Source organism: Paenibacillus sp. J2L1-98, assembly GCF_056269405.1.
Genome location: NZ_JBWDNW010000008.1, coordinates 115,344 through 230,686, shown reverse-complemented (window position 1 = coordinate 230,686; position 115,343 = coordinate 115,344). Strand labels below are relative to the sequence as shown.

At 47.5% G+C, this 115,343-nt stretch carries 87 protein-coding genes, 2 pseudogenes and 2 riboswitches (2 of these 91 cut by a window edge); of the genes and pseudogenes, 62 read left to right on the top strand and 27 right to left on the bottom strand.

Annotated features, from left to right (window positions below):
• Window positions 1-1,184: the 5' portion of a phenylacetate--CoA ligase family protein gene (locus AC0YNZ_RS17115; protein ID WP_475827756.1), read on the bottom strand. It extends 55 nt beyond the left edge of the window; the window shows 1,184 of its 1,239 coding nt (coding positions 1-1,184); the start codon lies at window positions 1,182-1,184; the stop codon falls past the left edge of the window.
• A 160-nt stretch (window positions 1,185-1,344) separates the two neighbouring features.
• Between AC0YNZ_RS17115 and AC0YNZ_RS17110 the strand changes: the two genes are divergently transcribed.
• Entirely contained in the window at window positions 1,345-2,226 is an 882-nt protein-coding gene (locus tag AC0YNZ_RS17110; RefSeq protein WP_475827755.1) for a YheC/YheD family protein, read from the top strand.
• A 552-nt stretch (window positions 2,227-2,778) separates the two neighbouring features.
• Here the strand turns inward: AC0YNZ_RS17110 and AC0YNZ_RS17105 are convergent.
• The 3 genes from AC0YNZ_RS17105 to AC0YNZ_RS17095 all read right to left on the bottom strand — a co-directional run bounded on the left by AC0YNZ_RS17105 (window position 2,779) and on the right by AC0YNZ_RS17095 (window position 7,372).
• Window positions 2,779-3,777, bottom strand: a complete 999-nt coding sequence (locus AC0YNZ_RS17105; RefSeq protein WP_475827754.1) for a hypothetical protein — start codon at window positions 3,775-3,777, stop codon at window positions 2,779-2,781.
• Window positions 3,778-3,862: 85 nt separating this feature from the next.
• Window positions 3,863-5,173, bottom strand: a complete 1,311-nt coding sequence (locus tag AC0YNZ_RS17100) for a YheC/YheD family endospore coat-associated protein (RefSeq protein ID WP_475827753.1) — start codon at window positions 5,171-5,173, stop codon at window positions 3,863-3,865.
• A gap of 483 nt (window positions 5,174-5,656) precedes the next feature.
• Window positions 5,657-7,372 carry a PucR family transcriptional regulator gene (locus tag AC0YNZ_RS17095; RefSeq protein ID WP_475827752.1) on the bottom strand — a complete coding sequence of 572 codons (1,716 nt, stop codon included), beginning with the start codon at window positions 7,370-7,372 and terminating at the stop codon, window positions 5,657-5,659.
• Between the two features lie 179 nt (window positions 7,373-7,551).
• Between AC0YNZ_RS17095 and AC0YNZ_RS17090 the strand changes: the two genes are divergently transcribed.
• The 8 genes from AC0YNZ_RS17090 to AC0YNZ_RS17055 all read left to right on the top strand — a co-directional run bounded on the left by AC0YNZ_RS17090 (window position 7,552) and on the right by AC0YNZ_RS17055 (window position 17,858).
• The gene (locus AC0YNZ_RS17090; RefSeq protein ID WP_475827751.1) at window positions 7,552-8,313 is read left to right on the top strand and encodes an ABC transporter ATP-binding protein; all 762 of its coding nucleotides are present in this window, start codon (window positions 7,552-7,554) and stop codon (window positions 8,311-8,313) included.
• The gene (locus AC0YNZ_RS17085; RefSeq protein WP_475827750.1) at window positions 8,313-9,194 is read left to right on the top strand and encodes an ABC transporter permease; all 882 of its coding nucleotides are present in this window, start codon (window positions 8,313-8,315) and stop codon (window positions 9,192-9,194) included. The genes AC0YNZ_RS17090 and AC0YNZ_RS17085 overlap by 1 nt, the downstream gene beginning before the upstream one ends.
• Window positions 9,195-9,258: 64 nt before the next feature.
• Window positions 9,259-10,347 (top strand): ABC transporter substrate-binding protein, encoded by a 1,089-nt coding sequence (locus AC0YNZ_RS17080; protein WP_475827749.1) that lies wholly within the window; start codon window positions 9,259-9,261, stop codon window positions 10,345-10,347.
• Window positions 10,348-10,669: 322 nt separating this feature from the next.
• The gene (locus AC0YNZ_RS17075) at window positions 10,670-12,040 is read left to right on the top strand and encodes an allantoinase (RefSeq protein ID WP_475827748.1); all 1,371 of its coding nucleotides are present in this window, start codon (window positions 10,670-10,672) and stop codon (window positions 12,038-12,040) included.
• 29 nt (window positions 12,041-12,069) lie between these two features.
• The gene (gene allC, locus AC0YNZ_RS17070; protein ID WP_475827747.1) at window positions 12,070-13,356 is read left to right on the top strand and encodes an allantoate deiminase; all 1,287 of its coding nucleotides are present in this window, start codon (window positions 12,070-12,072) and stop codon (window positions 13,354-13,356) included.
• The gene (locus tag AC0YNZ_RS17065; protein ID WP_475827746.1) at window positions 13,353-14,579 is read left to right on the top strand and encodes a pyridoxal-phosphate-dependent aminotransferase family protein; all 1,227 of its coding nucleotides are present in this window, start codon (window positions 13,353-13,355) and stop codon (window positions 14,577-14,579) included. The genes allC and AC0YNZ_RS17065 overlap by 4 nt, the downstream gene beginning before the upstream one ends.
• A gap of 108 nt (window positions 14,580-14,687) precedes the next feature.
• Window positions 14,688-15,560, top strand: a complete 873-nt coding sequence (locus AC0YNZ_RS17060; protein ID WP_475827745.1) for a hypothetical protein — start codon at window positions 14,688-14,690, stop codon at window positions 15,558-15,560.
• A gap of 291 nt (window positions 15,561-15,851) precedes the next feature.
• Window positions 15,852-17,858: a copper amine oxidase gene (locus AC0YNZ_RS17055; protein WP_475827744.1), complete on the top strand. Its 2,007-nt coding sequence runs from the start codon at window positions 15,852-15,854 to the stop codon at window positions 17,856-17,858.
• An 88-nt stretch (window positions 17,859-17,946) separates the two neighbouring features.
• On the opposite strand, the gene AC0YNZ_RS17050 is transcribed toward AC0YNZ_RS17055, so the two are convergent.
• The 3 genes from AC0YNZ_RS17050 to AC0YNZ_RS17040 form a co-directional block, all read right to left on the bottom strand.
• Window positions 17,947-20,088: a sensor histidine kinase gene (locus AC0YNZ_RS17050; RefSeq protein WP_475827743.1), complete on the bottom strand. Its 2,142-nt coding sequence runs from the start codon at window positions 20,086-20,088 to the stop codon at window positions 17,947-17,949.
• Entirely contained in the window at window positions 20,075-20,782 is a 708-nt protein-coding gene (locus AC0YNZ_RS17045) for a winged helix-turn-helix domain-containing protein (protein ID WP_475827742.1), read from the bottom strand. Before AC0YNZ_RS17045 ends, AC0YNZ_RS17050 begins: the two co-directional genes overlap by 14 nt.
• Before the next feature lie 185 nt (window positions 20,783-20,967).
• Complete coding sequence (locus tag AC0YNZ_RS17040; RefSeq protein WP_475827741.1) at window positions 20,968-21,582, bottom strand: PH domain-containing protein; 615 nt, start codon at window positions 21,580-21,582, stop codon at window positions 20,968-20,970.
• Window positions 21,583-22,213: 631 nt separating this feature from the next.
• On the opposite strand from AC0YNZ_RS17040, the gene AC0YNZ_RS17035 reads away from it, so the two are divergent.
• Window positions 22,214-24,871 (top strand): S-layer homology domain-containing protein, encoded by a 2,658-nt coding sequence (locus tag AC0YNZ_RS17035; protein ID WP_475827740.1) that lies wholly within the window; start codon window positions 22,214-22,216, stop codon window positions 24,869-24,871.
• 108 nt (window positions 24,872-24,979) lie between these two features.
• On the opposite strand, the gene ytxJ is transcribed toward AC0YNZ_RS17035, so the two are convergent.
• Window positions 24,980-25,318 carry a bacillithiol system redox-active protein YtxJ gene (gene ytxJ, locus AC0YNZ_RS17030; RefSeq protein WP_475827739.1) on the bottom strand — a complete coding sequence of 113 codons (339 nt, stop codon included), beginning with the start codon at window positions 25,316-25,318 and terminating at the stop codon, window positions 24,980-24,982.
• A 242-nt stretch (window positions 25,319-25,560) separates the two neighbouring features.
• Here ytxJ and AC0YNZ_RS17025 point away from each other — a divergent pair, with 242 nt between their 5' ends.
• Together AC0YNZ_RS17025 and AC0YNZ_RS17020 are read left to right on the top strand one after the other, a co-directional pair.
• Complete coding sequence (locus AC0YNZ_RS17025) at window positions 25,561-26,136, top strand: TetR/AcrR family transcriptional regulator (protein WP_475827738.1); 576 nt, start codon at window positions 25,561-25,563, stop codon at window positions 26,134-26,136.
• 76 nt (window positions 26,137-26,212) lie between these two features.
• Complete coding sequence (locus AC0YNZ_RS17020) at window positions 26,213-28,453, top strand: YhgE/Pip family protein (RefSeq protein WP_475827737.1); 2,241 nt, start codon at window positions 26,213-26,215, stop codon at window positions 28,451-28,453.
• A gap of 319 nt (window positions 28,454-28,772) precedes the next feature.
• On the opposite strand, the gene AC0YNZ_RS17015 is transcribed toward AC0YNZ_RS17020, so the two are convergent.
• The 6 genes from AC0YNZ_RS17015 to AC0YNZ_RS16990 form a co-directional block, all read right to left on the bottom strand.
• Window positions 28,773-29,033, bottom strand: coding sequence for an HPr family phosphocarrier protein (locus AC0YNZ_RS17015; protein ID WP_056631647.1), 261 nt, complete (start codon window positions 29,031-29,033; stop codon window positions 28,773-28,775).
• Window positions 29,026-30,759 (bottom strand): phosphoenolpyruvate--protein phosphotransferase, encoded by a 1,734-nt coding sequence (gene ptsP / locus AC0YNZ_RS17010; RefSeq protein WP_475827794.1) that lies wholly within the window; start codon window positions 30,757-30,759, stop codon window positions 29,026-29,028. Before ptsP ends, AC0YNZ_RS17015 begins: the two co-directional genes overlap by 8 nt.
• A gap of 7 nt (window positions 30,760-30,766) precedes the next feature.
• Window positions 30,767-31,942 carry a mannitol-1-phosphate 5-dehydrogenase gene (locus tag AC0YNZ_RS17005; RefSeq protein WP_475827736.1) on the bottom strand — a complete coding sequence of 392 codons (1,176 nt, stop codon included), beginning with the start codon at window positions 31,940-31,942 and terminating at the stop codon, window positions 30,767-30,769.
• The gene (locus AC0YNZ_RS17000; RefSeq protein WP_475827735.1) at window positions 31,942-32,376 is read right to left on the bottom strand and encodes a PTS mannitol transporter subunit IIA; all 435 of its coding nucleotides are present in this window, start codon (window positions 32,374-32,376) and stop codon (window positions 31,942-31,944) included. Before AC0YNZ_RS17000 ends, AC0YNZ_RS17005 begins: the two co-directional genes overlap by 1 nt.
• A 2-nt stretch (window positions 32,377-32,378) precedes the next feature.
• A complete protein-coding gene (locus AC0YNZ_RS16995) occupies window positions 32,379-34,400 on the bottom strand; it encodes a BglG family transcription antiterminator (protein WP_475827793.1) in 2,022 nt (673 codons plus the stop codon).
• A 97-nt stretch (window positions 34,401-34,497) separates the two neighbouring features.
• The gene (locus AC0YNZ_RS16990; RefSeq protein ID WP_475827734.1) at window positions 34,498-35,925 is read right to left on the bottom strand and encodes a PTS mannitol transporter subunit IIBC; all 1,428 of its coding nucleotides are present in this window, start codon (window positions 35,923-35,925) and stop codon (window positions 34,498-34,500) included.
• Between the two features lie 261 nt (window positions 35,926-36,186).
• Here AC0YNZ_RS16990 and AC0YNZ_RS16985 point away from each other — a divergent pair, with 261 nt between their 5' ends.
• Window positions 36,187-37,128 carry a DMT family transporter gene (locus AC0YNZ_RS16985; RefSeq protein ID WP_475827733.1) on the top strand — a complete coding sequence of 314 codons (942 nt, stop codon included), beginning with the start codon at window positions 36,187-36,189 and terminating at the stop codon, window positions 37,126-37,128.
• A gap of 188 nt (window positions 37,129-37,316) precedes the next feature.
• Here the strand turns inward: AC0YNZ_RS16985 and AC0YNZ_RS16980 are convergent, their stop codons facing one another.
• Window positions 37,317-39,395 carry an alpha-amylase family protein gene (locus tag AC0YNZ_RS16980; RefSeq protein ID WP_475827732.1) on the bottom strand — a complete coding sequence of 693 codons (2,079 nt, stop codon included), beginning with the start codon at window positions 39,393-39,395 and terminating at the stop codon, window positions 37,317-37,319.
• A gap of 848 nt (window positions 39,396-40,243) precedes the next feature.
• Here AC0YNZ_RS16980 and AC0YNZ_RS16975 point away from each other — a divergent pair.
• From AC0YNZ_RS16975 to AC0YNZ_RS16945, 7 genes are all read left to right on the top strand, one after another.
• The gene (locus tag AC0YNZ_RS16975; protein WP_475827731.1) at window positions 40,244-40,906 is read left to right on the top strand and encodes an HAD family hydrolase; all 663 of its coding nucleotides are present in this window, start codon (window positions 40,244-40,246) and stop codon (window positions 40,904-40,906) included.
• Between the two features lie 72 nt (window positions 40,907-40,978).
• The gene (locus AC0YNZ_RS16970) at window positions 40,979-42,145 is read left to right on the top strand and encodes a mannitol-1-phosphate 5-dehydrogenase (RefSeq protein ID WP_475827730.1); all 1,167 of its coding nucleotides are present in this window, start codon (window positions 40,979-40,981) and stop codon (window positions 42,143-42,145) included.
• Between the two features lie 436 nt (window positions 42,146-42,581).
• Window positions 42,582-43,367 (top strand): tyrosine-protein phosphatase, encoded by a 786-nt coding sequence (locus AC0YNZ_RS16965; RefSeq protein WP_475827729.1) that lies wholly within the window; start codon window positions 42,582-42,584, stop codon window positions 43,365-43,367.
• 121 nt (window positions 43,368-43,488) lie between these two features.
• Window positions 43,489-45,600: an S-layer homology domain-containing protein gene (locus AC0YNZ_RS16960; protein WP_475827728.1), complete on the top strand. Its 2,112-nt coding sequence runs from the start codon at window positions 43,489-43,491 to the stop codon at window positions 45,598-45,600.
• 161 nt (window positions 45,601-45,761) lie between these two features.
• Window positions 45,762-46,529 (top strand): YveK family protein, encoded by a 768-nt coding sequence (locus AC0YNZ_RS16955; RefSeq protein ID WP_475827727.1) that lies wholly within the window; start codon window positions 45,762-45,764, stop codon window positions 46,527-46,529.
• On the top strand, window positions 46,510-47,202 hold the full coding sequence (locus AC0YNZ_RS16950) for a CpsD/CapB family tyrosine-protein kinase (protein WP_475827726.1): 693 nt from the start codon (window positions 46,510-46,512) through the stop codon (window positions 47,200-47,202). Before AC0YNZ_RS16955 ends, AC0YNZ_RS16950 begins: the two co-directional genes overlap by 20 nt.
• A 316-nt stretch (window positions 47,203-47,518) precedes the next feature.
• Window positions 47,519-47,606: riboswitch (cyclic di-GMP riboswitch) on the top strand.
• Between the two features lie 54 nt (window positions 47,607-47,660).
• Window positions 47,661-47,870, top strand: a complete 210-nt coding sequence (locus AC0YNZ_RS16945) for a hypothetical protein (protein WP_475827725.1) — start codon at window positions 47,661-47,663, stop codon at window positions 47,868-47,870.
• A gap of 923 nt (window positions 47,871-48,793) precedes the next feature.
• On the opposite strand, the gene AC0YNZ_RS16940 is transcribed toward AC0YNZ_RS16945, so the two are convergent.
• Window positions 48,794-49,735 (bottom strand): LCP family glycopolymer transferase, encoded by a 942-nt coding sequence (locus AC0YNZ_RS16940; RefSeq protein ID WP_475827724.1) that lies wholly within the window; start codon window positions 49,733-49,735, stop codon window positions 48,794-48,796.
• Between the two features lie 2,238 nt (window positions 49,736-51,973).
• Between AC0YNZ_RS16940 and galU the strand changes: the two genes are divergently transcribed.
• The 9 genes from galU (at window position 51,974) to AC0YNZ_RS16895 (ending at window position 62,172) form a co-directional block, all read left to right on the top strand.
• Window positions 51,974-52,867, top strand: a complete 894-nt coding sequence (gene galU, locus AC0YNZ_RS16935) for a UTP--glucose-1-phosphate uridylyltransferase GalU (protein WP_475827723.1) — start codon at window positions 51,974-51,976, stop codon at window positions 52,865-52,867.
• A gap of 15 nt (window positions 52,868-52,882) precedes the next feature.
• On the top strand, window positions 52,883-53,581 hold the full coding sequence (locus AC0YNZ_RS16930; RefSeq protein WP_475827792.1) for a sugar transferase: 699 nt from the start codon (window positions 52,883-52,885) through the stop codon (window positions 53,579-53,581).
• A 19-nt stretch (window positions 53,582-53,600) separates the two neighbouring features.
• The gene (locus tag AC0YNZ_RS16925; RefSeq protein WP_475827722.1) at window positions 53,601-54,926 is read left to right on the top strand and encodes a UDP-glucose dehydrogenase family protein; all 1,326 of its coding nucleotides are present in this window, start codon (window positions 53,601-53,603) and stop codon (window positions 54,924-54,926) included.
• A gap of 97 nt (window positions 54,927-55,023) precedes the next feature.
• Window positions 55,024-56,085, top strand: a complete 1,062-nt coding sequence (locus tag AC0YNZ_RS16920) for a glycosyltransferase family 4 protein (protein ID WP_475827721.1) — start codon at window positions 55,024-55,026, stop codon at window positions 56,083-56,085.
• A 613-nt stretch (window positions 56,086-56,698) separates the two neighbouring features.
• On the top strand, window positions 56,699-57,973 hold the full coding sequence (locus tag AC0YNZ_RS16915) for an oligosaccharide flippase family protein (protein ID WP_475827720.1): 1,275 nt from the start codon (window positions 56,699-56,701) through the stop codon (window positions 57,971-57,973).
• 41 nt (window positions 57,974-58,014) lie between these two features.
• A complete protein-coding gene (locus tag AC0YNZ_RS16910; RefSeq protein WP_475827719.1) occupies window positions 58,015-59,139 on the top strand; it encodes a glycosyltransferase in 1,125 nt (374 codons plus the stop codon).
• An 83-nt stretch (window positions 59,140-59,222) separates the two neighbouring features.
• Window positions 59,223-59,699: a PssD/Cps14F family polysaccharide biosynthesis glycosyltransferase gene (pssD, locus tag AC0YNZ_RS16905; RefSeq protein WP_475827718.1), complete on the top strand. Its 477-nt coding sequence runs from the start codon at window positions 59,223-59,225 to the stop codon at window positions 59,697-59,699.
• On the top strand, window positions 59,696-60,181 hold the full coding sequence (gene pssE, locus AC0YNZ_RS16900) for a PssE/Cps14G family polysaccharide biosynthesis glycosyltransferase (protein WP_475827717.1): 486 nt from the start codon (window positions 59,696-59,698) through the stop codon (window positions 60,179-60,181). Before pssD ends, pssE begins: the two co-directional genes overlap by 4 nt.
• Before the next feature lie 530 nt (window positions 60,182-60,711).
• Complete coding sequence (locus AC0YNZ_RS16895; RefSeq protein WP_475827716.1) at window positions 60,712-62,172, top strand: hypothetical protein; 1,461 nt, start codon at window positions 60,712-60,714, stop codon at window positions 62,170-62,172.
• 73 nt (window positions 62,173-62,245) lie between these two features.
• Here AC0YNZ_RS16895 and AC0YNZ_RS16890 read toward each other — a convergent pair.
• Window positions 62,246-62,440: pseudogene (locus tag AC0YNZ_RS16890) on the bottom strand (transposase); the annotation flags it as partial.
• Between the two features lie 21 nt (window positions 62,441-62,461).
• On the bottom strand, window positions 62,462-63,226 hold the full coding sequence (locus AC0YNZ_RS16885; RefSeq protein WP_475827715.1) for a heparin lyase I family protein: 765 nt from the start codon (window positions 63,224-63,226) through the stop codon (window positions 62,462-62,464).
• Between the two features lie 376 nt (window positions 63,227-63,602).
• On the opposite strand from AC0YNZ_RS16885, the pseudogene AC0YNZ_RS16880 reads away from it, so the two are divergent.
• Window positions 63,603-63,705: pseudogene (locus AC0YNZ_RS16880) on the top strand (transposase); the annotation flags it as partial.
• A 915-nt stretch (window positions 63,706-64,620) separates the two neighbouring features.
• Here AC0YNZ_RS16880 and AC0YNZ_RS16875 read toward each other — a convergent pair.
• Window positions 64,621-64,914 (bottom strand): hypothetical protein, encoded by a 294-nt coding sequence (locus AC0YNZ_RS16875; RefSeq protein WP_475827714.1) that lies wholly within the window; start codon window positions 64,912-64,914, stop codon window positions 64,621-64,623.
• Window positions 64,915-65,614: 700 nt separating this feature from the next.
• Here AC0YNZ_RS16875 and AC0YNZ_RS16870 point away from each other — a divergent pair.
• The 17 genes from AC0YNZ_RS16870 (at window position 65,615) to AC0YNZ_RS16790 (ending at window position 86,596) form a co-directional block, all read left to right on the top strand.
• A complete protein-coding gene (locus tag AC0YNZ_RS16870) occupies window positions 65,615-66,607 on the top strand; it encodes a hypothetical protein (protein ID WP_475827713.1) in 993 nt (330 codons plus the stop codon).
• A 331-nt stretch (window positions 66,608-66,938) separates the two neighbouring features.
• Window positions 66,939-67,022: riboswitch (cyclic di-GMP riboswitch) on the top strand.
• Between the two features lie 49 nt (window positions 67,023-67,071).
• Complete coding sequence (locus AC0YNZ_RS16865) at window positions 67,072-67,230, top strand: hypothetical protein (RefSeq protein ID WP_181426085.1); 159 nt, start codon at window positions 67,072-67,074, stop codon at window positions 67,228-67,230.
• A gap of 108 nt (window positions 67,231-67,338) precedes the next feature.
• Complete coding sequence (galE, locus tag AC0YNZ_RS16860; protein ID WP_475827712.1) at window positions 67,339-68,382, top strand: UDP-glucose 4-epimerase GalE; 1,044 nt, start codon at window positions 67,339-67,341, stop codon at window positions 68,380-68,382.
• A gap of 54 nt (window positions 68,383-68,436) precedes the next feature.
• Entirely contained in the window at window positions 68,437-69,111 is a 675-nt protein-coding gene (locus AC0YNZ_RS16855; RefSeq protein WP_475827711.1) for an ATP-binding response regulator, read from the top strand.
• Between the two features lie 203 nt (window positions 69,112-69,314).
• Window positions 69,315-70,232 carry an NAD-dependent epimerase/dehydratase family protein gene (locus AC0YNZ_RS16850; RefSeq protein ID WP_475827710.1) on the top strand — a complete coding sequence of 306 codons (918 nt, stop codon included), beginning with the start codon at window positions 69,315-69,317 and terminating at the stop codon, window positions 70,230-70,232.
• 45 nt (window positions 70,233-70,277) lie between these two features.
• Entirely contained in the window at window positions 70,278-71,249 is a 972-nt protein-coding gene (locus AC0YNZ_RS16845) for an aldo/keto reductase (RefSeq protein ID WP_475827709.1), read from the top strand.
• A 227-nt stretch (window positions 71,250-71,476) separates the two neighbouring features.
• Window positions 71,477-73,954 carry a DUF4832 domain-containing protein gene (locus tag AC0YNZ_RS16840; protein WP_475827708.1) on the top strand — a complete coding sequence of 826 codons (2,478 nt, stop codon included), beginning with the start codon at window positions 71,477-71,479 and terminating at the stop codon, window positions 73,952-73,954.
• 250 nt (window positions 73,955-74,204) lie between these two features.
• Window positions 74,205-75,941 carry a GT4 family glycosyltransferase PelF gene (gene pelF, locus AC0YNZ_RS16835; RefSeq protein ID WP_475827707.1) on the top strand — a complete coding sequence of 579 codons (1,737 nt, stop codon included), beginning with the start codon at window positions 74,205-74,207 and terminating at the stop codon, window positions 75,939-75,941.
• 24 nt (window positions 75,942-75,965) lie between these two features.
• A complete protein-coding gene (locus AC0YNZ_RS16830) occupies window positions 75,966-76,403 on the top strand; it encodes a hypothetical protein (protein WP_475827706.1) in 438 nt (145 codons plus the stop codon).
• Window positions 76,387-77,661 carry a hypothetical protein gene (locus tag AC0YNZ_RS16825; protein WP_475827705.1) on the top strand — a complete coding sequence of 425 codons (1,275 nt, stop codon included), beginning with the start codon at window positions 76,387-76,389 and terminating at the stop codon, window positions 77,659-77,661. The genes AC0YNZ_RS16830 and AC0YNZ_RS16825 overlap by 17 nt, the downstream gene beginning before the upstream one ends.
• Complete coding sequence (locus tag AC0YNZ_RS16820) at window positions 77,658-79,277, top strand: hypothetical protein (RefSeq protein ID WP_475827704.1); 1,620 nt, start codon at window positions 77,658-77,660, stop codon at window positions 79,275-79,277. Before AC0YNZ_RS16825 ends, AC0YNZ_RS16820 begins: the two co-directional genes overlap by 4 nt.
• Window positions 79,278-79,292: 15 nt before the next feature.
• Window positions 79,293-81,287 (top strand): hypothetical protein, encoded by a 1,995-nt coding sequence (locus AC0YNZ_RS16815; RefSeq protein ID WP_475827703.1) that lies wholly within the window; start codon window positions 79,293-79,295, stop codon window positions 81,285-81,287.
• Between the two features lie 14 nt (window positions 81,288-81,301).
• Window positions 81,302-82,177, top strand: coding sequence for a DUF3473 domain-containing protein (locus AC0YNZ_RS16810; RefSeq protein ID WP_475827702.1), 876 nt, complete (start codon window positions 81,302-81,304; stop codon window positions 82,175-82,177).
• Window positions 82,174-83,589: a murein biosynthesis integral membrane protein MurJ gene (gene murJ, locus AC0YNZ_RS16805; RefSeq protein WP_475827701.1), complete on the top strand. Its 1,416-nt coding sequence runs from the start codon at window positions 82,174-82,176 to the stop codon at window positions 83,587-83,589. Before AC0YNZ_RS16810 ends, murJ begins: the two co-directional genes overlap by 4 nt.
• Before the next feature lies 1 nt (window position 83,590).
• On the top strand, window positions 83,591-84,319 hold the full coding sequence (locus tag AC0YNZ_RS16800) for a glycosyltransferase family 2 protein (protein ID WP_475827700.1): 729 nt from the start codon (window positions 83,591-83,593) through the stop codon (window positions 84,317-84,319).
• Window positions 84,320-84,323: 4 nt separating this feature from the next.
• The gene (locus AC0YNZ_RS16795; protein WP_475827699.1) at window positions 84,324-84,701 is read left to right on the top strand and encodes a DUF2304 domain-containing protein; all 378 of its coding nucleotides are present in this window, start codon (window positions 84,324-84,326) and stop codon (window positions 84,699-84,701) included.
• Between the two features lie 35 nt (window positions 84,702-84,736).
• The gene (locus tag AC0YNZ_RS16790; RefSeq protein ID WP_475827698.1) at window positions 84,737-86,596 is read left to right on the top strand and encodes an HD-GYP domain-containing protein; all 1,860 of its coding nucleotides are present in this window, start codon (window positions 84,737-84,739) and stop codon (window positions 86,594-86,596) included.
• Between the two features lie 23 nt (window positions 86,597-86,619).
• Here AC0YNZ_RS16790 and AC0YNZ_RS16785 read toward each other — a convergent pair whose 3' ends face one another.
• Window positions 86,620-87,390, bottom strand: coding sequence for a hypothetical protein (locus AC0YNZ_RS16785; RefSeq protein WP_475827697.1), 771 nt, complete (start codon window positions 87,388-87,390; stop codon window positions 86,620-86,622).
• A 97-nt stretch (window positions 87,391-87,487) separates the two neighbouring features.
• Between AC0YNZ_RS16785 and AC0YNZ_RS16780 the strand changes: the two genes are divergently transcribed.
• The 8 genes from AC0YNZ_RS16780 to AC0YNZ_RS16745 all read left to right on the top strand — a co-directional run bounded on the left by AC0YNZ_RS16780 (window position 87,488) and on the right by AC0YNZ_RS16745 (window position 97,261).
• Window positions 87,488-88,660: a carboxylate--amine ligase gene (locus AC0YNZ_RS16780; protein WP_475827696.1), complete on the top strand. Its 1,173-nt coding sequence runs from the start codon at window positions 87,488-87,490 to the stop codon at window positions 88,658-88,660.
• Between the two features lie 42 nt (window positions 88,661-88,702).
• Window positions 88,703-89,413: a hypothetical protein gene (locus AC0YNZ_RS16775; RefSeq protein ID WP_475827695.1), complete on the top strand. Its 711-nt coding sequence runs from the start codon at window positions 88,703-88,705 to the stop codon at window positions 89,411-89,413.
• A 27-nt stretch (window positions 89,414-89,440) separates the two neighbouring features.
• On the top strand, window positions 89,441-90,391 hold the full coding sequence (locus tag AC0YNZ_RS16770; RefSeq protein ID WP_475827694.1) for a copper amine oxidase N-terminal domain-containing protein: 951 nt from the start codon (window positions 89,441-89,443) through the stop codon (window positions 90,389-90,391).
• Between the two features lie 276 nt (window positions 90,392-90,667).
• Entirely contained in the window at window positions 90,668-90,901 is a 234-nt protein-coding gene (locus AC0YNZ_RS16765; protein WP_475827693.1) for an aspartyl-phosphate phosphatase Spo0E family protein, read from the top strand.
• A gap of 328 nt (window positions 90,902-91,229) precedes the next feature.
• A complete protein-coding gene (locus AC0YNZ_RS16760; RefSeq protein WP_475827692.1) occupies window positions 91,230-91,763 on the top strand; it encodes a VanZ family protein in 534 nt (177 codons plus the stop codon).
• Window positions 91,764-91,974: 211 nt separating this feature from the next.
• Window positions 91,975-94,935, top strand: a complete 2,961-nt coding sequence (locus tag AC0YNZ_RS16755; protein ID WP_475827691.1) for a choice-of-anchor I family protein — start codon at window positions 91,975-91,977, stop codon at window positions 94,933-94,935.
• A 548-nt stretch (window positions 94,936-95,483) separates the two neighbouring features.
• Complete coding sequence (locus AC0YNZ_RS16750; protein ID WP_475827690.1) at window positions 95,484-96,668, top strand: acyltransferase family protein; 1,185 nt, start codon at window positions 95,484-95,486, stop codon at window positions 96,666-96,668.
• Between the two features lie 137 nt (window positions 96,669-96,805).
• Window positions 96,806-97,261 carry a GNAT family N-acetyltransferase gene (locus AC0YNZ_RS16745; protein ID WP_475827689.1) on the top strand — a complete coding sequence of 152 codons (456 nt, stop codon included), beginning with the start codon at window positions 96,806-96,808 and terminating at the stop codon, window positions 97,259-97,261.
• A 256-nt stretch (window positions 97,262-97,517) separates the two neighbouring features.
• Here AC0YNZ_RS16745 and AC0YNZ_RS16740 read toward each other — a convergent pair whose 3' ends face one another.
• Window positions 97,518-98,402 (bottom strand): AraC family transcriptional regulator, encoded by an 885-nt coding sequence (locus AC0YNZ_RS16740; RefSeq protein WP_475827688.1) that lies wholly within the window; start codon window positions 98,400-98,402, stop codon window positions 97,518-97,520.
• 162 nt (window positions 98,403-98,564) lie between these two features.
• Between AC0YNZ_RS16740 and AC0YNZ_RS16735 the strand changes: the two genes are divergently transcribed.
• The 5 genes from AC0YNZ_RS16735 (at window position 98,565) to AC0YNZ_RS16715 (ending at window position 106,564) form a co-directional block, all read left to right on the top strand.
• The gene (locus AC0YNZ_RS16735; RefSeq protein WP_475827687.1) at window positions 98,565-99,968 is read left to right on the top strand and encodes an MATE family efflux transporter; all 1,404 of its coding nucleotides are present in this window, start codon (window positions 98,565-98,567) and stop codon (window positions 99,966-99,968) included.
• A 100-nt stretch (window positions 99,969-100,068) separates the two neighbouring features.
• Complete coding sequence (gene infC, locus AC0YNZ_RS16730) at window positions 100,069-100,557, top strand: translation initiation factor IF-3 (protein WP_475827791.1); 489 nt, start codon at window positions 100,069-100,071, stop codon at window positions 100,555-100,557.
• A 1,011-nt stretch (window positions 100,558-101,568) separates the two neighbouring features.
• A complete protein-coding gene (locus AC0YNZ_RS16725) occupies window positions 101,569-103,923 on the top strand; it encodes an FdhF/YdeP family oxidoreductase (RefSeq protein WP_475827686.1) in 2,355 nt (784 codons plus the stop codon).
• A gap of 55 nt (window positions 103,924-103,978) precedes the next feature.
• Window positions 103,979-104,773: a formate dehydrogenase accessory sulfurtransferase FdhD gene (gene fdhD, locus AC0YNZ_RS16720; protein ID WP_475827685.1), complete on the top strand. Its 795-nt coding sequence runs from the start codon at window positions 103,979-103,981 to the stop codon at window positions 104,771-104,773.
• Between the two features lie 72 nt (window positions 104,774-104,845).
• Window positions 104,846-106,564: an ABC transporter ATP-binding protein gene (locus AC0YNZ_RS16715; protein WP_475827684.1), complete on the top strand. Its 1,719-nt coding sequence runs from the start codon at window positions 104,846-104,848 to the stop codon at window positions 106,562-106,564.
• Window positions 106,565-107,152: 588 nt separating this feature from the next.
• Here AC0YNZ_RS16715 and AC0YNZ_RS16710 read toward each other — a convergent pair.
• From AC0YNZ_RS16710 to AC0YNZ_RS16700, 3 genes are read right to left on the bottom strand one after another with little or no spacing between them, the layout of a single operon-like run.
• Complete coding sequence (locus AC0YNZ_RS16710) at window positions 107,153-108,373, bottom strand: cation:proton antiporter (protein ID WP_475827683.1); 1,221 nt, start codon at window positions 108,371-108,373, stop codon at window positions 107,153-107,155.
• 2 nt (window positions 108,374-108,375) lie between these two features.
• A complete protein-coding gene (locus tag AC0YNZ_RS16705) occupies window positions 108,376-108,867 on the bottom strand; it encodes a cation:proton antiporter regulatory subunit (protein WP_475827682.1) in 492 nt (163 codons plus the stop codon).
• A gap of 47 nt (window positions 108,868-108,914) precedes the next feature.
• Window positions 108,915-109,277 carry a hypothetical protein gene (locus AC0YNZ_RS16700; protein ID WP_475827681.1) on the bottom strand — a complete coding sequence of 121 codons (363 nt, stop codon included), beginning with the start codon at window positions 109,275-109,277 and terminating at the stop codon, window positions 108,915-108,917.
• A gap of 248 nt (window positions 109,278-109,525) precedes the next feature.
• Between AC0YNZ_RS16700 and AC0YNZ_RS16695 the strand changes: the two genes are divergently transcribed.
• Window positions 109,526-109,987, top strand: a complete 462-nt coding sequence (locus AC0YNZ_RS16695) for a cupin domain-containing protein (protein WP_475827680.1) — start codon at window positions 109,526-109,528, stop codon at window positions 109,985-109,987.
• 70 nt (window positions 109,988-110,057) lie between these two features.
• On the opposite strand, the gene AC0YNZ_RS16690 is transcribed toward AC0YNZ_RS16695, so the two are convergent.
• The 3 genes from AC0YNZ_RS16690 to AC0YNZ_RS16680 all read right to left on the bottom strand — a co-directional run bounded on the left by AC0YNZ_RS16690 (window position 110,058) and on the right by AC0YNZ_RS16680 (window position 114,518).
• Window positions 110,058-111,602, bottom strand: a complete 1,545-nt coding sequence (locus AC0YNZ_RS16690) for an HD domain-containing phosphohydrolase (protein ID WP_475827679.1) — start codon at window positions 111,600-111,602, stop codon at window positions 110,058-110,060.
• A gap of 171 nt (window positions 111,603-111,773) precedes the next feature.
• A complete protein-coding gene (locus tag AC0YNZ_RS16685) occupies window positions 111,774-113,435 on the bottom strand; it encodes a PAS domain S-box protein (protein WP_475827678.1) in 1,662 nt (553 codons plus the stop codon).
• Between the two features lie 255 nt (window positions 113,436-113,690).
• Window positions 113,691-114,518 carry a purine-nucleoside phosphorylase gene (locus tag AC0YNZ_RS16680; protein ID WP_475827677.1) on the bottom strand — a complete coding sequence of 276 codons (828 nt, stop codon included), beginning with the start codon at window positions 114,516-114,518 and terminating at the stop codon, window positions 113,691-113,693.
• Between the two features lie 277 nt (window positions 114,519-114,795).
• On the opposite strand from AC0YNZ_RS16680, the gene deoC reads away from it, so the two are divergent.
• Window positions 114,796-115,343: the 5' portion of a deoxyribose-phosphate aldolase gene (deoC, locus tag AC0YNZ_RS16675; RefSeq protein WP_475827676.1), read on the top strand. It continues 142 nt past the right edge of the window; only the first 548 of its 690 coding nucleotides appear in the window; the start codon lies at window positions 114,796-114,798; the stop codon falls past the right edge of the window.

Here is a 115,343-nt window from a genome sequence, read left to right as displayed (position 1 = left end):
GCTGCGCGTGTAACTGTAACGCCCTCGAGCATGCGGTTTTGAATCATTTGTCCGATCTCACCAATTTTATGCTCAATAGCGTGCTGAATATGAACAAGCATCTCATTTCTTAACGATTTACTTCGAATATGGACGGACAGTTTGTTATGGCGCAGTCTCACGCGAAGCTCGGCATCGGCCACGAATTGGTTCACAACGCTTTCGATGTCATACAAGCTGATTTTCTCGCCATGCTTCAGATCCGTACCGATTCGCTTGGATATGCAGCGGAAGCATTGCCTTTCCCGGCCGTCCAGCTGGATTGTCTGGAAATCCCGAACCACGTCATACGTAACATATCGGATGGCCGGGAACATCGAGCGCACATAAGAGGTCAGCACGAGTACAGCTTCGTTAGCCTGAAGAGGCTCGAACCGGTCATCAATTTGCTCCGATGGCAGGGCTTCGGCTTGAATGCCGTCCGCGATAATATATAGACCGAGCTCGTGAGAGTAGGAGGCGATAGCGCCGATCTCAATCGAGCCGTATGTGTCCAAAATATGCCGAGGCTCGATCCCGAACCGGGCCGCGATGTTTGACTGCCAATCCAGCGTGGCGATTTCGCCGACAAGTATTATTTTTCTGATGCCAAATTGCTCCGGCTCCCTAGAAGCGGAAACGATAGCGTCCAAAATCGACGGCATCGTATAGAGAAGCTCGGGCCGGAAGGCATCCAGCCTCGCAATATGCTCCTCGATCGGCAGCGCGTAGGACAGGGAGTCCGCCTGCAAACCAAGCCGGCTGAAGATCGTCATTGCCGTGCTGGCCGCATGTCCGGTGCCCATATCGGCAAGCGCTTTGCGGATCGGAGCCGGATGCTGCTGTGACGAGCCGGAAGCCGTCAGCCATTCCCGGAAGCAAGCCGTCTTCGCAGCGATATAGCTCTCATCGTCCTCCCCGGAGTAATAGATCGCCTTGCGGATGCCGGACGAAGTGCCGGAGGTTTTGTATACGGATAATCCGGCCTCGGTTCTGCTCTCCTGGGTGAAGTAATGCTTCTCCAGAATATCCGATGTAATGAGCGGCAGTTCGGCAAGTTCGCATGCTTGCGGATTTATTTCGCTCTTTGCAAGAAGAGCGCCGTACCAAGGGTGAAGCTGGCAAATACGATCGATTTGCCGCTGAAGCAGAGTTAATGGCGACATTCGCACTGAGCCTCCTATTGGACAAACATCATGGATGAACGCGTTACTTAAGCATATGTCGCTTGCGACTGCAGGTTCGGTTATGCCGGCAGCTGCCTAAATCCATTTTGCAAAAGGTTCGTATGCTAATAGGAGCGGGAAAGTGAAAGGGAGGGATTTGATGAGTAAGATGCAGGCCAAGGAGTCGTCTGTATATAAACCCAGCCAAAGCCGAAGCCAAATCCAAAGCCAAAACCGAAGTCGAAGCCAAAAAATGCCCGATAAGTGGACGAAGACGGAAATATTGCGGAGCGATCCGGAGCTTAATAAGCATTTGCCATCGACACAAATATTGACGGAGAGAAGTTTGCGGGAGATGCTGCACCAATGTGGAATGGTATACGTAAAACCGACACGGGGGTCTCAAGGACGCGGTGTGATGAAGGTGGAGATGAACGAGGCGAAGGCGGGTGGCCGTCCGGTACGGATCTACGCCTACCAGCTTGGTGAGAAGAAGTTAACCTTCCCCTCCTATAAAGCGGTTTACCGGTCAATTTTGAAGGATGTGAAGGGGAAGGTCTGTATAGTTCAGAAGGGCATTCATCTGCTTAAACACAAAGGACGCCCCTTTGACATTCGTCTTGTCGTACAGCGGGCGCCTCGCGGCGGCTGGGAATCGACCGCAACGGTGGGCAGAGTGGCTCATCCCCGCAAGATCGTAACGAATGGCAGCCAAGGCGGAACCATTTACCCGACGGCGCATCTACTGAGGAGCTACGCGAATGCGGCCGGGCGGCTGCAGCTGCTGAAGCAGATGGATCAGATCGCTGTTCGCACGGCGAAGCGGCTCAGTCGTGTTTATCCCGGCATCATGGAGCTTGGTCTCGACATCGCCCTCGACCACAAACTGAAGCCTTGGATACTCGAGGTAAACAGCAGGCCCGATCATTGTCCGTTTACGCTGCTCGAAGATCAATCGATGCTCCGCAGAATCATACGCTACGGCAAAGCAAACGGGAAGGTTTACAGGCTGCGCTGCAAAAAAGCGAAGCGGGGGCTGTAACCGGAGCATGTCGCTGTAAGCACGAATATGTGCTCACAAAGTAGGCTCGGCGTGTGCGGGAATTTGAAGGTCTAGTGTAAGCACGCATGTGCATTTACAGCGATACAGTTGTCTTGAGAAAATAAAGTGTTAGACTGGAGTGCTTGGTATTACAGGCTTTATGAAATGAACGTCAGCCCTCAAAAATTAAGTATTAGACTCGCTCTAAAAATGAAACAGCGGCGCACTAGGACTCGAAAAAGTCTTAGACTGCCGCTGTTTTATTTGAACTAGCTATGATGAACGTAAAACAGCCCCGTATTTGCTTCGAATCGTAGGTTAAAAATGGATAGTGTAAACAAAAATGGCTGTCGAGGTTTCTCGACAGCCTGAATGGAACATGATTCTCTCATGTTCCAGTTTTTGTAGGAGGCTAAGCTTTTTTCAACAACCCATTTAAGTAATAATGATGTCAAGAACAGCTGAAGAGTCGGCTGTAATGAATTCGTCCTTTCCGAGTACAAGCATTTAAAGCGTTCGCCAAAGCTTGATCCACGTTGGCTCCTGATTTCCTTAAAGCTCACAACCCTCAATCTGTAAGTTGTCAATAAAAGCGGCACTATCAAACGCACAGTCAACAACGTCCGAAACTTGAAAAGTGACAGTGATCATCTGTCCGGCGAAGGGAGCGAGATCAAAGGTAGCTGTCTGAATAGTTGGGGTGATAAGACTATAACAAACATCATTGGGATTGGGAGGGGCTAAATCAGCGTCATTAACAGTAACTGGAAAATTAGGGATTGGAATACCGTTTACAAGAACATTGAAAATGTCATTAAAAGAAGTTGATGGGGATTCCTCTGTGCCAAATTTCCAGTTGAACGTTAAATTACCTGGGTTCGCTGGAAGCTGAAAAGTCAAGTTTAAAGTGACGGTATCAAATCCTACAGGACCAGGGCTATCACTGAAACAAGTGCTGCACAACCCCCCTGAATTACCTGGTGCGTCAGCAGCAACACCACTGCTGAGTATAGCAAATGAGTTTCCGTTTGTCGGAAAACCCTGAAGTGGAGTAATAAACACTTCACTCTGCCTAGGATCATTCGCGCTTAATTCAGCACCAGTTAAACATGAAAGTGTTCCCGGTAATACGATTGCTTGTGCTAGTTCAATAGCAGGAGTAGTTTGTATTGTGGTGGTTTCCGTATCTGTATTGTTGGCTGGATCGGGATCGAACTCATTACCGGAAACGCTAGCCGTGTTGGTGATGGTTTCGGCTGCAGCCCCTGTCGGGGTGACAACAATCTCAACTACAGCATTAGTCCCGTTGGCTAAAGTGCCGAGGCTGCATGTTACGATACCGCCTGTTTCCGTACAGCTTCCCTGGCCGGGAGTAGCTGAAACGAAGGTTACCCCGGCTGGCAGTGTATCGATCAAAGTGACTCCAGTGGCTGGAAACGGACCGTTATTGGTTACAAGTATCGTATAATTAAGGCTATTGCCGACAAACACGGGATCTGGCGAATCCTGTTTCGTGACTGCGAGATCAGCAGGTCTGAATCGTACCCCCATAAACAGCTCACCTCTTTCTTCATTAGTCATTTCTTCGGTAATATAAGTGTTTAGCGCTTAAAGGCAAGTGCTGAATCCTATACTCCTATATATTTTCTTTTGTAAAACCGGCCCATGATTTTGCAAATTCAAAAGGCCGGGTGAGTACTCTGCTGTACATTTGCAAATCGTCCTTCAGATAGGACGGCAACGTATGTTGGTGACGGCTGTTGATTTCAAGAAGCCAGACTTTTAGATTCGGGTCTACCGTGATGTCGATCCCCACATCGCCGAAAGGTCCATATTTATGGTCAATCAGTTGACAGGCTGTCGTGCAGATCGAGATGATTTCCTCTTCTTTTTGGACCGCCTCTTCATCATTGAATTGAAAGACCGTTCGCAGAGCATCCCTGCCCAAACTGATCGAGCTTACATCGTTCGTATAGAATCTTCCTTCTTCGCCGTATCGCGCGATCACCCCCGAGCAGCCCCACTGTTGGTTGCCGTCTTTTTGCATGATGACCCTGAAATCAACGTTTTTATTTTGATACGTCAAAGCAACGGACTGTTGGATCAAATACTCTCTGCCCTTTCGCATGCGTCTGAGAAATGCCCATGCTTTGATTTCGTTATTTATGAATGTCATCTTATTGTACCGGTCGATAAAAAGATAGCCGCCCAGCGTCTTTTCCAGTTTCATGATCCCTTGTCCCATTGAACCGTCGTTCGGCTTCAGATAGACCGATCCGTACAAGGCCAGCATTTTCTTCAAGGATTGTAGGTTATCCAATAATTTGGTGTGCGGCAAATGGTCGCTTATGAGAGGATTGAAACACATCAATTCCCATAATTCCCACTTGTTCAAAAAGTAAGGATTGAAAACTTTTCTATCCGTATGCTCGATCAAATCGTCATAGAGCCTGCTTTTGTTGATCCATATTCTCTTGTAGATTACACCGGGGTAGGGGAAAACTCCATTGGTCCATGGAGCTTTGTCCCCAACTGACTGCGGGGTGTAATAATATCCTTCAACGGTTTTATTCCTGGGATTGATCCCGTTTACGGAACATAGATAAATAAGCCCCTTAATCTCTTCATAATTCGCAAAGTACCTCTGATATTCGTTCAATATTTCGGGGGTGAGCTCCTTTATGGAAACCAAAAGCGCGATTACAGGTCCGAGATGAAGATCTTTTCCAACGGTATACATTTCATAGGGCAGCGTGTCGGGGATCGTAACCTCAGTTTTCAAATGAACGGACAATCCGATGGAATCCTGCGGTTGATGATCGCTAATTCCTACGTACACCTTTTTTTTCCATGCACCGAAATGAAGCACTGCCGAAGGAGGGATGACAACCTGCCGGGGAAGCAGGATTTGATTGGCCTTCAGCCCGGGAATCCATTTGATATACAACGATTCACCCTCTTTGTGGATGATAATTTAATAACATGAACAATATATAGGGATGCTTGCCCAAGGCGAATTCGGACTGATAAATTGGATGAAGTTATCGATCGTAACTTAAAATACTCAACGGGAAACAGCGCGTTAAATCAAGTGAATAAACTTTAGGTTTCGTCTGTGAACAACGTTTTTGTCTTTGTACCTGAACAAGAGTTTGATTTCCTCAAACGATACGCCTCCTTTATTAGCACAATAGCATAGTATTTGTCTACTGTTGTTGTTGCTTGTACTCTTGACGGGGATCAAATGCCTGAATATATGATATGCTCATGATTCATTTGTAAAATAGCAATAAGTTCTATGAAAAAACCGGACCCTTTTTTAAAAAGGGAATCCGGTTTTCTTAATCGCAGCAAGATTGAAATTCAACTAAATAGCGAAAAAAACTTACTCTATCAGCGGGAGATGCGCTCAGCAATCCCAAAAATGCAATCATGTTTTATCGGACAGGAACAGCGACTCCATAGAAAACGCGGTGCGGAAACGAAGGCTCTCGACGGGATCGCGAAGATCGCGGCCGGTGAGCCGTTCGCATTTTTCGAGGCGATAGGTGACGGTGTTCCGGTGAACGAACAGCTGCTTGGCGGTCTCCGCCAGCTGGCAATGCGTCTCGTAGAAGGTGCTGAGCGTCTTGAGCAGCTCGCTGCGTTCTTTTCCGTCGATGCTTAACAAATCCTTGAACGTTTCCTCGTAATATTCCTTAAGCTCCTCCTTTGGAATCATCCGCAGCAGGTTGTTGAAGTTTTTGGCGCGATACGGCTGAACGAACTGCTTCTTGCGCGCGTCGTAGCCGCTTTGCAGCGCTTCGATCGCTTCTTTGTAGGATAGCGGAATATCGGAAAGCTGTGATACCGGATTGCCAATCCCGACCGAGACAGGAATGCCGTACATCTTGCCCAGATTGCTAACCATTTGCTTTAGCTGCTCGAGAAACTTGTTTTCCTTGCCTTCCGTCACGTTCTGGCCTGCCTGCAACGCGATGAGGAAGCAGAAATATTCGTTTTTCGTAAACAGGACAAAGCGCAGATCAAGCTTCGAGAACTCGCTCTTCAGCAGGTTGTAATGACGGTCGCGCTCGGAAATGAAGCGGCCGTCCGACTCCAGCGTGCTGGAGGGACGAAGTAAATCGAAGGAGGTATCGCGCTTGGCGACTACGCTGATGTAGACAGGATGGTTCAGCAGATCATAGTTTTTACTGCGGTGCAGAAGCTCCTGCTCGGAAGTGATCAAGCCGTCGACGAAGTCGGAGAAAAACTCGTTTTTGTAACGCCGCGACCGCTCCTTAACCGCTTGCTTCTTCATGAGCTCCAGTCCGATGACGTTAGCTGCTTGTTCCATCGCATGCTTCGTGAGGTTGCTGAACTGCTTGCTTATGTCGCTTGTTAAGGCGATCAAATAGCCCTCCAGCTGAAAGGTGACGATCGGATGCAGCTCGGCTGCCGAATAGAGCGTGCCTTCGGACAACTGCGGCGGAAGCTGGAATGTAGAAGAGCCGTGCAGCGAGGGGGAAGCAAGCTCCGCTTGAAGCTCGCCCGGCAGCTTGAGGCACAGCTCCTCTGTCACTCTGCTGGAGCGGAAAAGCAGTCCGGCATGCTGATTGATAAGCATGACCGGCGAATCGATCAGGTGAGCCAGCGCTTCGATCACATCCTCGGTGCTCTTGCCCTGCATGATCATTTGAGAAAATTGCTTATGCGTCGTTAACGCATAGTTCAGCTCATCGGTGCGCTTCTCCAGAATATGACTGAGCGAGTAGTTGGATATATCGCCGAGCGATTGCTCCAGAGAGAGCTCGATTATCGGAAATTGAAGCTTCTCCGCGCACTGCAGCACATCCTTTGGCACCTCCTGCAAAAATCGCTTCGTCTTAATGGCTAGACCGGCACAACCGACTTTAGCCATGTTTGTTACGAGGGACAGCAGCGCTTCCGGTTGATCCTTCATCGCGTAGCCGGTCGTGAGGAGCAGCTCCTGCGGCTTTAAATAATTAATAATATCAGGTGCGTCCATGATGTTGACCGATTGGACGCTATTTGTCATGCCGTCATGTCCGGCAACCACTTTTGCATTCGCGTAAACAGGAAGAGATATGAGCTCTTTAAGCAGCATGACAGCACCACCAATAATTAATGTTAGATTTAATAACATAAATATATCATCCATGCCGCGAGGTGTAAATGTATGATTGTATAGATTATTCAATGAAATCAGGTCATTTTTAGCTAATGTGCACAATGACAAAGGAATGGATTCAGATTATGATGTAGCTATACATTACCAATGCGTGTGATATAAGCTGACAAAGAAAATGGATTGGGGTTGGAAAAATGAAATTGGTCGTAAACCAGGTTGGGAAGAGCTTTGGAAGCAGAACGATTTTGAAAAATGTAGACCTCACAGTTAACTCACACGAGTTTATTTGCATACTTGGCCATAGCGGATGCGGCAAATCGACGCTGTTAAACATGATTGCGGGTTACCTATTGCCCGATGTCGGTTCCATTACGGTAGATGGAGAAGAGATTAAGGGCCCTTCGAAGACGCGGGGAATGGTGTTCCAGGACCATGCATTATTTCCTTGGATGACAATAAGGGACAACATCGCCTTCGGTCCTGAGGTACAGAAAATGCCAAAGGCGCAGGCGAAGGAAACGGCGATGGAGTTTCTGAAGCTGGTTGGACTTGAGCAGTATGCGTCGCATTATCCGGGAGAGCTGTCGGGCGGCATGAAACAGCGCGTCGGCATAGCGAGGGCGCTTGCGAGCAAGCCGGATATTTTGCTTATGGATGAGCCCTTTGGAGCGCTTGATGTACTGACGCGGGAGACGATGCGAGTCGAACTGCAAAAGATTTGCAGCCAGTTGAAGCCCACGATCTTGTTCGTCACGCACAGCATTAGTGAAGCGGTATACCTGGCAGACCGCGTAGTGGTCATGAAGCATGGTGAGATTGCAGATATTTTCGAGGTTGGCATTAAGCATCCGCGGTCTTCTCATTCCGCCGGCTTTGGCGAAATGATGAGCCGTATTGAACGGGTTCTAATGGATGAGGAGCATCTGGAGATAGCTTCTGCAAAGGCGGGGTCATAATGAACGGAGCGAAATTATCTGCTGTGAAGGATACAGGGGCGGGATCGACCGCATTAGCTAAGGTGACGGCAATAGGGAAGCGCCCCTCTGCGCTTAGCCGGTTTTTTCAGAAATATAATATTCTCCCGTCCATCTTGTTCTTTGTGTTCTGGGAGCTGTTTTCCAGATTGAACGAAACCGCCAAGTTTTTTAATCCTAATTTCCTTCCGGCCCCGACCGTGGTGCTGTCGGAGGGTTGGGAGCTGGCGAAGACAGGGATTATTGCGGACAGCCTTATTTCAAGCACGACTCGGATTGCATTAGGGTTTGTGATCGGAAGCGCGGCAGCGGTGGGGCTTGGCGTCATTATGAGCAAGTTCAAAACGGTGGAGCGGTGGTTTTCTCCGATTCTTAACTTGGTCGGACCGATTCCGACACTGGCTCTCCTGCCCTTGTTCATTATCTGGTTCGGTATCGGCGAGTTCCCAAAGGTGCTGCTTATTGCATGGACCACGTTTATCCCGGTGCTCGTGTACACGCTCGACGGCTTCAAGTCGGTGCCTTCGACCCTGATTCGCTCGGCGCTCAGCTTAGGTGCGACGGAGCGGCAAATTTTTACGAGGGTTATGCTTCCGTCTGCTATTCCAAATTTTCTTGTTGGCGCGCAGGTAAGTCTCGGCCTCTCCTTCTCGGCTCTCATCGTCTCCGAAATGATGGGCGCAAAGTCGGGGCTTGGCTATATCATCGTGGACGCAAGAAATTATTTCAAAATAACGAATATGTTCATTGCCATCATTTTGATCGGCTTGGAATATAGCTTGTTCTCCTACCTGCTGAAGCTGGTTGAGAGGAGGGTTATGGTCTGGCGCAAAGGCGGACTTCGAGATGCCATTGAGAAGTGACGCTGCATACTGAAGGAAAGAGCAAGGCGGAAACAACTATAAAGAGAAAAGTGGAGGAATATCGATGAAAAAAACGGGAAATTGGTTCAAATCTGCAATTGTACTCACAACATTAGCATTCGTGCTTGCTGCCTGCGGCGGCAACAATGCTGCTCCGGCGGATAAGAACGAAGGCGCGGCATCGAATGCGCCAGCCTCCACGCAGCTGGAGACGGTGGATTTGACACTGGTTGGCGTTCGTGACGCTCAAATCTCCTCGCAGCAAATTATTGCCGATAAGCTTGGTTATTTCAAAGAAGAAGGACTTAACGTAACGAGTCAACTGATCGAGAGCGGCCCGGATATCGGACCGATGGTTGCCGGCGGCAGCGCCCCTGTAAGTATTCAAACGAACTTTATGGATATTATTCTTAAATCAACCGATATTCCGGTCAAAATCATTGCTCCGCTCGCACAAATTGCCGGCACGCAAGCAGTGGTAGGATCCAGCAAGCTTGAACTGAAGAGCGCGAAGGATCTCGAGGGCAAAACGATCGGAATTCCGAGCGGCGCTGACGTCACGATAGCCATCAACAACATGGCCAAAGAGCTGGGCGTAGACGCAAGCAAAATTAAATACGTTAACCTGGCGCCGAGCGATGCGGTCGTTGCTTTGGAGAAGGGCGACATTGATGCGATGGCTGCTTGGGAGCCGTTCATTACGAAGGCGATCCAAGGCGGCGGCAAATTCCTCTTCAGCGGAACGAAGAGCGAGCTGCCTGACAAGCAAGGCGACGTGAACTGGATGAGTGTGCATACGACGATCCAAGTATCCGATGATTTCCTTGCGAAAAATCCGAACACGCTGAAGGCTGTGCTGCGGGCTTTGAAGAAAGCGACGGATTACATCAATGACAACCGTGAGGAAGCGATCAAAACGCTGGCTCCTGAGCTGCACCTTACCGAGGACGAGCTTACGCAAATTATGAGCCGTAACGTGTATTCGATGGAGGTTGGAGACACCTACGTGAACGGCAGCAACGGCCCTGCTGTCGGCGAGTATCTGAAGTCGGTCGGCAACATCAAGACGATTCCGGCGTCAGCATCCTACCATGATCTAAGCCTGCTGAAGGCAGTAGATCCTAGCTTGATCGTGACGGAGCTGAAGGAATAGAAGGATGAAATTGGAGCAAGTTGGCCGGGTTTCGGGCAGCATGCGATACAGGGAAATCGGGCCGCTGACCTCGTTGTCCGCGGTCTTGATTGTTTAGAAGGATGTCGGGGGGTATTTGGCGAAAGGAGTGGGGGAAGCTCATGATCCATGAGGATAGCATCGTGGCGGTGAAGTTGAACTCACTAAGCTGGCGGATCGTTGTTCGAGGGAGAAAATTTAGTGTAGTGAGCTTTTTGGCTGGATTGACTCATAAACTTGATCATAGTGTATATGCGTATAGACGGCTTTGTTAACCATACATCGAGAAAGGCAGGGGTGTTAGATGGGCGGACAAGATAAGCTGGATTTAATTATCAAGAACGGCACTGTCGTATTAAGGGATGAGGTGCGGGTACTCGATATTGGCATAAAAGCGGGAAAGATCGTTCAGCTTGGCGAAGAGCTGGATGTTGAGCATGCGGCTGTGCTTCAGGATGCGGCTGGACTAACCGTCATGGCCGGCATGATCGATGTTCACGTGCATCTGAATGAGCCTGGCTTAGGCGAATGGGAGGGCTTTGAGACTGGTTCCGCGGCGCTCGCGGCCGGCGGCTGCACGACCTATGTCGATATGCCGCTGAACGGTATTCCGCCTACGGTTACCGTGAATGCCTTGGAGCAAAAGCTTGCCGCCGCGAAAGATAGATCGTATGTGGACTACGCCATTTGGGGCGGATTAGTGCCGGGGAAGCTGCATGAGTTAATTCCGCTGCATGAGGCGGGAGTCGTCGGCTTCAAAGCGTTTATGTCATCGCCGGGCGACCCGAGCGAAGATGCGTTCCGCGAGGTAGATGATTATACGCTGTTCGAGGGGATGAAAATAATCGCAAGCTTGAATAAGGTGCTTGCGCTGCATGCCGAGAGTGAGCCGATTGTTGCCAGACTGGGCCAAGCTATGCGGGCGGATGGGCGTCTGGCTCCGGCCGATTACGTGGCTTCAAGGCCAATTATTGCCGAGCTGGAGGCGATTAACCGGGCGCTGTTCTATGCCGGGCAGACGGGCTGCGCGCTTCATTTTGTCCATATTAGCAGCGAGGCTGGCGTTAACTTGATTACGCAGGCGCGCGGGCGCGGGTTGAATGTAACGGTGGAAACCTGTCCGCACTATTTGACCTTATCGTCGGCGGATTTGGAACGTAAGGGCGCGGTCGCCAAGTGCTCGCCGCCGCTGCGGGACGCATCGGAGCGGGAGAAGCTCTGGCGGGTCATAGCGGAAGGCCGTGTCGATATGATTTCATCGGATCATTCGCCTTGTCCGGCTTCTATGAAGGAAGCGGACAATTTCTTCGATGCCTGGGGCGGCATTGCCGGCGCGCAAAGCTCGATGGAGCTCGTTATCGGAGAAGGGCATGTCAAGCGCGGCTTGCCGCTTACGCTGCTAAGCGAGCTGCTTGCAGCCGGCCCGGCCCGCCGGTTTGGATTACAGGCCGCGAAGGGTGAAATACGAATTGGCGCAGACGCCGACCTTGTTCTAATCGATTTGAACAAGTCTTATATTTTGGAAGAGGGGCAATTGTATCAACGGCACAAGCATAGTCCCTATATTGGAGAAGAGCTTCATTGCAAAGTAACGGCTACTTATTTGCGCGGTCAGAAGGTATACGGCGAAGATGCGGGACTCGGCGAAAGCAAGCCGGGCCGGTGGGTGAGATAGATTTTGCTAACAGAATAGGAGGAACAGCTATGGAGCGAAGTGTATGTCTCTCTCCGCAAGAGAAGGAGCAGCTGTTATCGTATTTTGAGACGCAGGTTATGCAAGTGTTGAATTGGCTGGCTGCATTTAGCCCGGATGAAGAAGGCGGCATTACGCGGCTGCTTTACACGGACGGCTGGCTGGAGACGCAGTTGGCGCTAGCGGAGAAAATGGCAGGCTGCGGCCTTAAGACGGAATTTGATAATGTCGGCAACTTATTCGGAAAATTACAGGGCGAGGATCTGGATGCGCCTTCTATTATAACAGGGTCCCACATCGATACGGTTGTTCAAGGCGGCATGTATGACGGGGCTTATGGCATTGCGGCCGGTCTGCTTGCGCTGGACTATTTGCAGCGGCAATTCGGAAAGCCGAAGCGGACGCTTGAGATCGTCTCCCTCTGCGAGGAGGAAGGCAGCCGGTTTCCGATGGCCTATTGGGGCTCGGGCAGCATTGCCGGGAAACGGAACTTCGAGCAAATCGTCCATTTGCAGGATTCGTATGAAGTATTTTTTGCGGATGCGATGCAGCGTTGCGGCTTTGGCGAGGGAACGGGCAGGGAAAGCCGGCGTTCCGATATTGGAGCCTTTATTGAAGTGCATATTGAGCAGGGGGCCGTGCTGGAGAAGGAAGGCATAGCTATCGGCGTGGTAGACACGATTGCGGGCCAGCGGAGGCTGAAGTTTGAGGTGATCGGCGAAGCCAATCATGCGGGAACGACGCCGATGCATATGCGAAGGGATGCGCTTGAGGGTGTGAGTGTGATGATTCAGGCGCTCCGCCAAGAGGCGGTCCGGGTCGGAGCGCCGCTTGTGGCGACTGTTGGCAGGCTGCAGGTGCAGCCGAATGTGCCGAATGTCGTGCCGGGCAAGGTGATTTTTACGGTAGATGCGCGCCATGATGATGAGCAGGCGCTCGATAGCTTTTGCCAATGGGTGATGAAGGAGTTTAACTCTTTAGCGGCCCAGCGGCAGCTTGTCATTCAAGGAACGGAATGGTTCAGGGAAGAGCCGGTTCCTATGAACGACAAGCTCAAAAAGCAAATGGACGACGTTTGCGGAAAGCTGGCCATTTCCTCGAAACGGATGGTAAGCGGAGCGGGACATGATGCCCAAATGTTTGAGCATATTTGTCCGACCGCCATGCTGTTCGTTCCGAGCAGACGCGGCATTTCGCATTCGCCTGAGGAATATACGGAGCCCTGTGAGCTTGCGGTTGGCGTACTCGTACTAACAGAGCTGCTTTATCGACTAGGCTATGAGGGGGAAGAGTTATGAAGGTTTATAAGGATTTATCGCCATCGCCGCGGACGATTATGACACCGGGTCCGGTGGAGGTCGATCCGCGGGTGCTGCGGGCGATGTCTTTTCCGATATTGGGACAATTTGATCCTGAATTTACGTCGTTAATGAATGAAACGATGGGGATGCTGCGGGAACTGTTCAAGACGGATAACGAGTGGGCATTCCCGGTGGACGGGACGTCCCGTTCCGGAATTGAAGCGGTGCTCGTTGGTTTAATAGAGCCTGGCGATAAGGTGCTTGTGCCGATTTACGGGCGGTTCGGCCATTTGCTGACGGAGATTGCGGCGCGGTGCGGCGCGGAGATCGTGACGTTGGAGAAGGAATGGGGCAGCGTATTTGAAACCGCGGAAATCATTAGCGCCATTAAGGAGCATCAGCCTAAGCTTGTGGCGCTTGTCCACGGCGAGACGTCGACGGGAAGGCTGCAGCCGTTAGAAGGCATAGGACAAGTGTGCAGGGAAGTTGACGCGCTATTTGTTGTAGATGCGGTTGCTACGATTGGAGGTATCGAAGTAGCGACGGATCGGCTGCTCATCGATGCGGTAATCGGCGGCACGCAGAAATGCTTATCCGTACCGGCGGGCATGGCTCCGGTCACGTACAATAAACGGGCGGAAGCGAAACTGCAGAGCCGCAAAAAAATTGAAAGAGGGCTGCTGCCCCAAGATGGCGGAGAGGATTCGGTACTGCGCCCGATTCAGAGCAATTATTTGGATTTGAGCCAGCTTCAGGACTATTGGAGTCCGGCGCGGCTCAATCATCATACGGAAGCGACCTCGATGCTTTATGCGCTGCGCGAAGGGCTGCGTCTCGTGCTGGAAGAAGGGCTTGAGGCGCGTTTTGCCCGGCATCGCGAGCACGAAGGTGCGCTGATTGCCGGCTTGGAGGCGATGGGCCTGCGCTTGTATGGCGACCCGTCCTGCAAAATGACCGTCGTAACGTGTATTGAAATACCCGCCGGGGTAGACGGCGAATCCGTCAGATCGATGCTGCTTGACCATTTCGGTATCGAAATCGCCAGCTCCTTCGGTCCCCTGAAGGGTAAAATATGGCGCATCGGCACAATGGGGTACAGCTGCAGCAAGCGAAACGTGCTTTTCACGCTTAGCGCGCTGGAAGCAGTGCTGCTGCGCCACGGCCATCAGCTGGAAGCGGGCCGATCGCTGCAAGCGGCGATGGATGCTTATGGGATGTAAGTACATTTTATAAAGACTTTACTTTAACTTTACGTTGCTGCGGCCTTACTTTTACCTGGTACCTATACAATGACTTCATAGTGAATTTATCGTTATGGGGGGATTGGGATGGTGAGGTACAAGTGGACGCTGATGATAACGCTGCTTATGATTGCTTTGACGGCGGCATTCCTGCTGCAGGGGGCGAACCGGTCCAATGCGTCGGGAGATTTATCGGACCCGTTTCTTGATCCATACGCATTGTCGCTGGCGCATCGGCATTCGGGTCCGGGAATGGAATCGGCGGCGGAGAAGGGTGTGCGGATGCAGCTTGATTGGCCGCAGGGTGCGCCGGTCGCGGGCGCGCCGTCGCTGCTTTCCTTAACCGTTATGAATGGTAAAGGCGAGGTAGTCAATGATTTTGAGGTTACCAACGAGAAGCTCCTTCATCTCATTGTCGTAAGCGAGGATTTGCAGCAGTTCCAGCATATTCATCCTGAATATGAGGGTGAAGGGACGTTTGAGGTGCCGATTTCGTTTCCTGCGGGAGGCGGATATAAGCTTTATGCGGATTTTTTGCCGAAGGGAATGAATGAACTGACACGCATGGGCGAGGTGAATGTACGGGGTGAGCCGTCTGAACCGTCGATCTTGAGGCCGAGTGAACATTTGGTTGCCAGTGCTGCCGGTATGCGAGTGGAGCTTGAATTTGCTGAAGAACCCGCGCCGCAGACGCAGTTGAGCATGACTTATACGTTTACCGACGAGCGGACGGGGGAACCGATAGAGGATTTAGAGCTTTACCTCGGCGCGGTCGGGCATGTCGTCGCGGTCGATCAATCCGCGCGGCAATTCATTCATATTCATCCGCTCAATTGGGCTTCATCGGGGCCGCAAGCGGTGTTCGGCGTCAGCTTTCCTACGGGTGGGTTGTATAAATTGTGGGGCCAATTTCAACGTAATGGTCAGACGTTTATTGTACCGTTCGTTATTCAAGTGTAGTCTTTGCGGCATTGGTGAAAAGCCTATCTATTCAAGCAGTCTTCGGCTTCCGTACGGAAGCGGAGGGCGCTGCTTTTGTAGATAGGTTTTTTTTGCAGTTGCAAAGTTTTACCGAAAACGGGTGAACATATTAAGTTTGCTTTACCTTTACGTCCGTATTTTATTACCTTCAGATGTTAGAGTATGTAACATCGACAAACGGAAAAGGGGGATGCGGTGGAGGCGTGAATAGGAGCGTGGAGCAGGTCCTGGAATAAACGGAAAGAGAGAAATCATAATTGGAGGGAAACTATGAGAAAGAAAAAACTAATCGTATCCATTATCGCGGCGTCCGTTGTTATTGCTTCTATTAATATTTTTCCGGGTGCGCTTGGTTTAGGGCGGTTAAGCGCTGCGGAGATCGACAAGATCGTCTACCATCCGCTTAATCCGCTAAGTCCGCAAGAGATCGAAGAGGCGGCAGGCATTATTAGAAAATCGCAATACGGCAGCAAGGATATGTATTTTTCTGAAATTAAGCTGGAGGAGCCGGAGAAGCTGAAGGTATGGGCTTGGGATGATGCCGGCGGCGCCAAGCTTCCAAGGGAAGCGACATTCACTCTTATAAAGGGGAATAAGCCGTATGAAGGCACGGTAAATCTGGATACGGATAAGGTCGTGTATTGGAAGGAAGTCAAACAGGGCTGGCCGTTATACACGGAATGGGGTCAATCTGAAGCGATCGTCGAAAAAGATAAGGATGCGGTAGCCGCTCTCGCAAGGCATGGCATAACGGACCTGAACAAAGTAACCTTCGCGGACGGTCCGCTAGGCGACTATGGTCCGGAGCTTACGCCGCCTGGCTCGCGTCTGGCCATGTCGGTTCCGCGTCCGAAGATCGAGGGAGCGGTTAATAACTTCGCTCACCCGATGGACGGTCTCGCTTTCCTCGTGGATTTGAACGCGAAAAAAGTGCTTAAAATATACGAATCGGGCAATCCTCCGGTTCCGACCGATCCTAACGATTACACGAAGGTGATCAAGTCGAAGCGGACGAACGAAATTAAGCCGCTCATTATCAGCCAGCCGCAAGGCGCAAGCTTCTCGGTCAAAGGAACGATGGTGGATTGGCAGAACTGGAAGTTCCACTTCCGTCTGGATCCGCGTGTAGGACCAATGGTTTCTACCGTGTCCTACACCGAGAATGGAAACAAACGCAAGATCATGTATGAAGGCGGTCTCGGCGGCATGATGGTTCCTTATGGCGATCCTGATGCAGCGTGGCTGTACAAAATATTTATGGATGCCGGCGAATACGGCGTAGGCATGTCGACTCGTACGCTCAACATCGGGTCCGATGTGCCGAAGAACGCGACTTTGTTCGATGCAGCAATCAATGACACGGCAGGCAAAGCGAAAGTTATTAAAAACTCGTTTGCCTTGTTCGAACGCTATGCGGACCCGGAATGGTCGCATAACGGCGAAGCGAGAGAGCGCCGCGAGCTCGTGCTGCGCGCCATCGCTACGATTGGCAACTATGATTACGTCCTTGACTGGGTATTTCTGCAAAATGGTTCCATCAAGCTAATGGCTGGCGCGACGGGCCTTGCTCAGGTCAAAGCGGTAGAGACGAAGTCGATGGACGACAAGACTGCGGTGAACGATACGCGTAATGGCAAGCTCGTCGATGAGAATATTGTCGCGCCTACGCATCAGCATATTTTTAGCTACAGACTTGATTTGGACGTGGACGGCGCATCCAACTCCGTCGGGGAGATTTTGCCGAAAGCGGTATCGGTTAAAAACCCGGAATTTGCGCGCAGCGAGATGATTACGGTCGAGAAGACGTACAAGGTTGAGCAGGACGCTATTCAGAAGTTTGATCCGGACAAAATCGTCCTGGTGACGAACACAACCAAAGAAAACAAGCTTGGCTATGCAACGGGCTATCAGGTTATGCCTTATGCGGGAGGCACTCATCCATTCATGGAGGAGCCGCTCTTCACGAGAACAGACTATGTATTGAAGCGTGCGGAATTCATTAATAATCATATTTGGGTAACGCCTTACAAGAAAGAGGAGCAATATTCCGAGGGTAAATATACGACGCATAATAAAGACACTGGACTTGGGCTATGGACGCAGCAAAACCGCAGCATTGAGAATAAGGATACGGTTGTATGGCTGACGACAGGAACGACGCATGTCATGCGGGCAGAGGAATTCCCGATCATGCCTACGGAATGGGTAACCGCAATGATAAAGCCGTTCAACTTCTTTAACGAGACGCCTACACTGGATTTGAAGAAGGTAGAGTAAATTTTATAGCTAAAAAACAGTCCGTACATTTGCTCCTAAGGCAGATATACGGACTGTTTTGTTTGTATGTAGGCACAGGTTTTCTGAATTAAGCAATCAGCAGCGGAAGCGTGAGGGAGAAAATGCATCCGCGGCCGTTCTCCTCATTCGGCTTGACGGTTAGCTGGCCGCCATGGATGTCTGTAATCTCTTTGGCAATCGATAGACCGAGACCGCTTCCGGGTATGCCGCTGTTTCTTGATTTATCCACCCGGTAGAAGGAGTCGAACACATAAGGCAGAGCATCCTCCGGTATGCCTGTTCCGGTATCGATGACGCGGAAAGTTGCGGCTTGACCCGTGAGCTCGAATGTAAAGGCAATCGGGCTGCCGGCTTCTGAATATTTCATTGCATTATCGATCAGATTGTCGACTACCCGAATGACGAGATGGGGATCTCCGCGAAAGCGGCCGCCGGTTGCAAGCTGCCTAGCATGAAAGGGGCGTCGTTCCAGCTTCATATAGGCTTCCCATTTCCTAATCATGTCGTTAAATAAGGAGTCCGCTTCGATAACGGTGAACTTGGCCTCCAGCTGCCGGGTTTCCAATAAGCTCAGCTCGTTTAAATTGCGGACGAATTGATTGATCGTTTGAATGTCCTCGTAAATTCTGCGCAAAAAAATGCCTGTATCTGCTCCGCTAATCGTACCGTCATTTATCGCCTCGATGTAACCGCGGATAAGGGTAATCGGCGTTTTCAAATCATGCGAGATATTCATGAACAGCTCCTTGCGCCAATGCTCTAATCGCAAGAGCTCATCTACGCGCGCTTCCAACTCGTTATTCATGTCCCGCAGCTCTTCCGTACGAAGCTCTACCTTATGCTCGAGCTGTTGGTTAAGCTCCGTCTGCTGCTCCATGAGCTCGCGGATTTTGTGCGACATGCGGTTGAAGGAGTGCAGCAGCTGATTGAATTCGAGCGTCCGCGTATCATTGAGCGCAGATGTGAACTGGCCCTCGCCCATTTCGGCGAACGCGCCGGCAAGCAAATTGACGGGCCTCGAAACCTTGGAGCGCAAATAAAAAGAGAGCATGACGGATAGGCAGACGGCCACTAAGCCGAGCAGGGTCAGCTGGGCGAAGAGCTGATCGCCCGTTTGGATAGAGAGCTTCTCGGTGGCGGAGTGGATCGGATCAAGGAGCTTATGCTCCGGAATGATATAGCCGAGTATCCAATTTGTCGACGGGATGGACCGGCTGAATACAACTTTCTGCTGACCGTGAAGCTGCATGCTGCGGAAGCTGTTTAACGTATCCTTGTTGAACAGGGCGGCTAAATCCAGCTGTTCAATTTCATTCGCGCCGTGCTGCTGGGCGGCGATGAGCTCGTGATCGGTATCGAGCAGCAGCGCGATGCCGTCCTCGTCGGCGAACCTGGTATCCAGCACGTTGTTTACGAAACGCTCAATCGTCACGTCAGCCGCAACGACCCCTTTGAGGACGCGGTGCTCATCGTAGACGGGCGTCGTTGCAGTGAACATCCAGCCCCTTGGCGTAATATCGAGGTAAGGCTTCGTCCACGCGACTTGATTTGTTTTGGGTCTGACGTTTAGGGCGTCGGAATAAAAGTTGTACGACGTCAGCGCATTGATCGGTTTGGATAGCTCCCCTGTTTCTTGGCCGGTATACTCCGGATAGTAGAAGGAGCCGGATTTCGGATGGATATAATACATCGATACGATGTTCTTCTTCCTTGAAGATTCTGATTTGAATAACGGAAACAGAGCTTTGCTTAGCGCCAAATCGTAAGCCTGTTCCGGCGATGGATACTGGCCCGGGTTATCCGTTCGGATCGATATGACGCCCATGCCTTCGGAATGCTGTTCGGTAAACCGTTTTTTCTCTGAATCATAGATGAAGGCGATAGGCTGCACGTCCGAATGATTTTCGGTAGAGAAAATAGATTCGGCGAGCGCTTTGGATAGCAGGACCGCATCTTCAACAAGGCGCAGCTCGGTATCGATGGCGCGAACCTGCTCTTCGATGTTTGCTTCATACATGCTTATGTAATTTTTTTCAATCAGTGCGGTATTGAGCTCATTGAAATGACTGAGCTGCGAGGTGACGGTTTGGCCGGCGAATACGGATAATAGCAAGAGCGGGATAAGGGAAACAGTCAGCATAGCCGCGAGCATCTGGAAGGCGAAGGTGCGCGGCCGAAGGAGAATCTTAATGCCCTTAAACCGATTCATCGAATTTATATCCAATGCCGCGTATCGTTATAATGCGCGAGGGTAAAGACGGGTTGCTCTCGATTTTTTTGCGCAAATGTCCGATGTGCACTTGAAGGGTTTTGGTGTCGAGGCTGCTCTCGTATCCCCAGATATGACTGAGCAAACGCTCGGTTGTAAGCACCTGGCGCGCGTTCTGCATGAGGTAAGCGAGCAGTTGAAACTCCTTGGCGGACAGCTCGATTCGCTTGCCGTCTACGTAAACCTCATGCGCATCGACGTGCAGCTGAACATGCGCGGAGGAGATAATAGTGGAAGGTGCTTCTTCGGCTTGCCGATTGTGAACGATCCGATTGCGGCGCAGTTGTGCTTTAATGCGTGCGACCAGCTCGACCGGGCTGAAAGGCTTGCTGACATAGTCGTCCGCGCCTACGCTTAGCCCAACGACTTTATCGATTTCGGTGTCCTTGCAGGTGAGAAAAACGATCGGGACATCTGTCTTTTGCCGCAGCCTGGTGCATAGCTCATAGCCTTCCATATCGGGAAGCAGGACGTCGAGCACAATAAGCGAAGGCTGCTCGTTTTCGGTAAGCTCGATCGCTTGCTTTCCGCTTGTTGCGCTCAAATGGCGAAAGCCGTCTTTGGTTAAATACATGCCTACGAGCTCGCCAATTCTAACTTCATCATCTACGGTTAATATAAGTTCTCCCGGCAAGTCGATTCACCTCTTCGGATGTGATATAAGCGTTACTCTTTCTTTTAAATATATACGTGAAAGTAAGATTTGCGCAATGTTTATGTGAGGTTATATAACATTAAAACGCTGCCATCCGCACGCAAAAAAGCAGATCAGCTGAAATCAGCCGATCTGCTAAGTGAGGCCGCGTAAATGGCGGCGAATTAGTTATTGATATAACGCTCGAAAATCGCGCCGAAATCCTTCACGCGATACTGCTTATGCGTGTTAACAAGCCAGTTGAAGGCGGATTTGTTCAGTCCGTCGAACTGCTCGACGACATTGAAGTCGCCTTTGTGGAATTGCTGCAGCGTAGTGGATGCGAGATCCAGGCTGCGCCTTGCATATTCAAGCGAAATTTCATTCTCGCGTGTAATTTCGGAAATTTTGATCAAAGCTTTGTACAGATCCTTAAGCTCTTCGATATGCTTCTTGTTTACGTCGATAGTGAAAGGGACGGAGCCGATATTGAACTTGATTTCGACGTCAAGATCGACCGTGCCTGCCGTCTCCAGCATCACCTGTGAAATCTGGTTGGAGCTGTAGGAGTAGCGCTTCAGCATACGCTTCTTGCTTATTGCGCTTGTGCCGTCCAGATGAATAAGTGCGAGATTTGTGAAGCAGTATTCGTCGGTTTTCGATTTAATGAGAAAATAGATTTTCTCGTTATCTTCATGCATGACATAATCGTCAGAATCGGCTTTGCTGAAATCTGCCGGCTTGATAATCGCCCCAATGTCACTCAATCCAAGCGCGTCTGCAGCTAATTTTCCAAACATTCGTACCATTCCTTTCGTGATCGCATCGTATAATTACTTACCCATTATATAATAGGAATTGGGATTTATGATCATTTTTTTTGCTGAATGGATTTATCCATTTATGCCGACGGGTGCTTGGCGGGCATGTCTTAATGGATGGGGTGGTTAACATCCCGTTGGGAAATATGAAATAAGTAAACCATGCCAAATATTTACGTGGTTTACTTTACTAGAGTTTATATCTACATGCACGCAAGCTCAATTATTATTGCGGTTAATAACTGCGGCAATCCATTCAGGCGCAAAAGACGACGTACATCCACAGGTTTATTATTTTATCTTCCTATCTTCTCGCCAATAGTAATGCAAGTGTCTATGTAATGGCATTATATACAAAATCATCGATTATCGTGGAATACGTATTCGGTTTGATCCGTGCAGCAGGCAGCTGACTCGCAGAGCAAATGATCGGGATCGTACGTATTATAAGGAAAACTATTACTGAAGTAATCAATATATTATTTTATTTATTATTTCCAAAAATTACTCTATTTAAGAGTATAGTTTGCTATAATAAATGAGTCTTTATTCTTCTAGTATTTCAAAATAGTAGGGGAAAAGGGCTATTGATTAGTAGGGGGCGGAGCAGTTGTCTTTGTTTACACGAATGAGGAAAGCTTTAAGCAGTGCCGTCATTTCGGCGATGGCATTATCAGCAGTGCCTGTTGCGTCTGCAATGGAAGTTTCGATTGACGATACGAAAGGGCATTGGGCACAGGACGATTTGCGTAAATGGGTGGCCAGCGGATTATTGCAGGGTTATGAGGATGGCGCTATTCAGCCTGACCGTCCTGTTACGCGTGCTGAATTGATGACGCTAATCAATCGATCATTTAATCTGAATGAGAAGGAAACGGTATCCTTTACCGATTTGTCCAGTTCGAATTGGGCTTCTGAACAAATCGCGATTGCCGTTAAAGCAGGTTATGTGAAAGGCTATGAGGACGGTACGATTCGCTGGAATCAACAAGTAACAAGGGAAGAAGCGGCGAGCATGGTTGCCGAATTGCTTCAAGTTGACGATACCAAGGAGGCTAACGTATCTTCATTCAAAGATGCCTCCTCTATTGGGGACTGGAGCGAAGCGTCCATTGCCGCTCTCGTAGATGCCGGAATCATGAACGGTTACCCGAATGGCAATTTCGTTCCGAAAGGAAAGTTTACACGTGCGGAAAGTGTAACGGTTTTGGAGAAAGCGCTTGATCATTTAAAGCCTGCAGTTGAATACAGCGCGGCGGGTGTGTACGGTCCGGAGACCGGTACGGAAACGATCAAAGGAAACGTTGTCGTAACAGCACCGGGCGTTACGCTTCAGAATTTGATTATAGAAGGAAGCTTGACGCTGACGGCGGCTGTTGGCGAAGGCGATGTTCATTTGAACAAAGTAACCGTGAACGGGACGACTGCGATCTCGGGAGGAGGCAAAAACTCCGTTCATCTTAAGGACTCCGTTCTTGTACATATTACGGTGAATAAGAAGGGCGGCACGGTTCGTATTGTGGCCGAGGGGACAACTGCGGTTCAATCGGTTACTGTGCAATCTGCGACGATTGTGGAAGAAAGCGGATTGACGGGGACTGGCTTCACTGCAGTGCAGCTGGCCAAAGAGCTTCCGGCCAATACGGAGGTCAAGCTTGTAGGCTCTTTCTCTGACGTGAACGTTTACTCGGCTGCGATTCGTCTCAATGTGGAGGCCGGAACGATTGGCAGTCTTGTAGCCCATGAATCAGCCGAAGGAGTGGTTATACATGTCGATGCAGCCGCAAAAGTCGCCCAGCTTGTGCTGGATGCCGTTGCGAAGTTGACTGGCCAGGGCGCGATCGAGAAAGCCGTTGTCAACAAAGGCGGAGAAAATACGAGCTTCGAGAAGCAGCCGGCTAAAGTTGAAGGCGAAGGTGCGGCAGCAGAAGTGCCTGGCGCAATCGGCGGCGATGGTGGAGGAGGGAGCGCTGTGGTGCCAAATTCGGTACCAACGGAAAATGTGTATGAGATAACGTCGGATATTAAACCGCTGCATATTGCCGACGTTGATATACTAGCTGTCGATGCGAATAACAAGTTAGTTGATTCGAACGGCAACCTTGTCATTGATCCGATGTATTTCATTGCGACCATGTCTTCCGAAGTAGGCATCAGAGTGAAGCAGAATGTAGGCAAGCATTATGCTGGAAATGTTCGTTTAATCATCAGCGGCATTTCGGCATCGAATGGCGGACAAGTGGACGGCTTGCAGCTGTTTGCTTATGACCAAACAAGCAGCGCCTACACAGACATCGTCAAAGCAGGCTTCGGAGCTGCGGACGGTCAAACGATTGAATCGTTAATGTCCGATTTCGCGCACCATACCTCATGGAATATTATTGCAAAGCCGGGTGTCTACTCTTTTAAAATACAGATCGTAGATGTCTCTACCCACGCAATTGTGGCTGAGAGCGCGGTGCAGCAGGTGCAATCGTACAACGTGCATTTAAAGTCATTGGGCGTGGATGGTTATACTTTGAAGAAGAGGACTGCCTATCCTGAACAAATAGTGGGTGAAGGTTTCGATCCCAATCATATCTATTACGAGATTCTGGTTCCCAATACGGTCGATGAAGTCGTTCTTAGACCGGAAACGGCCGTTGCGGGCGCAAGCGTGACAGTAGTACTGGAGCGTATGATAGGATTTGATCCTGTAACTTCGCAGAACGACGGAGAGGGTAATGAATATTTTTCCGTTCCGCTCAATGCCGGTCAGCATGAATATGTGACGATCGAAAATACGCTGCCTTCAGGATTGCACCAAATGTATGTTGTCCTGATCAGGCGCCTCCCGAGAGAGGATACAAGTGTAATCGATCCTAATAATCCTGGTGTTGCGATTCCGGTATATGGAAATGACATGTCGGGAGCATCCCTTCGATTAGTAACCGCTGAAGAGATCGCCGCATATAACGAGGAATCTATCTTCGCTGCCCAATCAGGGGTCGCTTTAACACTGGATAAACAAAATTTGCCGGAGGCGATCCGGAACTTCGCTTATTTAAAGTTTGAACCTACGGGCAGTATAAGCGATACGGTGAATAATGTGTCTGTCATGCCGTATCATGGCATCGTATACGATTCGGCAGGCGGTTCATGGACATTGGTAACCTTTAAGAAATTTTCCGAGAGTAATCTCTCGTCCTACTATCGAGTCGTGTTCTATGACCGTAATGATAATCCTTTGGGCGTGCTCTACATTACAAGCAGTCCGTTAGGAAATTAACTTTTTATACTGCCGTACTAGCTGCTTGTCTATAAAAAACGCCCAACCTTTCGCTTATATGCGAAGGGCTGGGCGTTTGCAGCTTAATTGAGCGGTTGCCGCCAGGTATTAGTCGAGCACGGCTGTGATATGGGCTTTCGTAATCGACCAATGGGAAGCCGTCCACACTTTTTCTTTTTTATCGATAAAAATAATTTGCGGCGACTCGTGCTTCACGGATGTGTCTTCGGCGATTTGGTTGGAAACGGGACGCGACTCGATAACCTTAACGAGCACGTATTCAACATCTTCCCGCGGTTTGCCTTCAAGATATTGGTTAAACTCTTGATGAGCGTTCGCGCTAACCGGGCAAGTCGTGCTGTGCTTGAACACGATGAGCGGATGGGCGGCAGAGCCTTCGTAAACGTCGTTCCATTCTTCGATGGACGTAATTTCTTTGTATGACATAAGGGAAACACTCCTTTATTCTGCGATGCAGATAATAGTTGTAACAGTATGAGTATTATAGCTCTTTTTGCCGGGGAAAGTCATCTTTGGGCGAATAGGATTTCTCGGACTTATACCAATCGCAGTGATGATGCTTGCAATCAGAATTAGAGCATGCTATGATTACTTCAGTCAAATTGACCATTTTAGTTTTTTGGTCAGTTTTTGAGAGGGCGAGAAGTTATAAGGTCGGAGGTGCCGGCATGGCAGTGGATCGGCGGCAGCAGATTGTGGAAGCGGCGGCGAAGTCGTTTGCTTTGTTTGGCTACAAGGCGACGACGATGGATCAGGTCGCGAAGATTGCGAATGTGGGCAAGGGTACGATCTATACGTTTTTTGCGAATAAAGAAGAGCTGTTCCATGAAATCATGAAGAAGCTCATCATTGAAATGAAGCAGGTGGCGGAGAAGGTGCTTGATCCGAACCGGCGCTTTTTCGAAAATTTGAACGCTGTCCTGGAGCAGCTGCTTGAATTCCGCGAGGAGCACGAGCTGGCGCTGAAGCTGTCGCATGAGGTGCGCGAGATTGGCACGCCGATGGCGGTAGAGGGCATGCGGCAAATCGAGAAGGCAGTCGTCGGCTACATTCAGCAGCAGGTGCAATCGGCCATCGATAAGGGCGAGATCAAGCCGTGTAATCCGGAAATGACGGCATTCGTTATGCTGCGGCTGTATATGGCGCTCACCGTGGAATGGAAAAAAACGCATGAACCGCTCGATAAGAAGCAAGTTGCAGAACAATTGCGATTTTATATGCAAGTAGGATTGGCTCCGGAATAGCCTGGATGCCTTTTTTTACGGCTTAAAATGACCAAGTGACAAAAGTGGTCAATCAGTAAAAAGGAGAGTGGACGTTTTGAAGTTCAGAGGGTTAAAGCAGTTTAGCGAGGAATTATCCGGCATCGCACGCAACAAAATGCTGCTGATATCTGTTATCGGCGTACTGATGATTCCAGTTATGTATTCCTCGATGTTTCTAGGGGCATTTTGGGACCCGTACGGACACTTGGATAAAATGCCGGTAGCCATCGTCAATGCGGATAAAGGCTATGTCTATAATGATGAAATGATGCATATCGGCGATGATTTTGAGGAACAGTTAAAGGAAAATGAAAAGTTCGAGTGGCATTTCGTCAGCAAGGTAGAGGCGGAGGCGGGAATTGAGGATCACCGCTATTACATGGCGATTGAAATTCCGGCGGATTTCTCGGAGAAAACGACATCGCTTACCTCGGATGAGCCGACACCGGCACAGCTGACGTATTTGGCTAACGAAAGCTACAACTTTCTTGCCTCGCAGATCGGCAGCAAAGCTGTCGACACGATGAAGACTGAGCTGGGTAAAGAGGTGACGTCGGCTTATACGCGCACCGTATTTGAGCAAATGGAAGAGCTTGCGGACGGGATTAGCAAAGCGAGCGACGGCGCCGGCGAAATCGCCGACGGCACGACGAAGGCGAAGGATGGAGCGGTGCTTATCGAGCAAAATCTTGCGAAGCTCGTCAGCGGATCGGTGACGCTGCAGGAGGGGGTCGCGAAGCTGAACGATGGCGGCGCGGCGCTTAGCAAGGGAAGTGCCGAGCTGAGCGCGGGCACTGCCGGCTTGGCCAGCGGCCTGGCGCAGCTTCAGGCTGCGCAGCAGCAGCTTGGCGCGGGAGCCGCATCGCTTGGCGATGGCGCGGGTTCGCTTGGGGCCGGAGCGGTGAAGCTGAGCGACGGCTTGGCGCAGTTGGCCGGAGCGGGCGGACAGCTGGCGGAGGGCGCGGCTGACGCGCAGCAGGCTGCGGGGCAGCTGGCGGACGGCCTTAAGGAATCGGCTGCGGGCGAGGAGCAGCTGAATGCGGCAGCGGCGCAGCTGGCTGATGGGCTGGCGCAGCTTGGGCAGGCGAATCCGCAGCTGGTGGAGAGCGAAAGCTTCGCCTCTTTATTGAAAGCGAGCCGGGAGCTGGCGGCGGGCCTTGAGAAGTCTTCGGCAGGCCAAGCGCAGCTGAGCGGCGGAGCGGCAAAGCTGAGCGGCGGACTTGTGAAGGTGTCGGACGGTCTGGGAACCCTCGATAAGAAGGCAACGGAAGCGGCGGCTGGCGGCAAACAGCTGGGAGCTGCCGGCGAGCAGTTAGCTGCTGGAGCGGAGAAGTTCACAAGCGGCATGACGCAGTTTGGTACGAAGCTTGCTGAAGCAAACGCCGGCAGTGCAAAATTGGCGGCGGGCGCCAAGCAGCTTAATAGCGGCGCAGCTGCGCTGGCATCTGGACTAACGCAGCTTTCCTCAAACGTAACGCCATTCGTGGATGGCTCCGCTAAGCTTGAGGACGGTGCGCAGCAAGTGGCTTCCGGGTTATTGAAGCTGGAGGACGGGACGCAGGAGCTGTCCGGCAAGCTGAATGAGGCATCCGGTAAAACTTCCGGCATGAAGCTGACGGATGCGATGGTGGATATGTTCTCCGATCCGGTGAAGCTTGATGTAGAGAAGGTGACCGAGGTTGATAATTATGGTACGGGGCTTGCGCCTTACTTCCTATCGCTTGGTTTATATGTCGGAGCGATGCTGCTCACTATCGTATATTCGGTTCGCGAGCCGGCGGTTCGTCCGGTGAACGGCTGGAGCTGGTTCTGGAGCAAGGCGCTCACCTTGGCGCTTATCGGTACGATTCAGGCGCTTATCGCAGACGCGGCGCTGATATATGTGTTGAAGCTTGAGGTTCAGAGCATGGGCATGTTCTTGCTTTACTCGATTCTAACGAGCATTACTTTTATGATGATCATTCAGTTTCTGGTTGCTTCAATGGGCAATCCAGGCCGCTTTATCGCCGTTATTCTGCTGATTTTTCAACTTACCAGCTCTGCCGGCACGTTCCCGATCGAGCTTGTTCCAGGCTGGCTGCAAAAGGTATCGCCATTCCTGCCGATGACCTACTCGGTAGCGGGCTTTAGAGATATCATCTCAAGCGGCGATTACGGAAAGGTGGGCGGATATATGGCGATTATGGCGGGTATTGCCATCCTATTCGCCGTGCTGTCTTACATTTACTTTACTTTGTCCCACCGCAAATCAAAAAGTGATAGCGCGGACCCGGCGGAAGTGACGGCAGCCGTTTAGCATCGCGGAATATCGGGAATAGGTGCAGAGTCTGACTTACTAGACTAAAGCACAAAAGGACAGCGAATGATCGCTGTCTTTTTGTGCTATTTTCGTATTCGCTCTGCTGCATTTTACGGGAAAAGCTCCTGCTATATTAATTGCCGATGAGTACGAGACTGATTTATCAGGATTTCCTCCAGTTAATCCGGCACAGACACCCTAGAAGGGGCGGTTTCCGCAAAAAGAAAGGGAGAAATTCCAGCTAAATGAAGCTGAATAGCGTATTCGAAGAAATTAGCGGGATCGTTTCCCGTCAAAGTGTGCGCCATCCTGCCTACTATTCGTGTATATCCGTCAAAAGCTTCCCCAGCGCGTTTAGCGCCTGCAATTCCTGCTCGCCGTCAATCTCCAGCGTAACTTCCTCATTCGCCGCAATGCCAAGCGTAAGCATGCTCAATGAGCTTTTGCCGTTTACTTTCTTCCCTTTATTGATGACGTTCACCTTGCAGGGGAAGGTGCTGGCGGTTTGTACGAAGGATTTGGTCGGGCGTACGTGAAAGCCTGTAGGATTAACAATGATGAAAGTTTGGCTAAGCATATTGAGTCACTCCGTTTCTTTTATGTTCAACAAATTGTGTAATTTCCTGCGTGCTCCGCATAGTCAGCGCCTGATTCGCGAAGTCCGACCATTCGGACTTGTCGAGCTGACCGATCAGTTCTCTCGCTTGCAGAATCGAGCCGGCGCTCATACTGAATTCATGCAGGCCAAGACCCAACAGCAGTGGAATCGCCGTCAAATCTCCTGCCATCTCGCCGCACATGCCGACCCATTTGCCTTCCTTCTCCGCCGCTTGGATTACGAGGCGGATGAGGCGCAGTAAGGAGGGGTGCCAAGGCTGATACAGGTAGGACACCGTTTCATTCATACGGTCTGCCGCCATTGTATATTGAATCAAGTCGTTCGTTCCGATGCTGAAGAAATCGACCTCCGGCGCGAATAGATCTGCGGCGACAGCCGCTGCCGGAACTTCGACCATCATCCCGATCTCGATATGTCCCGCGAGCTGAACGCCCTCGGCAACGAGCTTCTGTCTTTCTTCCTCAAGCAGCTTCTTCGCTTCAAGCAGCTCCTCCAATACAGCAATCATCGGAAACATGATTTTCAAATTGCCGTAGCGGCTTGCGCGAAGCAGCGCCCGCAGCTGCGTACGGAACAGGTCCTGTTTATCCAGGCAAAGACGAAGCGCCCGTTGGCCAAGAAAAGGGTTGGTTTCCGCCTGAAGCTCCATGTAAGGAAGCTCCTTATCGCCGCCAATATCAAGCGTCCTTATGACGACCGGCTTCGGGTTCATTTTCTCAAGCGCATATTTGTAACTGGTGAACTGCTCCTCCTCGGTAGGGAGGGAGCTGCGTCCCATGTACAGAAACTCGGTGCGAAATAGACCGATTCCTTCGGCGCCGTTGTCGATGGCCCGCTGAATATCTTCCAGCTTGCCGATGTTGGCTGCCAGCTCAACCTGCTTGCCATCCTTGGATAGGGTAGGCTGATCCTTCAGTTTGCTTAATTCGGCTCTGCGCAGATCGTCATTCTGCTTCTTGTCTTGATAAGCCGCCAGCTCTTCTGCCGTTGGCTTCACAAGGACAACGCCTTGATTCGCATCTATCACGACGACGGCATGCTCTGGCAGGTCATGAATCGACGGCCCGATGCCGACGATTGCTGGTATTTCCAATGATCGCGCCATAATGGCGGAATGGGAAGTTCGGCTGCCTACCTCAGTAATGAAGCCGCGAACGACGTCCAGATTGAGCTGGGCTGTATCCGATGGCGTCAGATCTCTCGCCACAATAATACATTCCTCCGTCAGGTTGGCCAGGTCGAGGTGCGGAACGCCGCGCAAATGACTCATGATGCGGCCGGAGACATCCTCGATATCGATTGCCCGCCCGCGCAGCAGTTCATCGGTCATCGATTGCAGCAGCTCGATGAAGGATTGTGATACCTCATGCAGCGCGAATTCGGCATTGATGGCTTCATCGGCAATTTTCTGTTCGACCGCTTCGATGAGATCGGGGTCCTCAAGTATCATGAGATGTCCTTCGAAAATTTCGGCTTTGTCTGCGCCAAGCCGCTCTTCCGCCGAAGCGCGAATCGCCTCGACCTCAACGCGGGCGACTGCGACTGCCTCGCGGAACCGGCCGACCTCCTGCGGGCTGTCTTGGATAGACAGCTTATTGGGGATATAGCGCTCGGATGCAAGATGGAACGCGCGCGCGATGGCGATTCCCGGCGATGCCGCTATCCCTTTCAATGATTGTGTCATCATATCCTCATTCCTTTCCATGCCGGACGACTGATGGTGATTGTCCCAGCATGCTGTATTGCTCTGCCGCTTGAATATGAAGCGGGTGCTGCTCGTCTAAGCCTGTGAATCTAGTAATCGCTGCATGGATGCCGTGCTCCCTGATCGAGGCTTGCAGCTGATCGGACTCGGGGTCGCCGGCGCAATCGAAGTGCAGAGCCGCTGCCATAGCAGTCGTCAAATGAGCTGCGGGTATGCCGTGTTGATAAGCTAACGTTGCCGGTCTCACAAGCCGGTCATTAGGAGAAAGCTTGCGAACCGGCGAGCGGCCAATCCGTACGATCTCGTCTACCAAGTAAGGATTAACGAAACGTTCTAGTATTTGTTCAATATACTCGGAGTGCGCTTTCTCGTCAAAATGATAGGTTTGAACAAGCGCGGCTCCCGTCTCCAGCAACGCGCCTCTTACCTCGGCCACTATCGCGGGATCTTTCATTGCTTCCTGAATCGTTGCATAGCCTTTCAAGAAACCGTGATACGCCGCGACGCAGTGTCCCGTATTGACGGTAAACAGCTTGCGTTCGATATATGGCTCCAGTTGATCAACATAATGCACCCCTGCGATTTCTTCCAGCGAATCTAGCAAAGGAGAACGCTCCACAGTCCATTCATAGAAAGGCTCGACGGTAACCTGCAGCGGGTCCTCGTGCTGCTGCAGCGGAACGATCCGGTCTACGGCAGCGTCGGGAAAAACGATATGCTGATCGGCCTGCGCCTGTGCTTCCGCAGACAAGTGCTCATAGACGAATTGCTTCAAAATCGTGCTGCCGCCGAGTGCGTTCTCGCAAGCGATAATAGGGAGAGCAGCCTTGCCGTCCGCAAGTCGCAGTTCTATGCCTTTGGCGATCGCAGCGGCAATATGCTTTAGAACCGATACGCCGACAGCGGTCGTTACGATATCGGCATCCGCGATCGTTTCTGCGACTAAAGCGATATTTTTGCCGTCAATGGCTGTAACATGATCGACAAGATACGTATCTCCTTGCTCATTGGCCAGTTTGACCGCATACTGCCCCTTTTTCTGAAGCTCAGTGACGAGAGTGTCGTTAACATCGACGAAGCATAGCTCATAACCTGCGTTGTGGAGAAGCAGCCCGATAAAGCCTCTTCCGATGTTGCCTGCTCCGAAATGAACGGCCTTCATTATTCCATCCCCGCTTCGAAAATAGAAATCAGCTCTTCTTCCGAAGCGGCATTCAAAATGCGCTGCATGTCTTCTTCCTCGGATACTAGCATGGCAACGTTTGTCAAAATATCCAGGTGATCGTCGCCGACCGCCGCTAATCCGATAATTAATTGAGCGGGCTCCTCGCCGCCGAAGTCTACGCCGGCCGGTACGATGATAACCGCCATGCCCGTCGAGCGAATTAACGCCTTCGCTTCATTGGTTCCGTGCGGCATGGCAAGGCCTCCGCCGATGTAGGTGGATAGAGCCTCTTCGCGTTCAATCATTTTTTCGATGTACTCCTGTGGCGCGTGTCCCGCATCTACGAGCATTTGTCCGACCATGTGGATGGCTTCATATTTGTCTTGTACAACGGCGTTTAGTTTTATTTTTTCTTTCGATAGAATGGTCATGATTATTCTCTCCAATCCAATTTGGTTTTGATATAAAGCTCAAGTTTCTTTGAGATGAACAATTTGATGCTTGCCGCTTGTTCATGCGCAAGTAACGCGAGCAGATCAGGCAGCAGCAGCATCGCGCTAATTTCACTAAGCAGCTCTAAAGTATACGAGTCCAGCTTCAGGGGGCCGAGCATCATTAACACCTGCATAGCCTGAGATTCGCCATCCTCACTGAGCTGCAAAGGCTTGTCGCAGCGGTATAAGGCGAGTAAAGGCTCTTCGATCCACTCGCTTCGGGTATGAATCAAAGCGAGAAGGGTATCCGGGATGATGAGGCTTCCTTGCTGCTCTCTCGTAAGCAGCTGCTCTGCAATTTTCCCGCTATTCGTATCGATATATGGTGAACCGATCAAGGAAAGCATGCCGGGAAGCTGATTCTCTAATCGCTCTTGGCCTTCCAATAGGACAAGATCGTGAACGCAAAAGCCGTCAAGCAGCCGCAGGACGATACCGGAGTAAAGCTGCAGCAGCAGTAAGCGATCCATCGGAGATTGTCCTGACGATTCTGCTTCTGCAGTTATGGCCGTTTTCTTTAAGGTTGTGCCCTCGATGTAGGCGCGCAGCCTATTTGTTTCTTCATGCGAGAGCATAGGGCTTAGCTTAATGTAACGATCCGGTTCCAGAGGCAGATCAACGGTGGAAATGATTAAATCATACCGGTCCGGCGCAAGCCTGGTCGCTTCGAACCAGGAATAGTGGCCGATCAACTCGATTTGCGGCAGCTCCTTGGCAATCTTCACAGCCAGCAGTTTGGATGAACCAATGCCGCTCGTGCAGACGAGGACGGCTCTTATTTTCCTCGGGAAGGGCTTTAACCGTTCTAAGGAAGCGCCGAAATGCATGACGATATAGCCGATTTCCTCGTCCGGCACATTTAGCTGACGGAATAGTTCTTGTACACCCTGCCGCACAATAGCGAATAAAGGACCGTATTCTTTCTTGATAGGCGCAAGCATGGGATTGCGTATGGACATGCCGTCTCTAATCCGCCCGAAGGCCGGCCTGATGTGCCGGATAAGCCCTTCCTCCAATGAACGGTCCTCCGTAAGCGACATTTGCAGCTGAGCCTCCACATAACGGATTAGCTGCTTAACGCCTTCGATGGTCGGCATATCGTCATGATGGATCAGCAGGCTGCTTTCCGGATAAGCTTCGCTGCTAAGCAGCCTAGAAAGATACCGTTTTTCTTCTATTGGAAGCTGTATGTCCAAAATATCCAGCAGACTTCCCAGCAAGGTGATCTCATCGCCATAGTTATAATCGCTTGCTGTAATCAAGCAGTTTTGCTCAATACGGGTTAACGCGACCGACAGCTTAATGAGCAGTCTCGTGTAATCGGATTCGGTTAGCGTGTTCGACCAGTCGTCATTCAGCTCCCATAATGCCTGCTCAAGCCGCTTGAAATTTTCTTTGCCGATCATGTCGAGAAGCTGTGCTGTTATAGGATGAGATACAGTCTGGTCTTTGAATTGCCCGAATAAATCGGAATCGTCGAGATGATTAAGCGCAAGCGAGCTAATCGACTGACGTTTCGCTTCTTCAGGGCCGGTAATTTCAACGCCGTAGCCTCTTTTTCGGACTAGAGTCAAGCCTTGCTGTATGATCGCTTCTTCCATTTCATCGAGGTCGTGGCTTATCGTCGGCATCGTCACGCGCAGCTCGTGAGCGAGCGAGAACAGCTTAATGGGCTCGTCATGCTCAAGCAGTCTGCAGAAAATGAGAATCTTGCGTTCCGCTGCCGAATATTCGAATGAATCGGACCTGTCGAATGATTGTTTGAAGCGGTTCAGCGTGTCGTGATCCGCTTCGATGCGAATGCCGTGTCCGGCTATTTTGTGAAGCAGAATGCCGCTCTCCGCCAGCAGCGGTTCAATATCGCTAAGCTCGCGATGGATCGTCCTGGTGCTTGTTCCGACGATAGCTGCCATATCGGACGCAGTAATTTCATGCTTTTGTTCGAGCAGCAGCTCAATAATTCGGCGTTGCCTAGTTGAGGCTTTGATGGTTTATCCTCCTTCGCGGAAGAATGGACTTAACGCCGACAGGTATCTGTCAGCGTTAAGTATGGTGTCATTAACTTAATCTTTGTACGAGCAAGTCATACTCTGGACTTTTGAGGAAATTTTCGATTGAAATATGCTCGGCATTCGGCGCTTTTTGCCGGGCGCGGTCGGTAAGGGTCTTATGGGTGATGACAATGTCAGCGTCCCCGGGAATATCGCTGATCGCCGTGTTAATGACGGTAATAGGCAGCTCGGCCGCATTGACCTTTTTGCGCAGGATGGAAGCGCCCATTGCGCTTGAGCCCATGCCGGCATCGCAGGAAAATACGATTTTGCTAACTTTCGTCTTCACTTGCTCCGCTGCTGCAGCTGGTACGACCGTTCCTTTGGATGTCGCCTTCATTTGCTGAACCTTCTTCGCCGCTTGCTCAAGCTCGTCATCGGCATTCTCATTCTGCTTGCCGGTCTTTAACAGGATCGATGCAACCAGGAATGAAACGATCGTGGCCACTGCTACACCGCTAAGCATAGCCAGAAATCCGCCTTTAGGCGTCATGGTGAAGTAAGCGATAATACTGCCCGGCGATGGAGCGGCGACTAGACCTGCTCCGAAGATGGAGAAGGTGAAAGTACCGGACACGCCGCCTGCGATGGTTGCAAGAATTAAACGCGGGTTCATAAGAATATAAGGGAAATAAATTTCGTGAATACCGCCGAAGAAATGGATGATGGCAGCGCCTGGGGCGGAATTCTTAACCATCCCTTTGCCGAACAGCCAATAGGCCAGCAGGATGCCAAGACCCGGACCCGGATTGGATTCCAGCATGTAAATAATCGATTTTCCGGCATGCGTTGCTTGATCCAGAGCGAGCGGACCCAGTATGCCGTGGTTGATGGCGTTGTTAAGAAACAATATTTTGGCCGGCTCGATCAATACGTTTGCGAGCGGCAGCAGGCCCGAGTTGATGAGAATTTCAACCCCGGAAGCAAGCAGCTTGCTAAGGGTTTCTACTACGGGTCCGATGCCTTTGAATGCGATTATTGCAAGTCCGCCGCCGATAATGCCGGAAGAGAAGTTGTTGATGAGCATTTCAAAGCCGGAAGGAATCTTTCCTCCAATAGATTGATCGAATTTTTTCAATACCCATGAAGCGAACGGCCCGACGATCATAGCTCCAAGAAACATCGGAATATTGGCCCCTGCAATAACGCCGAGCGTAACGATTGCGCCAACTACGCCTCCCCGTACGCCGTGAACCATTTGACCGCCGGTATAACCGATAAGAATAGGGAGCAGATAGGTGATCATCGGTCCTACAAGCGTTGCCAGACTTTCGTTCGGAATCCAACCTGTCGGTATGAATAAAGCCGTTATGAGTCCCCATGCAATAAAGGCGCCAATATTGGGCATAACCATGCCGCTTAGGAAACGACCGAATCGTTGAACGGAAACTTTAACACCGCCGGATACCGGTTTTTCTGTTGCCAAATTACTCATGCTTCAACCTCCATTTTGTAATTTCCTGGTGTTTATAATGTTAGCTACCAGAAGCTGATTTAATCGTAATGGATAGCGCTTTCATATTCAACGAATTGAAAAGCAGGTTGCGTCATGATCGCTGTTGCCATCATTTTTTTCATTACGTTCAAATAGCATAAGAAATGAGCTAAATGCAGGAATATTTACGCGCCCGCTCATGCTATGATGGATGAGGAATTTGTAGAAACAAGACATAGGTGAATAGACGGGGCGGTTAGAATGAATAATAAGTGGATGAATTACGGCGGACTTGTGCTGGTAGCTGTCGTATGGGGAGCGAACTTTGGCATATCGCGACTGGCGATGGAGTCGTTTAACCCGGTTGTGTTTTCGTTTTTGAGATTTGGACTGGCTATTCCGTTCTTCTTCCTTATATTGAAGCTGACCGAGGGCAACGTAGGGATTCCTTGGCGTTTGGTTCCGAAGCTGGCGGTAATCGGACTGTTTGGCGTTACGTTGCTTGAAATTATGGTCATGTACTCCATCAAATATACGACGCTCGCGAATGCGTCGCTCCTGAACGTAGCGCCATGGCCGATCTTCGCTGCCTTGTTTGCGCCGCTGTTCATACGGGAATCGATTACGCTGCGGCTCATCGTCGGCGGCGCGATATCGATTGTCGGTGTATGCTTCGTCATCCTTGGCGGAGGAGAGGGCTTCAGCCTTTCTTCTGAAAATATGCTGGGCAACGCGATGGCGTTTGGCGTCAGTATAATCGGCGCATTATATAATCTCAGCTCCATGACTTTAATGAAGCAATATTCAGTCCTTCGGATAAGTACGTGGATTATCGCATTCGGATCGCTGTTCATGCTGCCGCTGACCTTTGGTAAGTGGGGGCAGACGGATTGGTCCGCTCTAAATACAGGTCATTATTTATCCATCGGATACAATGTGATTATTTGCACGGTGCTGGCTTTTGTCGTTTGGAATGCCTGCATGATCAAGGTCGGTGCGGCGCGCTCGAACTTCTTCCGTTACGCCGTTCCGGCGGCAGCTGTTATTGCCGGCTACTTTATGTTCGACGAGCGGATTACATCGCTGCAAATGTGCGGCGCTGCATGTATGGCGGCCGGACTTGTCTGGATCAGCATTGAACGCAAACGGCCGGTGGAGAAACCGCAACTTCTAAGTAAGTCACCGGAAGGTCAAGTCGTATAGTTTCCATTTGCAATCTGACAAAGTGATAAGGAAGGGCTGTCTCGAAAGGTCTAAGTCGTTAAATTACTTTCTTGTGCTAAAGGGAACAAAGAAGAGGAGCTTGCGTCGTAGCAGAGCTCCTTTTTGCTTATTTAGACAGATTTGCGTACTGTAATTCCCGGCTTCTATCATGACTGGAGCAGGAACTATCAACGAACCCCGTTAAGGTGAACATTTTCCAATCCGGCATGTGCCGTCTTCATGATGTTGACCATTTCCGCATAGGGCTGATCCTGCTGATTGACCAGGCCGACGTTGTAGCTCTCGCCGTCCGGACGCCCGGTAACCGGCTGATCGTAGTACGCATACCAGCCTGAGCCGACAAACAACGGATGCGCGGCCTGGCTTTCCGCAAAAGCTTGGTAAGCGATTCCTCTTTCCCTTGTGCTTGTTGTCATCGTAGCCGCACTGAAATAGGAAAGTCCGCGTTCGGACGAGCCGAATGAATGTTCCAGATTGAGCAGGGGCTTTCCGTAATTTTCGTATCTGGAAATCCAACTCGCATCTCTAGTATAACTGTCCACAGAAAAAGCATCTACAAACCCCATAGCCGCTTGATCCCAATCCAAGCTGGTTCGCCAAGTAGGAACGATAGCCGTGCCCAGAAACAAATGGTTCGGATCGTATTTTTTAATAATGTCCCTGATCATGGAATGGTAAGTTCTGGATGCCAGCCTGATATATTCCGATAAATCGACCGTGGAAACTTTGGCGATATCGATCGGAGTATCTTTCAAAGCGTCAAACGATATCGCGTTCGTACCCAGAACCTGATTGACCGTGGCGAGGTTGCCATTATATCTTTGCGCAAGAAGATCCACGAATGCGCTTTTCGCCGGCGAGGACGAAGAGTAGGTTAGCACCTCTTTTACGATATTGACATTCCAACCCGCCTCATTATCGTAGGTATAGCCGATCAACCACTTGCTGTATCTCGCATTATAAAGCTGTGTCTTCAGCGCGTTCTCGATGATAGGCCCGCTCTGCGGGTCAAAAACGTCGTACGTCCATTGTATCCTTCTCAAATTCGAGGGGTCTTGGAGCGATTGAATGAACGGAAACGTTATGTTTTTCGGTTTGGTCCACTTGCTGAAGGTGTTAAAGCCCCACTGGATCAAACGCTTTTTCGTGATATCCTCCCATTTCGACTCAAATCCGCTTCCGTATTTTTTCATGACGTTGGCAACGACGAGGCTGACGTATTCACCGCCCGCATCACTGGTGTAGGCGGGAGCGTAGGCGGTACGATCGGGCAATTCCTCAAAAATCTGCTTGTAGGTGCCGTCCTCTTTCAGGATCGGTGACTTATATCCGGACTCCCACAAACTTGCTGCATCCACTCCTTTAACAATAAAGGGATATCCATCCGGCGTAATAAACCACCATTTGCCGTTAATTGTTTGAAGCCTGAAGTACCCGGTGCTTGCTTGCTTTCCTAAGCTTTTCATGCCTCCATATTGATCATATTTTGTGGGATCCAGCGAAACATTCGCCAAGGCAACGGCCTCATTCGCATATTCCAGCTGCAGCTGCGTGTCGGATGTAACCTTTCCGGACCAGGTTTCATTCATCCATTGACCGAACTTGTCCGCCAGCAGGGCCTCCTTCTTCAATTCAGCTTTCAATCCTTCCGCGGTAAGAGTGGGTCCCGGATTTTGCCCCTCGAGGCCCGTACCTCTATAAATCTCGACTTCTGTCAGCGGAATATGTTGATAGGCTTGGGTACGCCTAATGTTCAGCACGATAAACCTGACCGTCTTGTTTGACATCGGAATGGTTACCGAATAGTTTAAATCGGTTCCCGTTCTTACGTGTCTGTCTGCAATGTAATACCCCGTCGCCGACTCGGGACGGTACTTTACGGTAATGTCCTTAAATCCCCAATATTTGTTTGGTGAATTCAACACCATACGGATCTGATTCAAAGGGTAGTCCTTCAACAGATCAATAACCACATTTACAGTTGAGTGAGAGTTTGCGCTGCCCATCCAGCCTGCGTAAGCGGGACTTCCGTCGAACAAGACGCCGTCCGCCGAGGATATAACCCCGGACCCTTTCCAGTCGGGAGAGTTCCCTCCGTCCGGAGCAGGGCTGTGAATATAGTTTCCTGTCTTTAGCATAGTGTCTTCACCTCTAACTTTACCGATTGGGACAAAAACAGTTACGACGATAAATGCCAACAAGAATATCAAAATACTGCTGCTATTAAACTTGGATCTTTTCTTCATATTATGCCAAGCCTCCAATTAGTGATACTCTGTTTATCGGCAACTCGAACGGTTAATACTAGTGCCAAAAGACATAAGACATAAGTGAGAGCAAGGTGTATTCATTTTAAGGGTAGATGCGATTACCTTTGCTCCCAATTCCATCGATTGAATGTGTTAGTAGTATAGTTATATGAAAGCGTGCTGGTCTGAGAGGCCCAACCCGACGCTTCAAGCGCAAAATTAGGTTTAGAGTACCACCAGCTGTTCCATGGAATGGTTGCGAAGGATTAAATCGGGTATATATAGTAGATTTATTAATTAGCCTTAAGAGGAGGAAGTCCGATGAAATGTCCTGTTTGCAATGAAGTAACGGCCGTATCCTCAATCGCACGGGAATCACGGAAGCGATAACGACCATCATTATCCGAAGCACAAAAAGAAGAAGCACTCCGTGTTCGATGTTTTCGAAGATCTATTTTAAACGTTGTTAGAACCGACGGATGAAAGAACAGTCCATGGAGTATGCTCCGTGGACTGTTTAATGTCCCGGCATGACAGAGACAAACAACTGTTAACATAAAAGTACGGCAGCTTCACTTCCTTTATTTGATGAGGAGGGACGAGTCATTGCGAAATGTAAGCGTTTGATAGAAAATGTTCTGAAATTTTTTTTCATAGCTTTTCAAAGCGCTTGCAAAAATAGTGAAAACCCAGCAACGGCAAGGGTTTGCGGGGCTTCCAGGGAAAATTGGGAAAAGCGTGAAAAGGGGGATTTGGGCGCTGCCTTGCCTTGACGTAAACTTTTAAAACATGTTACGGTTTTGTTATCAAATCTAACATTTTCTCTCTTGAAAGGAGACGGATGGATGATTAAAGCGATTATCTTTGATTTTGATGGCACTATTATTGACACGGAAACGGCGTGGTACAACGCGTTTCACGAGGCGTACAGGGAACATGGCGTAGAGCTCACATTGGAGCAGTACTCCGGTTGTATAGGCACGAGTCTGCATACTTTTAACCCCTATGAATATTTAATGACGGATTTGAAGCTGCCAATCGATAAGCAGGCTTTCCGTGAATCGGTGCATCTCCAGCATTCCGAGCTTATGCAGCGGGAAGAGGTCCGATCCGGTATTTTAGATTATTTGAATTTCGCCCAGGCCTCTGGCTTGAAGATCGGCCTTGCCTCCAGCTCGGATCGCGCTTGGATCGATAAACATTTGGATCAGCTCGACATTGCGCATTACTTCGAGTGCATCCGGACGGCGGATGATGTGGCGAAAGTGAAGCCGGACCCCGAGTTATACAAGCAAGCCCTGGCAGGTCTGGGTGTGGAAGCGAGCGAAGCGATAGCAATCGAGGATTCGCCTAATGGAGCGCGTGCCGCGTCGGCTGCAGGCATGTCCTGCATTATTGTTCCGAATACGATAACGAAGAGCTTGGCTTTCGATAAGTCCGACCGCTATTATCACGCGGAATCGTTAGCTCATATTGATTTTCATGAAATGGTGTCCGGTGCGCTGTAGCATATATTAATTAGTCAGAATATTCAGATAAAAACTCAAGGACGACACCATCCATTAAAGGAGGTTCGGACGATGAAGGCTGTACATTTTGGCGCAGGAAATATTGGAAGAGGCTTTATTGGTCTTCTTTTATCTAATGCGGGCTATGAGGTTATATTCGTGGCTCGCAATGAGAGGAAGGTTCAGCTGCTTCAGCAGCAGAAGCAGTATTCGGTCACGCTTGCGAACGAGGCGAGCGATACGGAAATCGTGAACAATGTCACCGCGATCAGCGGCAAGAACAAGGCTGCGGTGGCGGCAGCCGTTGCGTCGGCCGATATGGTCACGACAGCGGTAGGCGTAACCGCATTGAAGCATATTGCTGAGTCCATCGCGGCAGGCGTTGAGCTGCGTCTTAAGAACCGGAACTACAACCCGCTGCATATTATCGCTTGCGAGAATGCGATTTCCGGCAGCTCGCTCCTCAGGCAGCGCGTTTATGAGCATTTGCCGTTGGAGTGGCATGAGAAAGCGGATTTCTGCATCGCCTTTCCGGATACGGCTGTTGATCGCATCGTTCCTGTACAGGAGCATGATGATCCGCTTAAAGTAACCGTAGAGCCTTATTTTGAGTGGATAATAGACCGTTCGGCAATGATTGAGGGCTTCCCTGAGATTGAGGGGGTGAAGTATGTAGATGCCCTGGAACCTTACATCGAGCGCAAGTTGTTTACCGTCAATACGGGTCATTGCACGGCGGCTTATCACGGTTACCTCGAAGGCTATGATACGATTCAGGAAGCGATGGGCGATGCTAAGATTAAGGCGGAAATCTCTCATGTTCTGGGAGAAACGGGGAGTCTCCTTACCTCCAAGTACCACTGGGATAAGAAGAAGCATGACAAATATATTCAAAAAATGATGGTAAGGTTTACGAATCCCAGATTGTCGGATAACGTCATACGCGTCGGCCGTTCTCCGATTCGTAAGCTGTCTTTGAACGATAGGCTCGTCAGACCCGCTTTGCAGGCGCATAAGCTGGGTATTCCTATCCCGCATTTAACAACAGCGATAGCGGCTGCGCTTCTTTTCGACTACGAGAAGGATGAGGAAGCTGTCCAGCTGCAAGCGGCAATTCGGCGTTCCGGCATTCATGATGTGATCACCTCGCATATGGGGATTCCGCATAAGCATTCGATTCATCAGGAAATCGTGGACAGCTACGGCGCTCTCAAAGAGACCTATACAGCCATAAGGTGAAATATAGTACGCATGTTCAGGTAACGTTCGATTTCGGGACCTAAGCCTTTGTGCATAAATGAAGCGATAGAAGCAGGACTTCTGTCGCTTCTTTTTTTGGCCTGTATGCCGTGTGAGCGAATGAATGGTAGCGAGCTATTGCGGCTGCGGCGGGTGGTGAAACCAGCAAAAATACCTGCGCCTAGAAGATGTGTTAAATCAGCGTTTGATTTATGTTACAATTGTGTTAGAACTAAAATTTTCCTGAACAAATTGCAACTTTTACATTTTTTTACTTACACTTCTGGTAATAGTAGGATAAACTTAGGGAGAAATGTAGTAAAAACTGTCGAAATCTAGAAGGAAGTGCTGAAAGTTCTATCTTCATATGATAGAATAGTTACAAACCGGCCTATCGGGAACTTTTGATCAAATTCTAGTAGGAAGTGAGATCGGCATGATAGACATACATACGCATATTTTACCCGGATTGGATGATGGCGCAGCGGGCTTCGAAGATACTTTGAACATGGCACGGGCAGCCGTATTAGAGGGAATTACAACGATCATCGCAACTCCGCACCATGCTAATGGTGCCTATACCAATATAGCAGACAACGTAGCCAAGCACACTCATTCCGTCAACGAACAGTTGATGGCAGCGGGTGTGCCTGTTACGGTAATGTCCGGGCAAGAAGTCCGCGTTCATGATGATTTATTGGATGCTTGGCAAAGAGGTGAAATTTTCCCGTTAGCCGGCTCCAGCTACCTATTGGTTGAGATGCCATCCTCTCGTATACCGAAGGCGATGTTCGAGCTCATTCATGAGCTTAGCCTCCTAAAACTCAAGCCCATAATCGCTCATCCTGAGAGAAATGCAGAAGTAGTCAAGCATCCTGAGCGATTAGCCGAACTCATTGAAGCAGGCGCATTCGCGCAAGTTACGACCCATTCTCTGCTGGGCGGATTCGGTAAACGTATCGAACAATCCGCTTGGTCCTTACTGAAGGATGGCCTAATACATATTGTGTCTTCCGATGCCCATCATGTCGAGCGACGAGGCTTTCGGCTGCGCGAGGCTTACGATTCTATTGAGAAGCGGATGGGAGAACAGTGGGTGAGCTATTTGCAAAGCAATGCCCAATCCATAATCGAAGACAAGCCTTTCCATATTCAGCCTGCCGCAGCCTCCTCTTCTAAGGGAGCTATACGCCGTTTCCTTTCCTATTTCTACAAGAATTAGGCAGCGCTAGAGTGAATAACATAAGCAGCAAGTACATATTGAAAGTTATGTTTATCGGCGTTATTAGTCATTCGTCAATTAGATGAGTGCAACTATTTTAATATACTAGGAGTGAGAGAGCGTGACATTAAGAAAAAAACTAGCAGTTTCTACGATTGCGGCGAGCGTAGCCCTTACGGCTTTCGCCGGCATTCCGCTTAGCAGCCAAGGATTAGCGGAGAAGCTCGGCGTGAGCGGAATCGCTTATGCAGCCTCATCGCTAGCTGATTCTACGCTAGTGACTCGAGTGAAAGAGATCCATGATGCGATTGTTGCAACAGGAGGAGAAGACGATGTTAAGGCGCTTCAAGATGCTTTCAATGCATTGAGTGAAGCTGCACAAGGCAGAATCGCTGCACCAGTCGTTGATAAATTCGTAGATGCTGGACCTGAGAAAGAGCAATTGAAAGTACTGTTCCGTGAAGCGGTTAGCTTGTCCTATAACCCATCTGTCGCGGGGCTTGAGGATCTGCGTGCGGATCATGGCGCGTTGATTCAATCATTTGCAACAAAGGCTAAAGTTGCTGATTTGACGGTAGATGACATTGCTGAATATTTCTTTGATATCCAGACTGAGTTTATTAAACAAGTCGGTGAGAAGAGTTTTGCAGAGTTGTCGGATTTGATGATGAATCCAAGCAGTGTTAATAATCTGTTAGAAACAGTACTGGGTGCATTGCCTAAGAGTGAATATGCAGTTGAGAAAGTGTTCCTTCATTATGGAATAACTACTGAGGATGTATTAGCCGTATTGTCGCAAGCTAGAACTGAAGTTAAGGCCGACGGGAAGTTTATCGCGGCTGCAGGAGCTTTGTTCAATGCTTATGAATCTCTGAAAGGCGGAGATGGCGGCGACATTGGCGGCGGTCTGACTGAATCACCTCCTGCAACTATCGAGATTCCGAAGGAAGCTGCAGATTTGGTGAAGAAGCTGGGCGCTCTCAAGGACTCTATCGCTAATGCTACCGGCGAAGAGAAAGCGAAGCTGATTGAAGCTGCCGTTAAAGAAGCTACAGCTCTAGCTTCAAAGCTGTCAGTGATTGAGAATACAATAACAATCGTTAATGGTAAGGCAGTTCTTAAGCTTGATGAGAACAAAACCCTCTCCGCGATCGCTGGTATTGGAGCTATAATGGATGGCTTGAAAGCAGCGGCTCCAGGAATTGCGCTTCCTAAAATTAAAGTAACAATCGATCTTGGCAATGTTTCGCAAGACGGGGTTGTTATCGGCTTGTCGAACGCCATTATGGCACAAGCGATTAAAGCGAATATAGCAGCTATTACCATTAAAGTAGGCGGCCTATTGGTTGATCTTCCAGTGGGAGGCACATTCTCGTCCGCAATCGACTTCCAAATCAATAAATCTGATGCAACCAAAGAAATGACTGGTGATCTGAAATCAGCTTCCAAAGTGTACGATTTCAACCTTACCATTGGCGGAGTCGCTACTACGAAGTTTGATCAGCCGATCGTTATAAGCATTCCGCTTGGCGATACAACGGGCTTGGATGAAGAATTACTGTCAGTTGCGAAAATCGTAGACGGCAAGCTTCAGTTCCAAGGCGGAAGCATCAAGGACGGCCACATCGTTGAGCCGCGCGATACGTTCTCTTCCTATGTTGTTGTTGAGAATAAAGTAACGTTTAATGATACAGCATCCGTAGATGCTTGGGCAGGCCGTTCGATTCAAGTCGTTGCTGCCAAGGGCGCAATCGTAGGCAAATCGGAAGGCAAGTTTGCACCGAAGGACAAAGTAACACGCGCCGAGTTTGCAAAAATGCTTATCCGTGCTCTTGATCTTGATAATGGCACCGCCAAAGAAAGCTTTGCTGATGTGAATGCATCTGATTGGCATGCGCCATACGTAGCTGCAGCAGCAGGTCTGAAAATCATTAACGGCCGTTCGGCATCGAAATTTGATCCTAACGCTACGATCACGCGCGCCGAGATGGCAACGATGATCGCCCGCGCTTTAAAAGTAACGAAAGGTGCAGCTGATGTTGCTGATGTTAATGAAGTACTAAAGGGCTTTGCTGATGCTGGTAAAATCAGCGCTGCGCTGAAAGACGGCGTTGCATTTGCGGCAAATCACAAAATCGTAATCGGAAATGCAGGCAAGTTCTTGCCGAATAACAATGCGACACGCGCAGAAGCAGCTGTCATTATTTACCGCGCGCTAAATTTCGACAATTAAGTTATAATAGAGTCAAAATCTTCCTCTCACGTAGATGGGAGGGAGATTTTTTCGTAAATTTATAATTTACTGTAAAATTATGTATTAATAAATAATGAGATGTAGTTCTTAGGAATCAATAATTCATTTCGATGCGACTATATCTGATGGAGGAGTATGAAGTGTCTAACGAACTGGATTTGCGACAGTATATGGCGATCATAAAGAAGAGATTAACGCTTATTCTATTGTTTGTCTTCATATGTACAGCTGCGGCGGCTGTTATTAGCTTGTTTTTTAAAGACCCTGTCTATGAAGCTTCTACGAAAATTATCGTAAATCAGACATCCACACAGATGTCTAACGCTCAACTTGATATTAATCAAATCAACTCAAATATTAAAATGATTGACACGTACAAAGAAATTATTAAAACACCGGCAATTTTGGATAAAGTAGCTCAGCAGTATCCTCAGCTTGGATTAACCCCAACTGAACTTTCACGTAAAATCCAAGTTAGCTCCGTAAATAACACGCAAGTAATGACGTTAGACGTACAAGACGTGGACTATAAGCAAGCGGCTCAAATCGTGAACGCCGTGTCTCAAGTATTTCAGGAAGAGATCCAACATATCTTCAAGGTCGAGAATGTATCGATTCTGAATAAAGCGATTGTAGACGCAACTCCAAGTCCTGTTGCACCTAATGTACCGCTTAATATAGTGATTGCGTTTGTTGTTTCCTTAATGCTCGCAATCGGTGCTGCATTCCTGCTTGAGTATTTGGATGATACGATCAAGACCGAGGAGGATGTGCTGCAATACTTAGGCCAGCCAACGCTTGCCATGATCTCGAGAATGAATCCGGAGGAATCGAATTCTAACCAAACGAGCAAAGCCAATCAAACCTACAAGGCAGGTGAATTAGAGCGTGTCTCAATTGAAAAATAAGCGCCAGCTGATTACCGTTACAAACCCCCGGTCTCCTATATCCGAGTCCTATCGCGCTCTACGGACAAATATTGAGTTTTCTTCCATAGACGAGAAGCTTCAAGTAATCATGGTATCCTCGACAGGCCCCGGCGAGGGGAAGTCGACAACGATTACGAACCTAGGTGTCACATTCGCTCAATCGGAGAAGAAGGTTATTCTGATCGATGCCGATCTTCGTAAGCCTACCGCCCATCACACCTTTGCTTTATCCAATCGCTGGGGGCTGTCATCTGTCATTTCACAGCAATCAACGCTTGAGGAAGTGATTCAGGCATCGGATATTCCTAACTTGGATATTATTACATCGGGAGCTATTCCTCCGAACCCGGCAGAGATGATGGGTTCGAAGAAGATGACGACACTCCTTGAACAGTTAAGACAAATGTATGATATGATCTTAATCGATACGCCGCCGCTGCTCGCCGTAACCGATGCGCAAATCGTATCTACGAAGAGCGATGGCGTTATTCTGGTAGTCGATCAAGGCAAAGTGAAACGAGATATTGCAAGCAAGGCTGTAAAGAGTCTAGAGAGTGTAAATGCACGTATTCTAGGCGTTGTGCTGAACAATGTGAAGCGTAAAGCAAATGAAGAGGCTTACTACTATTATTATGGCGTTCAAGAGAAATAAAAGATAATTCCGTAGTTGATAGCTGTGGCGTAGGATTAAGAGTAGAAGAGAAGTTATGGACGCTCAGTATTATAAAATTCGACATCAGCAAATATGGTTGTTGCTGATGCACTGTAAAGCAAAAATGTGTGAAGCAGAAATAGCCGATCTTGCGTTATGGACCAAAGGCGACAGTCGCTTCCCCGATCCGCCTATCGTTTAGAAGAAAAAAATAGTTCTTTATTCCCTATTTTTTAAGTAAAATGCAATACTAAAGAATGATGCTATTTTTAAGAAAATTGATAATATATTCCTATATACGAAAATTACATAAATCGTTCGATAATAGCAAAACTGATGAAAATCAGTGACGCAAAGCTAAAGGGACTAAATTGGAACATTCAATATGTCAGCCAGCTGCCGAAAACGGGCCTCCGTCCGATTGTATGTGGAACACATTTCAAGGAGGTAGAAAGTATATGAGTTGGTTAATTACTTTGTCTATTTTTTGGATTATTGGTGGTATCTTTTATTTTAGTTTATTCGTAGTTTCAAAACGAGCCGATAAAATGGCTGAAGCAATCTTTGTTAGGGAATTTAGGGAATCAAAAGCTGCAAGTTCTATTATAATCAATGAGATTCATAACTCAAATGAAGAAACTATAGGGAAGTTATGTCTCTCTTCTTAAGTCATTTTACCCAGCATATTTAAATAAGAGGTATCTAAAGACTTAAGTCTTTAGATACCTCTTATTTATGAAACTGTTGTTATGCTTCATGGAGCACAGATGCGTGTCCCTCTCGGCCTTAAGGATTTCCTGCAGATTTCTCTGCAAATAGCTCACTATATGCATTCTGCGCCGTAACCACTAGTTCTCTTAGATGAATGCTCTAAGCTGTTCCTTTGACAATAATGCCATATGTTCTCCCCGACCCCTCAATTAAGTACATTTTACTGGGTATGAGCATTAACGAAATCTATTTTACAGATAAATGACGCATATTCGCTTGTCTCCCTGATTTTCCAGTTTTCAATGCTTTGATGGGAACTACGCGTACATCCACATTTCCGAGTTGCCGTAACAGTCTCGCATAGATAACCGCTTGTTCAACGGTCATTTCAGCGCTGATGAACCCTTCATTAGCTGTAATATATGCTTTCACGGGTAAATCTCACTTTCTCTTTAATTTACGGAGCTTACGTTGATCTTATGGGTAGTAATCTTCATTGTCAATTAAGGTTTACCTTGTGGGCTTACCTAAAGACAGGATGAGGAAGCGGTGGTTATACTGATGGTCTTTTGCGAAGTAGTGCATATACTTTTTTTAAGAGAAGGCATCACATTCACTATCAGTGACGAATAGCGTTATGGGAATTCTTGCCCCCTTTGAGAGCCTTGCGAAAGTCCATTAATCTATCCTTTTTTAACAAAAACCATTCGCTTAAAAAAGCTAAGGCCTCCCTGTTATTTACAGAGAGGCCTTTTAGGCTGTTGAGCGGTATTTATGATGCGGAATATGGTTACATTGCAAAGCCACAACGTTGAAATCATGTATTCAGTTGTTGCTCTCCCACCCATTTTTCACGTAAGTCTTGCCTTTATTACTCATTTCAAGACTCCTTCTGAAGATGCTCTTTGATTTTATTGTGAATACGGGTTCGTTCACCATCTTCGACAATATAATACCAAATTCGATTGATAATCTGGCCTTTTCCTTGCACCTCAACCATATCGATCTTATGAATCTGAGGTCGGTAATCCGTCACAAATTGCTTCATTTCATTAAAGGTAACATTCGTCTTCACACTATCTTTAAGCTCGCCTAGAAATGACTGTAGTTTGGTTACATTGGAGATGCTCATTGAGCGATTCATGACTTCCTGCAGAATATCACGCTGCCGCATGTTGCGTCCGAAGTCACCCCTTGGGTCATCATAGCGCATACGGGAATACTTCAGCGCTAATGTTCCGTTCAACAACAGATGACCTTGATCGAACCTATGACCTTCATAATCAAAAGAAAACGGATTATCCACCTCAACACCGCCTATCAAATCAATAAGCCGCGCGAAACCTTCCATATTCACTTTGGCATAGTAATCAATAGGATAATCCAGGAAATTCTCCACTGTCTGTATGGACATTTCAACGCCGCCGAAGGCGTATGCATGGTTGATTTTGTCTACGGTGCCGTGACCAATGATTTCGGTTCGAGTATCACGAGGAATATTAAATATCAATATGGAATGCTTTACTGGATTAACGGTCAGTACAATCATTGTATCAGAACGACCCCGATCATTTTTCCGCTCATCCACGCCTAAGACAAGAACTGTGAAGGGGGCCAAATTTTTCATGGGCTCGGTTGCCTTGTTCACGTCTGTGTCTTTGCTGACATAGGCCGGATTTACGGGGTCTAAGTCCTCATATATCTTTGAAGCAGTTTGCTGGGCTGAATTGTATACGTACCAAACTAAGCCTCCTACCAGCAGCAGTATTGTAGCGACTACAGCCCCTGTCCATATGAGGATGAGTTTCAATCGACGATTCATGTTTGCAGGACTCCTTATTTTACTTTTGAGCACCGTAATCCATTTGGTGCTAATTGCTCATCAACTTATTTCAATTATTAAACATGTTCTAGAACAAATGAAGTGGTAATTAGTAGAAGCATCTTAGAAAATAAGCTCCTCCCACAATCATTCCACAGCATTCTCATTGCCGGTCTTCCTATGGAGCAGTAAATAATATTCGCAGCATTAAGCTGCTCTTTCTTGATACAATTTACGATCCTCAATAAGGTGTTGAAGTATTCTATGAAATAAAACCTATACTGAGAAGATTATGAATGATAGGAGTACTCTCATATGGAACAAAACTGCAACTTTATTAAAGGACTCATGTTTGCGATCATGGTCATTATACCAGTATGGGTGTCTGTGGCGGGGTGAATTTATATGATTCAAGACCTATTGAACGGATGATGATGTTACCCTGTGGGTGTTGTACTCGTCCATGACGGAAGATCGTATGTAATGATTTTCGTAAACCTTCCAAAGAAAAGCGCACTGAGCAAAAAGGTCATAAACTGGTTCTCTTCGATTATTCTCCTAGTGAGCGAGTCCCGGGTTATTTCAAGGTGGTCTGCTAATTCTTCCTGCGTCAATCCCCTTTTATTACGTAAAAAGACGATTCTATTACACATGGGCATCTCCTTTCCTTAATGTTCTTTATAAAAAAGTGATCGAATGGTCTCAGGCTTCCATACGTTCCATTGAGTTTGATCACGAAACGTATTGACAATATCATATAATCTGAAAAAAAGAAAGAGTGCTAGTGCTAGTGCTAGTGCTTCCCGACCGGACAATGGTAAATATGGTTTGGTGAATTTGAAGGCACTACCATGACCAAGAGTTATGAAGGATTCTGCTCTTGGGCATTCGATGATACTGTAAATCAACGCGTTAGCCCGAGCACCGCATAGGGTGTTGGCTAACATCCAATTCTTGCAGCTTCGAGTTCGGCAACGCCCTCAGCACTTCATCGAACTGGCATGCGCCCAGCAGACCACGTTGAACAACTGCTGGAACGATTGGATGGCCATATGGCGGGCCTTTTATCTCATTGTCACACTTTGGTGTTGATCGCAATCACAGAGTTTGGAAAATATGACAACATAATTAAATAACATTAGGAATTTTTCATAATTATAGATACAAAGTAGCTACTTTTTGATATAATGCAATTCGTTAGGCAAAAGTGGTCGTATTTGCCTATGCTAATGCAAACTGAAATTACGAAAGTGATATTACAAAAGATAGTAGATACAGTTTTCAAGAAATGAGTTTTGATGCGTACATAGGACTTAAGCAGGTTTTGTAGCCATGCAGGCGCCATACCATTAACTTATAGACCAAGAGATAAAAACCTTGATGACCACCGCGGTACCAAGTGAAGGCAAGTGGCATGTCTACAACGGTTACGTCATTTATGCGCAGTCAGGCAAACGGTTGAGCTCATTCATTGAAGGAGCGCTCTGCCAATTGACTGTTTGTTCGATAACCAGACTATTTGGAAAGAAGATTCAAAAGCACTTGATTTATGTTGGAACCGTATAATCCATTTCATTGCTACCGATGCTCATAAATGTTACCGCAGAGCATTAGAATTGAACAAAAGCGTATCATATCCTCGGCAGGACACTTGGCGTTGAATATATCGATTTGTATGGTAATAATATGGTTCGAGTCATTTAGAATAAAGAAATTGACTGAGGCGGATAAATCGAAATGAATAATACTGTTTTGGTAAAATAACACAAAATGTGGTATCGAATTTTCGAAAGTTGATGAGAAGATACAAACGATAATGCTTACCTCCACCAAGATGGGCGCCACCCTGAAAGCCAAAGTGAGCTTAGAGCTAGTTAAAGCGAGAATGATAGGCGTCGTTATAAATAACATTAACCACTACAGCACAGAGGGTTATTATTATGGCGAGCGGAAAGAGAAACAAAAAGGGTGATGCAGAAATAGCACGTAGAGTACTGTATGGACGAATTTAAAGGTAATGTCTCCTGTACCTATATCACTGGAGGCACTCGGTCATGCTGTGGGTCGATAGACCTTAGACGTAAATCATCAAGAGTGTGATGTGAGGATAGGTTTGATGCCTGAACTTGGACAGCAAAAGTCCAAGCTATGCTTTCTTACGAAGACCTAGCTTGCATTTTTGGCAACTAGATAAATAGGGAACAAGAGAATTTAGAAAACAAAGGATAGGTGATTGAGATGAAAAAAGTGAAAAAAGCTATCATTCCTGCCGCTGGACTTGGAACACGATTTCTTCCAGCAACGAAAGCTATGCCAAAAGAAATGTTGCCCATCGTTGATAAACCTACCATCCAGTACATAGTAGAGGAAGCCATTCAATCCGGTATTGAAGACATCATTATTGTAACAGGAAAAGGAAAGCGGGCTATTGAAGATCACTTCGATATTGCTTTTGAGTTGGAGCATAATCTCTATGAGAAGGGCAAACACGAAATCCTCAAAGAAGTCCAAAAATCCTCAAGCATTAATATACATTATATTCGTCAAAAAGAAGCAAAAGGGCTGGGGCATGCGGTATGGTGTGCTAGGAATTTCATCGGCGATGAACCGTTTGCCGTCCTCCTTGGTGACGATATCGTACAGGCGAAAATTCCTTGCATCAAACAGCTGATAAACCAATATGAGCAGGTGGGAAGATCGGTTATCGGTGTTCAAGCCGTTGCCATTGATCAAACTGAAAGATACGGCATTGTGGATCCAGTGGAGCCGGCAGATACGAAGCTCGTTCAAGTCCGTAATTTTGTTGAGAAACCACCGCTAGGTTCAGCACCTTCCAATCTCGCTATCATGGGAAGATATGTTTTAACTCCAGCAATATTTGGTTTCTTGGAAAAACAAGAGACTGGAGCCGGCGGTGAGATTCAACTGACGGATGCAATTCAGAAATTGAACGAATCAGAAGGCGTTTACGCTTATGATTTCGACGGAATTCGTTATGATGTTGGAGAGAAGCTGGGCTATATTAAAACCAGCTTGGATTTTGCACTTCAGAGGAAAGAACTTCGTTTGCCATTACTTACGGCTTTAGAAGAGATACTGGAGCGTGAAAAGGCCAAAAAAGTCAATTATTGATCGGTAAGAGGGGGAATTGGTGTGGCTCCACAAAGAAATGATGCAGAGATCGCTCTGGAAACTAATGCATATAATGCTTCGGTAGCGATAGAACATAAAAGAAATTTAAGAGTTTATCTATTGACTAAGAGAGCGATGGATATTATAGCCGCTTTTATTGGAATGGTATTTCTTATTCCTTTATTTATTGTCGTTGCCATCTTAATCAAGATCGAGGACCCTCGTGGTCCTGTTTTCTTTCATCAGGTTCGAATTGGTAAGAACGAAACGCCGTTTCGCATGTTTAAATTTCGTTCAATGGTCTCCAATGCGGAAGAACTACTAGATGGGTTGCTGAGCCAAAACGAAATTGACGGCGCGATGTTCAAGATGAAGGAAGATCCACGGATTACCAATGTGGGTAAGTTCATACGAAAAACGAGCATCGATGAGCTGCCGCAGCTATGGAACGTGATTAGAGGCGACATGTCAATTGTTGGACCTAGACCACCGCTTTCACGCGAAGTGGCAGAATATACGAGTTATGACAAACTGAGGCTCAAGGTGACGCCAGGCTGTACCGGCTTTTGGCAGGTAAGCGGAAGAAACGAATTGAGCTTCGCCGAAATGGTTGAACTAGATCTGGCATACATAAAACGCAGAAGTTTGCTATTTGATTTAAAGATTATTTTTAAGACAGTAAAAGTATTACTTGGATCGAAAGATGCTTTTTGAATTGAGGAGGAATTAAAAAATGAATATTTCTGTTGTAGGAACAGGATATGTAGGACTAGTAACCGGGGTAGCATTATCTCATGTTGGGCACCATGTAACTTGTATCGATGTTGACAAGGTAAAGGTTGATAAGATGAGCCAAGGCCTTTCACCGATTTATGAACCTGATTTGGATGAATTAATGATAAGGAATATTGAAGAGGGAAGGTTGTCTTTTACAACGAGCCACCGGAAAGGATTTCGAGACGTAGATGTCATTTATATTGCTGTTGGAACCCCTGAGAAAGCAGATGGCTCGGCGAATTTAATATTTATTGAACAAGTGGTAAAGGATATAGCGGAAAATATTACAACTGATGTGATTGTGGTTACTAAAAGCACTGTGCCGGTAGGGACTAATCACTATATCAAAAAATTATTAAAATTTTCTGTACCTAATCATATTCATGTAGACGTTGTTTCTAATCCTGAGTTTTTAAGAGAAGGTTCTTCTATTCATGATACTTTTAACGGTGAGCGAATTGTGATTGGTGCAGACAATGATAAAGCGGCCAAAATTATCGAAGAAATCAATAGACCCTTTGGCATCCCGATCCTTAAAACGGATATTAAAAGTGCGGAAATGATCAAATATGCATCAAACGCATTTTTAGCTACAAAAATTAGCTTTATTAATGAAATTTCCAATATATGCGAAAGACTTGGTGCTGATGTAGAAAGTGTAGCTAAAGGTATGGGGATGGATAAGCGAATTGGATCAATGTTTTTAAATGCTGGGATTGGATATGGTGGCTCTTGCTTTCCGAAAGATACAAAGGCTCTTACTCAAATTGCAGCAAATATTGATCACAATTTTGAGTTATTAAAAGCTGTTATTAAGGTCAATAATGATCAACGGGGGATTCTAATTGAAAAAGTAATGGATAGATTTAGAAGCATATCAAGAAAAAGAGTAGCTGTTTTAGGTTTGTCATTTAAACCAAATACTGATGATATGAGAGAAGCAGCATCCATTGTTATCTGTAATCAATTAATAGCAGAGGGTGCTGAGGTTATTGCCTTTGATCCCGTGGCAATTGATAATGCAAAAAAGGTTCTTCCTAAAAAAGTGGACTATGCGGCTACATTGGAGGAGGCCATCACAGATGCAGATATGGTTTTAATTTTAACAGAATGGTCTGAAATCAAAGAAGTGAATTTGAATTTATTCGCAGAGAAAATGAATCAGCCAGTCATTTTTGATGGACGGAACTGTTATCAATTAAATGATGTGGAGAAATACAATATTGAATATCATTCTATTGGAAGACGAGTTGTTAATAAATATAAACTTCAAGAAATTTAAAAGGATTTTGATTTGAATTGAAATTAGTATAAATTTTGTTGATTTGGAATAAATCTCGCTCCAGAATATACATTAAAAATATCATGGGGAGTACAATATGTTGAAAAGAGTATTAGTAGTAGGTTCATCTTTACAAGATAGAGGTGGAATTGTAACTGTTATGCAGAATATTAATCAATCAATTATTTCGGAGAAATTTGAGATTGATATGGTACCTACCTATATTACGGGGAGCGTAAAAGAGAGGTTCTCGATTTTTCTGAAAGGTTTAATCCTATTTTTATATAAAGTAATAGTTAAAAATCCAAATATAATCCACATTCATATGTCATACAAAGGAAGTTTCTATAGAAAGTCTATTATAATTCTATTATCGAAGGTGTTTAGAAAACCAGTAATTACTCATATCCACGGATCTAGTTTTAAAGACTTTTATTCTAATCTAAATCATTGGCAAAAAACATACTGCAATTTTATTTTAAATAAGTCTAACAAAGTAATAGTATTATCTCAAGAATGGAGTGATTTCTTTTTACAGTTTATAAATAGGGAAAAAATTGCGATTCTTTATAATGCTGTTCCTGTATCAAATTATATTATAAATAAGGAAAATGAGATTCCAATTTGTTTATTTATGGGACGACTAGGAAAAAGAAAAGGCGTTTTTGATTTGTTGGATGCCATTAGAATATTAAAGGATTCCGGCATTAATGCTAAATTTATTTTAGCAGGTGATGGAGAAATAGAAAATGTGAAAAAAATTGTAGAGACAAACGGAATTAAAGAGTATGTGGATGTTGTAGGATGGGTAGATAAACTAAAGAAGAAAGAATTATTAGAGACATCGGATATTCTTGTTCTTCCATCATATAATGAAGGCTTGCCTATGTCTATTCTAGAGGGAATGAACTATGGGATGCCTATTATCAGTACTTCAGTTGGGGGAATACCAGAAGTAATTGAAGATGGTAAGAATGGTTATCTGGTTAATCCCGGTGATGTTAAACAATTAGCGAAAAAATTACAGAAGGTAATTGTTGATAATCAACTTCGTTTAAACATGGCCAAAAATAACCAGGATGTAATAGAGAAAAAATTTAATCTTGATAATATAATGGGTGATCTTTGTGACTTATATGAAGATATACTTGCAAAGTAGAAATTATTCATTGCAGTAGTATTAAATAATATTGTTTGAGTTACCGACTGTCGAGCTAAGTAGGACAAAGGCTTCCATAAACAATTCGGGATCAGATCGCCAACAGAGGCATTTACGTGGGCGATTGTTAAAGAGACGGAGAGCATGGGGAAGTTACTGGTAGGTGACGGTAGCGAAAGCCTTACCCTTAGGGAAGAATAGAAGACCGTTGCATTTTCGTTTTGGAGCCCCTATGCCAAGAAGAATAGGTATCGGTGAAATAAACATACTCATAGTTAAACCTAAGAGCATCGTAGCTGGTAAGCTCTTTCCCTTGATCTGCCGTTACCATTCGGAATGCAGCTTGCTTTACAAGCTTCTCTGCCAACCCAGGCGTTCTGCACTGTCTTAGTTGCGAAAGCCGTCTGCTCTGCACCACTCTTCCTCCCTCTAGCACTAATAGAGTAGTAGGTTGTGGCCTAGTGCTCTAGAGATCGCGGGATTTTTAGCTGACTGTGTTCAGCTATGCGAAGATGAGTGTAACCCATGGTGTGTTATTATTCTGTTGGTTGTTTTTTAATGCAATACTAAACTCTTATGTTAATTAATTGATTGATTGAAGGGTATGCCCAATATGAGAACTCTAAATAGATATTTCAATAATAATTTAATTAAAAATCTGAGTATTGTGTTTTCAGAAAGTATTGTCACTAAAGCATTGAATTTTGCGATTATCCTAATCTTATCCAAAAATCTCGGTCCGGGTGATTATGGTAAGTATTCATTTCTTTTTGTAATCATTACCTCTTGTAGTGCTTTTTTTGACTTTGGTATGGAAAATACAGCGGTTCGCTTTTCCTCCAGGGAAAAAGAAAAAAAGTTTAGTATTTTCGGTTTATACTTATTCGCGAAAATAGTCATTATATCAATAGTTATTATAGTGCTTTTTTTATTTGGCGAAAAGATCTTTCAGTCCATGGATAAATCAGAAATAATTCAATATATCCCTTTTATAATTATAGGCTTTTTAGGAGAGTCACTATTATTTATTAATGACACCTATTTACAGGCGGTTCAACAATTTAAGCTTAGAGCTATAGTTAATATTTCAAGATATTTAATTTCTATGGTAATAGTTATAATTCTTTTATTAAACCATATGTTGTTTTTAAAATATGTAATTTTCTTATACTTTCTACCGATTATTATGTCATTATTATTTACAACTAAATATCTTAAATTTAGTATAAGCTTTACAAAATTTCGTTTACCAATTGGTTTAATAAAAGAGATTATTGAATATGAAAAGTGGATGTTATTAGTTTCGATTCCTAATAATTTACTTGGTAGGATTGATTTCTTTATGATATCGCTTTGGGTAACTTATGAACAAATAGGAATTTATAATGTTGCCTTTCAATTATCTTCAATCGTGTCGTTTCTTCCCTTTGCATTTGGGAAAGTTATGTTACCTAAACTGTCGGAATTAAATGACAAGAAAATACTTGAGAATACAAAAAAAATCGCTTTACCTACTTTCATTATTTCTGCCTTTATGTTATGTATGGTGCCCTTAGTACATTCGATTGTTCCATTGTTATTAGGTGATAAATATTTAAATGCAGTAATGATACTACAAGTAATGCTTATATCTGCAATACTCGCATTTGCGATTGTTCCTATAGAACAAGCAGTATATTCTTTAGGAAAACCGATATTTATAACATTTGGTAAATTTATTCAATTACTGTTAATACCGATTCTAATATATGTTACTGTCCCATATTTGGGGATGATTTGGGCTGCGATAAGCGTCACAATTGCCAGGTTGTTTTATGGGGTTGTTTTAATTAGCTTATACCAAAAATATAAAAATAAAATATTTCTTGGTGAAAGCTTTAATGTATAAAGAAATGACTGTTATATTGCTAAAGAAAAGAGAGGTTAATAATGGAGAACGTTCGTGTTCCTATACGTATTCTACATTTAATTTCATCATTTCAAGTTGGAGGAGCGGAAAAGCTTTTACTAGATTTAGTTACAGAGAGCTTGAATTCAAATGATGTAAATTTCGTTATAGTGGTAATAAACGATTTAGTGAATGAAGAACTAAAAAATGAGCTAATTTCGACTGGATGTGACGTATATTTTCTGAATAAACGACCTAAACATAGACATCCCAAATACCTTTTGAACATGTTGAAAATTATTCGAAATCATAAAATAAAGATCATACATTCTCATAATTATGGAAGTAAAATGTGGGCAATTCTATGTAAAATGTTCTATCCATATTTAAAGCTTGCTTTCACAATTCACGATACAAAAATTATTAATAATTTGAATAAATTTCAAATTTTTTTGCATAAAAGAGCTATTAATCAAAATGTTGCTATTTCAAATGCGGTTTTAGAAGAATGTAGATCTAGATGGGTATTTAACACAATTAAAATTTATAATGGAATTAAATTTGATAAATTTTATGTTAGAAATGCAACTTTTAGCAAAAAGGATAATATTAAAATTGTAAATGTAGCTAGAATAACCCATAATAAAAAAGGACAAGATCTTCTAATTCGTGCTGTTAAAGAATGTAAGGATAGGGGATTAATTGTTTCATGTGATTTTATTGGCGGAGTCTATGATTATGATAGAGAATCGTTTGAGTATTTAAAAAACCTTACCCGAGAGTTGGGTTTGCAAAATGATATACGCTTTCTTGGAAATAGGAATGATGTACATCTAGTTTTATCAAAATACGATGTTTTTGTCTTACCTTCTAGAAATGAGGGATTAGGACTTGTAGTCCTTGAAGCAATGGCAGCTGGTCTACCAGTTATTGCATCTAATATCGATGGACCAGCAGAACTAATCAAGCATGGGGAAAATGGTTATTTATTTGAAAATGAAAATGTTATCGACCTGGCAAATAATATTATCGATGTATCTCAAAATCTATCTAAATATAAAAATGTTGAAAATGTTGTGAGGAATGCATCAGAATTTGCTCGGGATTTTGATATTTCAAAAATGCTTTCTAAGTATACTGCATTGTATAGCCATTTGATAAAATAGGCTCATAGTTAACCTGTTTTTTTAGGAGATTCTTAAAGATATGGTAGATGATATGGTAGATATGGAATATGGAGTGGGGACTTATGAAGAATAAACACAAAATTAAAGTTGCTCTAGTTTGTTCTGTGGGTGGGCATTTAACTCAAATGAGACAGTTGGATAAGTTATATAAAAATTATGATTATTTTTTTATCACTGAGGACACTCTGCTTACAAGGGGATTAATTGAAAAGGAGAAGATCTATTTTTTAAAATTAATAAATCGAAAGATGTTTAACTTTCCTTTTCTGCTTATTAATAATTTCTTTAGATCTATTTACTATTTATATAAAGAAAATCCAGATGTGATAATTTCCACTGGTGCATTAAGTTCTATCCCATTTTGCTTAATAGGTAAAATGGTTGGAAAAAGGTTAGTGTTTATTGAAAGTTTTGCTAAAATGAATTCCCCGACTCTGACAGGTAGGTTAATGTATAAGTTTGCAGATTTGTTTATTGTTCAATGGGAAAAGATGAAGCTTTTTTATCCAAATGCAGTATATGGAGGGAGTATATATTGATACTAGTATCATTAGGAACTCAAGAATTCTCTTTTGACAGACTTTTGGAGGAAATAGATTGCTTAATTGAGAAGAAAGTTATTAAAAATGATGTTTTTGCGCAAGTTGGTTATTCTAAGTATGTGCCTAAGCACTTTCGTTATAAAAAAATCATTGATTTTAAACAGTTTGATGATCTACTGGATGAGTGTGAGTTATTAATTACACATGGTGGAACTGGAACTATTATTGGTGCATTGAGAAAAAGTAAAAAGGTTATAGCGGTTCCTAGGTTGAAAAAGTACAACGAACACGTTGATGATCATCAGACAGAAATTATCGATTTATTATCTGAAAAACAATTAATTATTGGCTTACAGGATGTGCAAGAGCTTGAATTGGCTCTACATAAAATAGAAACATTTAAAGTCAATAAGTTTGTAAGTGGAAATGAAAAAATTATTAGCCTAATTGATGATTTTATACGAAATAAGGAGGAGTGAATTATTTAGTCCTGAAAGATAGACGCACCCTTACTCGTAACATGAGAGGCATATTGACTACCGCGGTCGGAATGATGCAGGATTTCGCCACTCGGCCTTTAGTGGCTGCAGGCTCGATCCAGGGCCATAATAACCAATGATTTAGTCATCTGTTCATCCATATGGAAAGAGTCTGTAAAATAGATTGTGTAAACTCCAAAACCTATTAAAATGATAATATAAGAAAGGTTTTGGATTACATATGGGATTATAGACGAAACAACAGCTCCGATAATTCATTAAAGAGAACAAGTTGGTGTCCGCGCAGGACGCTCTAAATGAGTTGTTTTTGTGGAGACGCTGCAAGAGATGCTAGAGGGTAAGATGGACAAGCATTTAGGTGGCAAGAGCAAGAAACCATTACTAGCGAGTACGCAGGAAATAGTTTCACTTAATAATGACTTTTATTTTTATGAAATAATTATGTAATTAAGAAACTTCAGTGATCTATTCAAGATTATAGTAGAGCCTGTTTGAATGGTGGTGAAATAGTGGTTATAAATAAAAACAAAATAATAATCATTTGTCTATTTTTATTGGCATCTTTGGTCATATGTATTTTATCTTCATATAACCATATTATTTTAGGATCTATAGTTGGTTTAGTTCTTTATGCAATAACAGTAATTTTATTTACTAATGAAGAAAATGTGAAAAAAATTATTCCTTGCTTTTTACCACTTATATTGTTTCAAGATACAATCATGAAGCAACTAGATCATTTAATACCAGGTCTTGGGAAACTTTTTTCTTACTTTGACGAAATGTTTCTCTTTGTGTGTTTACCATCTTTGTTAGTTAATATTTTTCTTGGAAAAAAAATAATAGGAATAAGGATAATTATTGTTCTTTTCATTATATTATTTTTCGGTTTTTTTTCAGATGTAATAAACAACGTTCCACTCAACATCTCTTTGCAGGGAGCCTTATTACATACAAAGGGATTATGGTACTTATTTTTGTTCACAAATATACTATTTAAAGAAAATGATATAACAAAGTATATTCGGTATGTAAAACGATTTTCCATATTTGTCTTATTATTTTCAATTATTGATTTAATTTTTTATAACAAATTTAGATCAATCATGCTTACAGATGATCAGGCTTTTGATTTTAGGATGGGAATAATTAGTGTGAAATCGGTATTTATTCACCCTGGTATTTATGGATGGTTTATGGTTTTTATTGGAATATACTTATCTGCAGTTTTCAAAGTGAAAAAAAACTACTTATATTTGTATTTTAGTTGTACTTTTTTACTTTTTTCATTATTATCTTTCAGATTTAAAGCGATGTTGGCTATATTTGTAGTCATTATAATTTATTATTTAATGTCTGGATTCAAAAAGGTGCTTACATTATTATTACCAGTATCATTTGTTTTACTAATTTTTTATTTATTTGCAGGGAATTATATTATAAATCTAACTAGTTTAACAATTGACAGGTACGTTAACGCTGATATGTACGAATCTGCGAGGAAAGCTTTATATGAAGTGTCAATGAAAATAGGTTCAGAAAAATTCCCGTTTGGTGAAGGGTTTGGTAGGTACGCTGGATTTATCGCTAGTGAGAACTATTCACCAGTGTATTATGAATATGGTATGAATACTATTTATGGGTTAAGACCAGAAAATCCTATTTTTGCAACAGATACTTACTGGCCAAGTATAGTTGGAGAAACAGGGTATATAAGCGCAATACTGTTATTTGCACTGTTTATCTCTATAATAGTAAAGTTATTACGAAATTATAAATTTATTGAGAACAATAATGTTAAAGTTTTTGTGTTATTCGCGGGACTTATTTTAGTGCAGGGATTAATTGAGTCACTTGGGGAGCCGATATTTAATAGTGCACCGCAAAATGTATATATATTCATGACACTCGGAATTGCACTTTCAATGTTAAGTGAGCAAAAGAAATTGGGGATTGATTCTAAGTTGTAGGTTTCTAAGGGCAATAGTTTGTGTAAGCTCCTTTACAAGGAACCTCCCGAGAGGAGGGAAACCCGTGGAGCTATTTAGCATCTGCGAAGCGTCGCTCAATTGTTTCTTTTCTCCTCTTGTTGAGCTTCTTACCTGCTATTGTTAATCGGTTTTCGCGCACCAATTCTTTTGTTTCTTCCCACATATGCCACGTAATCACTTTGCGGTAGTTTTTTGAAGGGGTGCACTGCGCAAGCATCGGACAGTTTTTGCAAACCTCCGGATCATTTATTATGAATAGGAGATCGACTTATTTCAGCCGATCTCCTATTGTTATTTCATCAAAATACATCTTAACAGTAGAGTCTATATAAGGATATCGATATAGACCAAATCTGAAGTTAGTTTGATTTAGTAAATCAGGATACCCCAATTGTCCATTATATTCTACAATAGGCTTGTCATTTTTCCAGACATTTAAGATGCCATTAGATCCCCCAGAGTCGTCAATTCGCATCTCAACAACAAAATCAATCCACTTACCTTTTTCAATGGCCTCATTATACTGAACGGTGATATTGTTTTGTTTGTACGGGCCGTGCCTAGTTAATATACGCATCTGGAACTTATGTGTATTCGGGGTGATTTCAAAAGCTATTGGTGGTGATGCAGGTGCTCCCTGCCACCACTGAGCAAATAAGTTCCAATTAGTGGGAATCTCATAATCTTTAGGAAAGAATACACTGAATCCTATAAATTTCGTAGTATTATTTGGTATATCAATAATCCGAATCTCTCTGCGACCTTCATTAGGGTGTAGCATAAACCCAACAGACTTATTTCCCTCACGAGATGTATCAATATCAATCCAAATATTCTTTGATGAGTCTTGTGTGGGATAAGTTTGGTCATTGGTGATAATAGAATCGCCGGATATTCTAGCATGCTCAAAATCATTTAATCGATTAGCTACTATTTCAGGACCGTGGACTTTTAAGAGTTGGTAAAGTAACAAGCTTATCAAGCCAATAAATACAATAAGTGCATACATGGAGGATATTTTTCTTTTTAACACAAATCAGTCACCTTTCAAATCAGTTTTGTTAATATAATATCACTATTAATGTTTTCTGAATCTTCATAATATTCTATTATCTTAACGTCCACATAGAAAAAAATCCTTTACAATGAAATGGATATCTCCAATTTGTACGTAGACGTTCACAGATCACGTCAATTAAAACAATCAAGATAAGTACGTTAAGAAACTGATGACGATCTCTTATTTCAAGCTTTTTCTTCATGCGGAGCTGCAAGGTCACGATGGGCTTTGCTACATCGCCAATAATGTATTATGCCGAGATTTTCAGCGGGAACTTGGGCTTCCTTCCATCTCAGCGGCGCAACTGAGCCGAAAGCATGATCTAACTGCAGAAGAAATCAGCGAGATGTATCGCAGCCGTTGGGCCATCGAGACGTTCTTCAAGTGGGTGAAGCAGCACATCAAAATCAAAACGTTCTACGGCAAGAGCGAAAATGCTGTGATGAATCAAGTGTGTCGCACTCATTGCCTATTGTTTGTTGACGCTGGTAAAACAAGAAACTACGTGAAACATTCGTTGCTGGAAATCAGCCGCATGTTGAAAGTGTTTCTTTGGATTTCTTGGAGAGATTGCTTCGAACAAATGAACTGGTCACCAAGTCGAAAATCAGCCGGACGGTAGAAGAAAGAGATTCCTTGAACGATTCACAACTGTTGTTAATATCCAGAAAGTAATAAAATTACTAAATGGACAGGGTTACCTTTAAGGAAGGCTTGGCCTTTTGATTTATGAACGAAAAAATAGATTGCTTAATTTTCAGACGATTATGGTTTTAAAGTTTATGCAACGCTAGTGATATAATATCACATAATCGCAATAATGTTTTATAGGTAGTGAATTTAGCGATAAAGCTAATTCAGTTGTTGCATATTCCTTGAATATATTGACCATCCATTCCGAAAACTCTTGACCACTAGTTCGAAAAGTTTTCTTTTGGTAGGTGTATAGTAGTTGGTATTAATTGCAGATGGTGCTACATAGATTTTTACGACCAACATTGTTCGATTTCTTACCGATCGAGGAGGAGGACGGAGCAATGATGGCCGATTTCGTCTGTAAAGGTACTGTGGTGTCTTCTGTTATTGAAACGGTATAGCCGAACCAACTAAATTACCGATATAGCGAGAGATCTACAAACATAGCTGGATCGCATATAAGTAAATTATTAACAATGTTTATAGCGTGAATATGCATCTGATCAACCAATGGCTTCTAATAACTATTAATTCTATTTTCCCCGGGATGGTACACTTGACTGTATGTTAGTGTAAATGATCAATCAGGCGTCATTTTTTACCGAAGCTATATTAGTTCTTCTATACAATAGGATCCGGCAAAAAAACGGATTTTACTTTCATTATTTACCTCATTCATTTTCCTCCATTGCTAGGCCGACCACGTTTTCTAACCAATCCTGCAAGGAGTGCCCCTTTTCCTCCAAATGTAGGGCCAACTCTGCATTTCTGCCTTCTGGAAGATAAAACGTGACTGGTGATAACCCGGTATCAATGAGGGTGCCGTCAGACTTTGAAACGATATTTCCTGCGGTAATAAATAATTTCAATTTATCAGTTATATCCGGATGAGTTGACGGAAGGATATCATTCAGCTCGGATTTTTTTACATCGACTAGGAGTCTATCCCTATTGTCGATTCGCATATTTGCCGGTTCCACCTGTTGAAACAATTCCTCAATGATTAAATAAATCACCGAGTCTAGCGTGGTGGGGAGTGGGAACGTAAACCGGGCATACCCGTAACTAGAAATCACTTTGCACTCAGCAAGACGGAGTGCCAGTTGCCCCCCAGCCGCTATCGCCTATCGTTCAAAACTAATAACCCATTATTTTTGATTGGATAATTTCTGTTCATTTCTTTATCTTTGTAGATAGATAATGCTTCATGTTGATATAATAGGAATTAAATAATTATTTCTTATGGAGTGAGACATTTAATTGATCTTCTTATTTAACAAATTTCTCAAACATTGATGTTAATAAGCATGTGGATTCACTAGCGTTGCATTAATGTTCTCCTAATCTTCATAATTTTCTGTCATTCGGTCATGCGAGCATAAAAAAATCCTTTACAATGGGTATGGAAGGTAGTTCCTGTCCATAATCCACCGAAAGGATTCACGCATGGACAATTGGGTTTTGAGTTTAAAAATAAATATTAAATATACGATGGTTTCATACATATTGCTGGAGTGGATGTTTATCGAAAAATCATTTTTCAGTGTTATTTTAGGAAATGTACAAAAGGGGAGTAACGCTTGTAAGCCACGCGCTAATTCTTGAAATCTTACTGTATAAAAACAATAAAAAGGATTTGATATGTTGTCTTCAAAGGTGAAACGAATGAAGCCATGGATAAAATGGACTCTCAGCACTCTGCTAGGTCTACTTGTTCTTGTCTTATGCGGTATAGGATATTTGTACTATCAAGTAAAGTCAATTTCTTTAGAAGACATCAAGGACAGACAAGCATTCAGTGCAGTGGAGCAAGGAACTGACTCAACTGAGGAAGAGGTCCCCAAAGCTTTAGAGGGAGCTGTTGGGAAAGCAAATGAGTTCACTAATAAAGAGATAGAGACACAAGATGCCTTGGATGTAGCTGCAATACTTCTAAACTCTGGTCTTAGTTTCAAAGAAATTTACTGGTTACAGGGAAGCGCTTCTGAGGATATATCTATAGAAGAAAAGCAAAGGATTCGAGATGTTCTCTTGGAAAAGCTGTCAAAAGAGGAGATAGAAGCACTTCGTTCTATTACTACTCAATATGGTAAAGGTTTAATTATTTTAGATCCTAATTACCCCATCGAGGCTGTTGGAGTTAAGGATGAGAAAGAACGTTTACGTATTCTAAATGAAGCGAAAGAGAAACAAGTCAATACGGATCAGTCAATAGACCAATTAGATCAAACCGTAGCAGAGCCCAACACGTCTGACTCTAAGTCTTCTTTAAAGCCTCTTACTGAAGAACAAAAGGTTGTAAAGGAGCAAATTCAGAAAACATACAACTCTAAATTAGGTGCATTAAAAACTGATTGTGTTTCGAAGAGTACTATACTGCTCTCCGAGTTAGTTAGCGATATTAAACATAGACAAGCAAATGGGGAGAAAGTTTCTATTGATCTATTACAGAATACATACTTACCTAGGATCGCATCATCGGAAGGCCATTGTGATCGAGAATTTTCCGATATGTTAGAAAGTGCTAAGGAAAAATATAAAGCAGAAGGTCTAAATATCAACGAACTAGATACATGGCAGTCTGAATACCACGAAGCTAAAGAGCAGATTCGATCGAAGGCTATCTCGCAAATAAGTAACTTACTAACGATGAAATAGAGTTGAAATTATGTTTGATTAACTGTGATTAATGAAAGGAGCCTTGAAGTGTTTTTAAAGGCTCCTTTCTTATTTATCTGAGATATCAACTTTCCGTAATAACGAATATTCTCTCAATTTTTTTCGTTTGGAGTTCAGGAATTCATACCAAAGCTCCTTCATCATCTACGAAAAACTTAATATCTATATATTTCAGTGGTGACCACACTTGATGGTTAGAGATCATATCCATATAGTGGTTCTTGCCATTATGATCTAATTAGGTCCAACAAATCATATACACCCTCTAACAATTTTGTTAAAATACGATTAACTATTAATCCCATAAACCGTACGATAAAGGCAAAGCCGTTGAAAGATGGTGACGCAAAGCTAGAGGGGCTTATCTGTAACAGACTGCCAGCCAGCTACCGAATATCGTGCCTCCCGTTTTGGTTTATGTAGGGAACATGGAGGATAATGCTATGATCAAACGCGCCAATATTGTACGTGAGTGGCATCAACTTTCTATTCTATTTCAAGAAATGCTATTGGAAGGCTGCTTGGATGAAGCCAAACGTATGGAGATTTATTTGAAAATTATTCGTCATAAAAATAAACTAGCGGGGCTTGCCGTTTCATAAGCCGAAGCAGACTAAGGGGGGAGTAGAGAAGTCGTGTTGACTTTCGTACTTCTCCCTTTTTCGATAGATAAAGAAGAGATTTTGAATAGGAGAAGGGAGAAGATGTAGATGGCGATACTAGTAACAGGAGGGGCAGGTTATATTGGAAGTCATACCTGCCTGGAGCTATTAAATAGCGGTTATGAAGTGGTTGTTGTTGATAATTTGTCTAACAGTAATGTTGCAGCCTTAGATCGTGTACATAAGCTTACAGGCAAACCGGTAACGTTTTATGAGGTAGACTTATTGAATAAGGAAGGTCTGGAAACAGTCTTCTCGGAAAATAAGATCGATGCGGTTATCCATTTTGCCGGATACAAAGCTGTCGGTGAATCAGTTGAGATTCCCCTGAATTATTACCAGAATAATATTACGGGGACGCTTATTCTGTGCCAAGTCATGCAGGACTTTAATGTGAAGAAGCTGGTATTCAGCTCTTCGGCAACTGTATATGCTCCTACTGCCTCTGGAGAGGCTATATCCGAGGATTTCCCTTTGGGGGCTACTAATCCCTATGGACGCACGAAATTGATGATTGAGGAGATCCTGCGTGATCTTTATGTATCGGATAATAGCTGGAGCATTTCGCTATTGCGATATTTTAACCCGGTGGGCTCTCACGAAAGCGGCCAAATTGGCGAGGACCCGAGCGGTATTCCTAACAATTTAACGCCATATATTACTCAGGTAGCGGTAGGTAAGCTGAAGCAGCTCCGAGTATTTGGCGACGACTATCCAACATCAGACGGGACAGGGATAAGGGATTACATCCATGTGGTGGATCTTGCCTTGGGGCATTTGAAGGCCATCGATAAGGTCATGACAACCGCCGGCGTAGAAGCTTACAACCTTGGTACCGGTAAAGGCTACAGCGTGCTAGAGATGATTCATGCCTTCGAACAAGCATCGGGCAGGAGCATTCCTTATGCGATTGTTGACAGAAGACCGGGCGACATTGCGATCTGCTATTCCGATGCCTCTAAGGCGAAACAGGAGCTGGGCTGGGTTGCTGAGAGAGGGATCGAAGAAATGTGCGCGGATGCTTGGCGCTGGCAGCTGAATAACCCGAACGGTTACGAGGCTAGCGAAGAGTCTATGAGTATCGTGAAATAGAAAGAACGATTTGAGGAAAATGCTGATGTCTCTAACTAGGGGCATCAGCATTTTTTGCAATACGGTACCGGCATAGGAATTGCTAAAGAGAAGCAGGCGCATATATTTGAAGCTTTGCAACAAGCGGATGGCACTATCAGCCGCAAATATGAAGGAACGGGGCTAGGATTATCCATTTGCAGGGAAATCTCAGCTCTTATAGGCGGGGAAATAATCGTAGAAAGCGAAGAGGGGAAGGGAAGCATATTTACTTTTTTGGCAGGTGATTATCAAGGTGCGGAAGAGGCTGTAAACTATGCTTCAATTTTATTAGATGAAACGGCCGTTCCCATAGAGATCACTGAGCAGGATGATCTCAAAGGAAAGAGCGTTTTGCTTGTGAGTGATGATGTCCGCAGCGTATTCGCATTAACGGATGTCCTTGAACGGTCCGGAATGTCGGTGAAATTTGCTGGAAATGGCTTTGAGGGCCTCAAGGCTTTGCAGGAAGAGGGGCATTTCGATATGATCCTAATGGATAGGATGGTGCCTCGGATGGACGGGTATGAGACGATGCAGAAATGGCGTAAAAACCCGGACAATGATAGCGTGCCTGTTATTGCTTTAACGGCGAAAGCGATGAAAGAAGAACTGGAAAAATGTATAGAAGCAGGTGCATCCGATTATATCGTCAAGCCGGTTGATCCAGACCGGCTTATATCTCTTATTCGGGTTTGGTTAGAAAGATAAATTAAGCAGGAAAAGAAGATAAGAATCACAACAGTAACCTCCAGGTAATCTAGTAAACAAAAAGTGCGTACTTTTCAGATGATATTGTTTGTTTTATGGTGTAGTAGTGGAATTCTGAAGAGATGGAGTGATTACCTCATGAATTATCGTAAGCTTGGTAGATCGAATCCTATTATGTATCAGATCAACGGGGCAGTGTCGATATGAAAGTTCTAATTACAGGTGCCGGCGGCAATCTTGGACGAGTACTCGCTCCGGTTTTGGAAGAAAACGGGCATGAGCCGATTTTTATGGATTACCGAAATATTGAAACATCCTATCCGTTTATTAAGGGAGACGTGACAAACAAGGAAGATGTCTTTAAAGCCGTCGAAGGTGTGGAAGCTATTGTTCATGCCGCCGCTTTGCATGGCATTCATCTTTCTAAATATTCGAGGGATCATTTTTGGCAATTGAACGTTGAAGGAACTTATAACGTCTATGAAGCAGCCCAACAATTTGGAGTGAACAAAGTTTTGCTCTGCAGTACGATGGGTGTTTATGGGGAAAGCGTAAAAGTTCCAGAGGATCAATTTGGTATCGTGACCGAAGATCTGCCCTTATTGCCTGGGGATTTTTACGGTTTAAGTAAAACATTATGCGAAGAGATCGCTCAATTTTATAACCGCATCCATGGCATTCAGACGATCGCTTACCGGCTTGGCATGTTTGTCCCGGAAAACTTCATGCGTTACGGCTTTCGATTATTGAAAGGCGGCGTAGATGACCGCGATGTGGCACAAGCTTTTTTACTTGGTCTGGAAAATAAGACAATCGCTTTTGATGCGTTTAATATTATGGCAGAAGTTCCCTTCTCACAAGAAGAATTTACAAGCTGGAGAAAAGAATCGAAAACGTTGGCAGAAATCTATTTTCCGGGGATTTCAGAGTTGGTTGGTCAGCATGGAGAAAACGTAGAAGAGCTGCTGAATATGTGGGGACATGTCTATTGGTCCATTAACAAAGCAAAGGATTTGCTCGGATACCAGCCAAAGTATAATTTCCCTGAGTTTTATAAAGCGCTTAAAGAAGGTCAGGAGTCTTATTACCCCTATGCGAATCTATCATGGTGGGGAGTTTAAATGGATAAGAGATCCGAGAATCTAATACTAACGGAGGGATTATATATGAATTATAGAACTCTTGGCAAAACGGACATGAAGGTTTCTGAAATCGGCTATGGCGCGTGGGGGATCGGCAACACAGGCTGGATTGGAGCGAAAGATGAAGAATCGCTAAAGGCACTTCATAAGGCGGTTGACTTAGGATTGAATTTCATCGATACCGCATTGGGGTATGGGGATGGGCACAGTGAACGATTGGTTGGGCAGGTGGCTAAGGAGCGTTCCGAAAAAATTTACATAGCAACCAAGATCCCTCCAAAAAATAGTCAGTGGCCGGCACAGGCGGGCATCTTGGCAAAAGAAACATTCCCTGCGGTGCATGTGATAAAGTGCACGGAAGAAAGCTTGCGTAATTTAGGCGTGGAAACCATTGATGTTCAGCAGTTTCATGTCTGGTCGGATGAATGGGTCAACCAGGGAGATTGGCTCGAAGCGGTCAGCAAACTCAAAGAGCAGGGGAAAATTCGCTTCTTCGGTGTCTCGATTAATGATTATCAGCCGGAAAATGCGATTAAATTGATCGAAAGCGGAGTAGTAGACACGGTTCAGGTAATCTATAATATCTTCGAACAAAGCCCTGAAGATCAGCTCTTACCTGCGTGTGAACGCCATAATGTAGGTGTTATTGTCCGCGTGCCGTTGGATGAAGGCGGACTGACGGGCAGAATTACACCGGACACCACTTTTGAAGAAGGTGATTTCCGCAACAACTACTTCCGGGATAACCGTAAGCAGGAAGTATTTGACCGCATTCAGAAGATTGCTTCCGATATCGACATTTCTCCGGATCAGATGGCCGAAACGGCATTGCGCTATATCCTTAGCCATCCTGCTGTGTCTACCGTCATCCCGGGCATGCGTTCGATCCGTAATGTGGAACGGAACTGCCTTGCAGGAGATGGGCGCGGACTGCCTCAAGAGCAGCTTGAGAAGCTCAAGTCCCACCGTTGGATTCGCAATTTTTACAAAGCTTAAGCAAGTAAAGAGATGTAGGAGTATACGGACTGCGGAAAATGGTGACAATGTTCCCGGTCAATGCTGCTGAAGAATCAAAAAAAGTGTCGTAAAATAGTACTTTTAGTTGAAAAAAGCTGATATCCTATTTAAGGATATCAGCTTTTTTGAATTTTGATTAGGAATTCCCGATTTAATTAGGAAAGGACTTGTTTCGTGATATGTACAGCCCTAAGAGCAGAAAGTCTTTGCTAACTTTGAGTATATGGTTCATCGCAGCTTGCATCGTTTTGTCATCTTTCTTCTATTACCATGAAACGGAACAATCCAGGCTGAGCGAATCCGTAACTGTAAGCGCCGCAAAAGCCGATATAAGCAATCTGCTCGCAAACAGCAGCTTCGAATATGACGAGGACCGCAATGGCAAAGCGGACAGCTGGGCTTATGACAGTGGAAGCATGTCGGTTATCAAAAATCCCGTCACTCAAGGGAAATTCGCTCAGCGGATAACGGTATCAGAACTGGCTAAAGGCCGGTATGCCGCTGTTTATCAGCGCGTTAAGGTTCAAGCGGGCAAATCGTATCTATATGAAGGCAAGCTGTTCGTGAAGCAAAAAACAAAGCTGCGGGTGCAGTTGTTTCTGGATTTTTTCGATTCGCAGGGAAAATGGGTCGGCGAGAACAGCAAAAGCTTGGACGCAGCAGGCGGATTCGCAGCATATAAACTCGAAGGCGTCGTTCCGAAAAACGCGGATCGCGTATTTGCGCTGATCCGGCTGCAGGCAACGGCCGAGGGCGGATCGGGAATTGTAGTGGCTGACGATATGGCGCTGCGCTATGTGCCGGCTGCCGCAGCAAAACCGCAGCAAAACGGCAATGCCGAGAAGGCTGCGCCTACGGTAGACGGTGTTGATTCGGCTGGGCAAGGCGACACGCTGACGGCATTCCTTGGCAGCAATCAGCGTAAGCTATCGGTTGTACAAGGGGACGGCCGGCTTTATATTTTGCTGGAAGGCATGCGTTTACCTGCTGCTCATACGATTTACATCGACAGCGATAACGATAATGAAACCGGCATGCGCGGAGGGGACTGGCCGGACTCCGGTATGGATTATAAAATCGAACGAAATCGTTTATGGAAATATGTCGCTGGCTCTTCTGTTTGGGATGACCGCGGAGCCGCATTCGCCGATCTGCGCACAGCCTCGGCCGGCTTTGCCGTTTATTTGGAGGACCTGGGCTTAGAGGCTCCATCAACGATGACAATCGGCTATCGCGGCGGTGACGGGGCGATCGTGCCGGAAGCGGGGAAGCCGATGCCCGTTTCGAAAACTTTTATCCCGAGCGGCCGGAAGAAGGGCGATTATACGCCGAAGGAGATTTACGATTCCCTTGACAATCCTTATGTCGGCTGGGCTCCTTCATCGCGCGGCGGCGGCTATAAACAGCCTTTCTCGCTTGTAACGGCGAACATCAGCTGGCGGGATCTGGAGCCGGGCAGAGGGCAAATGGATTGGGCGGCGATTGAAAAAAAATACGATATCGATAAATGGACGAACAGCGGGAAGCGGGTCGTTCTTAGAGTTGTCATGGATATTCCCGGCGATGATCCGCAGCATATGGACATACCGGATTGGCTTTACAGGGAGCTGAAGGCGGAGGAAGGCTCCGCCAATGCCAAACATTGGTATGCCACCGATTCCGGTTCAGGCTACAGCCCGAACTATGAGAGTAAAATACTGATTCGCGAGCACGCAAGAATGATCCGCGCTTTAGCGGCACGCTACGACCGCGATCCGCGAATCGCTTTCATCCAAATCGGCAGCCTTGGCCATTTCGGAGAATTTCACAGCTCGCTGATCGACGATCCTTTCCCGGCCGTTTCGGTAACGGATCAATACGTTCGCCCCTATATTGATGCCTTTCGCAGCAAGCAGCTTGGCATGCGAAAGCCGTTTCCTATAGCGGCGTCGAACGGTCTTGGACTATTCAACGATATGTTCGGCGAGTCCGATTCGACGAAGACATGGCTGGAATGGACCCGTCAGGGCTGGTCCGGCATCCATGACTACATAGGCCCAAATGATGATCCTGACCAACTGCAGTCTCAATCGCGTATGCCGGAGTTTTGGAAAAAGGCTTATTCCGGAGGCGAATTCAGCAGCAACAGGCCGGCTGCCGCGCATGTGGAAGACGGCGCAATTCTCGAAGCGGCGGAGGAAATTAGACTAAGCCATACATCGTGGATCGGTGCAACGGCCTTAGCGGTGCTTAGCGAAGGAGACGGACTTACGCTGAGCGAACAAGCCAATGCCGATTATTTGCTTCGTTTAATGGGGTACCGTTTTGTGCCGGAAAGGGTGTATCATGCCGGGACTGTTAAAGCAGGCCAAATGCTGCCGGTGGATATGACATGGAGCAATAAGGGGGTCGCGCCGTTCTATTATCCGTGGCAGGTCGAATTGGCCTTGGCTGACGCCGAAGGAAGCTTGCTGCCGTCGACGCGCGCAGCTGTAAATGCCGATATTCGGCAGTGGCTGCCCGGGAAAAGAAAAGTGACGGCTGCCATGAAGGTTCCGGACCAATTGCCTGCAGGAAAATATAAGTTGTTAGTCGCGATTATCGATCCGGACAGCGGAAAACCCGGCATTCAATTAGGAATAGAAGGAAAGAGGGACGATAGTTGGTATGAATTAAATGACATTCTGCTGCTTGAACAAAATTAAACGCTATTTATTCGACAAAACCAGTATTAAAGTACTTATGTCTGTTACTACTTTATGCTACGATAGACATAAAAACTTGTCGAAAAAGATATATAATTGTTGGATTTAACAGTAGATTGAAGAATTAGTATTAGGAAGATATAATAGGACTAACAGATCATATTACTAGGAATATATTCCCGGTCGTGACTCTCCTAATTCATCAACTCATATTTTTCTAGAAAGTCAGGGATAACGGATGAGCGACAAAATGAAAGTCTTGCTAACGACGGAAGGAACCTATCCTTTTCATCAAGGCGGCGTTAGCACTTGGTGTGATATCTTGATCAACAAGCTGGAGCCTGTGGATTATGTCGTGTATTCCATTTTGTCCAACCCGTTCGTGACGCAGAAGTTCAAGCTTCCGAAAGGGGCATCGCTTTATACGGTCCCTCTCTGGGGGACGGAAGAGCCGAGCGAGCATTTGTCGACACCTTTTCCTCATATTTACCTCATGAAAAAGCAAACCGGACCGAATGAAATCAGGGAGCACTTTATCCCTTTATTTCAGGCGCTGGTGTACGAAATTATTGCGGAAGTGAAAGATCCTCGCAGATTTGCAGATATTTTACTAGGGTTGTATCACTTTTTTCAAACCTATGAATATAAGGAAAGCTTTAAATCCGAGATCGTGTGGGACACGTATAAGCAGATTATTTTGACCGCTGCGGCGGAACAAAGCACGGGGCTCAGCCAACCCGATGTCTATGGACTGGTGCAAAGTTTAGGATGGCTGTACCGGTTTTTCAATATCGTGAATACACCGATTCCTAAGGTGCATGTGGCTCACTCCTCGGCGGCTGCTTTTTGCGGCATACCGTGCGTGCTGTCGAAGCTGCTGCATCAAACGCCGTATCTGCTAACCGAACACGGAATCTATTTGCGCGAACAATATTTATCGTTGTCCAATCGGGGCTACTCCTCGTTTCTTAGCAAGTTTCTGATCCGGATGGTGCACTCGATCACCAGCTTGAACTATTCGTTTGCGGATCAGGTTTCTCCGGTATGCCAATATAATATGCGCTGGGAGACGGAATTCGGCGTTAACAAGAAGCGGATTGACGTCATTTATAATGGGGTCGACAAAAGCGTTTTCGTCGAAGCGCCGTCGCGTCCGCCGGGCCCTCCGGTCATCGTCATGGTTGCCAGAATCGATCCGATCAAGGATATTCTGACATTCATGAGAGCTGCCAGACTCGTTCTCGATAAACAGCCGGATGCAAAGTTTATCGTATACGGTTCGGTCAGCGTACAAGCGTACTACGAGGAATGCTTGGCGCTTAAGGAGCAATTGAAGATGGGGGATTCCTTCATCTTTGCAGGTCATGCTACACAGATGACGGCGGCCTACCATAGCGGGGATATTGTCGTTTTGTCGAGCATCTCCGAAGCATTCCCTTATTCGGTCGTCGAAGCGATGATGACCGGAAAGCCGGTCGTTGCAACGGATGTCGGGGGGATCAAGGAAGCGCTCGGCGATACGGGCGTGCTGGTCGAACCGCGCAATCCCGAGGCGCTTGCGGAAGGGATTATGACCTATGTCGCGAATCCGGAGCTGCGGGCCGAGGTCGGAAGAGAAGGCCGCGAACGCGCGCTAAGTTACTTTACCCTCGATAGAGTGCTGGAGCTGCATTTGAAAAGCTATATCAAGCTGGCAACCCGGGCTATTGAGCGGAAGCCTGCGCCGCTAATCAAAGTAACTCCGCGCGAGAAGCAGCGGCATGTGATGGAGAAAGCATTCTCGCTCGCCGCACTCGGTTTCAACAGGGAAGCGATTGCCCAGTACAGGGAAGCGCTTAAGCTGCTGCCCAAATCCTCAAGCGTTCCGTACATATTGACAGAGATCGCCGGATTGTACAATAAGCTTGGCGAGTATGACAGAGCGATGGTGGAGCTTGCCAGATGCGAAGCGTATGTCGGCTTAATCACTGACCGCGAAATTTCATAAGTGAGAAGAGAGGAGGCGGCCGCAATGAAAATAAGAAAGAGAGCTGTACGCGGCTATGCTGAATCCGCCGTTCGCGAAGAGCTGAAGCTTAGGCAGGAAACCCATCGACTGCGCATACAGGGACTGAAGGAAGAACTGCTGATGCTGCAGCAAGACAACGGGAGATTGCGGCGTGAACTGGAGGAGCTTGACCCGGTTGAGCCGGCTGCCAGCTCAGCCCTTGTTGAAGATCCTGTCCAACTAATGGCTAAAGAAAAGCTGCTGCAGATGCATATCGAGCAGAGCGTTATCGTATGGGAAGCCATGAAGCAGCTGGACAAGCTGGATAAGGAGCATCGATTGGAGCTTGAGGATAAGCAGCGCGAATGTAACGGCTTGCTTGAACGCGTGGAGCGCCAAATAAAGGATAATTTTGGCGCTCATGCTGGGAAAGAGGTGCAGAATAATGAAGCATCAGAATAAGCTGCGGCTTGCGTGGTTCGGATTGGATATAAGGGAAACGGAGCGTTATTTGAGCAAACGCGACGCTCTATACGATAGTGAAGCGGAGCAGCTGGAAGCGCTTATCCAATCGGAAAAAGCGTTAAATAAAAAGCTGCGGCAGGAGCTTGATCAGAAAACGGCTCTGCTGAACCCCAATAAGCATGACCGTCCCGATGGATTTGCGGATTTACTCCTTCGGAGGCTGGACGATTCTGTTGAAGCGCTGCGTAAACAAGGCGAGGCCGAGCGGCAAAGGCTGCTTGCGCTGATGGAAACGAAACGTACCGAGCAAGGCAGTAAACGGGCAGACATGGATAAACAGCTTGCGGAGTACCAGGTTACCTTTGAACAATTGCTGGCGGGAGCAGCTCGTTTGCTCGCAAATCTCAAGGATAAGCCGGAGCAGGACAAGCCGGAGATCATAGAGGAAGAGATTGTTTCTCCCCCTGCTGAAATTCAAGATTCGGTTGAGTTGGCGAAAGAAGAGAATGAAGAGCTGGCCGAAGATGTGAAGCTGGAGCAGAACTTGCAGGGCGAGCCGGAGTTTACTTACGGGGCCAATGTTATTCGATTCAGACAGAAATCGGTTCTGGACTCTTTGGAGGAATCTGAATCGGAACAAACGATGGTTACGGCGGACGGCGCAGCGCCTCCGGCTATTATGAGAGATCATGCTGCCAAAAATGAACCTGCGCCGAAGCAGGCCGAAACCGCGCTGCGGACGAAACCTGAAACGGCCAGTCCGACCGTACCTGATGTAAAGGCCTCAGCTTCCGGCTTTTGGGGAGATGTGAGCCTCTACATGGAGGATGGAAATAAGAAAACCGAAGGTTCGGTGACATCCTCGCCTCCTGAAGCGCCGACTGCCATCGCAATGGCATCGGAAAGACTAACGGCCGCTGCCCAGCATGAACTGGCTGAGGCGGAAGCGGCATCTTCGGCAGTCGGTCCTCCGCGGATTCTGAATCCGAACACTTCGCATGCAAGCTCTGCAGCCCCTGCGGAGCCCGAGACGAGTGCGGTGAGTCCGGCGCTTGCGGAAGAAATTAAATCCATTCAGTACCGGTATATTGCAGGAAAGGCAGCAGGCGAGAATTTGTACGGCGAAGACGGTTCTCTCATTATCGCCAAAGGAGAAATTATTACCGCCGATACGATTAAACGGGCGGAACGCGCAGGGAAAATGCCGGATCTGATCGTCCAAATGGTCATTCCCGGCTTCGCGGAGCCGTCATGATTACGGTTACGGGAAGGGAAAACCGGCTGGGAACCGAGATGAACAGGCATGAGCGCTTCGAACAGCTTGTAGAAGAAGTCATGAACAAAAACATGACACCTGAGGATCGAAGCGAAATCGCCGCGCTGCTCGAATCGATGGGCTGGAACGATACCCGGGCCACAGAAATATTCGGCGTCGAGAACATCTTCGAGCTTGCCTCGGAAATATGGGAACAGATCAGGCAAAAGGTCGTTACGACAGCTTTTACGCAAAATGCGAATAACGGTGCCGTGAAAATGACATTTGAGCTCGTAAAAAGCTTTTTGCGAGGCCTTATCTTTGCTCTGCCTATGGCCATCTCCGTCATTTCGATGCTTACGCTGAAATTTTCGCTTTGGTCGTACCAGAATTTGTCCGTCGAACTTGCAACCTGTATCGCAATCGGCACGATTCTCAGCTTTGTTGTTGTAGGCGGATACACGCAGGCGATTGCGAGAAGAGGCTTCTTCTATATTTATCAAGGCTACTACAAGATGGCCAGAAAGGCGACCTTCCTGTTTATCCGGTTCGGCTATTGGACCTGTTTGGCCGTGGGCATCGCCATTTATTTGTTTAACCTCGTTTTTAATATTTTTCCGGCTGACATGTTTATGTATATTATCCTTTTCTTCTTCTTTCTGAATTCGATCTGGCTGTCTGTAACCGTTATGTATATTTTGAAGCGCGAGCTTACTTTTACGGGACTTATTGTTGCGGGGATCGGCCTCGTGTACGTCTTGTTCCGGGTATTCAAGATGGATATTATCGTATCGCAGCTCATCGCGATTTCACTCGTGTCTATCGTCGGCATGGCTTTGGTCATCTATTATTTTAGATCGGCCGAGAAGAGAGAAGAGAAGGGTATTGCACCGAAGATGACCAGACTCTCCATCACGATTTACTCGATTATGCCCTATTTTATTTACGGTTTTCTCTATTTTTCATTCTTGTTCATTGACCGGGTCAACGCTTGGTCGGCTAATGAGAGTTTTATGCCCTATTTCATCTGGTTTCGCGGCGAATATGAGCTAGGGCTCGACTTTGCGCTTCTCGCGCTTATGATACCGCTCGGCGTCTGCGAGGTTCTTGTCAATAAGATGATGATGAATATCGAAGCAAGCTATAAACGTTACTGGGGCTTTGAGATGGACAAAATGAACGCTTTTTTCGAGAAGGCATACTACCGGATGATCGCCATCATAACAGCCTCTTCGATTGCCAGCGCGGTACTTATCTATTTCGTTATTTTATGGTCGGATAAAGCTTACGTTCATTCGTTTGATAAGCATCTAATCGTAAGCGCCAAGACGGAGTTCGTCTTCATCATCGCGATGGCGTCCTACGTCATTCTTGCGGTCGCTTTGCTGAATGCCGTCATCCTGTTTTCTCTCTCACAGCCCAGCTTAGTAAACAAGGCGCTTTTGCCCGCGCTCGGCGTGAATTTCGTCGTCGGATTTCTGCTCAGCCGCTGGATCGACTACACGTTTGCCGTATTTGGCTTGATGGCGGGGGCGGTCGTATTTGTTCTTCTGTCGTTTAAAGCGATGCGGTCGGTTTTTCGTAAGCTCGATTACTATTTATACGCGATATCGTAAGGAGGAGAGGCGTAAGTGGACTATTCATCTTTCTCCCATCAACTCTATGCGATGCTGCACTACGGCTTTGCCTTCGTACTGCTCATGATCGTGTGGCCGCGCTTCTTCCTGCGGGCTGATTCGGAGGACGCTCTGGAAAACGGGGTCGCGTTGTTTGCGAAGGCGGTCTGTATCTATATCGTGCTCGGTTACGTGCTCGTCGTCTTACAGCTGTATGAAGTCATATCCGTATCTGCCATTCTGATTATGCTGTCAACCCGCCGTTTTTGGCGCAAAGGCTCAGCAAAGGCCAGAGCGGATTCCGCGACTTCCTTCCATGTCTGGTTCTACCATTTGCTTGAAGCCGGCTTTCGGATAAAAACGATGTGGCTGGAAACGCGAGGAAAACTGACGATGGCGCGCAAGCATGTCAAGCTGCATAAGCTGCAAAGCGGCGACCCGCTGCTTCTGCTGCTTCTGGCAGGGGTACTCGGCACGGCGGCTTACGTCCGGTTTTATGATGCGGTACACTACGCGGCGCCAGCCTTGTCTGACGGTTCGGTGACGCTGGCCTGGATGAAATATATCAATAACCGCATTTTGTTCCATGACGAATTATATCCTCAGGGCTTTCACATTACGCTTTCGCTGCTGAGCAAATTCGCAGCCATCGACCCATTATACATATTGAAATATACGGGTCCTTTAAATGGCGTTCTGACTGCCGCCGGTTTTTATTTTGTCCTGTCGAGATTAACGGGAAATAAAATGGCGGGCATCGCCGGCGCGGCGTTTTTCGGCCTTGGCGGAACCTTTCTCTTAGGCAGCGATTGGGAGCGTCAGGCCTCGACCAACTCGCAGGAGTTCGCTTTTGTATTCGCCTTCCCGGCCCTCTACTTCTATCTGAGGTATTTGGAGAAGGGAGGACGCCACTCGTTTTGGGCGGGATTCGCGGCTGTAAGCGTTACGGGCTTCGTCCATTCACTCGTGTTCGCTTACGTCGGCATGGGACTGGCGGTCGCATTGATCGCCTCCGTCATGACGCCTGCGGCAAGATCGTGGAAGCGGATTTTAATCGTGTGCATTGCGGGTGCGGTTTCGGTCGTTTTCACATATGCGCCGATTCAGATTGGCGCCTGGTCCGGCGTTTCATTCAATGCCAGCGCGGCCGATTTTCTAACCAGTACTACGGAAGCTACTTTTCCGCAGCTTATGTTGAGAGATTATATGGGGCTTGGAGCAATCGCTTTAATCGCGTTAAGCGCTCTTATCGGTTGGCGGGACAAAAGGAACCGGATTTCGGAATGGTTTGCGGTCGGCATGGGAACGGCATCCTTTCTGCTTTATTATCTGATGCCGGTCGTTACTAAAAGCACGGTGCTGGCCTCGCGAACCTGGAACCTGTGGGCGCTCGCCGTTTGCTTTTGTATCGGATACGCCTGGTGGTCCTTGTGGCGCTTCGTCTCCAAACTGAAGGGGATTGCCATTGCCGAACGTTTGACCGCTTTGGCGGCTGTGATCGTATTTGCCTGGTATGTCGGGCTCAGTCCGATCCAGACGTATAAGATGGATTGGGAAAGTATGTTCCGGCAGTATTTACGCATCTCATCGATGTATTTGGAGAAAACATGGACGATCTTCTCTCAGGAGGAAGGGTATTCCCTTATTTATGGAAAAGGGTGGCATGTATATATATCAACTCTAGTCGATAATTACGATCCTAACGGTACGCCCATCACCGGCAAAGGACAAGACGAATACGACCCCAATGTAACGAAGCATATGTTCGTCATCGAAGAGAAGCAAATTTTCAAGGTGCCTAAAACGCTGGGTATTTACGACAAATTAGAACAAGAGCGTTATATAAAGCACGAAAAAGAGCAGAAGCAGTTAAAGGAATGGATGGATGGTTACATAAAAGCTCATGGCAAACCTCCAATTTTTTACGAGGACGAGCATATCCGCATCTGGTATTTATACAGGCCGGACGCCGAAGACAAGGAACGGCGAAGAATCTGGGGAGCATCATGAAAGGGGTGAAGAGCATGCTTAACGCGCTTACGGTTGATGTAGAAGATTGGTATATGACGAACGGGCTGGATATCGACCTATCGGAGTGGCATAAGTACGAGGACCGCGTCGTACGGAACACGACAACGCTGCTCGATTTGTTCGACCGGTATGCGGTTAAAGGAACGTTTTTCATCCTGGGCTGTGTGGCTGAGAGGCATCCTGGGCTCGTGAAGGAAATAGCGGACCGGGGGCATGAAATCGGCTCTCACGGCTATTGGCACCGGCTGGTTACATCGCAAACATTGAATCATTTCCGGCATGATGTGAGGTCGTCTAAGGAAATACTGGAGCGGATCACCGGCCGGAGGGTTGAGCTTTACCGGGCGCCCTCGTGGTCGATCTCGCCGGAGAGGTTCCGCGCCCTCAAAATATTGGCGGAGGAAGGCTTCGTATGCGATTCGAGCATGCAGCCCTTTCAGACGCCGCTCTCCGGTATTTCGGGAGCGCCAAAAACGCCGTTTACTCCCGTGCTGGACGGGGAATCGCTCGGTCTTTCCGAGTTTCCGCCAACCGTGACGGAGCTGGCCGGCATGTCCATCCCATTCTCGGGAGGCTTCTATCTTAGGGCAGTGCCGTACCCGCTTGTGAAGTGGGCGTTAAATCGCGTTAACAAGGCGAGACCGGGAATGATTTACATCCATCCATGGGAAATTGACACGGCTCAGCCCCGCGCCAAAACATCGGCATTTATCCGTACGATACAGTATTACGGCCTGAACGGGACAAAAGGGAAGCTGGAGAGGTTATTCCGCGACTTCAGCTTCCGGCCGCTCGGAGAAATTATTAACGGGGAAAGCTATCCGCCGCATCGGCTTTACTCGCCGGGCGCAGTGCAGGATAAGGGATGAGCGCGTTAGAAACCGCGAAGCAGCGGAGCAAGCGCTCGTCTGCATGGCTGCTGGTCGGAGGCGTGACCGCAGTAAACTTTATGTTAGCTGCAGTGTCCTTTCTGAAGGATTTATCCTTCGCCGCCTATTTCGGCACATCGCAGGCAGCGGATCTTGTAACGACGGCCTTTCTGCTTCCGGAAGCGGTCAGCTATAACCTGATCGCAGCGGTCATAGGCATCGCGGCGGTTCCCGAACTAAGCCGAAGGTGGCAGGAGAAACAATACGGCATGTTTTTACGAAGCGCGGTTCGGATGACCTTGCACGTTACCTTGCTGATGGTTGCGGCCCTTGCCTTGCTGCTGATTACTAAAAATCATATGTTCGAGCTGTTTGGCTACCGCTCAGGCAGTGCAGAGATGGGCGAGCTTGAGCGTTTGTACACGCTTCTGCTGTTCTCGATGCCGCTGTTTCCGGTATTTGCCGTAGGCGGGGCGGCGCTTCAGGCTGCAGGCGCCTTCTATGTTGCAGCTGCCGGACCGATTCTACTGAATGTCATGATGCTGTCCGCGATCACCCTATCCTGGATGGGTGAGTTCTCTGAAGGCGACGGCGCATTCGCGTACGCTGTCTCCATTCTGATAGGGGCTGGCGGGATGGCGCTGGTAGTCTGGGCGGCACTCAAGAGAAGGCTCAAGCTAGAGGCGCGGCTATCGTTTATCGAAGCTTGGAAATGCCGGGACGGGGAGGCGGCCGTAACAGATAAGTCTTTGAAGGCTTCAGGGGGACTTACACGCGTCTACCGGGACGTTCTGCCGCTGCTTCTGCTGAACTTGTTTTCACAGGCGCTCTATGCGATAGAAAGGGCCATTGCTTCCAATATGGAGCCGGGTACGCTGGCCGGTCTAAATTATGCCTATCGCATTGCCCAGTTCCCCAATTGGGTATTTGTAGCGGCGGTGACCGCCGTCCTGCTGCCCGCTTTATCGCGATCGGCTGCAGCAGGCGGAAGCGGGGAAGCCGTAAAGCCAGAGCTGTATCGCGCCTTGGGGGTGACACTCTGCCTGATGCTGCCGTCGGCTGCCGTTCTTTATTTCCTGCGGGAACCGATAATCTCGCTGCTCTTTGGACGGGGGGCTTTCGACGCGCATTCGGTTACCCTTACATCCGAACTGCTCGCAGGATACTCCTTAAGCGTAGTCGGACAAGTCGTTTCCGTCCTCTGCCTCCGTTATTTCCTGGCTTGCGGACGTCTGTACGGCCCCGCGGCCGTTTATCTGGTTTCAACGGTATGCACGATAGCGTTCGATCTGCTTACGGTGCGTTCCTTTGGTCCTGCTGCGCTGGGATACGGCGCTCTATGCGGCTGGGGACTAAATGCCCTGCTTATGTTTATCTTAGTCGTTCGAGATTCGAATAATCGGAGTGGATAATATGTCGAGCCAACCATTTTTAATTATCATACCTGCCTTCAATGAAGAAGAAAATATTGGCAATGTGCTTGCCGGTTTGCTGGACGTAGGGTTAGCGGCCGAGATTCTTGTCGTGAATGATGGTTCGCGCGACCGCACCGAAGAGGTCGCCAGGCGCTATCCAGTTACGGTAATTACGCATCCGGTTAATCTCGGGTACGGTGCTGCGCTTCAGACGGGCTACAAGTATGCGACGGAGAAAGGCTATCCTTATATCCTCCAATTCGACTCCGACGGACAACATAATCCAAACGATCTGTCCCGTATTATGTACGAGCTGCAGAAGGGCGATGCCGACATCGTCATGGGATCGCGGTTTCTTGAGGAGAGCAGCGGATTCGATACGGGATTTGTGAAAGGAGCCGGTATCCGTTTCTTTCGCTTATTAATCCAAAAGCTGACCGGTACCCGGATTACAGACCCGACATCGGGGCTTCGCGGCGTCTCCAGCAGCGTATTCAACTTTTACTCGATACGCGACCGCTTTCCGGCGGATTTCCCGGATGCGGATATTTTGATTCAGCAGCTGCTGATGAAGTACAGGGTGAAGGAAGTCCCCGCGCATATGCGCCAGCGGGAAGCGGGCGTTTCCATGCACGCGGGTCTCAAGCCGGTCATCTACGTACTGCAAATTATGCTCAGCATAAGTATCGTTATTATTAGCCATAAGCTGACGAAGAAGGTGTCGTGAGAAGATGGATTATAATTTAAAATGGTTCATTTTGCTTTGCGGCATTACGTTCTCCGGAGCCATTATCCGTCTGCTGCTGCGAAAAAGAATTAGCTCCCGCAACTCGGTAGCATGGCTGCTGAGCGTCGCTGTTATCCTGATCCTCTCGGCGAATCCGGGCTGGTTCGACAGGCTCGCAGGACTCCTTGGCGTCAGTTATCCTCCGTCGCTGCTCTTTCTGTTCTCAACCTTGGTGCTGCTCGTAATCGTGCTTTACCAGTCGATGCAAATCTCCGTATTGAATGAAAAGCTGCGCCAGCTCGCTCAGCATGTCGCGCTTCTGGACAAGGAACGCGTTATGATGCGGAGCGTGGAATCGAAAGGGATAGGCCAGGACAATTGACACTGCTTTGCCTGTCAAGGAAAGGGGGAACATTTATGCTCAAATGGACTGATATTATATTATCGAACGCAGCCCTTTATTTGCTTCCGGCCTTAACCGTATTGCTAGCGCTCGCTGTATTGCTTGTTATCGGCCTGTTTCGCCGGATACGAAGAAAGTCGGAGCGCCTCGAGCTGGTTGAACGCATGATCAAGCTCATGCAGCCGGAAGCGGGACTGGAGAATAACCTCAATCTTTTTCTGGAAGTGATCGGCTCTATTATTGAGGCTTACGGCTATGCTTTCTATATTCGGGATCCGAAAACCGGAAACTTTGTACTGAAAGCCGTTCGTCACGAGCGGCGCGATCCGGGCCAGGCGGAACCTTCGTACAGCGGGCTAGCGCCGTATCAGAAAGAGGTGTATCTGCCTCCGCTCAGCTTGAAGGTGGATGAGTCTGCTCAGCATTCCGGGATTATATATGAAGGCGAAGTACCGCTGCTCCATCTGCCTATGGACGGCGGAAATGGAGTCATTCGAGTTGGTCCGATCGCGCGTGTGCCGAAGAAAAAAATGGAGCTGCTGCGATTTCTTGTGGAATTAATGCCTCGTATGCTGGATGTGCTTATCGAGTCGGAGCGGCTTTATCTCAAAGCTGACGTCGTGGAAACTTCCAGTCATGCGCTTCAGGCGGTCAGCTCCATGGCAATGGATTCTGAAGCTGTCATGCAGAAAACGTTCAGTATGTCTGCAAGTGCTCTCGGCATGTCGGGAGGCTGCCTGCTCGTATCGAGCGGGGGGAGCGTTGAGATGCCCGTATTCTTCGGATGGCCGCAGCAAACCGCGCGCAGAATCGCCGATTCGTCGAATTTGTCGATGCTCCTCCAGCTGATCGGCAAGCAGGAGCTTGTCCTATGGAATAATAAGGTCCCGCAGTTCGAGCAGGTTCTCTCGATTCTGGGACATTCGGGCGATGAGCTTATCATCGCCGGCAAGCTGCCGCTTCCGGGTAAACAAGCGTGGTTTGTGAGCGGCTTTCCGCGTCTCTCGTCTGCAGATTTAACAGCGGACCAGCTCAGTACGACGGTGAAGATGATGACCCGTCAGCTCGCTCAGTTAATGGGGATACAGGAGCGGATGAAGTCTTTCGGACATACCTATACGGAGTTTCTCAAGCTGCTCGCCGGCACGATTGACGATTTGAGCCCGTATACGGTCGGCTATTCAGAGATGATGAGCCGGTATTCGATTATTATCGCCAAGGAAATGGGGCTTCCCGCCGACCAGATCCGAAATATTGGCATTGCTGCTTATTTGAGCAATATTGGCGTCCTCGGGCTTTCGGAGGATCTGTATTTGAAGGATGGAAAGTTCACCGAAGTGGAATTTGAGAAAATGAAGCTCCATGCTGAGGTAGGTGCGGCCATCGTCGAAATGACGATCGGCAGCAAAGAAATCGCTGAGTATATAAGGTGCCACCATGAACGGATGGACGGGAACGGATATCCGGCCGGCCTTCGTGGCGAGGCCATACCGGTTGGAGCCCGCATTCTATCGGTCGTTCAGATGTTTCTGGCCAAAATAAACGGGCGAAAGTATCGTGATCCGCTCCCTTTCGATAAAGCCATTAAGCTGATGGAGTCGCTCGCGGGCACGCAGCTTGATGAGAAAGTCGTGCAAACGTTCGTCCGCTGGTTTGCGGCGAAACGGAAGGGTCCGGAGCTCGGCGGCCGGGCTTTAGGCGCCTGCTATGACATGGGCTGTACGCCTTCCGATATTTGCCGTGTATGTCCCGCATACAGTCAGCCGGAAAAAAATTGTTGGGAAGTGGAAGGCAACAACTGCCAGGCGCACGGAAAGTCCTGCGGAACCTGTTTTGTTTACACGGAAACCTTATCCAGGAGTAAAGCGGTATGAACCGTATTGCCGTAACATCCGGATTATAAGCGATTGTAACCGCCGCTTGGGCTTGTCCAATGAAGGAAGCCGTTTCGTTCGGCTGTTTTTTGGATTCGCGGATCGGCCTGATCGGAAACGGACAATACCGATAAACCGCTTTTTTTATGGCGGGCAAGAGCTTTCATCCAGTGCCTGGACCAGTCGCTTGCAAGCGTATCGGCTTCGAGCCCCTCCCAGAGAAAGCCGTCAAGCAGTCCTGAGCACGGTTCAAGCTGCTTAAACCCGCGGTTTTGCAGCCATTTCAGCTCGGTATGCCGTCCGCCCGCAACTGCGAGGAAGGAGCGGTAAGCAGCAGTCATTTCATCTTGAAGCGCTGGAGGAACATAATCCTCAATGTCGCCTACCGTATCAAGGAAAATCCCGTTCAGGTTATACGACCCGGTTATTTCATCCAATTCCGCAAGCAGCAGGCTGCGATAACCGGGAGAGCGCAAATCCATTAAGACGGAGTTCCATTGTTCGAAGTGTATTGGCTTTCCGTTCTCAGTCATGATGTCGGTTGAGGAGATAGCGGCGGTCCGCTTCCGGTTCCAATCCGGCGTTTCCATTACGGATAAATAACCGTAAACCTCCGTACCGGAGGAACGGATATCGGAAATTTCGTCCGGCTGCCATTGCTGCAGCTCGATTATCGCAAGATCGGCCTCCTTGAGCCGTCTTTTCGTTTCGGGACTTGCGGGGCCGTAGTAGATGAGGAATGACTGGATTGGGCCCAGGCGGCCTAACTGTTTCACTTTCCTGCTTCCAAACATGCTTCTTACACCTCCGATTCATCTTCGTTCAAGTATAGCAAATCGTTGATAATTAATGATCATAGCCGGTGTTCAGGTTTAATGAGGAGGGGTAATCTTGGCTACAGTCTTATGCACAAACGGACTGCTCAGCAAAACGCTGGCCGTCGTGCGCTCAATGGGAAAGCATGGCATTCGTACGATCGTTGGTGAAAAAACGCGTTATCACGCCAGCGGATTTTCTAAATATGCGGACAAAACGGTCGTATATCCTGATCCAGCCCTATATCCGGAGCAATTCTATAAATGGTTATGCGAGACGATTAATCGGGAAAAGGTTGATTTCCTATTTCCGATGGACGACGATGTTATGGTTGTGATCATCTCCAAGCAGGAAGAGTTGAAGAAGCTGTGCCGCATTCTTGTTCCATCCCTGGAAAGTTACCGGGTGGCGGCGGATAAGTCTTTAACGATGCGTCTTGCCGAAGAGAGAAATGTCCCTTATCCCCGTACGGCAGAAACTTCCTTTGGACCGCAATTCAACCCGGATGAGCTGCTGGCTGTGACCGCGGCAATGGATTATCCGCTCTGTATCAAACCCCGGGTAGGTTCAGGCTCGCGCGGAGTCAGATTCGCAAATGATGCCGGTGAGCTTGTTTTATTATTTCAAGAGATTCACCGCAGCTATCCTAATCCTCTTATTCAGGAAGCCATTTCATATGGGGGGAAATACGGCGTATGCCTATGCTACGATTCTAATCATACGGTACGGGCCGCTTTTGTTCAAAAAGAGGTTCGGAACTTCCCTGAAGAACGGGGACCGAGTGTCGTTCAAGAGAGCATTTACGATGAGAAGATGCTTGACTACACGAAGCGGCTTATGGACGGGATCCCTTGGCTTGGCGTCGTCGAGGTTGACTATATGATCGATTCCCGTACCGGGGAGCCCAAGCTAATGGAAATCAATCCGAGATATTGGGCCTCGCTGAACTTAGCTTTAGAAAGTGGTGTCGACTTTCCGTGGATGCATTATCAGTTAGGAATGGATGCCGAAGCGGATACAATGCTTACGTACAAGGCCGGCGTTTTTGGCAGACAGCTTCTTCCGGGTGATGTACTGCATTTCCTGGCGAGCAAGAATAGATGGCGGTTAGATCCCCCGTTTTTTACCGCAAAATTAAAAGACGACATCATTTCCCGGGATGATCCATGGCCTACCGTTGGTTTTCTGGTATCCGCTCTTCGGTATTGTCTGGATTTGAAAATGTGGAAGTTTATTATTACCCGCTAATTTTTAAAATAAGTAAGGAGAATCATGCGCGGCTGCCTTAAGATGGATAACCCGCATGAAACAAAAACGATGAAAAAATGGAACAAATCGCTGATTATTATAGCGGGAGCCCTTGTTGTTATCGGGATTGCGCTGTATGGCGGTATCAGCTTATATACGAAATTGAATAAAGTGACTGAATTACATACTCGTTTGGATGAAGCTGCCGGGAAACCGGAAACGAAGCCGACGCAGGAGGAAGTGCAGGAGTCGGTGCAAGTGCAAGAGCCCTCGCAAGAGTCTTTGCTTACGCCAGCGGAAGCACCTCAGCTTGCTCCTGCTGCCACTTTGGCACCTGATCAACCATCTGGTTACGCGGACGAGGGCCAGAAGCCGGTGGAAGATGCTGCGTCTGCGGAGGACAAAGCCCGGAAGAAAAAAGAGATTGATGCTTCGGTTACAGCGAAATTGCGGCAGCTGAAGTCTTCTTGTCAAGCAAGAAGCAACAGCTTGGCGAGCCAAATCGCACAAGAGCTTGGGGGAGATGACGAAGCAGCGGCTAAGACTATCCAGAGCAAATATTTGGACAAGGTTTTTTCCGCCGAAGCCGGTTGCGATGCCAAGTTTAATCAATTGATAAGCAATGCCCAAAGCGAGTATAAGGCGGCCGGTCTAGGCGATCAATCCTTGCCTGATTGGAGCTCGCAATATGAGAGCGCGAAGGCGGATGCTAGAGCCGATGCGCTTGCTGTTATTGCAAACTCGCTAAACTAATTAGCTCTATTATTCGAAGGAGGCCCAATGAATAAGTCACGTGTACTTTCTATTTTTCTAGCAGTTATGATGCTATCATCTGTACTGGCTGCCACTGTATCTGCAGCAACCACGGCTGTTAAAACAAAAACGCAGCCGATTAACCTGCAATTTGACGGACAGGCGCTTAAGCTGCCGGACGGTCAATATTCGTTTATTTATCAAGGACGTACATATGTCCCGATTCGCTACATTTCCTATGCGCTGCAGAAATCGGTGAACTGGGATGGCAAGAAAGCTACAGTCTCTGAGCCTACGGAACAGGAGCTTGCTGCGCTGAAGAAGCAGCTGCAAACTGCATCCGATGGCAGTCAGAAGCCGCAAGCGAGCGTTGAAATTACGATTCAGCCTGTAAAAGCAGCGCTGGTATTCGATGGGAAGGCAGCGCCTTTTCCGGCAGGCCAGCCGCTGTTCAATTATAAAGGCTCCATCTATGTGCCGCTTCGCTTCTTAGCGGAGTCGGTGGGGACGCAGATCGACTTTGATCCCGCGACGAAGACGGTGAACGGCCAGTCTGATGCATATCGGGCTGAGCAAGGTGCTGGCAGCGGGGGTATTCTTATTCCGGGAACGGGCGGCGGCATAGGTGGTGTTGGCGGCGATGCGGTTAAGCTGCCGTATGGGCAAATTATAGCAGAAGCCGAAACAAAGCTTGCTGCGCTGGAAAGCGGCTGCAAAGCAACTTTAATGAATATTGGCTTGAAATATGTAGCGGCATCGGATGCGGCTGTTCAAGCGCAGCTGAAGGCTCAGGGGCTTCAAGAGATAGACAACTGCACTGCGAAGTTTGAGGTCATTATGTCGGATACAACAGCTAAGCTGACGGCAAACGGCTACAGTACGGCTGTTATCGCTGAATATCGCAAACTCTTCAAGGAAGAACTTGAGGCTGGCAGAGATATTGCGGAGAGCATGGGTTACCGGCCGATTCCTCAATGACCGGATAAATAGCAAGCTTTACAATTATAAGAGAGGGCAGCAGCGAAGTCGCATTGACTTCTCTACTGTCTTTTTTTTGTATTCAGCCATGGAGAGACGACGACAACAGAGCGTCCTGTCATAGGGAGAAACAATTGTTGGGGAATTGTAAAAAATAACGCATTTTATTAATGAAAACCCTACCATAGTACTAAAATTTGCATTACACTATCATTACAAAGTATCCTATTTCATACAATAGTGGCAATGCAGGGGACTATGGGCGGGGGGAGATCCATGATCAGAGAAAGCGTTCTGCAAAAAATCAAGCTAGAGCAAACGATCGAGCTACTGCGACAGGATATGGTTGAAAAGCTGTTAATGAGCGGATCTTACCAGTCTGATGAAGTGTTAGGGGCCAGCCAAGCGTTGGATCGTATTCTCAATTGCTACGATTGCGTACGATATGGGAGAGAGTGCGGGAAAAAAGCGAATTGTGCAGCATTTTCATTTCCGTTTATCGGAAATTAATGCTATTTAAATATACGTTTTCGTTTGTGCTTCTTAAATTTATACCAATAATGGCCAGCTTCATCTTTGAAAATACGTATTCCAAACAACTTTAATGGCGTGGAAAGTTCGGTAAACATCAAATAGCTGGACATTACGCTCACCTCGGTTCACTTCTTACTAGCCATAATATCAAACTTTAAGTGTATTGACTATATGGAAATAGTTCTTTTATACTACCTTCCGAAAAGTGATGTTTTAGCCTACACATTCACCTGAATTTTGCTTGTGCGCGTATTTCAAGTATGATAGAGGGAAAGAAGGCTGCTTTGCAGGAGGTGCAGGGAAATTGAACAAATCTATGAAATGGCTACCGACTTTACTATGGGGCCTGTTGTTTACGGGCTGGCTCGCGCTCTTATTTATGTTTTCGTCCCAGTCCTATGAGCAGCAAACCATTCAACCGTTTTTGCTCAGCCACTTTGATTATCATCAGCTTGTGAGATGGCTGCCCGACATTACGATTAAGTATCGGACCAGCGTATTTAATTCACATCAAAATCCATATAACTTCATTGAATTTCTGTTTCGCAAAGGTGCGCATTTGTTCGTGTATGCGACGTTCGCTGCCGTGCTGTTTATGTTCATGCGTTCGCTGAGCCGCGGGCGTTGGTTTTTTTCGATAGTCGTTACGCTTCTGGTTACGATTGCCGTTCCGGCTCTGGACGAATGGAATCAGCTAAGTTCGCATGAGCGTACGGGAAACCCGACGGATGTTGTGCTTGATTTTACAGGGGGATGTGCGGGCTTGCTTGTCTGCTTGTGTATTTTAGGGTTGATTAAGCTCTTTAGAAGACGAGGGCAGCAGTCTATCAAATCTTGAAGGCGGGATTTGTTAACAGATAGAGGCCTATCACGCACCCGCTGCAGCACTAGCATATCCGCGTGGAGCTTGAATGGTTTATGATGGATAATGTTTACAATATTTATACGAATCGGATACATGCGTTTAATATTCCTTTTGTATGATATAGCTTGGCCAAGCACGAGAAGATTGGTGCGGGGTACTTGCTGGATCTCAGGGGGAAATAAAAGTGAGTTTTAGACGTAAAAATACACGCAAATCGTTTCAAGTGCTTGTGGCCGGGTTATTAATGGTATCCTGCTTGGCCCAATTCGAAGCGGTATCCGCGGAGGAGCCGGAGACTGCGGATTTTGAAATGCAGAAAATCGCAGGCTACAGCAGCGGTGCGGCATTTGATGAGGGCGGTACGGAAATCGTCGCGTACGACTGGGCAGCGAAGCGTGCTTATTCGACCAATTCGGCTGAGAAGGCCATTGATATAATTGATCTGTCCAAAATAGGGACGGAAGCGGACATTCCGCGTTTGGACCGCGTGGCGGTGTCGGAGTTTAAAATAGCGGGCTTCACGCCAGACGGCATTACGAGCGTCGCTGTTCATCCATCGGGACAATATATTGCGGCTTCCGTACCGTCCGTACCGCGCACGGATAACGGGAAGATCGTCTTTATGGATTTGAATGGAACGCCGCTTAGCTCGGTAACGGTTGGCGCGCTGCCGGATATGGTGACCTTCACGCCAGACGGCAGACAGCTGCTCGTAGCGAACGAAGGAGAGCCGGCAAGCGATTATTTGGTTGATCCGGAAGGCTCGGTATCGATCGTGGATGTGACAGGCGACATCGCGTCGCTCACGGATACGAATGTAACGACTGCCGGCTTCGGCGGAGTGTCGGTACCAGAAGGTGTGCGGGTGTTCGAAGGGCTTCCTGCGGCATCGGCGAAATTTCCTAATGTAACGCCGTCTACGCCGGCCTGGCATTTTGAGCCGGAATTCATTACGGTATCGGCGGACAGCAAGGTTGCCTATGTTTCCTTGCAGGAAAACAATGCACTTGGTGTTGTGGACTTGGGCACAAAGCAAGTAACCGAGATCCGCTCATTCGGCTATAAGGATCACTCGTTGCCGGGTAACGGCATCGATGCTTCCGATAAAGACAGCAGCATTGACATTAAGCCGGTTCCGGTTCTCGGCATGTATATGCCCGACGGTATGGCGATGCTGGAGAGCGGCGGAAAATCGTATATTTTAACCGCAAATGAGGGCGATGTGCGCGAGTATGATGCGTATTCTGAAGTGGAGCGCGTGAAAAACCGGAATGGGAAGATTGCGCTTAACGCGGAGTTTTATAAAGGCTATGATCAAGCTCAGCTTGATACGATGCTGACGGATGGTACGTTCTCTGCAGATGACAAGCTGGGCCGGTTGAACGTCACGACCGCAAGCGGATGGAATGCGGGAACGCAAAAATATGACAGGCTGTTCGCTTTTGGCGCACGCTCCTTCTCGATCTGGGATGCGGCAACCGGGTCGCAGGTTTTTGACAGCGGGGATGACTTTGAGAGAGAAACGGCTCAGCTGAACCCGGATTATTTTAACGTATCGAACAGCAACAATACAAAAGACAACCGCAGCGACGACAAGGGGCCGGAGCCGGAGTACGTAGAGGTCGGCAAGATTGGCGCTCAGACGTTTGCGTTCATCGGGCTTGAGCGGACGAGCGGAATTATGGTTTATGATATTACGAATCCGCTGGAACCGAAGTACGTCTCGTTCGTAACGAGCCGTGATTTCACGGGTGGACCGACTGCGGTGCCGGCAGGCGATGTTGCGCCGGAGGGCCTTAAGTTCGTGCCGGCAGCGAAGAGTCCGACGGGCAAGCCTCTGCTTCTTGCCGCGCATGAGGTATCGGGTACGATTGCGGTATATGAAATTTCGAATCCTGTAGAGCCGGTTGTAACGCCTGCTCCAGCGCCGGCAGGGCCAAGCTCGACACCGGTTCCTTCGCCATCAACGGGGCCAAGAGAGGTTGCGATAACCGCTGATGAATTTGCCAAGCAATTGAACGGGCTAACCGCAGCCAAGAATGAGCTGAAGATTGATGCAGGCAAGCTGGATGCCGCAGGGGTTGCAGTGGTGCTGCCGGCATCGGTCAGAGAAGCGGCAAAGTCGCATCCTAAACTGGTTATTGCGATTCAAGGCAGTACCGCAGCGTATGAGCTGCCTCTGGCAGCCGTTGCATGGGACGAAATTGAACAGTCGCTCGGCAGTCCTGCCTTTACGCTGCGGTTGGAAATAAAGCCTGTTGCGGGTGAAGCAGGCGGAGTTATCGGGCAGGCGGCAGTTAAGCAGGGCGTTAAGCAGCTCGGTAATGCTGTGGAGTTCTCGCTCGTTGCCGAAAGCGCATCAGGGAATAAGGTGAATATTACGTCGTTCGGCAGCACTTACGTGCAGCGGAGCATGACCATTGATGGCGCGGTGAATACGGAACAGACAACAGTCGTACGTTATGACGGCAATACGGGTCAGCTTACATTCGTACCCTCCCTTTTTATTCAAGGCAGTGATGGAACTACACAAGCTGTCATTAAACGTACCGGAAACAGCTCATATGCGGTCGTAAACGGAAGCCGGACCTTCGCTGACGTGCAAACGCATTGGGCGAAGAGCGCCATAGAGTCGCTTGCAGCCAAGCAAATCGTAAATGGGGCTGATGCGAAGCATTTCCAGCCGAACAGCGCGGTTACACGCGCACAATTCACGGCATTAATCGTTCGTGCGCTAGGCATTAATGAAACGGCTGGGACAGGGGCTTTCTCAGATGTAAGCAGCAGTAAATGGTATGCGGGAGCAATCCGGACGGCGGTTCAGGCCGGCTTGATTAGCGGCTACGAGGATGGGACCTTCCGTCCAACTCAAACGATTTCCCGGCAGGAGATTGCCGTAATCGTGATGAAAGCAGTGAGCTTCGCAGGAGTGAATGCTGCTGCAGGCGGCGATAAGCAGCTTGCAGGCTTCCGGGATGCTGCTCAAATTGCTGACTGGGCGAAGCAAGCGGTCGCGGGAGCGGCGGAGGCAGCCATTGTGGAAGGGTCACAAGCTGGCGAGTTCGCCCCTTCAGCATCCGCAACGCGTGCCGAAGCGGTGACGATGCTTCAAAGAATGCTTAAGCATGTGAAATTCATTAACTAGGGAATAGAAATTTGAGTAGGAATAAGAGAATCCAACTCTATCCTGCACATTTACAATAGCACGCATGCAATTTCGGTGGCAGGTAGACTAAGAGGCGTTTATGCTGTACTTCGTACAGCATAGACGCCTCTGCTTGTATAAAATGGCCTTCTATCCTGCGTCAGTACAATATAGCTATCTAATATTTAACCCATTAAAGAAGTATAAGCACCTTGATGTTCTTGCAGTCGACAAACGATGGTTAACTTGAACGCTGTATGAGCGAAACTGTGCCAATAGCAGTTTTTCGGAGTTTCGCCCACGCTGATTTCCAGCTGTAAGCTTATTAATGTTCGGTCGAACCAGACTTTTATTGTCTGAAATAAATAGTTGCGGACAAAGCAGGTTGCTATCCGATATAATTGTCTTTATGAAAATATAAGAATCTATAAACTTCAAACTTGTGATAAACTTATATATCACCGCTATGGCGGGCTTTTTCCGGCAAGGAAGGGGTTAGCTTTTTACGGTTGCTATAAAGAATAGGTAAGTATAAGGGGAGTAAAAGCTTGCAGCGCTATGAAGAATTAGATTCATTGAGAGGATTGGCGGCACTTGCCGTTATGGTGGGGCATTTCTTAATGGTATTTACGCCAATCGTGCAAAATACATCCGGATTAGGCTTTTTAGAGTATCCGCTTAACCTGCTTAAATATACGCCGCTGCATGCTGTATGGGGAGGACATGAGGCAGTCATCATGTTTTTTCTGCTGAGCGGATTCGTGCTTTCTTTGCCTTTCTTCCATAATCGCCAGCAAACGTACGCGAAATATGTGATCAAGCGGATCTGCCGTATTTACATTCCGTTTCTTGTTGCTTTGTTCATTGCGATTATGATGAGAGAAGCTGTCTATGTATCGAAGCTGACGGACTTAACAAGCTACTACAACAACCTGTGGGTGATACCGCCGGATTCAAGCTCCATTATTCATCATCTGCTATTTGTCGGAAACTATAATACGACGAGGTATGATCCGATTTTGTGGACACTCGTCCATGAGATGCGCATCTCGTTATTATTCCCGTTTATTATGTTTGCTATTGTAAAGGGCGGCTGGAAAATCGGGCTGCCGCTTGCGCTGGCTTTGTCCTATGGCGCTGAAGTTTTGCTCGCCAATTTCGAGACGCGCTACATGACAAACTTTGTGGTGTCGCTTCATTATGCTTCATTTTTTATCGTGGGGGCGCTGCTTGCGAAGTATCAGAAGGAGCTGAAGGCGGCATTTTCGCGGTTGAATGGCTGGGGGGCATTACTGCTTCTTGTCGCTGCGCTCTGTAGCTACTCATTCAAATGGATCGGCTACAGCGAAGATTTCCACGAGATGTTTATGCCGCATCGCGGCGATTGGATGACAGCTATCGGCGCTTCGATCTTCATTGTGGCGGCTGTATCATCCGTTCGTTTATCGCGGCAGCTGCAGCGCAAGCCGTTGTTATTTTTGGGCAAAATCTCTTACAGCCTCTACTTGTATCATATGATCGTCTTGTTATCGCTCATTCATCTGTTGAATGGCGAGCTCGATACACCGCTTATCGTTATACTTGCATTCGTCGCATCGTTCGGAGCGGGAGCGCTAAGCTACTATTTCGTAGAACTGCCGTCCATTCGTTTGGGTAAGCGTCTCACGAGCTGGGGCAAGAAGCCGGTCATCGCTGCTGGAAGCCGCAGTGACGGCGCATCATCCTCAATGTGATGAAAGAAAGTTGAATAGTAGAAGGGGACGGCTCTCTATGCGGGGCCGTTCCTTTTTTTTATTTGAAAGAGGACTTCCTTTCTGCAAAAAAATGTGGGAAAATTACCGTACTCCACTATATGGAAGGAGGTGCCGGTGTGTCAGATTTCGTTATTAAAACAATAAAGAAGCTCGTTACAGATGAAATCTCAGATTTGGTTGAAGAAAGTGTGCGCGAAGAATTTCATTTTTTAAAACGGCTTGTCAACGATTATAATAGCGGTCGAAATCGATTCGATAAGTCTGGTGAATCACTTTATGCTGTGTATGGCAGCAGCGGCAAAATCATAGGGGTATGCGGTTTGAATCAAGATCCATATTCGCAAGATTGTTCGGTGGGACGTCTCAGGCGCCTGTATATTTCTAAATCGTACCGCAGGCTGGGTATAGCCGGGAAATTTGTTGAAGAAGTAATCCAAGAGGCGAAAAAACATTACAGTGTTCTTGTTTTAACTACGGATAATCCAGAGGCTGATTTATTTTATCAAAGGCTGGGCTTTTCAACAGAACCTATCTATCAGAATTCAACGCACCATTTGGAATTAGGCGACTGAACCAAAGAGCGAACTTTATATACATACACCGGTTCAAGCTAATAGAAGGTCATATTTAAGAACGAGCCGTTAAAGGAATCTTATACAAAGAAGTCAGGACCAATCGTAAGGACGAGCTAAAACAAGCGCACTTCATGAAATCAGAATTGTACAAGTCTTAAGAACTTCTGCGTGCTTCATGATAATCGGATTGAACAGGCAGCGGCGCCATCCTCCTCGTGTGGATGGCGCCGTTTTTTTTGGCATGCTGCCCAGCTTACCCGTGAGAAAACCGCTGCCGGTATTTGCGTGGCGAGATGCTCTCGTACTTGGCAAAGCAGGAGGTGAAGTATGCGGCATGATTGAAGCCAACCTCTTCCCCGATGCGGGCGATGGGGAGGTCAGTTTGGAGCAGCAGCAGCTTGGCCCGTTCAATGCGGAACCTCATCAAATAATCGAATGAGGCGCATCCGAACTCCTTCTGCATGCATCTGGCAATATAGACCGGATGAAAGTTAATGCTCTCGCCAAGCTCCTGTGCGGTAATATTCTCGCGGTAATGCTCCCGCAAATAAGAGGCCGCTTGTTCTGCGCACAAGGCGGAAGGCGACGGTCCCTGCGCCTCCATCGAGGCGGATAGATGCTCAATGACCTCCTGGAAAACAAGCTGCTGCTTCCATCTTACACTCGAAATGTGGTCGTTCATATTAAGCTGCACAAGCTGGCGCAGGAGGCTATCCATCTTGGAGGGCTGGAGCAGCTTGGTGAACTGGGGCAGCAGCTTGATGAAGGTTTGCGTAGTATAAAAGCTAGAGGTAAGCGTTCTCTCTTTGGCACGGACATCCGGCTCTTCTGTTACCGATTGATCCGAGATGCTCCATGCTCCGGTCGTCTGGAAATGAATCCAGTAATAGCCGGTCTGCTCCTGGCACGCCAGCGTGGCGTAATGATAGGCATCCGGCCTTAAAATCAGTGCATGTCCGGCGCTTACTTCGTAATTCCTGTCTTCTTCCCCAATGTATAAGCATCCCCTTGTCACGACAAGCAGGTCAAACACTTCAATATTGCGTCTGGTTGGATGTTTGCGGCCTGGCGGAGCGATGGTATAACCTCCGATTATATAGTGCGGCAGCGGAGGTATCGTCATATGAATGATTGACATGGCATGGATTGCTCCTTATGAAACTGAAGTTTGAATCGTTATAGTTTCGGTTGTAAAAGTGATACATCAAGCTCAGTATAGCATCTATAATTTGAAATGACGATTGATGATCAGACAACGGATGCGGTCTTTCAGGGAGGACCGATGCAGGGAGGTATAGGAATGGCTTTATCTGATAAAAAATTTTCGCTCTGGATGCTGGCTTGGCCTATTTTTATAGAGCTGTTTTTACAGTTTTTGCTGGGAGCGGCGGACACGCTGATGGTTAGCCGGATTTCGGATGATGCGGTTGCGGTGGTGGGCTTCTCTAACCAGCTGTTCCAGGCTTTGACGACCTTATTCATAACTGTCGCGAGTGGAGCGGGCATTCTCATTGCGCAAAAAATCGGATCGCGTAACGGTGAGGATGCGCGAACGATCGGCATTATGGCGGTGAAAGTGAGCGCCGTCATTGGACTCGCGCTAAGCGTACTGTTGTTTATGCTGCCAAGCGAGATCGCTTCGCTGCTGCAGCTGCCGGAGCAGTTGCTTCCGCTTGCAAAAACGTATATATCAATTGTTGGCGGCGGGATGGTGCTCATTGCGTTGATGGCGTCGCTCAGCACAGCAATTCGCAATACGGGCAACACGAAGGGGCCCATGTATACGGCGATCGGGATGAACATTGCGCATGTTTTTTTCAATTACGCCTTCATATTCGGTGCATTCGGGTTTCCAAAATGGGGCTTGATGGGTGTTGCGCTTTCAACTGTGCTATGCCGGCTTCTTGCAGCAATCGTGCTGTTTATCATGTTTCTTGGCTCCTTTGAGCGTACGATTGGCTTACGCGATCTTAACGTGTTTAATCGCAAGCTGTTCGGAGATATTATCCGCATCGGATGGCCGCTTGGCGTAAATTTGTCCTGCTGGGTGTTTACGCAGATGCTTATTTTTACCTTTATAGCTATTCTCGGTTCGAATGAGCTGGCGGCGCGGACGTACATGAATACGCTGGAATCCTTCTGCTTCATGCTAGGCTATTCGATTGCGCTGGCGGTACAAATTCAAATCGCTCATCTGTTCGGAGCGGGGCGTGTGAAGGAAGCGTACGGCCTTGCCTTCCGGGCGATGTGGATCGGTCTTGCAGTCGTGACGGTCAATGCATTTATGATCTACCTGTTTGGCCGGCAGCTGCTCGGTTTGTTCACGGAAAACAAAGAGATCGTAGCGCTTGGCGTATCTTTGCTCGGACTGAATCTGGTGCTGCAGCCAGGTAAAATGATTAATATGGCGCTCAATAACTCACTCAATGCGGTGGGAGATACCCGCTTTACGATGTGGACGTCTATTTTTTCCATGTGGCTGATTGCAACGGGCCTGTCCTATTGGGTGGGGATTGAGCTCGGCTGGGGCTTGATCGGCATTTATGGATGCATGATTCTGGATGAGTACGTTCGCGGCGTGCTGTCGCTTATTCGCTGGAGAGGGAAGAAGTTTCTGCGCAAAGCGGAGCGGGATGAGGCCGGTGCTGTAGTCAGCGAAGACGGCGGGCCGATTCACAAACAAACCGCGCTAGACGTTTCTTAAAAGCGTATAATAGAAGAGAGGGGGAAACAGCGGCTTTAGACGTAAAGGCTGCTGTTTTCCATATTTACTGGTAAGGGAGCGATACGTTGAAATGGCATCGATGGTTATGATGAATGAAAAAATACGAGCCTCCGAGGTGCGTCTAACGGGCTTGCAGGGCGAGGAACTTGGCATTGTCCCGCGTGATGAAGCGCTGGCGATGGCGCGTGAGCTGAAGGTGGATTTGGTCTGCACTTCGCTTATGAGCAGTCCGCCGCCATGCAAGCTGGTGGGCAAAGGGCAGGCCAGGATGCAGGCGGATCAAGAAAAGCGCAGCGCGAAGGTGAAGGAGCAGCCTGGCAAGGTAAAGGAGCTGCGCTTAACCCCGCATATTGAGGAGCATGATTACGATACAAAGCTGCGGCAGGCGGTCAAGCTTCTCGGCTCCGGTACCAGCGTTCAGCTCGTCGTTCGCATTCAAGGCAAAGAAGGCCCGAAAGCGAAGGAGCTTCTGGAGCGTATGCTGAAGGATCTGACTGAGAGCGGCAGGAAGCAGTCAGGTATTGCGGTAAGTGGGAAGCAGGCGTCGGTGCAGGTATTGCCATTGTAAGGTAATAGGGGTTTGGAGCAGACTCTTATTTCAAAATGGTTGATGCAGCTGGACGAATAACTGGCGCTGAGGCGATCTGGCGCTGTTAGGTGCATGAATGAGATGTCTGCTCTTTACGTGTGGTAGGTCGTTTTGAGTTCCGCTGGGCGGAGGCGGCGATCTAGCGGCTGTTAGGTACAGTATGGGGTGTCGGCTCTGTTCCCTTCTGTTAGTTCGATTTTGCATGCTTAATTTTGAGATAGTATTCGTAGACGGGTGATTAGTTTGATTTTGGCTACTTAAAAGAGCTGTTTTAAGTTACTGCAGTGAAAAATGGCTAATTAGTTCGGCTAGATCAACGTAAACAGGCCATTAACTGTTGGGAGGCCAAATTAGTTCGGCTAAATCAACTTAAACAGACTGTTAACAAGCAGGAGTGGATGAAATGAGATTTATTTTCTGTCTGCTCGGATCTTCACGTCCAACCCGTCTAACCTGCTCAAGACACGCAACACACGCAACACACGCAACACACGCAACACACGATTGGCTCACTCAACTTACTTAGCTCACTCAACTTACTCAACTTACTTAGCTCACTTAGCTCACTCAACTCAGTTAGCTCACTCAACTCAGTTAGCTCACTCAACTTAGTTAGCTCACTCAACTTAGTTAGCTCACTCAACTCAGTTAGCTCACTCAACTCAGTTAGCTCACTCAACTCAGTTAGCTCACTCAACTCAGTTGGCTCACTCAACTCACTTAGCTCACTCAAATCTCTTAACTCTCTTAACTCACTCAACTCGTCCTACTCGTCCAACTTGTCTACCTTACCTGACTCGCTCACCAAGATCTGTATGCGCTTACTTGAAGGCGGGATTAACTAGAGTAAAGCCTATAACATCTTAAGATATTTAGAGATAGTTAGATATGTAGTGCCTAAATAAACGAATAGAAGCAGCTCAACCGGCATGTACAGACTTGCAGATTAGAATGGATTCGTTCGACGATGATTAGCGGGGTGAATCATTAATGAAGAAAACTGTTCATACGGGGCCGATTAAGCTGCCGAAGTGGCCGGACCCGAAGCTGTGGGTGAGTAAAGCGCCGTTTGGATTAGGGCGCATTAAGCCGCATCATATTCGCGATACGCTCAAGGTAGTGTGGGATAACCGCGATAATTTGCCGTACGCTTACCGGATTTTGACTCAGGGGGTATGCGATGGCTGTGCGCTTGGCGTGTCCGGGTTGTATGATCAGACGCTGGACGGCCCGCATATTTGCACGACGAGGCTAAACGTTCTGCGGCTGAGCACGATGCCCGCGATTAAGGCTGCTGCGCTGCATTCGGATATCGATGAGCTGCGCAAACTGGATAGTACGCAATTACGCAAGCTGGGGCGTTTGCCGTATCCGCTTATTCGAAGCAAGGGGGAGCGCAGCTTTCGCAGGCTGTCATGGGAGGAGGCGCTCGGCCGAATTGCGGCTAAAGCGCGGGCGGTTGATCCGAAACAGCTGGCCTTTTACTTAACGGCGCGCGGTATAACGAATGAATCGTATTATGTGGCGGCGAAGGCGGCGCGGCTCATCGGGACAAACAATATCGACAACGCTTCACGCATCTGCCATTCTCCCTCCAAGACAGCCATGAAGCGCTCGCTTGGCGTAGGCGCTTCTACCTGCAATTATAAGGATTGGATTGGTACGGATGTGCTTGTATTCTGGGGCAGCGTAGCGGCGAACAACCAGCCCGTATCAACCAAGTATATGTACGCGGCTAAGCGGAAGGGGACGAAAATCATCGTCATCAATCCTTACCGCGAGCCGGCGATGGAGGGCTACTGGATTCCGTCTATCGCGGAATCGGCACTTTTTGGCACGAAGCTTGCTGACGACTTCTACCAGGTCAATATCGGCGGCGACATTGCGTTTATGCACGGTGTGATGAAGGTCTGGTTCGAGATGGAAGAGGAGCAGCCGGGCTCAGCGATCGATCATGCTTTTGTAAGCGGGCACGTGAACGGTTATGAGGAGTTGAGAGCGCATGTGCAGAGACAGAGCTGGGAGCTGCTGGAGAAGTCTTCCGGGCTGAATAGGGAGCGGATCAAGGTGTTTGCCGCGCTGCTTGCAGCAGCGAAGTCCGGCGTGTTCGTCTGGAGCATGGGACTGACACAGCATCGTTTCGGTACGGACAACATTTCGCAGGTGGCAAACCTTGCGCTGCTGCGGGGTTTCCTCGGGCGGGAGCATTGCGGCTTAATGCCGATCCGGGGACATAGCGGCGTACAGGGCTCGGGTGAAATGGGTGCCGATCCTTTCAGTCTGCCCGGCGGCGAATTTAAAGGAGAGGACATTCGCCGCATCGAACGCCTTTGGGGCTTTAGGCTGCCTGATTGGCAGGGCGACATTGTCGGCGTATCGCTGGAGAACGCGCTGCTGCCAGAGCGGCATGAACGAAAACTGAAGCTGTTCTATACGTCGGGCGGCAATTTTATGGGAACCATGCCGGATCCCGATTTTGTGAAGCGCTGCTTAGAGGCCGTCGATATACGGGTGCATCAAGATATTGTGCTGAACAGCTCCACGCTTCTTGACGCTCAGGAGGAAGTCATCGTGCTGCCGGCGATGACGCGTTATGAGCAGCCGGGCGGCGGGACGTCGACCTCGACGGAGCGGATGGTTTATTTTTCTCCAACAATAGAGGGGCCGAGGATGGAGGAAGCGCGAGCGGAATGGCAAATCTACGCAGAGCTCGCTGCCCGCATCAGGCCGGAGCTCAAAGAGGCTATCCTGTTCAAAGATGCGGACGAGGTCAGGCGGGAAATTGCTTTCGCAGCACCCCATTATGAAGGCATTCAACGGCTGCGGAAGCAAGGTGATGTATTTCAGTGGGGCGGGGCATGGCTGTGCGAGGATGGTATATGCCCAACGGGAGACGGCAAAGGCAATTTATTGCCGGTCGAGCTGCCCGAGCTCCGCATACCGGAGGGGCACTTCTATGCGACGACGCGGCGCGGCAAGCAGTTCAATTCCATGATCTACGGGGAGAAGGACGCCTTCAACGCTGCCGAACGGTACGACGTACTTATGAATGGCGATGATTTAGCCGGCCTTGCTATCGCAGAAGGAGAGGCGATCGTCGTATACAACCGCAGCGGCAGCTTCCATGGCAGAGCCAAACGTGAGGATATTGCGCGCGGGAACATCGAGCTGTACTGGCCGGAGGGCAACAGCCTTTTTGCCAAAGGGGTATATGAGCCGCTTGCGGGTATTCCCGAGTACAACGCGTCGGTTATCGTGGAGCGGGCGGATACCTATCATGCTTTGAAGGATACGAAGTATAGGGAGAAGCGGATCGTGGAGCTGGAGATTGAGCCGCCTGCCTAGGCAGTTAAGCCGGAGTGAAGCACGCTATGGCAGGACGCGGAAGGGGATTATTCGAATGGAGCTTTCAAACACGGCAAAATGGCGCATGCTCAAATACGACGGCAGCGAGCCCTGGGAAAAAGATGATGACATCGCCGCGGAAATTCCACTTACCTTGAAAGTGGATGGCGACGAGTTCGCGACCCTGGTATGCTCGCCGTCTGACCTGCAGGAGCTTGTCATCGGCTTCCTCGCTTCCGAAGGCGTCATTCGCGCGGCCGGGCAGGTGAAGTCGTTATCCATCCATGAGGATACAGGTTTTGCGTACATTGAGCTTGAGCATAAGCAGGCGATGAGCCATGACCAATACACTAAGCGCTTTATAGGCTCTTGCTGCGGAAAGAGCCGGCAGTTTTATTTTCACAATGACATGCTAACGGCAAAAACGATCATGACCCGTACGAAAATATCGGCAGAGCAGTGCATACGCTTCATGCGGGAGCTGCAGGAAAGCTCTTCGGACTTCCACAGCACGGGCGGCTTGCATAACGCAGCCATTGGATCACCTGCGGAGCTGCTCGCGATAAGAGCGGATATCGGGCGCCATAACGCGCTCGACAAGCTTTTTGGATACTGTCTGCTGCATCGCCTCCGCACCTCGGACAAGGTGATCGCTTTCAGCGGAAGGCTTTCCTCGGAAGTGGTGCTGAAGGCGGCGAAGATCGGCTGCGGTATTTTGCTAAGCAAGTCGGCGCCGACGGACCTCGCCCTCCGCCTGGCGGATGACCTGGGCATTACCTGCGCAGGCTTTATCCGCGGCGGGGAAATGAACGTGTATACGCATTATGAGCGAATAGATTTTGGCAATTGATTGACAGGTTAGCAGTGATTGTTTATCATTTTATTGAAAATGATTATCACTAGGGAAGAGAAGGAGCTAACGATGCTTTTACGATTTTTTGCCTATTATAAGCCTTACAAAAAGCTTTTCCTGCTCGATTTCTGCTGCGCGGTTCTGCTCGCCTTTCTGGAGCTGTGTTTCCCGCTTGCGGTAAGCTATGTGATTGATACGCTGCTGCCAAACGAGAATTGGGGCCTGATTATAACGGCTTGCGCCGTTCTGCTAATCATATACGTTATTAACACAATTTTACAGTATGTGGTTACTTACTGGGGGCACATGCTCGGGATTAATATTGAGACGGATATGCGCAAGAAGCTGTTCGATCATGTGCAGAAGCTGTCGTTCCGTTTCTTCGATAACACGAAAACCGGTCATCTTCTCTCCCGCCTCACGAACGATTTGTTCGAGATCGGCGAGGTTGCCCATCATGGCCCAGAGGATATGTTCATCGCCGCAATGACACTGGTCGGGGCATTCGGCATCATGGCGTATATTAATCTGAAGCTGGCCATTCTAACGTTTGTGATCGTTCCTATCATTATTTGGCTCGTTCTGCTGTTCAACGGTAAAATGACGAAAGCAGCGAACAGGCTGTTTTCGGATATGGCCGATTTTAATGCGCGAGTTGAGGATACGGTCGGCGGCATTCGTGTCGTTCAAGCGTTCTCGAACGAAAACCATGAGAAAAAGCTGTTCAAGTTGAATAACCTGCGCTTTCGTGAAGCAAAGCTTATTTCGTATAAAATTATCGGCTTGAATTCTTCTATCACTTACATGCTGATGAGACTTGTGTCTGTGTTTGTGCTCGTCGCAGGCACATGGTTTGTTATTCAGGGAGAACTGAAATACGGCGAATTTATTAGCTTCGTCCTGCTAACGAACATCTTCTTCAAGCCAATTGAAAAAATTAATGCCGTTATCGAGAGCTATCCGAAGGGGATAGCCGGCTTTAAGCGTTACGTGCAGCTGCTGGAGACAGCGCCTGATGTTGCGGATAAGCCGGATGCAGCCGAGGTTGACCGGTTAAGCGGGAATATCGAATACCGTAATGTTACGTTTGGCTATGAAGGCGAGGCAAAGGTGCTTCAAAATATCGATCTGAAAATTCGCGCAGGCGAGACGATTGCTTTCGTCGGGCCATCCGGTGCCGGTAAAACGACGCTTTGCAGCCTGCTGCCGCGGTTTTATGAGATTGAGGACGGCAGCATCTCGGTTGATGGCTTCGATATCCGCGACCTAAAGCTGGAATCGCTGCGGAAGCAGATCGGCATCGTGCAGCAGGACGTATTCCTGTTCGCGGGCACGATTCGAGAGAACATCATTTACGGCAAGCTCGGCGCATCGGATAAAGATATTTGGGAGGCCGCCCGCAGAGCGAAGCTGGAGGAATTTATTCACGCCCAGCCGCAAGGGCTTGATACGATTGTCGGAGAGCGCGGCGTGAAGCTGTCCGGCGGACAGAAGCAGCGGCTTGCCATTGCGCGGATGTTTCTCAAAAATCCGCCGATCCTCATTCTCGACGAAGCGACTTCGGCGCTTGATACAGAAACGGAAGCGGCGATCCAGCAGTCGCTGGCCGAACTGTCCGTAGGCCGGACGACGCTCGTCATCGCGCATCGGCTGGCGACGATCAAGAACGCTGACCGCATCGTCGTCGTAACGGAGCAAGGTATTACCGAGCAAGGCCGCCACGAAGAGCTGGTGTCGGCGGGCGGTATTTACAGCCGCCTGCACTACGCGCAGTTCGGCAGCAGATAAGCAAAGGGCTTTCCCGTCGGTCAAAGACGACCAGCGGGAAAGCCTTTTTTGTCGGGCACAGCGCAGTCATGCAGCCCGAATGATCCCGGATCCGCACCAGCTGACCTCAATTCGCCTATAGCATCAGAAATAGATCTAGAAACTAGATCTATTCCCCGCAAACTAACCAGATTGGCGCAAATAGATCTAGAAATTAGATCTAATGTGCCTGAATCCGCACCAGCTGACCTCAATTCGCCTATAGCATCAGAAATAGATCTAGAAACTAGATCTATTCCCCGCAAACTAACCAGATTGGCGTAAATAGATCTAGAAACTAGATCTAATGTGCCCGAATCCGCACCAGCTGACCTCAAATCGGCCGTTGTAGGAGAAATAGAGCTAGAAGCTAGCTTTATTTCTCCTAAACAAACCAGTATGGTGCGTCCCCTTATTGATGGAGTCTGTTTAATAAATCCGTAAACTCCGAGTATAAGGCGAATTTCAGTTGCACTTCTAAATTGGAGTCGTATGACGTTTATGTAAAATAGAGGGGCCCGGCCAATAACGGCCGGCCCCCTCAATATGTCAGTTCTTACCCGCCGGCTCTTACGCCAGCGCTTGCTCCCGTGGTTTTTTCGGTTTTTCCCACCTGAAGATTTTATTTACCCCTTTGAACACCAGCTTCGATTCCTTCGTCAGAAGCGGGCCTACGATCGCCAGGATGAGCACGTAGAGCGCTGCAAACGGCTGCAGCAGCTCAAGCAAGCCGCCGGCTTTGCCGAGATTCGCCATAATGATGGAGAATTCGCCGCGCGATACGATCGTAAGGCCGATATTCGCCGATGCTTTCGGTGTTAAGCCTGCGCTTCTTCCTGCCAGCATCCCGGCGGTGAAGTTGCCGAATAGCGTAATGGCAACTGCTCCAAGCGACAGCCATACCGCTCCGCCCAGCGCGAACGGGTCGATGGTCAGGCCGAAGCTGAAGAAGAAGAGCGCTCCGAAGAAGTCGCGGAAGGGCAGGATAAGATGCTCGATCCGCTTCATGTGCACGGTCTCAGCCAGCACCAGGCCGACCAGCAAGGCGCCGATCGCCTCCGCTACGTGAATCGTTTCGGAGATGCCTGCCACGAGGAACAGCGAGCCGAACACAAGCAGCAGAAACAGCTCATTGGAGCGGATATTGAAAATTTTGTTAAGGAGAGGAGCGGCCTTCCTGCCAATAATAAGAAAGAGAAGCATGAAGCCTAATGCATACGAAGCGGACAGCAGCACCCCGCCTAAGGACGAAGAGTCGCTGAGCACAAGTCCGGATAGAACTGAGATATAGACAGCGAGGAAAATGTCCTCGAACATAATGATGCCAAGGATCATCTCCGTCTCCGGATTTGCCGTACGCTTCAAATCGACGAGCACCTTCGCAACGATGGCGCTCGATGAAATCGTTGTAATACCGGCGACGACCATGGTCTCCGCTGCAGGGAAACCATTGATCCAGCCAAAGAACAATCCAAGCGAGAAATTAATAAGAATATAGATGGTTCCGCCTACCGCAATAGAGCGTCCCGATTTCATTAACCGGCCTACAGAAAACTCCAGACCTAAATAGAATAGCAGGAACAGCACGCCAAGCCGTCCCATGAATTCGATTAGTTCTGCGCTGTGAATAAACCTGAAGTCCAGTACGCCTACATGAGGCGCATGCGGACCTACGGCCATGCCGATTAAGATATAAAACGGGATGACGGAAAACCGAATTTTTGCAGCTAACAGCCCGACTAAGGCGATGAGTATAACAGCAAGACCGATTTCCAGCACCATGTGATCCATAACTAGCGGCTCCCGTTTTGCAGCATCAGCTTAAGAAGCTTCAAATGCTGGCGTTCGCCTGCAACGATGAGCGTTGTATCGGCTTTAAAAATGTAGTCGGGGCCGGGATTAATATGCTTTGTTTCCTTCTCGACAGCGGCGATGATCGTCGCGCCAGTCGTCTGGCGGATATTGGCTTGACCGATCGTTCTGCCGATGCATGCGGCGTTTGGCTCGATTTTGTACCATTCAATCGTCAAGCCGTCGAGCGCTACTTCAATGGTCTCGAGTGCTTTCGGCTTGTAAGTCATACCGCCAACGATAGCGGCTACTTGCCTTGCTTCTTCATCCTCAAGCGTAACCATGGAAATGCTGTCATCCGGATCCTCATAGTCAAAATGGTACATCTCGCGGCGTCCGTCGTCGTGAATGACAATGACAAATTTATCGCCGCTTCTCGTTATAATTTGGTATTTACGGCCAATACCGGGCAGATCGGATTCTCTAATATTCATGGTGTGTGCCTCCTCTAATTTGTTGGTGTATTAACAAAAGAAGAGGTCTAGCCAACGAAATGCGATGTGAATTTAATCGGGGTCATAAGCAAATCACGCAATCGCTGCGGAACAGAGGTGCGGAGTGCGGATAAGTTGGCGGATAGCCGGCTCATGAGCATGAGGGCATACATAGCGGCGGCTGGGAGTACGTTTTCCGGCAAAAAGACTTTCGTGCCGGTACGCTGTTTGCCTGTTATAGCCGTCGTGTACTGCACTGCCGCAGTCATTCGGCTAGCGCCGGCAGTTTGCTCGAACGAATTGCCTGCCTGGTAGGCGAACAGCGCTGCGAGCAGCAGCGGAACAATAATGAGCAAATTCAGCACATGCTTGCTGCTGCCGCGGCCAAAATCGTGTACGCTCTTGTTCATCTGTTCACCTCCATAAAGTTAATTTATAGATAAGAACGCAAAGTCAAAAACAGTGCGAGGTAATATAAGTATAACTTATAAATCTCGAATATTAAAGCCGATCCCGCTATTCGTTAGGCAAAGAAGCGAACCTTTACCTTATTTCCCCGCCTGCTTAATAAATTGACGATACGGAATATGCGTTATAGAATGAGTAAACGAATTTATTAACTAAATGCACGCAAAAGAGAGAAAGAAGGTTGAAATGGATGGGAGTATCAGTGAAACAACTGTCGCCGCTCGTGCAGTCGCTTGAACTGAAGCAGCACATAGAAGGCGGATGGTACAGGGAGATTTGGAAGGCTGGCTTTGAAATACCGCAGGAGGTTCTTGGCGCTCCATATTCAGGACCCCGCTTTGCGGCATCATCGATATATTTTTTGCTGCATCCCGATGAGTTTTCCGATTGGCATACAGTTTATTCGGACGAGCTGTGGCTGTGGCATTCCGGCAGTCCTCTGCTGCTGACGCTCGGCGGAGAGAAGGAAGCTCCGGAGACAAGAAGAGAAATCATCGTCGGACCGGATGTGCTGGCTGGCCATCAGCCGCAGGCGCTCGTTCCGGCGAACGAATGGCAAATGGCGCGTCCGCTCGGCGATGAGCCTGTGCTCGTTTCCTGCGTCGTAGCGCCAGGCTTCCATTATGATGATTTTAAACTTATTAAACGATAATTCATTCATTAGAGTGAAGAAAGAGCCGTCCGGTAAGGGAATCCCTGCCCGGACGGCTCTTTCTATATCATCAGGTGGCTTCGTCTCGAGCCTTTTCCTTCCCGTTTAGCGACTCTATAAACAGCTGCGTGAGCTTGGGATCCCATTGCGTGCCCTTGCCCTCCTCCAGAATGGAGAGCGCCCGCGCATAGGTCATGCCCTTCCGGTACGGCCTGTCCGAGGTCATCGCATCGAAAGCGTCCGCTATGGCAATTACACGTCCGGACAGCGGGATGTTGTTGCCTGCCAAGCCGTCTGGATAGCCCTTGCCGTCATACCGCTCGTGGTGCGAGCGGACGCCTGGCAGCAGGTCGGCCATGGCATCGGCAGGCTCGATCTGCTTCAAAATATTTTCGCCAAGTACGGGGTGCAGCTTGATTTGTTCAAATTCCTCGTCGGTCAGTCTGCCATCCTTAAGCAGCACGGCGTCTCGAACGCCGATTTTGCCGATATCGTGGAGCAGCGCCGTTTTGTGCAAAATATCGATTTGGCTCTCCGGCCAACCATCCAGCCTGCCGATTTGAACGGAAAAGCAGGCAACCCGGGTCGAATGGCCGGCCGTATACGTGTCGCGGGCATCGAGTGCTGCCGCGAGGGTCATAAAGTAGCTTTGAAGCAGCTGATTGTTGCGCAGCTCGCGTTCCTTTAAACCATTCACCATATGATTGAAGCCGGCCACGAGCTTAGAAAACTCGTCGGAATATATATCTGCCGCGCTCGTGTTGAAGTTGCCGGCCTGCACGCTGCTCATCCCATTCTGAATCGTTTGGATAGGATCCTCGATGCTGCGCGATAGCAGCGAAGCGCCAAGCAGGGAGTAAGCGATGCCGATAACAAGAATGATGCCTGCCCACTGCCAATAAGCCAGGGTGCCTTCCACTTGAAAACGATCGAGCCTAATTTGCGATGCAAGACCGAACAGCAATAAGGGCAGCGTCCCGATGAGGAAGGCGCTGAGCCGGAACTTCGTACGGATAGAGACGAGGACCCGGCCGCTAAGCGTAACATCCTGCTTGTATAATTCCTTGTGCTTGTCGCGAATAAAAGTGACAACAGGACGAATAGCTTTCGTCGTTAAGAAAAACTCAATCATCGCATGCATGCCGGCGATCATGAAAGCGATCGCGAATGCGATTCCGATATAAGAATAAGGAAGACTTAAAAAGCCCAGCTTGATCAATACGAATGCCATGCTGAGTGCTGGAGCCAGCAAGCCCAGAAAATGCGGGCCGAAGGTGCGTCTAACCGATAATGTCGGAAATTTATGCGTTTGAAGATAAGCGGTTTTGAGCTGTTCAGATGTCGGCTTTTCTACTCTAAAGACAGCTTGAATCGGACGAAGATGCAGGCGGAAGACGAACAGCTCGCAGACGATCATAATGAGAAGCGAGACAACCATAATGCTGCCTAAAAGGAGCTGTTCATTGAAAGGAATCGACAGCGTGGAAAAGATGACGACACCGCCGACACCGAACACGGCAACCGTTGTTCCGAAAATATAATTACGAAGGAGCTGAGAAAGGTAAGAGGCATAGACGCGGTTGCCTTCTTGTTCGCGCTCCGTATGTAAATGCATAAGCTGAGACCTCATTTCCATCGGAATAGTGCATAGTACCTATAGTATAAATCGGCATTATCAAAATGTATATTAGATCATTAGCGCAGGATGAAATACTGATGGTTAAAAGGGGCCATAGATAGGGGAGCGATCGTAGCCCTGCGGGGCAGCGGCGACGATCGCGGAGATTTAATGTGTAACGAATCGGTTTTTTCCTTCACGCTTAGCTTGGTAAAGCGCTCTGTCCGCTTGAGTGAACAGCTCGTCCTGTGTAAAGGAGCAATCAGGCTTCCAAGTCGCGGAGCCGAAGCTGATCGTGACGAAGGGGCTTCCGGTCGTCTCGGCATGAGGGATTTGTAATTGCCTGACCGCTTCGAGAAGCCGCTCCGCGATGGTAGAGGCACGCTCATGGCTCGTTTGCGGCAAAATAATGGCGAATTCCTCGCCGCCATAACGAGCGACGATATCAAGCGGGCGCTTTAAGGCGCTGCGCAGGGCGGCGGCGATCTGTCTAAGACATTCGTCGCCTTTTTGATGCCCGAACGTATCGTTGTAAGCTTTGAAGTTGTCGATATCGCCCAGCATCAGCGTTACTGGCATATGGTGGCGCTGCGCGTCCTCCCACTCGTTATTCCACGACTCATCGAACGTTCGCCGATTGGCGATATTGGTCAATTCGTCAACGTGAGAGAGCGCATGCAAAATTTGATATTGTTCAAGCATCTTCATTTCAATCTCTTTGCGGGGTGTTATGTCCCGGGAGACAGAAACCAAGGTTTGCGTGCGGTCGCCGTCGTAGAAGACGACGCTGGTCGTAGATTCAAACCACCGGTAGCTCCCGTCCTTGCGCCTCATCCGGTAAGTGATGGTGTTGGCGTCAACATGCTTGTAGATGAGTTCCAGGTTGTCGATCATACGCTGCTTGTCATCCGGATGATGAAAATCAAAGTGAGATTGTCCAATCAGCTCATCGTCGCGGTAGCCCAGCAGCGTATAGCAGGCAGGGGAGACGTAAGTAAACAAGCCGTCCCGATTATGCTTGGATATCATATCGCTTGAGTTTTCGGCCAGGAGGCGGAAGCTTTTCTCGCTTTCCTGCAGCTTGTCCGCAATCCGCTTCCGCTCTGTAATTTGACGGAAATGAACGGATACCCCGAATTCAGAAGGGTATACATTGGCTTCAAACCAATGGCTCAACTTAGGAATATACTGCTCGTACAGCCGCTGCTGATGGTTTTCCATGGCAAGCTTATATTCTTGCTGGCTCACCGTTCCGGCCAGCTCGGGGAACACCTCCCAAATACAAAGGCCGATCAGCTCGGTTCCGCTTCGCTTGAATAGCTTCTGTGCCGCTTCGTTCGTATAAATGAACCGGTATTGATTATCCAGCGAGAAGAAGGCATCCGAGATACTCTCAAGAATGTTGTCAATACGTCTGGAAAGCTGCTTCACATCCGATATCGCTTTCGTTTTTTCTGAAATATCCATCATCTGAGATATAAAATGACGAGGATTGCCCTGCTCGTCATATACAAGCGACACGGACAGCATCACGGTCAAGGTGCTGCCGCACTTTTTGAAATATCTTTTTTGCATCTGATACGTATCTATTTCACCGTCTAATAATTGCTTCACGTAACGGTTATCCTGGTCCAGGTCATCTGGATGGGTAATTTGTGCGTAGGACATGCCGCAGAGCTCGTTCTCTGCGTAGCCCAGCATCGTTTGAGCGGAGGGATTGGCTACCATAAAGCAGCCGTCTAAATCAACTAAAGCCATGCCGATGGGGGCATATTGGAATGCGCTGTGGAATAAATCGGCTTCGCGATTCGGTTTTGAAATGAAGGTCAAACTTCGCACCTCTCCTGCTGTCTGTACTGGATAAGATTGTTAGTCTATAGTAAAGAATAGAACAGAGCAATTCTTTTGTCTACATAACTTAATGACCAATTATAAAGCAGCGCTGCAATGCGTAAATAATCAGCATTTTATCCTCTTATTTTCAGTGTGGTGCAAGGAGACGGATTCTAAGCAAGTCTGCGGGGGATTGTAAAAAAAGCTGCCCGTAAGTCATCGACTTAGGGACAGCTAATGCTGGAAATGAAATTAAACGATGTATGCGCCTACCGAAGCTTTCACGAGTGCGATGAATTTCGGTCTCGCTTGCTCAGCCACACGAACGACCTGCTCATGCGTAAGCGGCTCCAGCTCGTCGCCGATAGCCATATCGGTAATGCAAGTGATGCCCACTGCGCGAATGCCGGAATAGTTAGCTGCGATAACCTCGGGAGCGGTTGACATGCCGACTGCATCTGCGCCCCAGCCCGCCATCATGGAGAGCTCGGCTGGCGTACAATAGGCAGGACCCGAAATGCTGACATAAACGCCTTGTTGAAGCTTGATGTCCAGTTCTTCCGCTTTGCCGGCAACGATCGAGCGGAGCTCGCGGTTGTAGGCTTGCGACATATCGGGGAAGCGGGGTCCGAGCTCGGGGATGTTCGTTCCCATTAACGGATTGCTGCCCGTATTGTTAATATGGTCGGTAATGAGCATCAGATCGCCGGCGGCGAAGGAGCGGTTCATTCCGCCAGCGGCGTTCGTTACGAGCAGCATCTCGATTCCGAGCCGCTTCATGACGTAGACAGGGAACACGACCTCTTTCATAGAGTAACCTTCGTAATAATGAAAGCGGCCTTTCATGACAAGCACGATTTTTCCTTCAAGACGGCCGATGACAAGCTCGCCGGAATGGCCTTCCACTGTAGACACAGGGAAGTGCGGAATTTGTTCGTATGGAATGACGATTGATTCAGTAACCTCGTCAGCCATCACGCCAAGACCAGAGCCAAGGATGAGACCGATTTGCGGCTGCACTTGCAGCATGCCGCGTATGTAAGCCGCTGCTTCATTTATTTTGCTTAACATGTTGTCCATGGTTGCTGTACCTCCTAATGTCAGCTCAACCTTACGCAGCCGAATGCGCGTAAATCAAGCCGGTTGTGACGGGCATAACAATCATAGCGCATCGTAAACGGAAAAGTAAACAAATGGTATTTCAGCAGGAGATCATTGTTGTTTCATAAAATGCTTCGTATAATGAAAATTAGGCTGGCGCATCTCATTCATCGATTGGGTTAGGATAGGGACAAGGCGCTCCGGCAGCGCGTTTACCGGTACATAAGCATGCAGTGATGAAGCGGAGGAATAATTAATGAGCAACGGCACAAATTACACGCCTGCGGAAGTAGCGGCGATGATCGACCATACGATACTAAAGGCGGATGCGACGAAGGCAGAGATTTTGCAAATTTGCCGCGAGGCTAAGCAATATCAGTTTGCGACGGTGTGCGTGAACGCAGGTTGGGTAGCAGCGGCTGCCGAAGAGCTGAAAGGTTCGGGAGTAGGCATAACGACAGTGGTTGGTTTTCCGTTAGGAGCGACAACGACGGCATCCAAGGCTGCTGAAGCTAAGTTTGCCATTGAAGACGGAGCGACAGAAGTGGATATGGTTCTGAACATCGGCTTGCTGAAATCAGGCGACCTCGAAGGCGTACAGCGTGACGTTGCAGGTGTAGCTGCGGCAGTCAAAGGACAAGCACTGCTTAAAGTCATCCTTGAAACGGGACTTCTTACAGACGAAGAGAAGGTTACAGCATGTGAAATTTGCAAAAAAGCAGGGGCCGACTTCGTGAAGACATCAACGGGCTTCGGCAAAGGCGGGGCGACAGTAGAGGATATCGCGCTGATGCGCCGTACGGT

Coding starts and splice junctions, on each gene's coding strand:
- AC0YNZ_RS17110 (WP_475827755.1), top strand. CDS start 1,345: ATGAGTAAGATGCAGGCCAAGGAGTCGTCTGTATATAAACCCAGCCAA.
- AC0YNZ_RS17105 (WP_475827754.1), bottom strand. CDS start 3,777: ATGGGGGTACGATTCAGACCTGCTGATCTCGCAGTCACGAAACAGGAT.
- AC0YNZ_RS17095 (WP_475827752.1), bottom strand. CDS start 7,372: ATGTTATTAAATCTAACATTAATTATTGGTGGTGCTGTCATGCTGCTT.
- AC0YNZ_RS17090 (WP_475827751.1), top strand. CDS start 7,552: ATGAAATTGGTCGTAAACCAGGTTGGGAAGAGCTTTGGAAGCAGAACG.
- AC0YNZ_RS17085 (WP_475827750.1), top strand. CDS start 8,313: ATGAACGGAGCGAAATTATCTGCTGTGAAGGATACAGGGGCGGGATCG.
- AC0YNZ_RS17080 (WP_475827749.1), top strand. CDS start 9,259: ATGAAAAAAACGGGAAATTGGTTCAAATCTGCAATTGTACTCACAACA.
- AC0YNZ_RS17075 (WP_475827748.1), top strand. CDS start 10,670: ATGGGCGGACAAGATAAGCTGGATTTAATTATCAAGAACGGCACTGTC.
- allC (WP_475827747.1), top strand. CDS start 12,070: ATGGAGCGAAGTGTATGTCTCTCTCCGCAAGAGAAGGAGCAGCTGTTA.
- AC0YNZ_RS17065 (WP_475827746.1), top strand. CDS start 13,353: ATGAAGGTTTATAAGGATTTATCGCCATCGCCGCGGACGATTATGACA.
- AC0YNZ_RS17060 (WP_475827745.1), top strand. CDS start 14,688: ATGGTGAGGTACAAGTGGACGCTGATGATAACGCTGCTTATGATTGCT.
- AC0YNZ_RS17055 (WP_475827744.1), top strand. CDS start 15,852: ATGAGAAAGAAAAAACTAATCGTATCCATTATCGCGGCGTCCGTTGTT.
- AC0YNZ_RS17050 (WP_475827743.1), bottom strand. CDS start 20,088: ATGAATCGGTTTAAGGGCATTAAGATTCTCCTTCGGCCGCGCACCTTC.
- AC0YNZ_RS17040 (WP_475827741.1), bottom strand. CDS start 21,582: ATGTTTGGAAAATTAGCTGCAGACGCGCTTGGATTGAGTGACATTGGG.
- ytxJ (WP_475827739.1), bottom strand. CDS start 25,318: ATGTCATACAAAGAAATTACGTCCATCGAAGAATGGAACGACGTTTAC.
- AC0YNZ_RS17025 (WP_475827738.1), top strand. CDS start 25,561: ATGGCAGTGGATCGGCGGCAGCAGATTGTGGAAGCGGCGGCGAAGTCG.
- AC0YNZ_RS17015 (WP_056631647.1), bottom strand. CDS start 29,033: ATGCTTAGCCAAACTTTCATCATTGTTAATCCTACAGGCTTTCACGTA.
- ptsP (WP_475827794.1), bottom strand. CDS start 30,759: ATGACACAATCATTGAAAGGGATAGCGGCATCGCCGGGAATCGCCATC.
- AC0YNZ_RS17005 (WP_475827736.1), bottom strand. CDS start 31,942: ATGAAGGCCGTTCATTTCGGAGCAGGCAACATCGGAAGAGGCTTTATC.
- AC0YNZ_RS17000 (WP_475827735.1), bottom strand. CDS start 32,376: ATGACCATTCTATCGAAAGAAAAAATAAAACTAAACGCCGTTGTACAA.
- AC0YNZ_RS16990 (WP_475827734.1), bottom strand. CDS start 35,925: ATGAGTAATTTGGCAACAGAAAAACCGGTATCCGGCGGTGTTAAAGTT.
- AC0YNZ_RS16985 (WP_475827733.1), top strand. CDS start 36,187: ATGAATAATAAGTGGATGAATTACGGCGGACTTGTGCTGGTAGCTGTC.
- AC0YNZ_RS16980 (WP_475827732.1), bottom strand. CDS start 39,395: ATGAAGAAAAGATCCAAGTTTAATAGCAGCAGTATTTTGATATTCTTG.
- AC0YNZ_RS16975 (WP_475827731.1), top strand. CDS start 40,244: ATGATTAAAGCGATTATCTTTGATTTTGATGGCACTATTATTGACACG.
- AC0YNZ_RS16970 (WP_475827730.1), top strand. CDS start 40,979: ATGAAGGCTGTACATTTTGGCGCAGGAAATATTGGAAGAGGCTTTATT.
- AC0YNZ_RS16965 (WP_475827729.1), top strand. CDS start 42,582: ATGATAGACATACATACGCATATTTTACCCGGATTGGATGATGGCGCA.
- AC0YNZ_RS16945 (WP_475827725.1), top strand. CDS start 47,661: ATGAGTTGGTTAATTACTTTGTCTATTTTTTGGATTATTGGTGGTATC.
- AC0YNZ_RS16940 (WP_475827724.1), bottom strand. CDS start 49,735: ATGAATCGTCGATTGAAACTCATCCTCATATGGACAGGGGCTGTAGTC.
- galU (WP_475827723.1), top strand. CDS start 51,974: ATGAAAAAAGTGAAAAAAGCTATCATTCCTGCCGCTGGACTTGGAACA.
- AC0YNZ_RS16925 (WP_475827722.1), top strand. CDS start 53,601: ATGAATATTTCTGTTGTAGGAACAGGATATGTAGGACTAGTAACCGGG.
- AC0YNZ_RS16920 (WP_475827721.1), top strand. CDS start 55,024: ATGTTGAAAAGAGTATTAGTAGTAGGTTCATCTTTACAAGATAGAGGT.
- AC0YNZ_RS16915 (WP_475827720.1), top strand. CDS start 56,699: ATGAGAACTCTAAATAGATATTTCAATAATAATTTAATTAAAAATCTG.
- AC0YNZ_RS16910 (WP_475827719.1), top strand. CDS start 58,015: ATGGAGAACGTTCGTGTTCCTATACGTATTCTACATTTAATTTCATCA.
- pssD (WP_475827718.1), top strand. CDS start 59,223: ATGAAGAATAAACACAAAATTAAAGTTGCTCTAGTTTGTTCTGTGGGT.
- AC0YNZ_RS16875 (WP_475827714.1), bottom strand. CDS start 64,914: ATGCGAATCGACAATAGGGATAGACTCCTAGTCGATGTAAAAAAATCC.
- AC0YNZ_RS16870 (WP_475827713.1), top strand. CDS start 65,615: ATGAAGCCATGGATAAAATGGACTCTCAGCACTCTGCTAGGTCTACTT.
- AC0YNZ_RS16865 (WP_181426085.1), top strand. CDS start 67,072: ATGATCAAACGCGCCAATATTGTACGTGAGTGGCATCAACTTTCTATT.
- galE (WP_475827712.1), top strand. CDS start 67,339: ATGGCGATACTAGTAACAGGAGGGGCAGGTTATATTGGAAGTCATACC.
- AC0YNZ_RS16850 (WP_475827710.1), top strand. CDS start 69,315: ATGAAAGTTCTAATTACAGGTGCCGGCGGCAATCTTGGACGAGTACTC.
- AC0YNZ_RS16845 (WP_475827709.1), top strand. CDS start 70,278: ATGAATTATAGAACTCTTGGCAAAACGGACATGAAGGTTTCTGAAATC.
- pelF (WP_475827707.1), top strand. CDS start 74,205: ATGAAAGTCTTGCTAACGACGGAAGGAACCTATCCTTTTCATCAAGGC.
- AC0YNZ_RS16830 (WP_475827706.1), top strand. CDS start 75,966: ATGAAAATAAGAAAGAGAGCTGTACGCGGCTATGCTGAATCCGCCGTT.
- AC0YNZ_RS16825 (WP_475827705.1), top strand. CDS start 76,387: ATGAAGCATCAGAATAAGCTGCGGCTTGCGTGGTTCGGATTGGATATA.
- AC0YNZ_RS16820 (WP_475827704.1), top strand. CDS start 77,658: ATGATTACGGTTACGGGAAGGGAAAACCGGCTGGGAACCGAGATGAAC.
- AC0YNZ_RS16810 (WP_475827702.1), top strand. CDS start 81,302: ATGCTTAACGCGCTTACGGTTGATGTAGAAGATTGGTATATGACGAAC.
- murJ (WP_475827701.1), top strand. CDS start 82,174: ATGAGCGCGTTAGAAACCGCGAAGCAGCGGAGCAAGCGCTCGTCTGCA.
- AC0YNZ_RS16800 (WP_475827700.1), top strand. CDS start 83,591: ATGTCGAGCCAACCATTTTTAATTATCATACCTGCCTTCAATGAAGAA.
- AC0YNZ_RS16795 (WP_475827699.1), top strand. CDS start 84,324: ATGGATTATAATTTAAAATGGTTCATTTTGCTTTGCGGCATTACGTTC.
- AC0YNZ_RS16790 (WP_475827698.1), top strand. CDS start 84,737: ATGCTCAAATGGACTGATATTATATTATCGAACGCAGCCCTTTATTTG.
- AC0YNZ_RS16785 (WP_475827697.1), bottom strand. CDS start 87,390: ATGTTTGGAAGCAGGAAAGTGAAACAGTTAGGCCGCCTGGGCCCAATC.
- AC0YNZ_RS16775 (WP_475827695.1), top strand. CDS start 88,703: ATGGATAACCCGCATGAAACAAAAACGATGAAAAAATGGAACAAATCG.
- AC0YNZ_RS16770 (WP_475827694.1), top strand. CDS start 89,441: ATGAATAAGTCACGTGTACTTTCTATTTTTCTAGCAGTTATGATGCTA.
- AC0YNZ_RS16765 (WP_475827693.1), top strand. CDS start 90,668: ATGATCAGAGAAAGCGTTCTGCAAAAAATCAAGCTAGAGCAAACGATC.
- AC0YNZ_RS16740 (WP_475827688.1), bottom strand. CDS start 98,402: ATGTCAATCATTCATATGACGATACCTCCGCTGCCGCACTATATAATC.
- AC0YNZ_RS16735 (WP_475827687.1), top strand. CDS start 98,565: ATGGCTTTATCTGATAAAAAATTTTCGCTCTGGATGCTGGCTTGGCCT.
- infC (WP_475827791.1), top strand. CDS start 100,069: ATGGTTATGATGAATGAAAAAATACGAGCCTCCGAGGTGCGTCTAACG.
- AC0YNZ_RS16725 (WP_475827686.1), top strand. CDS start 101,569: ATGAAGAAAACTGTTCATACGGGGCCGATTAAGCTGCCGAAGTGGCCG.
- fdhD (WP_475827685.1), top strand. CDS start 103,979: ATGGAGCTTTCAAACACGGCAAAATGGCGCATGCTCAAATACGACGGC.
- AC0YNZ_RS16715 (WP_475827684.1), top strand. CDS start 104,846: ATGCTTTTACGATTTTTTGCCTATTATAAGCCTTACAAAAAGCTTTTC.
- AC0YNZ_RS16710 (WP_475827683.1), bottom strand. CDS start 108,373: ATGGATCACATGGTGCTGGAAATCGGTCTTGCTGTTATACTCATCGCC.
- AC0YNZ_RS16705 (WP_475827682.1), bottom strand. CDS start 108,867: ATGAATATTAGAGAATCCGATCTGCCCGGTATTGGCCGTAAATACCAA.
- AC0YNZ_RS16700 (WP_475827681.1), bottom strand. CDS start 109,277: ATGAACAAGAGCGTACACGATTTTGGCCGCGGCAGCAGCAAGCATGTG.
- AC0YNZ_RS16695 (WP_475827680.1), top strand. CDS start 109,526: ATGGGAGTATCAGTGAAACAACTGTCGCCGCTCGTGCAGTCGCTTGAA.
- AC0YNZ_RS16690 (WP_475827679.1), bottom strand. CDS start 111,602: ATGCATTTACATACGGAGCGCGAACAAGAAGGCAACCGCGTCTATGCC.
- AC0YNZ_RS16680 (WP_475827677.1), bottom strand. CDS start 114,518: ATGGACAACATGTTAAGCAAAATAAATGAAGCAGCGGCTTACATACGC.